The organism is Nonomuraea sp. NPDC003707 (assembly GCF_053587055.1).
The window spans coordinates 111,847-192,898 of the sequence record NZ_JBSFNK010000025.1 but is presented as its reverse complement, the minus strand read 5'-3'; the positions used below and the strand labels follow the sequence as shown (position 1 = coordinate 192,898).

65 protein-coding genes and 1 pseudogene (1 of these 66 cut by a window edge) are annotated in these 81,052 nt (G+C 71.7%); 34 read left to right on the top strand and 32 right to left on the bottom strand.

Translation table 11 applies throughout. The annotated features are described in order from the left end of the window. The 5 genes from ACWDRB_RS45185 to ACWDRB_RS45165 form a co-directional block, all read left to right on the top strand. A partial coding sequence (locus ACWDRB_RS45185) for a DUF4097 family beta strand repeat-containing protein (RefSeq protein WP_449904865.1) occupies positions 1-493 on the top strand: 493 nt, incomplete at its 5' end. A gap of 224 nt (positions 494-717) precedes the next feature. Then, complete coding sequence (locus ACWDRB_RS45180; protein ID WP_449904863.1) at positions 718-1,275, top strand: GNAT family N-acetyltransferase; 558 nt, start codon at positions 718-720, stop codon at positions 1,273-1,275. A gap of 89 nt (positions 1,276-1,364) precedes the next feature. Further along, on the top strand, positions 1,365-1,898 hold the full coding sequence (locus ACWDRB_RS45175) for a hypothetical protein (RefSeq protein WP_449904861.1): 534 nt from the start codon (positions 1,365-1,367) through the stop codon (positions 1,896-1,898). A 13-nt stretch (positions 1,899-1,911) separates the two neighbouring features. Beyond that, complete coding sequence (locus ACWDRB_RS45170) at positions 1,912-2,700, top strand: alpha/beta fold hydrolase (RefSeq protein ID WP_449904859.1); 789 nt, start codon at positions 1,912-1,914, stop codon at positions 2,698-2,700. A gap of 365 nt (positions 2,701-3,065) precedes the next feature. Next, the gene (locus ACWDRB_RS45165) at positions 3,066-4,037 is read left to right on the top strand and encodes an MASE1 domain-containing protein (RefSeq protein ID WP_449904857.1); all 972 of its coding nucleotides are present in this window, start codon (positions 3,066-3,068) and stop codon (positions 4,035-4,037) included. 60 nt (positions 4,038-4,097) lie between these two features. Here the strand turns inward: ACWDRB_RS45165 and ACWDRB_RS45160 are convergent, their stop codons facing one another. The 3 genes from ACWDRB_RS45160 to ACWDRB_RS45150 all read right to left on the bottom strand — a co-directional run bounded on the left by ACWDRB_RS45160 (position 4,098) and on the right by ACWDRB_RS45150 (position 6,146). Further along, the gene (locus ACWDRB_RS45160) at positions 4,098-4,937 is read right to left on the bottom strand and encodes a polysaccharide deacetylase family protein (protein ID WP_449904855.1); all 840 of its coding nucleotides are present in this window, start codon (positions 4,935-4,937) and stop codon (positions 4,098-4,100) included. A 100-nt stretch (positions 4,938-5,037) separates the two neighbouring features. Continuing rightward, positions 5,038-5,505 carry an OsmC family protein gene (locus ACWDRB_RS45155; protein WP_449904853.1) on the bottom strand — a complete coding sequence of 156 codons (468 nt, stop codon included), beginning with the start codon at positions 5,503-5,505 and terminating at the stop codon, positions 5,038-5,040. Next, complete coding sequence (locus ACWDRB_RS45150; protein WP_449904851.1) at positions 5,502-6,146, bottom strand: GntR family transcriptional regulator; 645 nt, start codon at positions 6,144-6,146, stop codon at positions 5,502-5,504. Before ACWDRB_RS45150 ends, ACWDRB_RS45155 begins: the two co-directional genes overlap by 4 nt. A 523-nt stretch (positions 6,147-6,669) precedes the next feature. Between ACWDRB_RS45150 and ACWDRB_RS45145 the strand changes: the two genes are divergently transcribed. Continuing rightward, positions 6,670-8,829 carry a tetratricopeptide repeat protein gene (locus ACWDRB_RS45145; RefSeq protein ID WP_449904849.1) on the top strand — a complete coding sequence of 720 codons (2,160 nt, stop codon included), beginning with the start codon at positions 6,670-6,672 and terminating at the stop codon, positions 8,827-8,829. 22 nt (positions 8,830-8,851) lie between these two features. Here the strand turns inward: ACWDRB_RS45145 and ACWDRB_RS45140 are convergent, their stop codons facing one another. From ACWDRB_RS45140 to ACWDRB_RS45115, 6 genes are all read right to left on the bottom strand, one after another. Then, on the bottom strand, positions 8,852-9,403 hold the full coding sequence (locus ACWDRB_RS45140) for a helix-turn-helix domain-containing protein (protein ID WP_449904847.1): 552 nt from the start codon (positions 9,401-9,403) through the stop codon (positions 8,852-8,854). A gap of 251 nt (positions 9,404-9,654) precedes the next feature. Then, positions 9,655-10,236, bottom strand: a complete 582-nt coding sequence (locus tag ACWDRB_RS45135) for a TetR/AcrR family transcriptional regulator (RefSeq protein ID WP_364255896.1) — start codon at positions 10,234-10,236, stop codon at positions 9,655-9,657. Then, positions 10,237-10,623 carry a hypothetical protein gene (locus ACWDRB_RS45130; RefSeq protein ID WP_449904845.1) on the bottom strand — a complete coding sequence of 129 codons (387 nt, stop codon included), beginning with the start codon at positions 10,621-10,623 and terminating at the stop codon, positions 10,237-10,239. A gap of 32 nt (positions 10,624-10,655) precedes the next feature. Continuing rightward, positions 10,656-11,852, bottom strand: a complete 1,197-nt coding sequence (locus ACWDRB_RS45125) for a M24 family metallopeptidase (RefSeq protein ID WP_449904843.1) — start codon at positions 11,850-11,852, stop codon at positions 10,656-10,658. Between the two features lie 47 nt (positions 11,853-11,899). Next, positions 11,900-13,477, bottom strand: a complete 1,578-nt coding sequence (locus tag ACWDRB_RS45120; RefSeq protein WP_449904841.1) for a penicillin-binding transpeptidase domain-containing protein — start codon at positions 13,475-13,477, stop codon at positions 11,900-11,902. 57 nt (positions 13,478-13,534) lie between these two features. Beyond that, complete coding sequence (locus tag ACWDRB_RS45115) at positions 13,535-14,146, bottom strand: lysophospholipid acyltransferase family protein (RefSeq protein WP_397373586.1); 612 nt, start codon at positions 14,144-14,146, stop codon at positions 13,535-13,537. Between the two features lie 801 nt (positions 14,147-14,947). Here ACWDRB_RS45115 and ACWDRB_RS45110 point away from each other — a divergent pair. Beyond that, positions 14,948-16,654 (top strand): TROVE domain-containing protein, encoded by a 1,707-nt coding sequence (locus ACWDRB_RS45110; RefSeq protein ID WP_449904839.1) that lies wholly within the window; start codon positions 14,948-14,950, stop codon positions 16,652-16,654. Positions 16,655-16,720: 66 nt separating this feature from the next. Here the strand turns inward: ACWDRB_RS45110 and ACWDRB_RS45105 are convergent, their stop codons facing one another. The 3 genes from ACWDRB_RS45105 to ACWDRB_RS45095 are packed head-to-tail and all read right to left on the bottom strand — an operon-like array spanning position 16,721 to position 19,188. After that, the gene (locus tag ACWDRB_RS45105) at positions 16,721-17,317 is read right to left on the bottom strand and encodes an NUDIX hydrolase (protein WP_355202618.1); all 597 of its coding nucleotides are present in this window, start codon (positions 17,315-17,317) and stop codon (positions 16,721-16,723) included. Between the two features lie 48 nt (positions 17,318-17,365). Further along, positions 17,366-18,538, bottom strand: coding sequence for a sensor histidine kinase (locus ACWDRB_RS45100; protein WP_449904837.1), 1,173 nt, complete (start codon positions 18,536-18,538; stop codon positions 17,366-17,368). Next, entirely contained in the window at positions 18,535-19,188 is a 654-nt protein-coding gene (locus ACWDRB_RS45095) for a response regulator transcription factor (RefSeq protein ID WP_449904835.1), read from the bottom strand. Before ACWDRB_RS45095 ends, ACWDRB_RS45100 begins: the two co-directional genes overlap by 4 nt. A gap of 153 nt (positions 19,189-19,341) precedes the next feature. Here ACWDRB_RS45095 and ACWDRB_RS45090 point away from each other — a divergent pair, with 153 nt between their 5' ends. Genes ACWDRB_RS45090 through ACWDRB_RS45075 form a run of 4 tightly spaced genes read left to right on the top strand, consistent with a single transcriptional unit; the run spans position 19,342 to position 22,842 of the window. Then, the gene (locus ACWDRB_RS45090) at positions 19,342-19,863 is read left to right on the top strand and encodes a hypothetical protein (RefSeq protein WP_449904833.1); all 522 of its coding nucleotides are present in this window, start codon (positions 19,342-19,344) and stop codon (positions 19,861-19,863) included. Further along, positions 19,860-20,918, top strand: a complete 1,059-nt coding sequence (locus tag ACWDRB_RS45085) for an efflux RND transporter periplasmic adaptor subunit (protein WP_449904831.1) — start codon at positions 19,860-19,862, stop codon at positions 20,916-20,918. Before ACWDRB_RS45090 ends, ACWDRB_RS45085 begins: the two co-directional genes overlap by 4 nt. After that, on the top strand, positions 20,915-21,631 hold the full coding sequence (locus tag ACWDRB_RS45080) for an ABC transporter ATP-binding protein (RefSeq protein WP_363969542.1): 717 nt from the start codon (positions 20,915-20,917) through the stop codon (positions 21,629-21,631). Before ACWDRB_RS45085 ends, ACWDRB_RS45080 begins: the two co-directional genes overlap by 4 nt. Continuing rightward, positions 21,628-22,842 carry an ABC transporter permease gene (locus ACWDRB_RS45075; RefSeq protein ID WP_449904828.1) on the top strand — a complete coding sequence of 405 codons (1,215 nt, stop codon included), beginning with the start codon at positions 21,628-21,630 and terminating at the stop codon, positions 22,840-22,842. The genes ACWDRB_RS45080 and ACWDRB_RS45075 overlap by 4 nt, the downstream gene beginning before the upstream one ends. A gap of 7 nt (positions 22,843-22,849) precedes the next feature. Here the strand turns inward: ACWDRB_RS45075 and ACWDRB_RS45070 are convergent, their stop codons facing one another. From ACWDRB_RS45070 to ACWDRB_RS45055, 4 genes are all read right to left on the bottom strand, one after another. Beyond that, positions 22,850-23,707 (bottom strand): alpha/beta fold hydrolase, encoded by an 858-nt coding sequence (locus ACWDRB_RS45070; protein ID WP_449904826.1) that lies wholly within the window; start codon positions 23,705-23,707, stop codon positions 22,850-22,852. 175 nt (positions 23,708-23,882) lie between these two features. Beyond that, entirely contained in the window at positions 23,883-24,530 is a 648-nt protein-coding gene (locus ACWDRB_RS45065) for a PadR family transcriptional regulator (RefSeq protein WP_449904824.1), read from the bottom strand. Between the two features lie 361 nt (positions 24,531-24,891). Then, positions 24,892-25,197, bottom strand: a complete 306-nt coding sequence (locus tag ACWDRB_RS45060; protein WP_350732067.1) for a hypothetical protein — start codon at positions 25,195-25,197, stop codon at positions 24,892-24,894. An 87-nt stretch (positions 25,198-25,284) separates the two neighbouring features. Beyond that, entirely contained in the window at positions 25,285-27,354 is a 2,070-nt protein-coding gene (locus ACWDRB_RS45055) for a HelD family protein (protein WP_449904822.1), read from the bottom strand. 68 nt (positions 27,355-27,422) lie between these two features. On the opposite strand from ACWDRB_RS45055, the gene ACWDRB_RS45050 reads away from it, so the two are divergent. From ACWDRB_RS45050 to ACWDRB_RS45040, 3 genes are all read left to right on the top strand, one after another. Then, on the top strand, positions 27,423-28,046 hold the full coding sequence (locus ACWDRB_RS45050; RefSeq protein WP_449904820.1) for a TetR family transcriptional regulator: 624 nt from the start codon (positions 27,423-27,425) through the stop codon (positions 28,044-28,046). 162 nt (positions 28,047-28,208) lie between these two features. Then, complete coding sequence (locus ACWDRB_RS45045; protein ID WP_449904818.1) at positions 28,209-29,903, top strand: SulP family inorganic anion transporter; 1,695 nt, start codon at positions 28,209-28,211, stop codon at positions 29,901-29,903. Positions 29,904-30,260: 357 nt separating this feature from the next. After that, the gene (locus tag ACWDRB_RS45040; protein ID WP_449904816.1) at positions 30,261-30,818 is read left to right on the top strand and encodes a hypothetical protein; all 558 of its coding nucleotides are present in this window, start codon (positions 30,261-30,263) and stop codon (positions 30,816-30,818) included. Positions 30,819-30,874: 56 nt separating this feature from the next. Here ACWDRB_RS45040 and ACWDRB_RS45035 read toward each other — a convergent pair whose 3' ends face one another. Further along, a complete protein-coding gene (locus tag ACWDRB_RS45035) occupies positions 30,875-32,530 on the bottom strand; it encodes an acetolactate synthase large subunit (RefSeq protein ID WP_449904814.1) in 1,656 nt (551 codons plus the stop codon). A 139-nt stretch (positions 32,531-32,669) separates the two neighbouring features. Here ACWDRB_RS45035 and ACWDRB_RS45030 point away from each other — a divergent pair, with 139 nt between their 5' ends. Together ACWDRB_RS45030 and ACWDRB_RS45025 are read left to right on the top strand one after the other, a co-directional pair. Beyond that, a complete protein-coding gene (locus tag ACWDRB_RS45030; RefSeq protein WP_355202582.1) occupies positions 32,670-33,386 on the top strand; it encodes an AfsR/SARP family transcriptional regulator in 717 nt (238 codons plus the stop codon). Between the two features lie 89 nt (positions 33,387-33,475). Continuing rightward, a complete protein-coding gene (locus ACWDRB_RS45025) occupies positions 33,476-33,796 on the top strand; it encodes a hypothetical protein (RefSeq protein WP_449904812.1) in 321 nt (106 codons plus the stop codon). Between the two features lie 58 nt (positions 33,797-33,854). Here the strand turns inward: ACWDRB_RS45025 and ACWDRB_RS45020 are convergent, their stop codons facing one another. Beyond that, positions 33,855-35,042, bottom strand: coding sequence for a cysteine desulfurase-like protein (locus ACWDRB_RS45020; protein ID WP_449904810.1), 1,188 nt, complete (start codon positions 35,040-35,042; stop codon positions 33,855-33,857). A gap of 9 nt (positions 35,043-35,051) precedes the next feature. Between ACWDRB_RS45020 and ACWDRB_RS45015 the strand changes: the two genes are divergently transcribed. The 5 genes and pseudogenes from ACWDRB_RS45015 to ACWDRB_RS44995 all read left to right on the top strand — a co-directional run bounded on the left by ACWDRB_RS45015 (position 35,052) and on the right by ACWDRB_RS44995 (position 39,959). Next, on the top strand, positions 35,052-36,095 hold the full coding sequence (locus tag ACWDRB_RS45015; protein WP_449904808.1) for a winged helix DNA-binding domain-containing protein: 1,044 nt from the start codon (positions 35,052-35,054) through the stop codon (positions 36,093-36,095). 44 nt (positions 36,096-36,139) lie between these two features. Then, entirely contained in the window at positions 36,140-37,570 is a 1,431-nt protein-coding gene (locus ACWDRB_RS45010) for a WS/DGAT/MGAT family O-acyltransferase (RefSeq protein ID WP_449904806.1), read from the top strand. Positions 37,571-37,635: 65 nt separating this feature from the next. Then, positions 37,636-37,956 carry an MmcQ/YjbR family DNA-binding protein gene (locus tag ACWDRB_RS45005; RefSeq protein WP_350732081.1) on the top strand — a complete coding sequence of 107 codons (321 nt, stop codon included), beginning with the start codon at positions 37,636-37,638 and terminating at the stop codon, positions 37,954-37,956. A 176-nt stretch (positions 37,957-38,132) separates the two neighbouring features. Further along, positions 38,133-39,113, top strand: a pseudogene (locus ACWDRB_RS45000) (RNA polymerase sigma factor); the annotation flags it as partial. An 87-nt stretch (positions 39,114-39,200) separates the two neighbouring features. Further along, on the top strand, positions 39,201-39,959 hold the full coding sequence (locus ACWDRB_RS44995) for a class I SAM-dependent methyltransferase (protein ID WP_449904804.1): 759 nt from the start codon (positions 39,201-39,203) through the stop codon (positions 39,957-39,959). Here ACWDRB_RS44995 and ACWDRB_RS44990 read toward each other — a convergent pair. Then, positions 39,956-40,696, bottom strand: coding sequence for an alpha/beta fold hydrolase (locus ACWDRB_RS44990; RefSeq protein ID WP_449904802.1), 741 nt, complete (start codon positions 40,694-40,696; stop codon positions 39,956-39,958). The two genes, ACWDRB_RS44995 and ACWDRB_RS44990, sit on opposite strands and share 4 nt — an antisense overlap. A gap of 65 nt (positions 40,697-40,761) precedes the next feature. Between ACWDRB_RS44990 and add the strand changes: the two genes are divergently transcribed. After that, a complete protein-coding gene (gene add / locus ACWDRB_RS44985) occupies positions 40,762-41,709 on the top strand; it encodes an adenosine deaminase (RefSeq protein WP_397373552.1) in 948 nt (315 codons plus the stop codon). Positions 41,710-41,748: 39 nt separating this feature from the next. Further along, entirely contained in the window at positions 41,749-42,210 is a 462-nt protein-coding gene (locus ACWDRB_RS44980) for a hypothetical protein (protein ID WP_449904800.1), read from the top strand. Here the strand turns inward: ACWDRB_RS44980 and ACWDRB_RS44975 are convergent. Both ACWDRB_RS44975 and ACWDRB_RS44970 read right to left on the bottom strand, forming a co-directional pair. After that, entirely contained in the window at positions 42,207-42,659 is a 453-nt protein-coding gene (locus ACWDRB_RS44975) for an NUDIX hydrolase (protein WP_449904798.1), read from the bottom strand. The two genes, ACWDRB_RS44980 and ACWDRB_RS44975, sit on opposite strands and share 4 nt — an antisense overlap. Next, complete coding sequence (locus ACWDRB_RS44970; protein WP_449904796.1) at positions 42,656-43,666, bottom strand: LacI family DNA-binding transcriptional regulator; 1,011 nt, start codon at positions 43,664-43,666, stop codon at positions 42,656-42,658. The genes ACWDRB_RS44975 and ACWDRB_RS44970 overlap by 4 nt, the downstream gene beginning before the upstream one ends. A gap of 264 nt (positions 43,667-43,930) precedes the next feature. On the opposite strand from ACWDRB_RS44970, the gene ACWDRB_RS44965 reads away from it, so the two are divergent. The 3 genes from ACWDRB_RS44965 (at position 43,931) to ACWDRB_RS44955 (ending at position 47,830) form a co-directional block, all read left to right on the top strand. Beyond that, complete coding sequence (locus ACWDRB_RS44965; protein WP_449904794.1) at positions 43,931-45,952, top strand: beta-galactosidase; 2,022 nt, start codon at positions 43,931-43,933, stop codon at positions 45,950-45,952. A gap of 322 nt (positions 45,953-46,274) precedes the next feature. Further along, a complete protein-coding gene (locus tag ACWDRB_RS44960) occupies positions 46,275-46,826 on the top strand; it encodes a hypothetical protein (protein ID WP_350732095.1) in 552 nt (183 codons plus the stop codon). Positions 46,827-46,921: 95 nt separating this feature from the next. Beyond that, entirely contained in the window at positions 46,922-47,830 is a 909-nt protein-coding gene (locus ACWDRB_RS44955) for a hypothetical protein (RefSeq protein ID WP_449904792.1), read from the top strand. Between the two features lie 7 nt (positions 47,831-47,837). Here ACWDRB_RS44955 and ACWDRB_RS44950 read toward each other — a convergent pair whose 3' ends face one another. From ACWDRB_RS44950 to ACWDRB_RS44925, 6 genes are all read right to left on the bottom strand, one after another. Beyond that, positions 47,838-48,125, bottom strand: a complete 288-nt coding sequence (locus ACWDRB_RS44950) for a hypothetical protein (RefSeq protein WP_449904790.1) — start codon at positions 48,123-48,125, stop codon at positions 47,838-47,840. Continuing rightward, positions 48,122-48,367 (bottom strand): hypothetical protein, encoded by a 246-nt coding sequence (locus tag ACWDRB_RS44945; RefSeq protein ID WP_449904788.1) that lies wholly within the window; start codon positions 48,365-48,367, stop codon positions 48,122-48,124. Before ACWDRB_RS44945 ends, ACWDRB_RS44950 begins: the two co-directional genes overlap by 4 nt. A gap of 90 nt (positions 48,368-48,457) precedes the next feature. Beyond that, positions 48,458-48,928 carry a ribonuclease E activity regulator RraA gene (gene rraA, locus ACWDRB_RS44940; RefSeq protein WP_364255989.1) on the bottom strand — a complete coding sequence of 157 codons (471 nt, stop codon included), beginning with the start codon at positions 48,926-48,928 and terminating at the stop codon, positions 48,458-48,460. 12 nt (positions 48,929-48,940) lie between these two features. Next, a complete protein-coding gene (locus ACWDRB_RS44935) occupies positions 48,941-50,098 on the bottom strand; it encodes an MFS transporter (protein ID WP_449904785.1) in 1,158 nt (385 codons plus the stop codon). Further along, the gene (locus ACWDRB_RS44930) at positions 50,091-50,795 is read right to left on the bottom strand and encodes a GntR family transcriptional regulator (protein WP_449904783.1); all 705 of its coding nucleotides are present in this window, start codon (positions 50,793-50,795) and stop codon (positions 50,091-50,093) included. The genes ACWDRB_RS44935 and ACWDRB_RS44930 overlap by 8 nt, the downstream gene beginning before the upstream one ends. A gap of 105 nt (positions 50,796-50,900) precedes the next feature. After that, positions 50,901-51,092, bottom strand: coding sequence for a hypothetical protein (locus tag ACWDRB_RS44925; protein WP_449904781.1), 192 nt, complete (start codon positions 51,090-51,092; stop codon positions 50,901-50,903). A gap of 153 nt (positions 51,093-51,245) precedes the next feature. Between ACWDRB_RS44925 and ACWDRB_RS44920 the strand changes: the two genes are divergently transcribed. After that, positions 51,246-54,053 (top strand): ATP-binding protein, encoded by a 2,808-nt coding sequence (locus ACWDRB_RS44920; protein ID WP_449904779.1) that lies wholly within the window; start codon positions 51,246-51,248, stop codon positions 54,051-54,053. 47 nt (positions 54,054-54,100) lie between these two features. On the opposite strand, the gene ACWDRB_RS44915 is transcribed toward ACWDRB_RS44920, so the two are convergent. Genes ACWDRB_RS44915 through ACWDRB_RS44900 form a run of 4 tightly spaced genes read right to left on the bottom strand, consistent with a single transcriptional unit; the run spans position 54,101 to position 60,102 of the window. Beyond that, positions 54,101-54,355 carry a hypothetical protein gene (locus tag ACWDRB_RS44915; protein WP_449904777.1) on the bottom strand — a complete coding sequence of 85 codons (255 nt, stop codon included), beginning with the start codon at positions 54,353-54,355 and terminating at the stop codon, positions 54,101-54,103. Positions 54,356-54,378: 23 nt separating this feature from the next. Further along, positions 54,379-54,597 carry a hypothetical protein gene (locus ACWDRB_RS44910; RefSeq protein ID WP_449904775.1) on the bottom strand — a complete coding sequence of 73 codons (219 nt, stop codon included), beginning with the start codon at positions 54,595-54,597 and terminating at the stop codon, positions 54,379-54,381. Between the two features lie 30 nt (positions 54,598-54,627). Next, positions 54,628-56,790 (bottom strand): peptidase domain-containing ABC transporter, encoded by a 2,163-nt coding sequence (locus ACWDRB_RS44905; RefSeq protein WP_449904773.1) that lies wholly within the window; start codon positions 56,788-56,790, stop codon positions 54,628-54,630. 36 nt (positions 56,791-56,826) lie between these two features. Continuing rightward, positions 56,827-60,102, bottom strand: coding sequence for a type 2 lanthipeptide synthetase LanM family protein (locus ACWDRB_RS44900; protein ID WP_449904771.1), 3,276 nt, complete (start codon positions 60,100-60,102; stop codon positions 56,827-56,829). Positions 60,103-60,346: 244 nt separating this feature from the next. Here ACWDRB_RS44900 and ACWDRB_RS44895 point away from each other — a divergent pair, with 244 nt between their 5' ends. The 6 genes from ACWDRB_RS44895 (at position 60,347) to ACWDRB_RS44870 (ending at position 77,619) form a co-directional block, all read left to right on the top strand. Next, a complete protein-coding gene (locus tag ACWDRB_RS44895; protein ID WP_350732115.1) occupies positions 60,347-60,526 on the top strand; it encodes a hypothetical protein in 180 nt (59 codons plus the stop codon). A gap of 125 nt (positions 60,527-60,651) precedes the next feature. Further along, positions 60,652-62,634 carry a hypothetical protein gene (locus ACWDRB_RS44890; RefSeq protein WP_449904768.1) on the top strand — a complete coding sequence of 661 codons (1,983 nt, stop codon included), beginning with the start codon at positions 60,652-60,654 and terminating at the stop codon, positions 62,632-62,634. 116 nt (positions 62,635-62,750) lie between these two features. Continuing rightward, on the top strand, positions 62,751-65,498 hold the full coding sequence (locus ACWDRB_RS44885; RefSeq protein ID WP_449904766.1) for an AAA family ATPase: 2,748 nt from the start codon (positions 62,751-62,753) through the stop codon (positions 65,496-65,498). Between the two features lie 196 nt (positions 65,499-65,694). Beyond that, the gene (locus ACWDRB_RS44880) at positions 65,695-69,819 is read left to right on the top strand and encodes a LamG-like jellyroll fold domain-containing protein (protein ID WP_449904764.1); all 4,125 of its coding nucleotides are present in this window, start codon (positions 65,695-65,697) and stop codon (positions 69,817-69,819) included. A gap of 110 nt (positions 69,820-69,929) precedes the next feature. Beyond that, positions 69,930-76,262 carry an RHS repeat-associated core domain-containing protein gene (locus ACWDRB_RS44875; RefSeq protein ID WP_449904762.1) on the top strand — a complete coding sequence of 2,111 codons (6,333 nt, stop codon included), beginning with the start codon at positions 69,930-69,932 and terminating at the stop codon, positions 76,260-76,262. Between the two features lie 226 nt (positions 76,263-76,488). Further along, a complete protein-coding gene (locus tag ACWDRB_RS44870) occupies positions 76,489-77,619 on the top strand; it encodes an amidohydrolase family protein (RefSeq protein ID WP_449904760.1) in 1,131 nt (376 codons plus the stop codon). Positions 77,620-77,966: 347 nt separating this feature from the next. Here the strand turns inward: ACWDRB_RS44870 and ACWDRB_RS44865 are convergent, their stop codons facing one another. Continuing rightward, on the bottom strand, positions 77,967-78,446 hold the full coding sequence (locus tag ACWDRB_RS44865; RefSeq protein WP_449904758.1) for a hypothetical protein: 480 nt from the start codon (positions 78,444-78,446) through the stop codon (positions 77,967-77,969). An 85-nt stretch (positions 78,447-78,531) separates the two neighbouring features. On the opposite strand from ACWDRB_RS44865, the gene ACWDRB_RS44860 reads away from it, so the two are divergent. Then, a protein-coding gene (locus ACWDRB_RS44860; RefSeq protein ID WP_449904756.1) for a CARDB domain-containing protein crosses the window boundary here: on the top strand, positions 78,532-81,052 show its 5' portion. 512 nt of this gene lie beyond the right edge of the window; only the first 2,521 of its 3,033 coding nucleotides appear in the window; its start codon is at positions 78,532-78,534; its stop codon lies beyond the right edge, outside the window.

Below are 81,052 nucleotides of genomic sequence, written 5' to 3'. Positions count from 1 at the left end.
CGACGGCGTCCTGCGGATCGAGACCTCGGTCAAGAACCAGTACCTCGGCCCGTCCGGATCCATCGACGTGACCGTCAAGCTGCCCACCGGCTCCCGCATCGAGGCGAAGGCGGCCGCCGCCGAACTCCGGACCGCCGGCCGCCTCGGCGACGTCACCTTCGACGGCGCGTACCGCCAGATCACGCTCGAGGAGACCGCGAGCCTGCACCTGACCGCGACCGACGGCGACGTCGAGGTCGCCCGCCTGGCCGGCCCCGCGGAGATCAGCACCGCACGGGGCGACATCCGCATCACCGAGGCCACCGGCGGCAAGGTCGTGCTCCGCACCCAGTCCGGCGACATCGCGATCACCGCCGCCGCCGGCGTCTCGGCCGCGCTGGACGCCGGCACCACCTACGGCCGCATCACCAACGCCCTCAAGAACGACGGCACCGCCGAACTCGACATCCACGCCACCACCTCCAACGGCGACATCACCGCCCGCAGCCTGTGACCCGCAGCCTCCCCAGGAGAGGCAGACCAAGCCCGCCGACGACGAACGGCCCCGGTCCATCCATGGCGGATTCGAGGGGTCGTCGCAACACAAGTGATCAGTTGCTTGCGGCAGCCAGCAGAGCGACGGTGCTCTCTCAGCGTCCTTCGGGCGGGCCGGACCAGCCGCCCGAAGGACGCTTAAGCACAGGTGCTTTCGGCGATCTTCATGGCATTCTTCGGGACATGCCACCTTTTCTGCCAACGTCGGCCGAGCTTTCCGCATCGAAGTTCAACCTGCGGCCGCCCAGCACGATCGACGCTCCGGAGGTCTTGCGCCTTGCCAGGGACCCGGACGTGCTGCTTTGGAATCCTCGTTGCCGTATCGAGGACGAGGCCGCAGCCGTTGCCGACTGTCTCGAGGGCGCTGATTGGTCTGACGATACGCGCGCCTCGTTCTCGATCCTCGACGCGGAGTCCGGGCGCTACGTCGGCAACATCGCGCTACATGGGCTTGACTGGGGAAACGCTCAGGCTCGCATCGGATACCGGATCGCGTCTTGGGCGCGCGGCCGAGGCGCCGCTACCGCGTCTGTCCAGGCAGTGACGGTATGGGCGGTAACCGCGCTGCGGCTTGAACGGATCGTCCTCACTCATGCTGTGGAGAATCGTGCCTCGTGCCGGGTGGCGCAGAAGTCGGGGTTCGTGCTCGAAGGCGTGATGCGATCAGCGAAGAGGTTTGGTGACGGCCGGCTGCATGATGAACACCTTCATGCTTTCCTGTCCGCAGATCTGACCCTTTGAACATCCCGTACCAAGCTATCGGGTCGAAAGGCGAGGTCGAGTCGAGGGGAGCAGGACATCGAGCGGGTCAAGGGCGCGGCCCAAGCGGTGTGAACTTTGTCTTCGATGCCTGCGGCGCGGGCGTGCTCGCCGAATCCGTCACCCTGGTCGGCGATGCGGGCAAGGTCATCACCATCGCCGATCCGTCCTTCGCCCGACAGGGCGTGCGGTTCACCGGCATGAGCCCCGAGGACCGCTTCCCCGAGGCCCTGCCGCAGCTGGCCGACCTGATCGCCACCGCCGCGTTCGATCTCCCCGTCTGGCGGGCCTACCCGCTCGGCGAAGCCCGCCCAGGCCCACGCCGACATCGAAACCCGCCGCAACCGGGGCAAGATCGTCCTCCTGCCCTGACCTCTGGCCACCGCCTCACCCGAGCTCAACGAGGCCGCGGCCCCGACGCGCTCCACCGACCGGCCACGAGCACCGGAAACCGATGGAGCCCGCACCACCCTCCCGCCGCTGAGGCGGGCGCGGACCTCGCCGCCGCATTCGAGGTCCGGGGCCAGAAGCGGAACTGCGCACCCTGGCCACGCGCCCGGCGTCAGCACGCAGCCGTCCGCCCCACCAGCACCAAGATCCTCTGAAAGATGGCTGACCATGTCACCTCGCACCCTGCCCGAACCCACGTTCGCACGCACTCGCCTCGGCTCCGGCCCCGGCCTGCTCCTCGCCCACGGCGCCGGCAGCAGCCTGGCCAACACCTACGGCCCCATCCTGGAAGGTCTCGCCGCCCGCCACACCGTCGTCGGCATCGACTACCCCGGCAGCGGCGACACCCCCCGCTCCACCACCCCGCTGTCCGTCGACGACCTTGCCGGCCAACTCGTCGCCGCCGCCGATGCGGAGGGCCTCGACCGGTTCGCTCTGTCCGGGTTCTCCCTTGGCGGCTCGGTCGCCATCCGCGCTGCCGCCCGTCACCCCGAGCGCGTCACCGCACTCGTCCTGACCGCCACCTTCCCGTACCGCGACAACCGGCTCGCTCTTGCCTCCTCGGTCTGGAGAAAGATCGCCGCGTCCGGCGACCGCGAGACGCTCGCCGAATTCCTGCTCATGATGGCCCTCGGCACCCAGGCGCTGGAGTCGATGTCGTCCGAGCAACTGCAGGAGACCCTCGGCTTCGCCGCCGTCACCGCAGCCGACGGCTCCCCCGAACAAGTCGACCTGGTCGGCCAGGTCGACGTCCGAGACGACCTGGCCGGCATCAAGGTCCCCACCTTGGTCATCTCGACCACCGACGACTGGGTCACCTCCACCGCCCTGCACCGCCGGCTCGCCGAGACCATCCCCAGTGCCCGACTCGCCGAAATCGCCGGCGGCCACCTCCCGATGCTGGAGCGAACCGACGAGTGGTTGCAGCTCATCACCGACTTCCTCGGCAAGCACTGAAAGCACACCATCTGTGGGGCCACGCAGCGAACATCGGCGCGGCCCCACGAGCTGCCTGCGCAACCCAGCGTCGCACCGAATCCGGCGCCAAGCCACACGTCCGCATAGCCGCGACGGGGCATTCTTTCCCTTTTCTATGGCTATATCGCTTTTGACGTATATGTCGATTACCTGGCATTGGGTCCTATATGGCGGATTATGACTAGTTTTGAGACAGGGCCGGTCATGCCACGCCAAAGGCCGGAACCCGAGCCTGAACAGACGAGTGTTGCCGCGGTACGCGCTAGACCGGGCGTCGATTCGGCGGGGCCGGAGGTGTTCCTATGAGGGCTGTCGCCGTCCACTATGGGCTACGGGATCATGCCATGACGGCCGTGAAGATCCTCGCCGTCGCGATCGCCTATTTCGTGGCCGCCAAGCTGGGGCTGCGACTGCAGCTGGTCCGAGGGCAGGTGACGCCGCTGTGGCCCTCGACGGGAATCGGGCTGGCCGCCCTGCTCATCTTCGGCCTCCGGACCTGGCCGGGCATCACCCTCGGCGCCTTCCTGACCAACGTGTCGATCGGGCCGACGATGGCTGCCGTCCTGGGCATCTCCGCGGGGAACACTCTCGCGCCGGTCTGCGCCTACTTCCTGCTCGAGCGCGTGGGCTTCCGCATCGAACTGGACCGGCTGCGTGACGCGCTCGCCCTGGTGTTCCTCGGTGCCTTCGCCGGGATGCTGGTCAGTGCGACCGTCGGCGCCGGCTCGCTGGTGCTCGCCGGCGGGCTGCGGCCCGGCGAGTTCTGGCCCGCGTGGTCGGTGTGGTGGACGGGCGACGCGATGGGCGTGCTCGTGGTCACGCCGCTCCTGCTCGCGAGCCGCACGACCCGGCTGCCGCGGGACGCCCACCCGCTCCGCTGGGTCGAAGGGGCGGCGCTGCTGCTGGGCATTTTCCTCGTCACGCTGGTGGCGACCGCGGGCCCCATCAACCTGCTCTTCCTCGTGTTCCCCTTCCTGATCTGGTCCGCGCTGCGTTTCCAACTCCTCGGGGCCGCGGCGTGCGCGCTGATCGCGTCGACGGTGGCGATCGTCTCCGCCGCGCGCCACTCCGGCCCGTTCGCCCAGCACGACCTCCTCCTCAACATGGTCGCCCTCCAGGCCTTCAACGGCTCCGCTGCGCTGACCGCGCTGCTGCTCGCCGCGATCATCGCCGAGCGCAACAAGGCCCACCAGAACATCAAGGACGTCTGCGCCCGGCTCAACGAGGTGGCGCACCGGCTTGCGCGCGACAAGAAGCTGGTCATCCGGCTGCCGCCCCCACGCGCCGGCGAGCGGAGCAGGGATCGGTCGCAGTAGCCGGAAGATCGCTCTCTCGTTTTCGGCGCCGCAGCGCGCCTCCGACTTCGGCCTGGGAGATCAGCGGCATTTCACCCAGATCTCCTGCAGGACCCGGTAGTCGAGCACGACGATCCCCTCGCTCCGCAGGATCTCGCGCGCCTCGGGGGAGGTGAGGAACTCGTAGTCGGTCCGCCGCACGCGCCATCCGTCGGGCTCGATCGCCTGAGCGTCCTCGTCCCCGAGCCCCGGATGGACGGCCCATTCGCTCAGCCCGACCGGCACCTCGCGCAGCAGCCTGGCGTACGTGGCCGCCTTGCCGTCGAGTTCGAGCCGGAAGCTGTCCAGGAAGTCGTGGTCGACCGCCGGCAGCCCGCGCGCCCGTACCTTCTGGCGGGCCGGGTCGAGCCAGGCCCGCACCGCCAGGCCGTGCTCCTGGGCCAGCGCCACCGTCAGGTCGAAAACGTCGGCGCGCCCGCCATCGGCCAGGCAGTGCCAGTCCAGGTGGGTGGGCGCCAGCCCGCTGTCCGTCACGGCGGCGATCTGCGCGCGGAACTCGCGCTCCACCTCGTCGAGGCGGGCCTGGGCGAGCAGCTCCGGTATGCGATCGGGCGTGAACAGCTCACCCGCCGCATCGAGCAGCGACGGCACCTCCTCCTTGGGCGTCAGCGGCCTCCACCTGCGGCGAGGCGTGTCGCACACCAACGTCAGATGGATCCCGAACGGGATCTCCGGCCGGTCGCGCAGCAGCCGCATGGCGTGCTCCGCCCCCGGGCAGGGAGTCATCAGGCTGCACGAGCCCGAGATCCCCTCCTCGATCGAGCGCACGACCGCGTCGTTGATCGCCCGGTGCATTCCGAAGTCGTCGCTGTTCACGATCAGCAGGCGCGCGTCGGGCTCGAACCCGGGGAGATCGTTCATGCCTCCAAGCCTGCCGGGCGCGAAGGGCGACATCCAACCGGTTTCCGGCCCGCTACGGCCGTGCGGAACAGGCACCTGCCCGCCCGGGACGAACCTACGGCTACACGGCGCGGATGGTCGGCTCGACGCGTACCGGGAAGTTCACGGAACTGGCGATGAAGCATGCCTTGTGCGCGTCTTCGTGGAGCTTGGCGGCGGCATCGGCCATCTCGGGCGACGTCACGGTGACGGAGGGGCGCAGCACCACCTCGGTGAAGTGGCCGCCGTCCGCGGTCTCGGCCATGGTCCCGACCGCGTTGTCGACGTACTCGGTGACGACGACGCCCGCCGTGGCGCACTTGTGCAGGTACGACAGCATGTGGCACTGGGACAGCGAGCCGACCAGGAGTTGCTCCGGGTTCCAGCGTGTCGGGTCGCCGCGGAAGGCCGGGTCGGAGCTGGCCGCGATGGCCGGCGGGCCCTCTGCGGTCAGCTCGTGCTCGCGGCCGTAGTCACGGTAGCCGCTGGTGCCGGTGCCCTTGTCGCCGGTCCAGGTCACCACGACCGGGTATGTGTGCTCGCGGGTCATGCTTCGTCCTCCTCGCTGTGGGTGATGTTACGGGTGTCGAGTACGTGTGCGCGGGCGACCCTGGCGGCCTCCTCCGGGCGGCCCAGGACGATCGCGGCGACGAGCTCCTCGTGCTGGCCCGACACGTACGCGGGCCGCGACGGCGGTGCCAGCGAGCGCAACGTGGACACCTGGATCTGATCCCAGATGCGTTCCAGCGCGTGCAGTGCCATCGAGTTGGCCGCCAGCTCGGCGATCACCCGGTGGAAGCGGCGGTTGAGCCGCACGGCCTCGGCCAACCGCCCCTCGGCGGTGGCCGTGGCGGTTTCGATCGCGATCTCGCGGAGCGCGGCGAGGTCGGCGGGGGCGATGCGGCCCTCGCGCTGGCGGGTCGCGGCCAGCTCGGCGGTGAGGGCCTCCAGCGCCGCCCGCACCTGGTACGCCTCGTTCAGGTCGCCCTGCTCCAGCGCCACGACCACCACGCCGCGCCCGGAGGGCTGCACGAGCCCGTCGGCGGTCAGCGCCCGGAGCGCCTCGCGGACGGGGGTGCGGCTCATGTCCAGGGCGGTCGCGACCTCCATCTCGGTCAACCGCGCCCCGGGCGGGTACGTGCCGTCGAGGATCAACTCCCTCAGCCGCCTCCGCGCCACATCGGTCTGCATGCGGATCAGGTTAGCGGACGGCATACATTGCATGCAATGGACACACTGTATGCAACCCCGCCTCTGTTTGACGGACAAGCGCGATCGCTCCCGGTCGAGTACAGACGGGGCAGCCGCACCAGGAGTCGTGGGGGTGAGGCGGCGGTGGGGTCGGCGGTGCCGGGGGTTGTCGGGTTGGGGGCGGAAGCGAGGCTGGCGGTGCCTCGGGTTGTGGGGTTGGTGATGGGGGGTGAGGTTGGCGCGCCGGGGGTTGCCTGGTCGGCTCTTTGTACGTTGGCCCACGAGATCAAGCTCGGCTGCGTCCTCGATGGCGACCGCGTTCGAGGTGAGGGGCGCCGCGAGTTCGGGGACGGCTTTGTCGGTCCGGGTCTCGCCCGAGGGGGACCTGGGAGCTCATGGCTTCCGGCGCCTGCGGTGAGCCCTCCCGTGATCGGCCCGCGACAAGGCGATGGCTGCGTGTGACACTCGTCGAGTACGGCCTTCCGATTCATCACAGAACCGTTCTCGCGCAGAAAGGCCTGAGATGCCGCGCTGGCTCAAGGTCGTGATCGCGGCGACGCTGCCGTCTACGGCCGGGGTTCTGGCCTGGTGGATCTGTGTGGCGAACGGGCTCGGACCGGACAGCACGAGCATCGTCGTCGGTCTGGTCGTCCTGCTCCCCGGAACGCCGCTCGCCATCTGGGCCGGGCAGGCGGAACCGGGCGCCGGCCCGCCGTCCGGTTCGAAGCGGGACCTGCGCACGGTCGGTGATGTGCCGCGCGAGCCGAAGGCCTTCCAGTCGCGTTCGGATCTGAGCGAACGCATCGACAAGCTGTTCTCCGCCCGCCGCACGGCGGCGGTGTGTGCGCTCGTCGGGGGACGCGGCGTGGGCAAGACCCACCTGGCGGCCGCCTATGCCCGGCGCTGCATCGAACGCGGCATCCCGGTGGCGTGGCTGCACGCCGAGACCGTCGACCAGCTTCACGGTTCCGTGGATCAGCTGGCCACCGAAGCCGGGTTACGCAGCGATGCGGACGACCCGGCGACCGTGGCCCGCAAGGTCAGAGCCTGGCTTCAGGAGCGGCGCGGGCCGTATCTGATCGTGTTCGACAACGCGACGGATCCCGATCTGCTCGCGCCGCTGCTCCCGTCGCACGGCCGAGCTCGCGTGCTGATCACCACCAATGATCATTCGTTCGAACGGCTCGCCACGATGGTTGCGGTGGAGCAGTTCACAGAGGCCGAGGCGGTGAAGTACCTCCGCACGCGGGTGGGCGCGGACGACGAGGGCTTCCGGTTGCTCGCCGAGGAACTGGACCGCCTGCCGCTCGCCCTGGGCATCGCCGCAGCCGCCCTGGTCGGCCCGCCGCGCCTGTCGTGCGACTCCTACCTGGGGCGGCTGCACGCCACCCCCATCGAGGTGCTCCTCGCGCGGCCTCGCGGAGAGCCGTACCCCACCGGAGTCGCGCAGGCGATCATGCTGTCGGTCGGGCAGACCGGCCCGGCGGCCGCGCGCCTGCTCGGAGAGTTGTCCGTGCTGTCGACCTCCGGCGTCGGGTTCGAGCTGCTCGGCCCGCAGGCGGAACCGGCTCTGGCCGAGCTGGGCGCACGATCGCTGGTCACCTTCAGCCGGAGCGACACGACCGCGTTCGTCCACCGCCTCGTCCGGCGTGCGGTACGCGATCAGGCCGGACGCGACCGCACCCTGGCCGAGCTGATCGAGACAGCCGGGCAACGGCTGTGCGTGGCTGTCGAGGACGTCTCCGACCGGGACACCTGGCGGAAGTTCCCCACGATCATGGCGGTGTCCGAGCATGCGGGGGCCTTGTGGGAGGCCGTCGAGCAGGTCCCCGACGACGAGTTCGCGCACCTGCGCGCGGCGGCCGAGCTCGTGCTGCGGGTCCGCCACGTCGTGGCCTCCCGTCTGGTCTATCTCAACGACGGGCTCCGGGCCGTCCCGGTCGCCGAAGCCGTCGTCAAGGGGCGCGAGAGGCTCCTGGGCGCTGAGCACCCGGACACCCTCGCGGCCCTGCACACGCTGGCGCACGCCTTCGAGTACGCCGGCCAGGCGATGAAGGCCGCCGCCCTCTACCAACGCGTCGCGGCCGACCGCTCCCGCGTCCTCGGTGACGATCATCCGGATACGTTGTGGTCACGCGCGTCGGTGGCCTTCTCGTACACGATGGGAGGCAGGGCACCGGAGGCGGTGCCGATGATCGAGCAGGTGGTGGCCGACCAGGAGCGGGCACTCGAACCCGGCCATCCCACCCTGCTCGCGGCGCGCTATTTCCAGGCGTACACCAACGTCGAGGGCGGCCGGCCCGAGCGCGGCATCGAGCTGTTCCAGCGGCTGATAGCCGATCACGAGCGGCTCTTCGATCACGACTATCCCGATACCTGGGTCGTCAAAGGACAGCTCGCGCGCGCTTACAAGGCGGCGGACAGGGCCGATGAGGCCGTCCAGCTGTACGAGCATGTCGCCGGGCACCAGGCGCGGCTGCTGGGCGCAGACCATCCCGACACGCTGATCACCCGGCACGGCCTGGCCACGGCGTACGAGGCAGTGGGACGGATCGCGGACGCGCTCGCCGAGTACGAATGGGTCGTGAACCGGTTCGAGGCCGTCATGGGCCCCGAGCAGACGCTGACCAAGACCGCCAGAGACGACCTGGAGCGCGCCCGCCGGAGTCTCCGGCTGAGGTGATCGGTGGTGGGGGGTGAGGAGGTCAGTGGGAGTGGGCTTCGTGGAGAGGGGATCCGGCGAGGCGGGCGGCGATGACGCGGGCGAAGGTGGGGCAGTGGAAGATGCCCTCCGGGTGCCCGCAGGCCAGGCCGTGGGCGATGGCGGTGCGCGCGGCCTGCGCCTGGGCGATCCGTTCGTCGAGCTCGGCGAGCTTGCGTTCATGGAGCTCGCGCCAGGCGTCGACGTCTTCGTAACGAGAGGTGATGAGCACCTTCAGCTCGCGCAGAGAGAAGCCCACATCCTGCAACGAAAGGATCAGGCCGACGATCGCCATCGCCGAGGCGGGGTAGCGCCGTTGGCCCGAGACCCGGGTCGGGGCGGGGAGCAGGCCGAGCTCTTCCCAATAGCGCAATGCCGAGGTGGCCACGCCGGTGGTCCTGGCCAGCTCGCCGATCGTCAACAGCTCGTCCGGCTCGGCTTCAAGGGCACTTGGAGCCGTTGACTGGCGCCCGTGAGATCGAAGACGCTCAAGCAACCCGTGATAGCCCGGGTCGTACGTCAGTTCGGCCGGCTGGCCGGATACGTCATGACTCACCGCGTCTCCAATCGCCAACGCAACCGCTGGGTGGTGTCCCAGCTCGACGTGCAGCCCACGGACCGGGTGTCGGCCCCGGTCTGGCATCGCCGAGCCGGCGCGCCACGCCACCCGAGGACGAATCTACGGTAGCGACCGTTCCGTGGTCATGGCCCGTCGAGTCGTGGGGTCGGGCGTGAGCACGCCTGCGCTTCGCGGTGGCCCGCGAGGTCAGGCGTGAGTGCGCCCGCGCTGCCGGGTGATCGGCGAGGTCAGGTGCGCGTGGCGCGGTCGAAGATCTCGACGAGCTCGTCCGCGCACCGATCAGGGTCGAGGCCCTTGACGAGGCGGTCGGCCACCCCGTCGATGGACGCGCGCAGCGTCGTGCCCATCAACACCCCGTCGAACTCCCGGAACACCCCCGCCCGCTGCCCCTCCGCGAACAGCGCCGCCAGCCTGGCGACCGCGGCGTCCTGCTCCTCGTCGCCCACGGGCACCTGGTTGAACGCGATCTGCTGCACCGCCCGCACGTGCTCGGGATGGGCGGCGATAAAGGCGATGTTCGCCCTGATGAACGCCTCGAGCTGGGCGCGCGCCCCGGAGGCGGCGTCGAGCGCCGGGCGCATGAAGGCGGCCGCGTCCTCGACGACCTGGCGGACGACGGCCTCGAACAGCTGGTCCTTGCTGGAGAAGTGGTAGGAGATCAGCCGCTTGCTGCTGAGCCCCGCCTGCTCGCAGATGGCCTCGAACGTGGTCTCCGCGTAGCCGCGCCGCGCCAGCACGGCGATCGTGGCGGAGGCGATCTGTGCTTTGCGGGCCTCGGTGGCCGCCCGGCGGGGGGCAGAGCTCTGCATTCAGCCCAGCTTGCCACGCTTCGGGAACGCCTGCCGTACGGCACGTCGGTTGACGAGGAGGGCCACGGCGGCGACCAGCACGCCGACCACGGCCTGCTCCGCCTTCATCCAGCCGGGATAGCCGCTGTCCGGGGCGACGAGGATGAGCACGATCCCGATGGGGGCGGCGATGGAGACGAAGCGGATGCGTACGTAGGCCGATCTCTTTCCCCGGGAGGACTGCCCCGCCAGGGCGACGAGCCAGACGGCGGCCACGGCCACGGCGGCGCCGCGGAGCCACACCACCCAGTTGCCGCCGATGAGGGCGGCCACGCCGAGGGTCGCGACGGAGATGACGAGCACGGCCACGAAGAGGGCCCGGACGGGAGCCCATACTTTGTTATCCATATGAGTAAATTTACACAGACGGATAACAAGTCTCAAGGGTCGCGGGTGATGACTTCGGGGCCGGAGTCGGTGACGATGACGTCCTCTTCATGGCTGGCGCCTCCCACGGAGTGCATCGCGATCCTGCGCTCCAGCGCCAGGCACATTCCGGCCTCGATCAGGCCGTCCGAGTCGGGCCCGCCCTCGGTGATCCACGGCGGCTCCAGCGACAGGCCGAGCCCGTGGCCCCAGAGGCCGTCCGTCTCCGACCAGGGCAGCCCGTGGTGGACGGCGAACGCCGACCGTTCGAACACCTGCCGGCACCGCCGCGCCACCTCGCCGAAGCGCCGCCCGGGCCGCAGCAGCTCGATCCCGGCCAGAACGCTCTCCCGCACCGCCTCCAGCAGCCGCCGCTGCTCGGTGGTCGGCTCGCCGCCCACGACCCACGTACGGGCCAGGTCGAACAGGTAGCCGCGCACGGAGCCGTACAGGTCGATCCTGATCAGGTCACCCTCGGCCAGCCGCCGGTCGGCGGAGTAGGGCGTCGGGCCGGAGGCGGCGAAGGTGTAGGACTCGGCGCCGGAGGAGATGCCCATGCCGGAGTAGGCGCCGCCCGCCCGGACGATCTCGGCGATCGCGGCCGCCGCCACGTCGGCCTCGGTGGCGCCCGGTACGGCGGCCTCCCGGGCGGCGGACACCGCGCGCACCCCGAGCGACCCCGAGGCGCGCAGCAGGTCAAGCTCGGCGGGGCTCTTGATCCGGCGCGCCTCCCAGGCCAGGTCGTCGGCGCACACCAGCTCGTGCCCCGGCAGCACCGAACGCAGCCGGCACCACCACGGCGCGGCCAGCGCCTCGTAGCCGATCAACGCGACCCGGCCCGGCCGGATCGACTCCCTGATCTGCTCGGCCAGGGCGTCCACGAGATCGGGCGTCACATGGACCCGCGCCGCCGGCCGGGGCTCCTGGAGGTCCCCGGAGTTGGTCAGCAGGACGGCGGTGTGCTCGCTGAGAGGAGGGTCGTCCACGGGCAGGACCACGGCCGCGTGGCCCCGCGCCCGCCAGTGGCCGGGGAAGTCGGGGATGAACGGCTGGTGCTGGTAGAAGCCCGTCAGGTAGTAGACGTCGGCGTAATGGTCCTGCGCCGAACCGCCTCTCGACCAGGCCACCACCCCGCGGAACCCCGCCCGCGCGGCCAGCCGCCCCATGGCCGCCTGCCGCGCCGCGTACTCCTTGCCACCGATCCCCAGCACAACCGAGTTCTGCCCAGGTCAGCGGCCGGTTCACCTGGTCGCGGCCGTCAGAGCCCCTTGAGGAACGACGCCGCCACCGGCGCCGCGACCTTGCCGCCCGCGCCGCCGCCCTCCACGACCACCGCGAACGCCACGTCCTCCTTGAAGCCCATGAACCAGGCATGGGTGTCCAGGTCGTCGCCGGTGCCGAACTCGGCCGTGCCGGTCTTTCCGTACGTGCCGGCGGGCAGGCCGGCCGCCTTGGCCGTGCCCTTGGACACCACGGCCGCCATCATCGAGTGCAACTGGTCCTTGACCCCGTCGGGCAGCGGGCGCTCGGCGGCCTTCTGCTTCAACGAGGGCACCAGCGTCGGCGGCCGCCACGTGCCGTCCGCGATGGCGGCGGCCACCGAGGCCATCGTCAGCGGGCTGGCCGTGATCCTGGCCTGCCCGAACGACTCCGCGGCCAGCTCCGCGTCGGACTCGGCCCGGGGGAAGCTGGCCTTGGTGGCCGGGACCCCGATGTTCAGGGGCTGGTTGAAGCCCACGTCCTCGGCCGTCTTCAGCAGCTTGTCGGCGCCCAGCTTCTGCTCGGCCAGCGGCGCGAACGTCGTGTTGCACGAGTGGGCGAACGAGTCGAGGAACGACAGCGACCCGAACGCCTCCTTGTCGGAGTTGCGGACCTTCAGCCCGCCGATGGTCGCGTACATCGGGCACGTCACCGGGTCCGACGGCGACATCCCGGCCGCCAGCAGGCCGATCGCCGTGACCGCCTTGAACGTCGAGCCGGGCGGGTAGCGGCCGTCCAGGGCCCGGTTGAAGCCGCCCTGGTTGTTGACCACGGCCAGGATCTCGCCCGTGGACGGCTTGATCGCCACCATCGACGTGGGCTTCTTCATGTCCTTGACCGCGCCCACCGCCGCGGCCTGCGCACGCGGGTCGAGCGTGGTCTGGACGGGCTCGCCGCCGCTGCCCTCGATGGTCTCCAGCGTCTTGTCGCCGAGCTGGATCTCGGTGGCGGGCGTGCCCGCCAGCCGCTTCTGGAACGTCTCCTGCAGCCCGCCGCGCCCGATCGCCTGGCCGACCTTGTAGGAGGAGCCCAGCTTGGCCACGTCCTTCTTGCCGGCCTTGTCGAGGTAGCCGACGAGTTGCTGCACCGACCCGCCGACCGCGCCCGTGTCGATCCGGTCTCCCTGGGCGTCGGTGATCTCGGCGCGGTCGGGCCAGCGCGTCTTGAGCTTGAACTCGGCCCCGGCGGTCATCGACGGGTACAGCGTGGCGGGCTTCCAGTCGACCTTCCAGGTGCGGTCGGCCACCATGAGGTCGATCTGGCCCTGATAGGACCACTTGCCGATGTTCTTGAGGTTCAGGGTCGCGGTGTAGGGGGCGCGGGCCCGGTTGTCGCCGGTCTCGGCGATCTTGCCGAGCTTGATGTCCGTCGACTCGACGGCGAGTGCGCTGCGTTGCTGGTCGTACGCGTTGAGCTGCTGTGGTTTGGCGAGCTCCGCCCCCATGGCGGCCCAGTTGCCGGCCTGCCATGCGGCGGAGAAGCGCTGCGCCGTCTCGGCGGGCGTCCCTCTGGTGTGCAGCAGGTAGTACGCGCCACCGGCCGCGGCCCCCACCGCGAGCACGGTGGCGCCGGACACGATCGCGATGGTACGACCACGCGCCACGCTAGATCCCCCTGATCCTCGACGACATTGTCATGACACGCCGTTGGCCGCCTTGAAGCTGGCGGCGTAGGTCGGCACGTATTCCTGCCCGGACAGCTTCTGGATGGCCGCCATGATCTCGTCGGTCACCCGCCGCCGGTCGCGGGCCTTGGTGTGGTCGCCATCGAACCGCATGGGCTCGCCGATGGCGATGCCGATCCGCGCGGGCCTGGGCACCTTCGAGCCGACCGGCAGCACCCTCTCGGTGCCGCTGAGCGCCACCGGCAGCACCGGGGCGCCCGTCTTGAGCGTCAGCCAGGCCACGCCGACCTTGCCGCGGTAGAGGCGGCCGTCGGGGGAGCGGGTGCCCTCCGGGTGGATGCCGAACAGCTCGCCGCGCTCCAGCAGGTCCGCGGCGGAGTCGAGCATGGTCTGGGCGGCGTGCGCGCTCTCCCTGTCGATCGGCAGGCTGCCGCCCAGTCGCATGAAGAAGCCGGAGACCGGGTTGCCGTCGAAGTACTCGTTCTTGGCGGTGAAGGTCACGTGCCGCGGCAGCAGCGCGGGCAGCAGGAACGAGTCAAGGATCGACAGGTGGTTGGCGGCCAGGATCGCGGGCCCGCTCCTGGGCACGTGCGCCGCGCCCGAGATGTGCGGCCGGCACATCGCGTTCGCAAGCGGCGCGGCGGCGAACTTGACCACTTCGTACAGCAACGAGCTCTCCTGATCATCGGGCCGGTCGGCCACCCCACCATAAAGCAGGCGCCCCGCCGGTGGGCGGGACGCCTGGAAAAGTCGTTAAGGCCGATGTGGCGGTCGCCTCCTCGGCGAGGTGCACAACACGGCTCCAGCCGAACGGTATTCCGTGAAGGCGGTAATTTGCGGCCCGGGGGACACAGACCACATCGGCAACTCGAGTTAAGCACACGGTCCGGGCATGGGGGTAATCGCGCCCCCCTCATGGGCGACACGTGACCTGAGCTTGGCGATCTTCGACCCCCGGAGGCCCGGTTCGTCCCGGTCACGCACGGTGAGCGCGGCCTCGCTGGCCCTCGACGAGATCGGGAAAATGATTTGAGCTCCCATTGGCATTCCGTGTTGAATCCAGAATGTCAGTAGGACTCGGTGAGGGCACGGGTCGAAGTTCGTCGGTTACCACTTTTAATGGGGAGTCGCAGGTTCGAGTCCTGCCCGGGGCCAACGCTCCGGTAGCTCAGTCGGCAGAGCGCCAACGCCGGTGGACGCCCCCATATCCGTGCCCTCTCCGAGCCTCGGGGGCGGGTCGAAGCAGGCCGGTTATCGCTTCAGGTGCCGGAAGCGCGGGGTTCGACTCCCCGCCGCGCGGGTGCGCCCGCGCGTCGCGTAGTGGCAGCGCGCCGTAAAAAACCGGTCGGCATTTCCACATCCGCCCCCATTTTTTCTGCATATCCGCCATTCGGGCGGGTCGAGACGTACGAGGTGAAAACTATGGCGCGAAACCGTGACCCCCTCGCCGGCGTTTCCGCGTTCGCCACGCCGCAGACCCAGCCGCTGCCCGGCCGCACCGACCAGGTGCGCAACGCGGCGGGCGGCTTCGTCTTCGAGAAGGACCTGTGGCAGCGCGTCGAGGACTTCCTGATCCTCGGCACCACGGGCGGCACCTACTACGTGTCGCAGGAGCAGCTGACCGCCGGCAACGCCGCCGCGCTGTTCGAGGCGATCGCCGAGGACGGCCCGCGCGTCGTCGAGCTGCTCACCGGCATCTCGACCGCGCGCCCGCCGCGCGCTCCCAAGCAGCGACCGGCGCTGTTCGCGCTGGCCGCCGCCTACGCCCGCGGCGACGCGGCCACCCGGCAGGCGGCCAAGCTCGCCCTGCCCGAGGTGGCCCGCACGACCGACCACCTCGCCTCCTTCTTCGGCTACTACAAGAACCTCGGCGGCAAGCCGACCGCGCGCGGCACCGCGCCGGTCACCGGCCGCTCGCTGCGTACGGCGCTCGCCTCCTGGTTCACCACCGGCAGCCCCGACGACGTCGCGTTCAAGGTGTGCAAGGCCCGCCAGCGCAGGACGCCGCAGGGTGAGACGTTCGACCTGCGCGACGTCCTGCGCATCGCCCACCCCAAGGCGGACGGCCCGCAGCGGGCGCGGCTGTTCGGCTGGATCGCCGGCAACGTCTCCGACGAGCAGGCGCGCGAGACGCTGGAGTCGGTGGACCGGTTCCTGAGCGCCAAGGCCGTCACCACGGCCCGCGAGGCGATCCAGGTGGTGACCGAGCGCAAGGTGCCGTGGGAGTTCCTGCCGGACGCCGTGCTGAGGGATCCGAAGGTGTGGGACGCGCTGGTCGACACGATCGGCATGACCGCGCTGCTGCGCAACCTGGCCCGCATGACGCGGATCGGCACGCTCACGCCGACGGGCGAGGCCACCCGGCGCGCGGTCGCCCGGCTCACCGACCGCGACGCGCTGCTGCGGGCGCGCATCCACCCGATGGACGCGTTCCTGGCGCTGCGCGTGTACGGCTCGGGCCGCGCCCAGCCCAACCCGCGCGCCGACGCGCACACGTGGGCGCCGGTCCCGGCGATCCGGGACGCGCTGGAGGAGACGTACGAGCTGGCGTTCGGCACCGTCCGGCCCACGGGCCGGCGGCTGCTGGTCGCGGTGGACTCCTCCGGGTCGATGTCGGGCGGCTGGTACGGCGGCGACGTCGTGGTCGGCGGTTCGAAGATCGGCTCGCCGTACGAGGTGGGCTGCGCGATGGCCGTCATGCTGGCCCGCATCGAGAAGGGGAACGTGCACGTCATCGACGTCGACACCGGCGTCCACGCCTCGAAGGTGACCCCGCGCACCAACCTGCGCGAGATCGGCTCCTGGCGGCCGTCCGGCGGCGGCACCGACCTGTCGCTGCCGTTCCGCTGGGCGCGCGAGCAGCGGATGGCGGTGGACGGCATCGTGGTGTTCACCGACAACGAGACGTGGGCGGGGCGCGCCCACCCCTCGCAGGAGCTCGGCGCCTACCGCCGCACCGTGGCGGCGGACGCGCGCGTGGTCGTCGCGGCGATGACCGCCGCGGGCTACTCGATCGGCGACCCCGGCGACGAGGGCGTGCTGAACGTGGCGGGCCTGGACGCGTCGCTGCCGATGATCGTCAACGCGTTCGTCCGCGCGCAGGACGCGCAGGACGCGCAGGACGCGTAGGACGCGCAGGACGCGCAGGACGCGTAGGACGCGTAGGACGCTTTGGACCTGACCGGGAGCGCCCGGTCAGGTCCTCGTCCAGCGCGGCTGCTTCACGTCGAAGACCCGCTGCTCGCGGCCGCGCAGCGCCACCTCGGCGAACTGCCACAGGATCGCCCCCGTCGGCGCGTGGACCACGATGGACGGCCCCAGCGGCATCTGCAGCAGCTTCCCGCGCCAGCGCGGCACCCCCGGCGCCAGGAACCACTCCAGCGGCACGTCGTGCACCGAGGCCACCTCGCGCGGATCGGCCACCGGCTGCTGGACGCCGCCGAACGCCACCACCGGCGTGATGACGAAGCCGGAGTCGGTGACGAAGTCGTCGAGCATCCCGGCCACCTCGACCCCGGTGACGCCCGTCTCCTCGGCGAGCTCGCGCAGCGCCGCGTCCACGGGGCGTTCCCCGTCGTCCAGGCGCCCGCCGGGCAGCGCCCACTGACCCGGGTTGCGCCCGTGGGCGGCCCGCTTGATCAGGATCGTGTACGGGACCCGCTCGGCGTCCTCCAGGACGCACACGGTGACGGCGGCCCTGCGCACCCCGCCGGTGGGCGGGACCTGCCGGCGGTCGAAGGCGGTCAAATGGGACCTGATCTGCTCCTGCAGCACGTCGATTGGCGACAGCACACTTCAAGGATGTCACGGGCGTCCGGACGGGGACGCCGGGGCCGGGTCTCACGACGGGCTGTGCGGCAGCCGTACGGTGACGCTCAGCCCGCCTTCCGGCCGGGCGGCCGCGGTGACCTGGCCGCCGTGCGCGCGCACGATGGCCCGCACGATCGACAGCCCCAGCCCCGCGCCCTTGAACGAGCGCACCCGGTCGCCGTGGAGCCGGCTGAACGGCTCGAACAGGTCGTCCACCTCGTACGGCGGCACCGCCGGCCCGGTGTTGCGCACCGTGACCACCGCGTCGCCGCCCTGCCGCCGCAGCGCGAGCCAGATCTCGCCGTCGCGCACGTTGTGCTTGATCGCGTTCTCCAGCAGGTTGAACACGCACCGCTCCAGGAACAGCGGATCCCCTTCGACCAGCACCGGCCGCAGGTCCTGGTGGAGCGTGACGGGCCGCTTGCGCGACTGCAGGTCGATCTGCTCCAGCGCGGTGCGCACGACCTGCTCCAGGTCCACCGGCTTGCGCACGGTGAGCTCCTGCTCCGACTGCGCGAGCAGCAGCAGGCCCTCGATGAGCCGCTCGTAGCGGGCGTTCGTGCCGAGCAACGCCCTGGCCAGCGCCTTGAGGTCCTCCGACGCGGCCGGCTCCTCCAGCGACACCTCCAGCACCGTACGGTTGATCGCCAGCGGCGTGCGCAGCTCGTGCGAGGCGTTGGCGATGAACCGCCGCTGCGCGTCGAACACCCGGTGCAGCCGCTCCAGCATCGCGTCGAACGTGTCCGCCAGCCGCCTGACCTCGTCGGGCGGGCCCCGCATCCCGATGCGCTCGTGCAGGGTGCTCTCCGACAGCCGCTGCGCGGCCTCCGTCACCCGGTCGAGCGGGCGCAGCGCCCGGTCGGCCACCACGTAGCCGAGCACGAGCGCGACCACGCCGACCAGGATCATCACGAGCATGGACGAGCGGACCATCTCGCTGAGCACGTTGCCGGCCCGGTTCTCGATGTCGCCCTGGAAGATGACGTCCCCGACCATCGGGCGCGTCGCGGCCACGTCCGCGGGCGGGTTCTGGATCTTCCGGAAGCCGGTGACGAACTGCTGGTTCAGCGCCTGGCCGGTGATGAGGTAGGTGAGCCAGAGCAGGATCGACCCGGCCACGAAGAACAGGCCGCCGTACAGCAGCGTGAGCCGCAGCCGCAGCCGCCTGCTGCTCCACCACGACCGCCCCTGCTCGACGATCAAAGCCGGTACCCCTTGCCGGGCACGTTCAGGATCGCCGACGGCACGCCGAGCTTCTTGCGCAACGACGTGATCGTGACCCGCAGCGCGCCCGTGCCCGCGTCCGCGTGCTCGTCCCAGACGCGCCTGCGCAGTTCGCCGGAGGTGACCAGCTCGCCGCCCGCGCCGAGCAGCACGCACAGCACGTCGAACTCCTTGCGGTTCAGCGACACGGGCCGCCCGTCCCTGGTGACCGTGCGGCGGGACGGGTTGAGCACGACGCCGCCGCGTTCGAGCAGGGGCGCCGCGGAGCGGGGCGAGCGGCGGGCCAGCGCCCGGACCCGGGCCACCAGCTCGGCGAACGCGAACGGCTTGACCAGGTAGTCGTCCGCGCCCAGCGACAGCCCGTCGATCTTGTCGCGGATCTGTCCCGCCGCGGTCAGCATGAGCACCCGGCCGCCCCCGCCGCCCTCGCGCAGCCGCCGGCACACGTCGTCGCCGTGCACCTCCGGCAGGTCCCGGTCGAGCACCACCACGTCGTAGTCCACGTACGCGGCCCGCTCCAGGGCGTCCTGCCCGTCGTAGGCCACGTCCACGGCGATCGCCTGCAGCCGGAGCCCGCGCGCGACCGCGTCGGCCAGCCGTTCCTCGTCCTCGACGACAAGCACCCGCATCGCTGGCCCCTTTCCTCTGGCACCCGAGCGTGACGGATCACGTGTTAGGGCCGGATAAGCGCGCCGGGCGGGCTTATCCGGTTCTAGCACCCCATGGGCTGGAGTGAGGCCGCACCCCGGGCGAAGGACCCCGGGCGCGGAGGAGTGAATGTCATGAATATACGGCTGTTGCTGGTCGCCGTCCCGCTCACGCTGGCGCTGGCCGCGTGCGGAGGCACGGCGCCCAAGGACGACGGCGTGGCCAGCGCCGGCACCTCGTCCGCCGGACCCACGGCCTCCCCGTCGGCGTCAATGGACCCGGAGGAGGCTCAGCTGAAGTTCGCGCAGTGCATGCGCGAGCACGGCATCGACGTCCCCGACCCGCAGAACGGCCAGTTGAAGGTAGAGGTCCCCAAGGGTGTGGGCCGCGACAAGATGGACAAGGCACACAAGGCCTGCCAGCCCATCATGGACGCCGTCGTCCGCGACCACACGCCCAGCCAGCAGGACTACGACCAGATGGTCAAGTTCGCGCAGTGCATGCGCCAGCACGGCGTGGACATGCCCGACCCCAAGCCCGGCGAGGGCCTGCGCTTCGAGATGAGGAACGGCTCGCAGCAGAAGATCGAGGCCGCGCACAAGGCCTGCGAGCAGTACGCGCCCGGCGGCGGCAAGAAGCCAGGGGAAACGTCATGAGGAAGGGGATCCTGCTGAGCGGCGGCACCGTCCTGGCCGTCGCCGCGACGTGGACCGCGGTGGCCGTCATGAACGACGGCGTCCCCGGAGCCGCCACGCCCGCCAGACCCCCGGTCCCCGCCACCGCGGACATCACCCGGCAGGACCTGGTGGAGACCAAGACCGTGGACGGCGCCCTCACCTACGCGGGGGAGCGCCGGGTCGCCTCGGGCGCCTCCGGCACCGTGACGTGGGTGGCCGCCCAGGGAGCGGTGGTCCGCCGCGGCCGCCCGCTGCTCAAGGTGGACCGCAGGCCGCTCGTGCTCATGTACGGCAGCCTGCCGCTCTACCGGACCCTGCAGCGCGGCGTATCCGACGGACCGGACGTCGAGCAGCTGGAGCGCAACCTCAAGGCGCTCGGGTACGGCGACTACCTCACCGTGGACGACCACTTCAGCTACGCCACCGAGCAGGCGGTCAAGGACTGGCAGGAGGACAGGGGACTGGAGGAGAGCGGGCGGGTGGACGCGGCCCAGGTCGTGTTCCAGCCCGCCGCCGTACGCGTGACCGACGCCAAGGCCGAGGTCGGCGCCAGGACCGCGCCTGGACAGCAGGCGCTCACGGTGAGCGGCATCCGCCGCCTGGTGCACGTGGACCTGGACACCGGCGACCAGTCGCTGGCCCGCAAGGGCGCCAATGTCACGGTGACGCTCCCCGGCGGCGAGCGGGCCGCCGGCCGGATCACGTCGGTCGGGACGGTCGCGGAGTCCTCCGGATCCGAACGGGACGCGACCACCACCATCGACGTGGACATCACCCTCGCCAAGCCGCCGCGGACGAAGCTGGACCAGGCGCCGGTCGAGGTGGAGATGGCCAGCGCGCGGCACGCGAACGTGCTGGCGGTGCCCGTCGAGGCGCTGCTGGCGCTGCGCGAGGGCGGCTTCGGGGTCGAGGTGGCGGAGGGCGCGGCGAGCCGGATCGTGGCGGTCGAGACCGGGGCCTTCGGCGGCGGCCTGGTCGAGATCAAGGGCGAAGGGCTGGCCGAGGGCATGAAGGTCGGGGTGCCGGTCCAGTGAACGGGATCGTCGAGTTGTGCGGGGTGACCAAGACGTACGCCGGAGACGTGCACGCCCTGCGCGGCGTGGACCTGACCATCGACAGGGGAGACCTGCTGGCCATCGTCGGCCCGTCGGGATCGGGCAAGTCCACCATGCTCCACATGATCGGCACCCTCGACCGCCCCACCTCCGGCACCGTGCGCGTCGCCGGCCACGACGTCGCGACCCTGTCGGACCGGGAGCTGTCCGGGCTGCGCTCGCGCACCCTGGGGTTCGTCTTCCAGCAGTTCCACCTCTCGCCCGGCGTCAGCGCGCTCGACAACGTCGCCGACGGCCTGCTCTACACCGGCACGGGCCGCCGCGCCCGCCGCGAACGCGCCGCCGCAGCGCTGGACCGGGTCGGGCTCGGCCACCGGCTCCGGCACCGGCCGTCGGAGCTGTCCGGCGGCGAACAGCAGCGGGTGGCAGTCGCCCGGGCCGTGGCGGGCGACCCGCCGCTGCTCCTGGCCGACGAGCCGACGGGCAACCTGGACTCCCACGCGGGCGCCGACGTGCTGGCCGTCCTGGCGGACCTGCACGAGGCCGGCACCACCGTCGCCGTCATCACCCACGACGCCGAGATCGCCGGCTGGTGCTCCCGTCAGGTACGCCTGCGCGACGGGCTCGTCGTCGACGGCCACGAGCACGACCACCTGAGCCCCGTCGAGCTGTTGAGAGGAGCCGGGCGTTGACCGACCACCACCACCGAGCCGGTACGCGGCCCGCGCCCGGCCGGCTCAGCCCCGGGGACGTGCTCCGCGTCGGGGCCGCCGGGCTGCGCGCCCGCCCGACGAGGGTGATCCTTTCGGCCCTCGGCATCGCCATCGGCATCGCGACGATGATCGCCGTGATCGGGATCTCGTCCTTCTCCCGCGAGCAGCTCCTGCGCCAGCTCGACAAGCTCGGCACCAACCTCCTCACGGTGGCCCCGGGGCAGACCATGTTCGGGGAGGAGGCCAAGCTGCCGACCGGCGCGCTGGCCATGGTCCAGCGCATCCGCCCGGTCCGGACGGCCGCGGCGACCGGCGGTGTGGAGGCCACCGTACGCCGCAACAACCACATCCCCGAGTCCGTCACCGGCGGCATCGCCGTCCAGGCGGCCAGCACCACTCTCCTGACCACTCTGGAGGGCTCGGTGACCAAGGGCACCTGGCTCAACGACGCCACCGCCCGCCAGCCGGCCGTCGTGCTCGGCGCGCAGGCCGCCGAACGGCTCGGGCTGGCCAGGACCGGCGTGCAGGTGTGGATGGGCGGCCGCTGGTTCACGGTCGTCGGGATCCTCGGGCCGATGCCGCTGGCTCCGGAGATCGAACGTTCGGCCCTGGTCGGCTTCCCCGCGGCGCAGGAGCTGTTGGGCTTCGACGGCTACCCCACCACCATCTACGAGCGCTCCTCGGACGAGGCGGTGGAGTCGGTGCGCCAGGTGCTGTCCCGCACCGTCAACCCCGAGAACCCGGAGGAGGTCACGGTCAGCAGGCCGTCGGACGCCCTGGCCGCCAAGGCCGCGGCCGCGGGCGCCTTCACCAACCTGCTGCTCGGGCTCGGCGCGGTGGCCCTGCTCGTGGGCGGGGTCGGGGTGGCCAACACCATGGTCATCTCCGTGCTGGAGCGGCGCAAGGAGATCGGCCTGCGCCGCTCGCTCGGAGCCACCCGCGGCCAGGTACGCATCCAGTTCCTGGCCGAGTCGCTGCTGCTGTCCACCCTGGGCGGGGTGGTGGGCGCGGTCATGGGGGCCCTGGCGACCGCGGGTTACGCCCTGTCGCGGGGCTGGCCGCCGGTGGTCCCGCCGTGGGCGCTGGGCGGGGCGGTCGGGGCGACCCTGCTGATCGGGACGCTCGCCGGGCTCTACCCCGCCATGCGCGCCGCCCGCCTGTCGCCCACGGTCGCCCTCGCCACCACCTGAGGGCCCGCTAAGAGAGGAAACCGCGGATCGCGGCCGCGACCTGTTCGGGGCGTCCGCGCTGGTCGGCGTTGCAGGTGGCGCTGTGGTCGAGGCCCTTCAGGTCCACGCGCCGGACATGGGGCAGGACGCGCTCCAGCCCCGTGAGCACGGACTTCAGGTGGGCGGGGCTCCGGGTGCCGCCGAGCAGGAGCACCTCCGCCCCGATCGGCCGGTAGACGTCCAGGCTGCCGGCCGTCTCCGCCACGACCTGCCCGTCGTAGTGCAGCGTGGGGGCCAGCTCCCGGAACGTCGGCTCCCCGTCAACCGCCGCCTTGTCCTGACTTTTCAGCATCATGCCCGTGAGCAGTTCCAGGACCGCCCGCGGCATGACGTTGAAGAACTGCGGCCCCAGCCGCGCCGCCCTCATCCCGGTGACCAGCGCCGCCGGGATCCGGCCGGCCGCGAGCTCCCGGTCGAAGCGCTCCAGCCAGCCGGCCGGGTAGAAGTCGTCGACGTCCAGCGGCGGCTCGAAGATGACGGCCTTGCGCAGGCCGGGCCGTACGAGCGCGGTGCGCAGCGTGACGATGGCGCCCGAGCTCACGCCGACGACGCGGTCCGCCCCGGTCGCGGTGAGCAGCGCGTCGAGGTCCTCGACCTCCCGATCGAGGCGGTAGTCCGGACCGTACGGGCCGCTGCGGCCCCGGCCGCGGCGGTCGGGCACGTAGCACGTGAACTCGTCGGCGAGGGCCTGGGCCAGCTCGATGTTGCTGTGGCCGCTCTGCATGACTCCGTGCAGGAGCACCAGCCCGGGGCCGCGGCCGAGCCGGCGGTAGCTGATCGTGGTGCCGTCCTTCGAGGTCACGGCGTCGAGAGTGGTCGTGGTCATGATGGCTCCCCATGGTTCGGTCCGTGAAGGGGAGCCCGGCTATTGTTGCGAGTGCCATCTCGTGTCCGGGGTCCCGCTTCGCGGGCATTTCGGTACGAAGATCTCCCGGCGGCGGTGTTCCCGCACCGCCGCCGGTCTTGCGATCGGCCACCGGGCTCTTCGCCGGTCGCCGGGGTCAATCCGCTGTGTCGCCCCTCTCCGCGATGTCCGCCACCTCGGGGGGCAGGTCGCCGGTCCGGTGGAAGGCCCGCCATCCGTCCAGGCCGGGGAACGTGCCGGAGGTCAGCTCGGCCAGCAGTGCTCGCACCCAGCCCGCCTCGGCCTCCCGCATCGCCAGCGCGTACTCGGACTCGAGGAGGAACAGCCTGGGCACCTCCTCCCGGTCCCGCTCCAGCGCCCGGTGCGCGTCCTGGAGCTGCTGCTCCAGGAGCTCCAGGCGCTGCCGCAGCAGCGGCTCCACCTCGTCCGGGCCGAGCCCGGCCAGCACCGACAGCCCCGCCTCGAACGCCGACGGCTCCCGCACGGGCGTGGACAGCAGCTCGCGCGTCCAGTCGTCGGCCTCCTCCCGGCCGGCTTCGGTGACGCGGTAGACGGTCCGCTCGGGGCGGGCGCCCTGCCTGCCGCTCTCCACGGCCTCGATCAGGCCGTGCTTCTCCAGGTTGCGGACGACGGTGTAGAGGGATCCCCACTTGATCGGCATGTCCTGGTCCTTGCCGCGCGCCCGTAGCACCGAGGCCATCTCGTACGGGTGCATCGGCCGCTGCCCGGCCACCGTCAGCACGGCCAGAGCCAGCAGGTTCGCGACCCTGCGCCGCTTCGTCATCCGGCTCAGCTCCTCGTGGACGAATACTCGTACACGAGCATACGTGCGCGAGTATCCGCCACGCAATGGGGAATCGCTGCACGTTCTACGTTTGGAGACAGCGTCGGATCCGCGTTCTGCGGTCGGACGCGTCGGGTCGCTGAGCCCGGTGCCTGGCCGGTGCGGCGCGTCGAGAGGGCGGCCCGGTGTGCGCCGCGCGTCCCGTGGTCGGAGGCGGTGAGTGGGCGCTTCGGGAAAGCGGCTCGCCGGTGGGCGGCGAGCGGGCGCGGGCCGTGCCTGAACGGGGTGGGGCGGGAAAGGCGGCGCCGCCCCGGGAGGGGGTCACGTCAGACGGAGTCGGTGACGCCCGGGGCGGCTCGGGTCAGGACATGCTGCTCACGAGGATCACGCCGAGGGCGATGCCGATGATCATCCCGACGCCGGCGGCGACGGCGGCCCACTTGCCCAGCGGCTCGCCCCGCGTGTGGCCGACGATGCCCAGCACGATGCCGGCCAGGCCGAACAGGATCGGGATGAACAGCACGGCCACCACCGCGCAGACGAACCCGATGATCGACAGGACCTGGTTGCTCGGCGGCTGCTTGTAAGGAGGCTGCGGATACGGGGGCGGCTGCGACCACTGGGTGTTGGGATCGTCGCCCTGGGGCGGGTCCTGCGAAGAGGTCACTTGCGGGCTCCTCTCGAGACGTGAACAACATCACACACCGAAGGGCCCAGTCCTGTCGAGCCGAACGAACCAGGACATATACCGATTTCACGCTGCTTCTACGGGATGAGAAAGCTGGGGCGGCAGAGGCCTGGCGTGAACGACGTCCAGCCGGGAGACGGCCCGGGTGAGGGCGACGTACAGGCGGTTCAGGCCGCGCCGCTCGGCTTCGGCGACGGCGGCGGGTTCGGCCAGGATCACGTGGTCGTACTCCAGCCCCTTGGCCAGCGAGGCGGGCAGCACGGTGAGGCGTTCGTCCACGTCCATGCCCTCGTCCCGGAGCGCGGACGTGATCGCCTCGACGTCGGCGTCCGCCGCGATCACCCCGATCGACCCCTCGAACGCCATCGCCTCGCGCGCCGCCTCCACCACGCCCTTCTCCAGCCCGCTCACGCGGGTGACCCGCAGGCGGCCGTCGGAGCGGTACGAGCGCGTCGCCGGCACCTGCGTGCCGAGCGCCGCCAGCAGCGTGTTGGCCAGCTCCACCACGGCCGCCGGGACCCTGAATCCGGTGGTCAGGGCGATGACCTGGCCGTCCGGCTTGCCCAGCAGCGCCATGCGCTCCGGCCAGGAGGAGGCCGCCCACGGCGTGGTGCCCTGGGCCAGGTCGCCGAGCACGGTGAGCGAGCCGTGTTCGCTGCGCCTGGCCACGGCCCTGCACTCCATGGGGGACAGGTCCTGGGCCTCGTCCACGATGACGTGGCCGTAGCCGCGCGGGCGCTCGATGAGGGCGGCGATCTCGTCGAGCAGCACGAGGTCGGCCGCCGTCCACTTGGCGCTCTTGACGCTGCGGGGCGGCTTGGCCCAGGTGATCGCCTCCCACTCGGCCCCCGTCAGCGCGCCGTCCCGCCTGCCCTTCGTCGGCGCGCCGTCCCGCGTGCCTCCCGCCGGGCCGCTGTCGCGCGTGCCCTCGGCCGGGCCGCTGTCGCGCGGGGTCTCGACCGGGCCACGCAGGATCTCGTACAGGACCTCTTCGGGTTTGACGGCGGGCCAGACGGCGTCCAGGAACGGGGTGACGGCGCGGGCGATCTTGCGGGTCCAGGCCGCGCCGGCCGTCTGCCCGCGCGCCTCGGCCTGGCGCTGGATCGCGGCGACCGTCCGGGCCCGCACCCGCTCGCGGCCCACTCCGTACGGCAGGGACTCGCGGCGCGTGTCGTCCACGATGCGGCGCAGCTCCTCCTCGGACACCCGCCACCGGTACGAGCCGTCCGCCACCGTCACCGGCTCGACCGGCTTCGCGATCCGCCGGTACAGCGCCCCGCGCAGCACCTCGGCCATCCGGACGTCGTGCTTGACCAGCGCGGCGGCCTCGCTGTCGATGGCGGTGACGGGGACGGGGACGGAGGCCAGCAGGCGCTCCAGGGTGGTCTGCTCGACGTCCACCTCGCCGAGCGCGGGCAGCACGGCCGAGATGTAGCCGAGGAAGGCCCGGTTCGGGCCGAGGACGAGGACGCCGGAGCGTTCGAGCCGCTGCCGGTGCGCGTACAGCAGGTACGCGGCCCGGTGCAGGCCGACCGCCGTCTTGCCGGTGCCCGGCGCGCCCTGGACGCAGATCGAGGTGTCCAGCTCGGCCCGTACGAGGTCGTCCTGCTCGGGCTGGATGGTGGCCACGATGTCGCGCATGGGGCCGACACGGGGGCGCTCGATCTCGGCGGCCAGGATGCGCGACTCGCCTTCCTCGCCCCGTTCGAGCCGTTCGTCCTCGAAGCCCGTCAGCGTCGTGCCCGACCAGCCGAAGCGGCGGCGTACCGCGACACCCTGCGGGTCGCGGGCGCTGGCCCGGTAGAAGGCCCGCGAGACCGGCGCGCGCCAGTCGATCACCACGGGCGGGCCGCCGTGCTCGCCGGTGATGTGCCGCCGGCCGATGTGGTACGCGCGCCCGTGGTGCTCGGCCGAGCTCCGGCCGAAGTCCAGCCGGCCGAAGAACGGCGGGCCCTCGGGCGCTTCGCTCAGCTCCTTGGCCAGGCTCTTGAGGTGGCGGCCCAGCCGCTCGGCGCTGTAGCGGTCGCCGGCCACGGTCTCACCGATGATCACGTTGTCGCGCGCGCCTTCGAGCATCCTGCGCAGTCCGGCCTTGCAGCGTTCGACGTACTGCCTCTCGTCGTCGAGCGTGCCCATCGCGTCCCCCAAAAGCGTTAACTCGGTTAAGAATTTAACCAGGTTAACACTTTGATAGACTGGGTGCCATGACGGGACTACGGGAGATCCAGCGGCAGCGGGTCCACGAGGCCATCTCGACGGCGGCCATCTCGCTCTTCCTGGAGCGCGGCTTCGACGAGGTGCCCGTGACGGAGATCGCGGCGGCGGCGGGGGTGTCGAAGCCGACGCTGTTCAAGTACTTCCCGACCAAGGAAGACCTCGTGCTGCACCGGATCGCCGACCACCAGGGTGAGGCCGCCCGCGTCGTACGGGGGCGGGAGCCGGGGGAGCGGCCGCTGGAGGCGCTGCGCCGCCACTTCCTCGACGGGCTCGCCCGGCGCGACCCGGTCACCGGGCTCAACGACCATCCGGAGGTGGTGGCGTACCACCGGATGGTGTTCTCGACGCCGAGCCTGGCGGCGCGGCTGTTCCAGCACATGGCGCAGGACGAGGAGGCCCTGGCCGAGGCGCTCGGGGAGATCGCCGACGAGCTGACCGCCGGGCTGGTCGCCGGGCAGGTGCTGGCCGCGCAGCGGGTGCTCGCCCGGCGCAACTGGGCGATGCTGGCCGAAGGCCGGCCGCTGGCGGAGGTCGAGCGGGAGGCGATCCGGGCCGCCGAGCGGGCGTTCTCGCTGCTGCCGGTGTTCACGCCTCGCGAACAGCCCGTTTAGGCAGGTGGCAAGGGGTGTACTTGATACGGAGAGCCTCTTGACCAATTGCAAAAATATGCAATTTGGTGCATTGCGGGGCGCTCTTTACTCGTAGGGAGTGATGGTGAGAGGACCTTTCACGCACCAAGACGGTTACGTTTCCGGACCAGAAGGTAACAGCTCGTGACCGGCGCGCTGACCCTGGCCTGGGGGCGGCTGCGCGCCGTGCTGCCGGAACGCGAGTCGCTGGCCGCCATGTGCCGCCGCCCCCGCCAGGACCTGCTCGCCGGGCTCACGGTGGCGGTCGTCGCGCTGCCGCTGGCACTCGGATTCGGGGTCTCCTCAGGGCTCGGCGCCGCGTCCGGGCTGGCCACGGCCGTCGTCGCCGGGGCGCTGGCGGCCCTGCTGGGCGGCTCCGACCTGCAGGTCTCGGGCACGAGCGGCGCCATGACGGTGATGCTCATGCCGATCTTCGACACCCACGGCCCCACCGGCGTGCTCACGGTCGGCCTGCTGGCCGGGCTGCTGCTGCTCGCGCTGGCGCTGACCGGCGCCGGCCGCTACATGGCCGTGGTCCCCGCCCCGGTCGTGGCGGGGTTCACCGTCGGCATCGCCTGCGTGATCGGCCTGCAACAGGTGCCCCAGGCACTCGGCGTCCCGCCCGAAAACAGCCACAAGGTGATGATCGTGGCCTGGCACGCCGTCCTCGACTTTCTCGCCCACCCGCACTGGTGGGCCACCTCCGTGGCCGTGGCCGTGGCCGCGGTGGTGCTGGTGGCCGCACGCGTACGGCCGAGCCTGCCGTTCGCGCTGCCCGCCGTGGCCATCGCCACCGTCGCCGCCGAGGTGGCCGCGCTGCCGCTGGCCAGGATCGGCGACCTGCCCGCCGGGCTGCCCGCGCCGTCGCTGGGGTTCCTGGATCCGGGCGCGCTGCCGTCCCTGCTCACCCCGGCCGTCGCGGTGGCCGCCCTGGCCGCGCTGGAGTCGCTGCTGTCGGCCAACGTCGCCGACAGCATGACCACCGGACGCCGCCACGACCCCGACAGGGAGCTGTTCGGGCAGGGCGTGGCCAACCTCGTCACCCCGCTGTTCGGCGGCATGCCCGGCACGGGCGCCATCGTCCGCACCGCGGTCAACGTCCGCTCCGGCGCCCAGTCCCGGCTCGCGGCGCTGGCCCACGCGGGCATCCTGGCCGCGATCATCTACTCCGCCGCCGGGCTCGTCGCCCGGATCCCGCTGGCCGCGCTGGCCGGGGTCCTGCTGGCCACGTCGATACGCATGGTCGACACCGACGCCGTCAAGGCCATGTTCAGGTCCACGCGGGCCGACGCCGTGGTCCTGGTGCTGACGGCCGTCGCCACCCTGACGCTCAACACGGTGGTGGCGGTCATCCTGGGCCTGGTGGTGGCGGGGGCGCTGGCCCTGCGCGCCGTGGCGCGCAACGCCCGCCTCGACGCCGAGCCGCTCCGCCACGACCTGCAGCCCCATCACACCGAGGACGAGCACGCGCTGCTCGCCGAGCACATCGTCACCTACCGCCTGGCCGGGCCGCTGTTCTTCGCCGCGGCCCACCGCTTCCTGATGGAGCTGTCGGAGGTGACGGACGTGTCCGTGGTGGTGCTGCGCCTGTCCCGCGTCACCACCATCGACGCCAGCGGCGCGCTGGTCCTGGGCGACGCGATCGAACGGCTCGAGGGGCGGGGCATCCTGGTGTACGTGTCGGGCATCCCGGACGGCCACCACCAGCCGCTGGAGGCGCTCGGGGTGCTCGCCCGGCTGGACGAGGCGGGGCAGGTGTTCGCCACCACCGACGAGGCCATCGCGGCCGCCCGCGACCGCCTCCATCACACGGGCGTCCTCCCCCACCTGGCCGGCTGACCCCCTCCGCCCCACCCGCCTCCCCCAACCCACCGGGGGAGGCACCTCACCGCCAGGACATCGGACCCGCCGACCGTTGACCGTGCGCCGTCGGTTGATCGTGCGGCGTCGGTTGTCGGTGCCGCGCCATTGGGTCGTGGCGCGTGTCCGTCGCCGGAGGGGCGTTCTTCCTCCCACCTCCTTCGAGGGACGTCAGCCGCGCCGGAGGGGCGTCTCGCCCGCTCCCACTCCGTGGGACCTCGGTCGAAGTGCGGTGGGAGGGGTGAGTGCCACGGATGGGGACCGGCTCACCAAGATTTCGGACCTGGAGCGCCCGAGCCCTGTACCCCCCACCACCGCACCGGCGACACTCGGCTCATGACACGGACCTCCGAACTTCCCCGCGCGCTCCCGGCCGTCGCGCACCGCTGGCCCACCCTGCTCGGGCTGGGCTTCGCCGTCCTCACCCTCCTGGACTTCGAGGACGGCCGCAGCCTGGGGTTCGTCGTCTTCCTGGCAGCGCTCATCTACCTCGGTACGGCGGTCCTCGGCAAGCCCGGCACCGTCTGGGCCCTGTTCGTCATCAGCACCGTGACGTGGGTGGTGCTGGACCAGCTCGGGATCGACGGCTGGCCCGCCCTGATCGGCGGCGCGGTCTCCCTCATCGTCCTCGGTCTGGTGGGCGGGCTGTTGCGCCAGCCGTTGCTGACGGCCGCGCAGGTCCCGGCCATGCTGGTCTGCGGCGGGGCGGCACTGCTGGCGCTGACGCTGTCGCCCCAGGCCGGCGGCTTCCTGGTCGCGGGGGCGCTGATCGCCCACGGTGTGCAGGACCTGCTCGTGTGGCGGGCCAAGCAGGTCGTGGCGCGGTCGATGGCGGAGTTCTGCATGGTTCTCGACTTCCTGCTCGGCGTGGGCATCCTCGTGCTGAGCCTGTGAAGCCGCTGTCGTGCCGAACTGGTGAAGCCCGCTCGGAAGGGGCGGGTGAAGCCCGCTCAGAAGGGGCCGGTGAGCTCGCCGAGCTTGTCGGTCAGCTCCAGGTTCGCCGAGTAGTCGACCGGCACCGCGATCACCGACACCACGTCGTCCGCCAGCGCCTTGCGCAGCGTCGGCAGCAGTTCGTCCGCGTGGGAGATCCGGTAGCCGCGCGCCCCGAAGCTCTCCGCGTACTTGACGAAGTCGGGGTTGCCGAACGTGACGTTGGAGTCGCGCCCCAGCTCCAGGTCCATCTTCCACTCGATCAGCCCGTACGCGCCGTCCTCCCACACCAGCACCACGAACGGGATCCGCTCTCGCACGGCGGTCTCCAGCTCCTGCGAGTTCATCAGGAACGCCCCGTCACCCGTCGCCGCGAGCACCCGGCGGCGGGGGAAGGCCAGCTTGGCCGCCAGCGCCCCCGGCACCGAGAAGCCCATGGACGACAGACCGTTGGAGACCAGCATCGTGTTCGGCTCGTACGTCGGATACATGCGGGCCATCCACATCTTCACCGCCCCCGTGTCCGCCAGCACGATGTCCTCGCGTCCCATCGCCGCGCGGACGTCGGCCACGATCCGGCGCGGTGACAGCGGGAACCCGTCCTCCGAACGCCCCTGCTCCAGCTCCTCCCGCACCATGCGGCGGATCTTCTCGCCGGTGCCGTTGATCTCGAAGCGCCGGTGTACGGCGTCCGCGAGCGCGTGGAGCGACCGTGAGATGTCCCCCTGGACGCCGACCGCCACCGGATAGTGGTCGTCCACCTCGGCGGGGAACTGGTGAATGTGGATGATCTTCTTGTCGCGATGCGGGTTGATCTTGACGGGGTCGAACTCCTGCAGCTCGTACCCCACGCTGATCAGCACGTCCGCCTCGTCGAACCCGAAGTTCACGTAGTCGTGCCGCATGAACCCCACCGCCCCCAGCGCGTGCCGGTGGTCGTCGGGGAAGACGCCCTTGCCGTTGAACGTGGTCGCCACCGGCAGCCCGAGCCGCTCCGAGAAGCGGATCAGCGCCTGGGAGGCCCTGGCGCGCGTGGCCCCGTGCCCGGCCAGCACGATCGGCCGGCGCGCGGTGGCCAGCACGTCGGCCGCGCGGGCGATCTGCGCGGGGGAGGGGTCCTGGGTGCGTACCACGTTGACGGGGAGCGGGCGCAGGTCGTCGGGCACCGGTGCCGACTCGACGTCCTCGGGGATGGCGAGGTAGACGGCGCCGGGACGCTCGGTCTGGGCGGTCTTGAACGCCTTGCGGATCATCTCGGGCAGCGCCTGCGGCGACGGCGCGAGCTCCGACCACTTGGTGATCGGCCTGAACAGCGACACCAGGTCCACCACCTGGTGCGACTCCTTGTAGATGCGGTCGAGCCCGACCTGGGCGCTGATCGCCACCACCGGGGTGCTGTTGGTGGTGGCGTCGGCCACGCCGAGCTGCAGGTTGATCGCGCCCGGGCCGAGCGTGGCCGAGGCCACCCCCGCCCTGCCGGTCAGCCTGCCGTAGATCTCGGCCATGAACGCCGCGCCCTGCTCGTGCCGTACGAGGACGTAGCGGATGGAGGAGTCCTGGAGCGCGTCGACGAAGTGGATGTTCTCCTCGCCGGGGATGCCGAAGACGTACTCGACGCCTTCCGCCTCCAGCGCCTGCACGATGAGCCGGGCCGCGACGGCCTGCGTGGTCATGGGACAAGCCTTCTTTCTGAACGACTGCGTCCGTGAAAGCGCACGAAGGCCGCCGTTCATTCCGGTGTCCCGGCCCCGCCAGCGGGTATCTAAGCAGCGGCTCCCCGGACTGATCTCGCACCAGGAGAGGACCGGGGGCATGGTGGAGCGACCTTTCCGTCTCGCGCTTCTGGGCGGCTTCCGACTGCTGGCCGGCGACGAGCAGCTCGCCGTCTCCAACGGCTCCGAGCGGCTGCTCGCGTACATCGCCATCAGCCGCAGGACGGTGCACAGGAACGTGATGGCGACCACCCTCTGGCCCGACGCGCCGGAGCGGCGCGCGCACGCCAACCTGCGCTCCGCGCTGAAACGCCTCGACGAGGTCGGGCGGGCGCTGCTGCACGTCGGGACGACCGAGATCGGGCTGGCCCCGGACACCGGCGTGGACTTCGACGACGCCCGGGCGCTGGCGCAGCGCCTCATCGACCCCACCGTCCAGGCCGAGGAGGCCACCGTCTGCGCGGGGTCCGTCGATGCGCTGGCCAACGGCCTGCTGCCCGGCTGGTACGAGGAATGGGTGCTGGCCGCCGCGGACGAATGGCACCAGCTGCGGCTGCACGCCCTGGAGGCCCTGTCGGCGATCTTCGTCAGGCAGCGGCGGTTCGCCGAGGCCGTGACGGCCGCGAGCGTGGCCGCGCATGCGGACCCGCTGCGGGAGAGCGCGTGCGCCGCGCTCATCGAGGCCCATCTCGCGGAGGGCAACCAGGCCGAGGCGATCCGCCATTTCCGGCTCTACGCGGAGGGCCTGCGGGCCGAGCTCGGCATCGAGCCGACCGCCAGATTGCGGGAGCTGGTCGCCAGCTTGCGCGGCCGCTGAGCGATCCCGGTCACGCTCCGGTCACGCCGACATCACGGCACGGTGACACGACCCCCTCCACGCTGGGTGGTGACAGAAGGGAGACCGGAATGCGCATCAAGAAAAGCCTGATTCTGGCTGGTCCAGCGCTTCTCACCGCTGTCACACTCGGACCCCTCACGACCCCATCGGCCCAGGCTCTCGCGCAGACCTCCGCGACGAGCGCGCAGACGAGCACCCACGTCGCGAGCAAGCCACCCGAGAAGAGGAAGGCCAAGAAGCAGCAGTACAACATGGGCCGCTCGGCCGGTTACACCGACGGCCGCAGCGCCTGCGTGAAGAAGGAGCCCTACAGCCTGAAGTACTCCGGTGGCGGCGCCTACCAGAGGGGCTTCGCCGACGGCTACAACTCGGGCTACCACAGCTGCTAGCGATCTCGGCCACTGAGCTGGACCCCACCCGCGCCCGCGGGGTGGGGTCCACCCCTTTTCAGCCCAGGCGGGCCACCCCGTCGAGCAGGCGATCCACGTCGGAGCGGTCGTTGTAGTGGACCAGGCCCGCCCGCACGGCCCCGCCCGAGTCGCGGATGCCGAGCGCGCCGGTCAGCTCCCAGGCGTAGTTGTGGCCGTTCCAGACGTTCACGCCGAGCCCGGCCAGGTGCTCGGCCACCTGGCGCGGGGTGTGCCCGGCCACGTTGAAGTAGGCGGTGGCGGTGCGCCTGGCGGGTTTGCCGTACACCGTGACGTGCGGCATCGTCTCCAGCCCCTCGATCAGCACCGCGAACAGCGCCAGCTCGTGCTCCTCCGCCGCGCTCATCGAGGCCAGCAGGCGCTCGCGGCGGGTGCCCGTGCCCGGCACCATGGCGGCCAGGTGGTCCACGGCCGCCGTCACGCCGGCCAGGTCGGCGAAGGCCGCCGTCCCCGTCTCGAACCGCTCCGGCACCGTGTCGGAGGAGGAGGCCAGCTTGTCCGGCCGCAGCGTCTCCAGCAGCGCCGGGTCGGCCACGACCGCGCCGATGTGCGGGCCCGACCACTTGTACGCGCTCGTGGCGTAGAAGTCGGCGCCCAGGGCGCGCATGTCCACGGGGCCGTGCGGGGTGGCGTGCACGCCGTCCACGTACATGAGCGCGCCCGCCCGGTGTGCCAGCTCGGCGATGGCGGCCACGTCGGGACGGGTGCCGAGGATGTTGCTGGCCGCCGTCACCGCGACCAGCCGGGTGCGTTCGCCGATCAGGTCCGCGTACTGCTCCACCGGCAGCTCCCCGGTGACCGGGTCCACCTCGGCCCAGCGTACGGTGGCGCCGATCTGGGTCCAGGGCCGGACGTTCGCGTCATGGTCGAGCCTGGAGAGCACGACCTCGTCGCCCGGCCCCGCGATGGCCCTGGCCAGGCGGTAGGTCAGCGTGGTCATGTTCGGGCCGAGCACCACGCCGTCCGGATGGCCGCCGACCAGGTCGGCCACGGCGGCGCGGCAGGCCGCCACGATGGCGCCGGAGCGGTCGCTGGCGGGGAAGGCGCCGCCGACGTTGCCGATCCCGGCCCGGTAGGCGGCGGAGATGGCGTCTATCACCGGCCGCGGGGTCTGGGTGCCGGCCGCGCCGTCGAGGTAGGCGAAGCCGTCGGCCAGCGCAGGGTAGGAGGAACGTACCGATTCGATGGGGAATGTCGGATCGAGCATGATAGGTAGATGCTCACCCTCAGAGACCTCAACCGGGCCACCTTGGCTCGCCAGCACCTTCTCGATCGGCACGAGGGTGACGTGGCCGACGTCGTGCACCGGCTGGTCGGCCTGCAGGCGCAGGAGCCGCGGCCGCCGTACCTGGGGGTGTGGTCCCGGCTGGCGGGGTTCGCGCGGGACGACCTGCACGCCGCGCTGCACGCCCGCACGCTGGTGCGGGCCACCATGTGGCGGGCCACGCTGCACCTGGTGACCGCGGCGGACTTCGCCGCGTTCCGTCCGGTGGTGCGGCCCGTGCTGGCCGCCGCCGCGCGCCGCTTCGACGACGTCGACTTCGACGCGGTCGTGGCCGCCGCCGACCGGCTGCTGGCCGCGGGGCCGATGACCTTCAACGAGCTGCGGCCCAGGCTGCAGGAGGAGTTCCCCGGCGGGTACGACCGGGCGCTCGGATACGCCGTGCGCATGCTCACCCCGTTGATCATGGTGCCGACGGAGGACCGGTGGAGCTTCCCGCGCGAGTCCGCGTTCGCGCTGCCCGGCATCGCCCTGGAGCCCGCCGGCGTGGAGGCGCTGATCGAGCGCTACCTGGCCGCGTTCGGCCCGGCGACCCCCGCCGACGTGCAGACCTGGTCGGGGCTGGGCGGCCTCAAGCGCGTCATGTCCGGCATGGAGCTGGAAAGGCTCACGGACTTCACGGGAAGGGAGCTGTACGACCTGCCCGGCGCGCCGCGGCCCGGGGGCGACGTGCCCGCCCCCGTACGGTTCCTGCCCGACTTCGACACGCTGGTCCTGGGCCACGCGGACCGCACCCGGGTGCTGGCCGACGAGTTCAAGGGCCGGGTCGCCACCAAGAACCTCCGGGTGAAGGCGGTCTACCTGGTGGACGGCTTCGCGGCCGGGACGTGGCAGATCAAGCGCACCGCGAAGAAGGCAGCGCTGCTCATCAGCCCGTTCACCTCGACCTCTCTCGACGTGCTGGAGGAGGAGGGGCTGCGGCTGCTGGCATTCGCCGAGCCCGACGCGGTCCCGTCCCTTGACGTGACCGACTCTTGAAGTGACCGGCGGAGTCTGATTGGTTCAGGGCGGAGGTGTCACCTATGGCCCAGTTGACCGCCCTGGACGCGCAGTTCCTCCATTTCGAGACCGCGACGAACATCGCCAACATCGCCGGCCTGGCCATCCTCGACGGCGACCTCAACCGCGCCGACCTCCAGGCCCTGCTCGAGCGGCGGCTGCCGTACGTGCCCGCGCTGCGGCGCAAGCTGGCCCCCGTGCCGTTCGGGCTGGACCACCCGTACTGGATGCAGGAGGACGATCTCGACCTCGACTACCACGTGCGCGAGATCGGCCTGCCGCCGCCTGGCGACGACCGGCAGCTCGCCGACCAGGTCTCGCGGCTGCACGCCCGCCGGCTGGACCGCGGCCGGCCGCTGTGGGAGATCTACCTGATCCACGGGCTGTACGGCGGGCGGATGGGCCTCTACACCAAGATCCACCACGCGGCCGTGGACGGGATCGGCGGCGCCGACGTCCTGGCCGCGCTCCTGGACATCAGCCCGACGCCCGCGCCGCCGCCCGCCGAGGAGCCCTCACGGGACGCCCCGCCTCCCGGGGCCGCGGAGATGGTGGCGCGCGGGCTGGCGAGGCTGGCCGGCAACCCCGCGATCGCCCTGCGCTTCGCCGCCCGGGCCATGCCGCACCTGGACGAGATCCCCGTCGTGTCCTCGATCCCGGGCAGCCAGGTCATCTCCTCGCTCGCCCGGCGGCTGGCCGGGGCCGGGCAGGCGCCCGAGCTGCCGGCGCTGCCCGCGCCGAGGACGCCGTTCAGCGGCCCCGTGTCGGGGCACCGGCGCTTCGCGTTCGTGTCGCTGCCGCTGGAGGAGATCAAGCGGGTGCGCAAGGCGTTCGGGGTCACCGTCAACGACGTGGTCATGGCCGTGTGCGCGGGCGCGCTGCGCACGTGGCTGGCCGCGCACGGCGGCGTCCCGCACCAGCCGCTGGTGGCGGGGGTGCCGTTCTCGTTGCGCGCGGCCGGGGTGGAGGGCCCCGGCAACCAGGTGGCGATCATGACGGCGCCGCTGGCCGTGCACGTCGAGGACCCCGTCGCCCGGCTGCACCACGTGCGGCACGCCATGCAGCGGATCAAGGACCGCTTCTCGCTGGCGCCCGCGCGCTGGCTGCGCGAGTTCAGCGAGTCGATGCCGGCCGCGCTCATGGGGCTGGCCGCCCGCTCGGCCTTCTCGCTCGTCGGGCAGACCGCGCCGCCGATCAACGTGGGCGTCTCGAACGTGCCCGGACCCCAGTTCCCCCTGTACGTGTGCGGGGCCCGGCTGCTGACCCACTACCCGGTGTCGGTGATCACGGACGTGAGCGGCGGCGTGAACATCACCGCCTTCTCCTACGACGGCTCCCTCGACATCGGGATCGTCACCGACAGAGAGATGGTGCCGGACGCCTGGGAACTGGCCGCCGACCTGCGTGCGGCCCTCGACGAGCTGCTCCACGCGGAAGCGACCCTGCCGCACTAGCCAAGTGCCGGCGGAACTGTCGGTGGCGTGTGGCAGCTTGGGAACGCTGAGGAAGGGAGCATCGCATGTCAACCGCCCGGGAGCTCTACGACGACCTGGTCACCGAGCAGCTCGTCCGTCCAGAGGTGAGCCTGGGGCGCATGTTCCACTCCGAGGGCCTCAAGGTCAACGGAAAGGTGTTTGCGTTCTTCTCCAAGGAGCAGCGGGTCGTGCTCAAGCTCCCCGCCGCGCGGGCGGCCGAGCTGGTGGACGAGGGTGCGGCCGATGAGATGATCATGGCGGCCCGGCGGATGCGGGAGTGGGTGTCCCTGCGCACGCCGGACGAGGAGGTCTGGCGCGGCCTGCTGACGGAGGCCGCCACGTACGTGGAGTCCCTGACGCGCTGACACGCCCGCCGGACGGCGGCCGGCTGGGGCCACTCGCGGGCACAGTTGGGTAGCTTGGAAGGAGGCGGCCTGCCAGGTCTCCCGACTTCGCCGTTCCCTCAGACCCCGAGGTGCCGATGGTTTCAGCCTCTACGTCATAGGTCACCACGTTTCAGCGTCGTGCGTCCAAAGCGAGCGAGGAGTGTGTTTTGTCCGAAGCAGCAGAGGTTCTCGAACTCGACGACAACGTCGCCGACGGTGGCGCGGCCGTCGGCGCCGACTCGGTCAAGGCTTATCTGAAGGAGATCGGCCGCGTGCCGCTGCTCACCGCTGAGCAGGAGATCGACCTGGCCAAGCGCATCGAGGCCGGGCTGTTCGCGCAGGAGCGGCTCGAGACCGAGCCGTGCATGCCCGCCGACCTGCGCGCCGATCTGGAGTGGATCGCCCGGGACGGCGAGATCGCCAGGCGCCGCATGCTGGAGGCCAACCTGCGGCTGGTCGTCTCCATCGCCAAGCGCTACACCGGCCGCGGCATGCTCTTCCTCGACCTGATCCAGGAGGGCAACCTGGGCCTGATCCGGACGATCGAGAAGTTCGACTACCGGCTGGGCTACAAGTTCTCCACGTACGCGACGTGGTGGATCAAGCAGGCCATCACCCGGGCCATGGCCGACCAGGCCCGGACGATCCGCATCCCCGTGCACATGGTCGAGCTGATCAACAAGGTCGCGCGGACGGAGCGCCGCCTGCAGACCGACCTGGGCCGCGAGCCCACGCCCGAGGAGCTGGCCAAGGAGTGCGAGCTCGAGGTCGACCGCGTCATCGAGGTCCAGGGATACGGCCGCGAGCCGATCTCCCTGAGCACGCCGCTGGGCGAGGAGGGCGACAGCGAGTTCGGCGACCTCATCGAGGACACCGAGGCCGTCTCCCCGGCCGACGCGGTCTCGTTCACGCTGCTCCAGCAGCAGCTGCACGCCCTGCTCGACCAGCTCTCCGAGCGCGAGGCGGGCGTGATCAGCATGCGCTACGGCCTCAACGACGGCAAGCCGATGACCCTCGACGAGATCGGCCGCATCTACGGCGTCACCCGCGAGCGCATCCGGCAGATCGAGGCCAAGACGATGTCCAAGCTCCGCCACCCCTCCCGATCCCTGGCGCTGCGCGACTACCTGAGCTGACCCGCGACTGAAAGGCTGCGCAAACGGAGACCCAAGACTGTCGCCACGGACCTGTGGGGGCAGGCGGGCTGTCCTAGATTCCCAGGCGTGAAACGCGCCCGATCGAGCCTCGTCCACCAACTCGCCTACGCCGTCAAGAACCCGGACCGGATCGCCCCCCACCTGCGGCGGCTGGCCCGCGACACCTGGTTCCGGCTGCGCACGCGTGATCACGTCGCCTACTACCGGGCCGTCATGAAGTCCGACACCGCGCGGGACCCCGAGGGCGCGGTCGGCTCGCACACGCACAGACGGTGGCTGGCGCTGGGGCGCATGCAGTTCGACTACCTGGTGGAGCACGGGCTCAAGCCGGACTACCGGATGCTGGAGATCGGGTGCGGCAACCTGCGCGCCGGGCGGCTGTTCATCGACTACCTGCACGCCGGAAACTACTACGGCATCGACATCTCGCCCGACATCCTCATGGCGGCCCAGCACACGATCGTCGGGCACGGGCTCAACCACAAGCTGCCCTACCTCACGCCTGTCCGCGACCTGCGCTTCGCCTTCCTGCCCGGCGAGCACTTCGACGTCGTCCACGCGCACAGCGTGTTCTCGCACTCGCCGCTGCACGTCATCGAGGAGTGCTTCGCCCACGTGGGGCGGGTGATGAAGCCGGCCGCCTGGTTCGACTTCACCTTCGACCGCACCGAGGGCAAGGAGCACCAGGTGCTGCGGGAGGACTTCTACTACCGCGCCGAGACGCTGGTGGCGCTGGCCGCCGAGTACGGGCTGCGGGCCACGTTCATGGACGACTGGGAGCGCGGCCCGCACAAGCAGTCGAAGATCCGCATCACCAAGGGTTAGCGGGCCGACCCCCAGAACTCCTCCAGCCTGGCCGCGCCGGTCGCCGGATCCTGGAGCAGCCACCAGTGGCCGAGCCCCGGCAGCTCGGTCACGGTGGCGCCCGCCCGCGCCGCGCTCTCCTCCGCCACGCTCCGCGCCAGGAACGCGTCGCCCTCGGGAACGATCACCAGCCCGGGCGCGGGGATGTCCGCGAACGCGGGCGACCACTCCTCACCCACCCGCACGGCCGACCGGTAGAGGGCCAGGATGCTGCCGGCCATGACCTGGTCGACGCCGGCCGCGATCTCCAGGGCGTGCTCGAACGGCACGCCGAAGCCCTCGAACCCCTTGGCCCGCTCCTCCAGGGGCGTGGCCAGCAGCTGCTCGAAGAACTCCTCGCCGGCCCCGGGCGTCTGCCAGAGCCTGGCCAGGTCGTGCCACTCGAAGGCGGGGTGGCCGAGCCCGGCGGCGTCCGTGGCCCACGTGCGGACGAGGTCGGGGCGGGTGCTGACCAGGCGCACCACCAGGCCGCCGCCCCAGTCGTGGCCGACCAGGTCGATCTCGTCGCCCGCCATCGCCTCCAGCTCGCCGGCCAGCCACGCCACGTACTCCTCCTTCGTGGCGGAGAACCCGTCCGGCCGGGGGCAGCCGAAGCCGGGCATCCGGAGCGCCCGCACGTCCTGGCGGCTCAGGGCCGCGCGGAGGGGGTCCCAGACGGCGGCGGTCTCAGGAACGCCGTGAACCAGCACAAGGGTCATTCCCCGAACGTACGCCGCGAATATCCGGCTGCATACGTTCTGAGCCCTCCTTTAGGGTGAGGGGAGTGAGAGACGTACGTGCGTTGCCCAAGGCCCACCTGCATGTTCACCTGGAGAGCACCGTCCGGCCCGCGACGGTGCGCGACCTGGGCGGGACGCCCGAGCGCAGCGAGCTGTTCGCTAGCTTCAGGGAGTTCGGCGACGAGCGGGCGCGGGTGCGCGACCTGCTGCGCACCCCCGAGCACTTCCGGCGGATCGCGGTGGAGTTCTGCGAGGACGAGGCCGCCCAGGGCACCCGCTACGTCGAGGTGACCTTCACCGCCGCCTCCCACGGGGAGCGGGTGGGGGACCCGGAGATGCCGCTGGAGGCGGTGCTCGAAGGGCTGGAGGAGGGCTCCTCCCGCTACGGGATCGCGTACAACGTGCTGCTCGACCACTCCAGGCGGCGGCCGGTGGAGCGGCTGTGGCGCACGTTCAAGCTGGCCGGCCGGCACGACCGGGTGATCGGCATGGGGCTGGCCGGCGACGAGAGCTACCCGCTGGCGCCGTTCGCGGAGGTGCTCGACGCGGCCAGGGACGCTGGGCTGCGCCTGGTGCACCACGCGGGCGAGGCCGCCGGGGCCGCGAGCATCCGCGAGGCGCTCTCCCTGGGGCACGCCGAGCGCCTCGGGCACGGCATCCGGGTGCTGGACGACGCCGAGCTGGTGGCCGAGGTGCGCGAGCGCGGGATCCCGCTGGAGGTCTGCCCCACGTCCAACGTCCTGCTCGGGTTCGTCCCCTCCCTGCCCGAGCACCCGCTGCCCCGGCTGAGGGAGGCCGGGCTGGCGGTCACGATCAACACCGACGGGGAGACGGCCCTGGCCGACGAGTACGCCCGGCTGCGGGACGTGTTCGGGTACGGCGACGCGGACCTGGCGGACCTGGCCCGGGCCTCGATCGACGCGTCGTTCGCGCCGGAGCCCGTCAAGGCGCGGCTGCGGGCGGAGGTGGAGGCCTGGCTCGCCGCTGAGTGACGCACGGGCGTCCGTACGGTCGCATGAGAGGCTGTCGGCATGGACTTATCGAAGCCGGGCATGCCGTCCGTGGCTCAGCGGCTGCCCGAGCGGGTGGTCTTCGCCGGGGTGGTCGGCGCGATCCTGCCGTTCCTCCATTTCGGATGGGCGCTGCTCGGTGCCGTGCTGGCGGACACCTCTCGATGCGGGCACTTCGGGTGCATCGCGCCGTTCGTCGAGGCGTGGGAAGTGGGGCGCTGGCTGGTGCCGGTGCTGGCCTGGCCGCTGCTCGGCCTCCTGCGCGTCCGGCCGGCGTGGCCCGTCGCGCTCGTGGCCCCGCTGTTCCTGGTGCCGCTCTGGGAGCTCAGCGCCAGCCCCGTGGGCCTGTTCGGCGTGCTGAGCACCGTGCTCGCGTACCCGTTCGCCGCCCTGGTGACCGCGCCGGGCGCCTCCTGGCGGCAGCGCGGCCTGGGCGTGGCGCTGTTCCTCTTGTTCTGCGGCGCCCTCGCCTTCGCCGGTTAGTCCACCCGGCCGTTGCCGGGCCGTACGCGGTGGAGCTCCAGGCCGATGTCCACCACCTCGGCCCGTTCGAGGCGGGCCACCTCGTCGAGCGGCACCCACGCGGCCCGGTCCGTGCTGCCGCCGACCTCGTGGCGCAGGGTGCCGCCGGTGATGCGGCCCTCGTAGACGATGCGCAGGCCGTGGAAGTCCGCCTCGCGGCCCTCGCCCCGGGGGTAGCGGCGGTGCAGGGTGCTCATGCCCAGCAGGGTCTCGATCGCCACCGTGTAGCCGGTCTCCTCCTCCACCTCGCGGATCGCGGCGTCCACCGGGTCCTCGGCGTGCTCGATGCCGCCGCCGGGGAGCGTCCAGTGCCGCTCGCCGGAGGGGCCGACCCAGCGCGCGAGGAGGATCCGGCCGTCGTCGACGCAGATCGCGTACGCGGCCACGCGCAGCTCCCTGGTGATGATCACGAGGCGGGAGCGGAGGTGCTGCTGCGGACGACGAGGCTGGTGGCGAGCTCTATGCGCGTCCCGACCGGCCCCCTCGGATGAGTCAGCTCCTCCGAGATGAGGCGGACCGCCTCGTTGGCCATGTCGTCGAGCGGCTGGCGGACCGTGGTGAGCGGCGGCGACATCATCTCGCACCACGTGGAGTCGTCGAAGCCGACCACGGAAAGCTGGCCCGGCACCCGGATCCCGCGCTCGGTGGCCGCCTGGTAGACGCCGGCCGCCTGCATGTCGGAGCCGGCGAAGATGGCGGTGGGCCGGTCGGGGCGGTCGAGGAGCTCGGCCCCGAACTCTCTGCCGCCGGAGATCAGGAAGTCGCCGTAACGGGTCAGCCCGGGGTCGGGGTCGATCCCGAACGTACGGTGCGCCGCCAGGTAGCCCTCGTACCGGTCGAGCGTGCACTGCGTGTCGAGCGGCCCGCCGATGAAGCCGATCCTGGTGTGCCCCAGCTCCAGCAGGTGGGTCGTGGCCATGACGCCGCCCGACCAGTTGGTGGCGCCGACGGTGGAGATGCGCGGATCGCGCTTGCCCACCGGGTCGAGCAGCACCAGGGGCACGTGCAGGAGCTCCTCGATGGCCGAGATCTCCTCCTGGTTGGCCCGCGACAGCACCAGCACGATGCCGTCGGTGCTGCGCTTGCGCACGATCCCGATCCAGCGCCGCAGGTCGAAGTCGGCCCGCGCGGACGAGGTCACCACGAGCGAGAACCCCCACCGCGCGGCCGCCTGCTCCGCGCCCCTGATGAGCACCTGGGCCCACGGGGAGCCGAGCCCGTCTATGAGCAGGTCGACGAGACCGGCCCGGGGAGTGCTCGGCGGGCGCGGAGCCTCGTATCCGAAGGCCCTGACCGCTTCGAGCACCTTGTCCCTGGTGGCGGTGGAGACGTGCTTCTTCCCGCTCAGGACCTTGGAGACCGTCGGCACGGACACTCCGGCAGCGGCGGCGACGTCCGCCAGCGTTGCTCGAGCCACAGGACCTCCGAGTTGCAACTTTCGGAAAAACCTCAAACCCACAGGTTGCCCGCTGACCTGGAGCAGACTGCTACCCGGTCGGCGCTGTTGACATCGCTGCGGGCCCGAGCCTACCGTAACCCTTCGGCAATGTCACGGTAATCTTTCGGAAAGTGTGCCAGAAACTTTCCGACGGCGAGGGGCGTATGAACCGGGTCGTCGAGCGCGGGCGCGCGGCCGCCGGGATCGCGTCGAGGATCCTCCCATCCCTACAGGAGCAGTGAAATGTCTCGCTTGGATGCTTTCAGGAACCGCATCGGGGGCTTCGCCTACGGCGGCGACTACAACCCGGAGCAATGGGACCCCGCCGTGTGGCGGGAGGACGTCCGGCTCATGCGTGAGGCCGGCGTCAACATCGTCTCCCTCGGCGTCTTCGCGTGGGCGTCCCTGGAGCCGGAGCCGGGCAAGTACGAGTTCGGCTGGCTGGACGAGATCATGGACCTCCTCCACGAGAACGGCATCGGCGTCAACCTGGCCACCCCGACGGCGGCCCCGCCCGTCTGGCTCACCCACCTGCACCCCGAGGTGTTCCCGGTGATGGCCGACGGCGAGCGGTTCGGGTTCGGCAACCGGCTGCACTACGACCCGTCGTCACCCATCTACCGCGAGTACGCGGCGAACATCACCACCAAGCTCGCCGAGCGCTACTCCTTCCACCCGGCGCTGGCGATGTGGCACATCTCCAACGAGTACGGGCCCACGGCGCACAACGAGGCCGCCTCGGTCAACTTCCGCCGCTGGCTGCAGCGCCGCTACGGCGACCTGGAGACCCTGAACGAGGCGTGGTACACCCGCTTCTGGAGCCAGCACTACACCGACTGGGACCAGGTCGAGGTGCCGCACATCCCGCGCACCTGGATGAACCCCGCCCGCCGACTCGACTTCAAGCGCTTCACCTCCGACGCCCTCCTCGAGTGCTACATCGCCGAACGGGACATCGTCCGCTCCTTCCGCGACGACATCCCGGTCCTGACGAACTTCATGCGCTTCTTCAAGCACGCCGACTACTGGAAGTGGGCGCCCGAGGAGGACGCGGTCGCGCTCGACATCTACCCCAACCCCGCCGACGCCGACTCGCACGTGTCGGCGGCCTTCCAGTACGACCTGTTCCGTTCGCTCAAGGGCGGTCAGCCGTGGCTGCTCATGGAGCAGGCGGCCAGCGCGGTCAGCCAGTGGCAGCTCAACATCGTCAAGGAGCCCGGCCGGATGCGGCTCGGCTCGTTGCAGGCGGTGTCGCGGGCGGCGGACTCGGTGATGTTCTTCCAGTGGCGGGCCAGTCGAGGTGGGCAGGAGCGCTTCCACTCGGCGATGCTGCCGCACTCCGGGCCGGACTCGCGCACGTTCAGGGAGATCGTGGACCTGGGACGGGAGATGAAGCTGCTCGCTCCCGTGGCGGGGACGACCTCGCGGGCCGAGATCGCGATCCTGTTCGACTGGGACGGCTGGTGGGGGCTGGAGGAGACCGCGGGGCTGCCGCGCCAGGACCTCAGCTATCCGGACACGGTCATGCGGCACTACACGCCGCTGTGGTCGAACAACCACCCGGTGGACGTCGTGTCCGCGTCGTCGTCGCTGGACGGGTACAAGGTGCTGGTGGTGCCGAACGCGTACCTGATCGGCGACGAGGGCGTGCGGCGGATCACCGAGTTCGCCGAGAACGGCGGGACGGTCGTCATGTCGTTCTTCTCCGGCGTGGTCGACGAGTGCAACCGGGTGCGGCCCGACGGCTACCCGGGCGCCTTCCGGCGGCTCATCGGGGCCAAGGTGGACGAGTACTGGCCGGCGCGGCCGCACGAGGTCTTCTCCGTGGAGTTCGCCGACGGGCGGCGGGCGACCTCGACGTGGTGGCGCGACGACCTGCACCTGGAGACCGGCACGGCCCTGGCCACCTACGGTGACGGCCTGCTGGCCGGCCGGGCCGCCGTGGTGGAGAACCGTTTCGGCGCGGGGCGCGTGGTGTACTTCGCGACCCTCCTGGAGCAGGCCGCCTTCGACGCCGAACTGCTCGCGGCCGTGTCGGCGGCGGGTGTCCGGTCGCCGTTCCCACAGGCGCCCGCTCACGTGGAGTGCGCCGTGCGGGGGGACGAGGAGCACGAGTACGTGTTCCTGCTCAACCACAGCGGCGAGCTGAGCGCGTCCGTCCCGTTCGAGGGGGAGGGGATCGACCTGCTCACGGGGCAGGCGGTGTCGGGTCCGGTCGAGCTGGCCCCGCTGGGGGCGGCGGTGATCCGGCGCGCCCGCTCGTAATCCCGACATATGCCCCGGCGGTCCCCTGCCCGCCGGGGCTTTTGACTTAAGCCTTTACCCCGAACGTAGATCTATATCCGTTTCATGGGGTTATGTTTGCCTTTGTCCGTTTCGACGGGTAGCTTGGTAGTCGTTACCGGCGAGTGACCTGGGCCTTACCAACGTGGAAGGCACCACTCGACCGGACTCCCTCTGGTTGGATTCACGCTCCACGTGCCGCTCTTTTGGCATCATGCCCGGCTACGTGAGTGAAGAGCGTATTGCCCTGTCGCCTCACAAAGGACTGCGCCTACCCATGTCTGCTCGCCTGCACTCTATCGCCATGCTCACCGCCTCCGTGCTGACCGCCATGGCCGTCGGCTCGCCCGCGGCGCACGCTGACGCCGAGGCCGGCAGCACGATCACCCAGACGGCCGTGCTCCAGGGCTCGACCACCGCGTCTTACTTCTGGGACGACTCCTCCGGCCGCGCGGGCGACACCGGTCTGCCCGCCGCCGGCAAGCCCATGCAGAAGGGTCTGGCCGCCAGCCCGAGCTGGCCGCTCATGACCGAGGGTTACGTCATCTACAAGGGCAAGAAGCTCCCGTTCTTCGTCGGTGACCGCGGTCCCGGCAACCCCTCCAACAGCGGTGTGATGCTCGACCTCGACGCCAAGACGTTCGCCGAGCTGACCGGCGGCACGTTCAACCCCGACACCCTGGCCGTGGACGGCGTCGCCGGCGCGGGCCACATCAAGATCGACTACGTCGTGACCAAGTGGGGCGGCGGCGTCGGCAAGAAGAACTTCCCGGTCGCCTACTCCACCGGTGCCTGGGCCGAGAAGGACGCCAGCCCGGTCGTCCGGCCGGTCTCGGTGAAGCTCCCCGCGAACTGAGCCGGCCTTCCCCCAAAGGGCGCCCCTGACCAGGGGTGCCCTTTTCGCGTGCCGGTATCGTTTGCGGACGATCTACCGCACGTCGAAGGGACCAGATGAGCTCCCGGCCGCTTTACCGCGACCCCATGCACGACGGCGCCACCGACCCCACCCTGATCTGGAACCGGGCCGAGCGCGCCTGGTGGCTCGTCTACACCAGCCGCCGCGCGAGCGCCCCTGACCGGGGGGACGTGAGCTGGGTGCACGGCACCGACCTCGGCGTCGCGTCCTCGGCGGACGGCGGCGCGACCTGGCTGTACCGGGGGACGATCGAGGGTCTCGACACCGAATGGGGGCGGCACACGTACTGGGCGCCGGAGATCGTCGACGACGGCGAGACGTACCACATGTACGTCAGCGTCATCCGCGGCGTCCCCGAGGCGTGGCCGGGGCACGAGCGCCACATCCGCCACTACACCAGCCCCGACCTCGTACGGTGGACGTTCCGGTCCACCCTCGGCCTGTCCTCCCCGTACGTGATCGACGCCTGCGTGGCCGCGCTGCCCGGCGGCGGCCACCGGCTCTGGTACAAGGACGAGGCCGACGGCTCGCACACCTGGGCCGCCGACAGCTCCGACCTGCACCACTGGCAGGTCCGCGGACCCGCCGTGACGATCTCCGCGCACGAGGGGGCCAACGTGTTCACGCTCGGGGGCCGCCACTGGATGATCGTCGACGAGTGGCGTGGCCAGCGCGTACTGGTCTCGGACGACCTCGACGTCTGGGAGCCGCGGGGCCTCATCCTCGACCAGCCGGGCACGCGCCCGGACGACGACGGGTTCGGCCACCACGCGGACGTCGTGGTGACGGGGGAGGAGGAGGCGGTGATCTTCTACTTCACCCACCCGGGCGGTGGCCGCCGCTCGTCGGTCCAGGCCGCCCGGCTGCGGGTGCGCAACGGCGAGCTGACCTGCGACCGCGACGAGCCCCTCACCGGCCCCCTCCTGCCCGTCGAAGGTCCCTGACCCCGCCTCACCCGCGGCGTTCCCACCGGTACGACCAGAAGAGCCCCAGTACGGCGGCCGCGCACAACGCGACGGTGAGGAGCTTCGAGAGCGCTATGGCCGCCAGGCACAGCGCTCCCATCGAGGTGCCGGCCGCTATGCCGGATCTGCGGTTCGGGGCCTCAGGGTCACGCTCGGGGCGTGGCGGCGGGGGGAGCGGCTCCCACAGCTGGCCGCAGCCGGAGCACCGCCACGGCCGGACGTCCCCACCGCGGACGCCCGGAGGAACGCACCGGTGCGTGGCCACCTTGCTCACGAACGTCTCCTGCGGCGGTACTCGGACTTGACCCAGGACAGCCGCTCGACCCGGCGCTGCTCCTCGAGGCAGCACTCGCACGGGCCGTCGTCCACCACCAGGCGGTCGAGGATGCCCGTCCCGTTGACGGTGACCAGCGACTCCACCAGGCCGCGACTCTCCCGGGCGAGCCGGTGCCCCCGCCTCCCGTAGCGGGCGAAGTAGTCGTCGATGGCGGCCGCCGTGTCCGCGTCCAAGGTCATGAGGGAAAGGCTCGGCCATGGCGGCCGGCCGGCGCAAGATCTCTCCGCCCGTTCGACCGCCGTTTCACGCGGCGGCCGCCGGCCGAGCGATCAGCGGAGCGTGACGAGGATCCCGTCGTCGTCGCTGAACAGATCGGCGCCCGGACGGAAGGTGGCGCCGCCGAAGGTGACGGGGACGTCGCGCTCGCCGCCGCCCACCTTGGCGCTCTTGCGGGGGTTGGAGCCGAGGGCCTTGACGCCCAGGTCGAGCTCGCGCAGGGCGGCGACGTCGCGTACCGCGCCGTTGATGACGACGCCGGCCCAGCCGTTGGCGACCGCCATGCCGGCGATGACGTCGCCCATGACGGCGGTGTGCAGGGAGCCCCCGCCGTCCACCACCAGGACCCGGCCCTCGCCGGGCTCGGACAGGACGGACTTGAGCAGGACGTTGTCCTCGTGGCACCGGACGGTGACGACGGGGCCGCTGAAGGCGCGCCGGCCGCCGTACTGGCGCAGCTGCAGGTCGCAGGAGTCGAGCTGGTCGCCGCGCTCGTCGTACAGGTCTGCGGTGACAACGGTCATGGTGGAACCTTCCTATGGATCGACGGGAAGCCGCCGGGCGGCCACGCCGGCCCAGCCGAGGCTGAGCGCGGTGACGAGGAGGACGCCGCCGGCCCCGAGCCCGGCGGCCACGACCCCGGCCGCGCCGGGGATGATCAGCTGGCCGGTACGGTTGCCGACCAGGCGCAGGGACATGGCCCGGCCGCGCATCCCGGCGGGGGCGGACTCGGCCAGCCACGACATGGTCAGCGGCTGTCCCACCCCCAGCCCGAACCCCGCGACCAGCAGCAGCGCGGCCAGCGCCCACAGCGGCATGGACACGGGCGTGAGCAGCATGGCGACCGCCGCCGCGAGGGTGCTGCCGACCAGCAGCCTGCGCCGGCCGACCAGGCGGGCGAGGTGGCCGAGGAAGAAGCGCGAGGCCATGGAGGCGACGCCGCGTACGGTCAGCAGCAGGCCCACGGCGCTCGCGGTCAGGCCGTGCTCGGTGCCGAGCGCGGGCAGGTACGCCAGCGTGATGTCGACCGCGGACAGCACCACGCAGCTGGTCACCAGGGCGTGCGCGAGGCCGGGCAGGCGCAGCAGCGAGCGCAGGTCCCCGCTCTCGGCCCGGGTCCGGGCGGCCGCGCCGCTCCGCGGGAGCAGCGCGGAGAGCGCGAGGAGGAGCACGCCGAGGCCGCAGGACCAGGCGAAGATGCGGCCGGTGTCGGGGATGGAGCCGTCGCCGCCGAGCAGGCTGATCAGGAGCGGGCCGGCGGCCTGGCCGAGGGACGCGGCGAAGGTGTAGTGGCCGAAGGCGGTGTCGTGGCGGCCGTGCTCGGTGGTGTTGGCGACCAGGGCCTGCTGGGCGATGACGCTGCCCAGGTGGCCGGTGCCGAGCAGGACCCCGGCCGCGACCAGGCCCGGGACCGTGTGGCCGAACGCGGTGAACGCGACGGCGGAGGCGGTGAGCAGGAGCGCGCCCGCCACGGCCATGCGGCGCTCGCCGTACCGGTCGGCGGCGTGGCCGGCGGGCAGGGCCAGCAGCAGCGGCGCGATGGCGAAGCTGGCGCCGAGCAGGCCGAGCCAGGCCGTGGGCACGTCGAGCTCGATCGCGCGGTACGACATGGTGGGTCGCAGCACGAAGGTGATCACCTGGGTGCCGGTGGAGTGGGCGAGCAGGACCGCGTGCCGATGCCAGGCGTCAGGCATCTACCTCGTCCTGGCCCACGGGGTTCTGGTGCTTGCGCAGCCGCCAGGCGGCCTGGGCGCCGAGGCTGGTGTCGATGTGCTCGCGCATCACGCCGGCGGCCGACTCCACGTCGCCCGCGATGACGTACTCCAGCAGGGCCTCGTGCTCGGCGGCCTTGCGGTCGCGGGCCGCCTGTCCGCGTTCGACCTCCAGAGCGAGGCGGCGGTAGCGGTCGGCCTTGTCCCACAGGCTGTCGAGGGTCTGGATGAGCAGGTCGTTGTGGGAGGCGGAGTAGAGGGCGGCGTGGAACCTGCGGTGCGCGACGAGCTGCTCGTAGGCGGGGTTGCCGGGCAGGGGTTCGAGGCCCTCGTGGGCGGCGCGCATGGCGGCGATGTCGGCCTTGGTACGGCGTTCGGCGGCCAGCGCGACCGCGAGGGGGTCGAGGGAGCGGCGCAGCTCCAGCAGGTCGGGGGCCTCCTCGGCGGCCAGGGGCGCGACGCGGGCGTCGCGGTGGGCGTCCAGCTCGACCAGCCCCTCGCTCTTGAGCCGGCGCAGGGCCTCGCGCAGGGGAGTGGTGCTGATGCCGATGTCGCGGGCCAGCTGGGCCTGGGCGATGACGGAGCCGGGGGCCAGCCGGCCGGACAGGATCAGCTCCTTGACCCGCAGGTAGGCGTAGTCCGCCTTCGTCGTGTAGAGCTCGGCCGCTGATTCGCCCATCACTGTCCTGTCTCGTGGCTGACGGTTATAACGTACACCGTCAGCCACTCTTGTCGATGAATGCCCCCTTGGATGCTCCGCTGGTGAGCGTTATAGGTTATGCGATCAGTAGGTGCAGCCGAAGAACACGGTGGGGTTGCAGCCGGGCAGGGTGCAGATGATGAACGTGGTCCCCAGCGTCGGCATCTCCTGGGTGCCGCCGTGCTCGGGGATCATGATCTCGCCCGCGGGATGGGGCATGCCGGCGTCGCGGTGGTAGGGGTCTTTCCAGGATCGGGTGAGGTCGTCGTCGCTCATGAGAGCACGATGCGCCGGGCGGCGACGCTTGCGGCATCCGTCATGTTCCGGAAGCGGAAACATCGGGGAAACCACGTAATCCTTGGACGGAACGGCTGAGTGGGATAGAGATGGGGGTGGGATCGACGATCTTCCTGGCGGGGAGGTTATGACGTGCTGGTGACCCGGCGCCCGTTGACGGGTCGCTCCGCCGAGCTCGATCACCTGGTGCGGCTGCTGGACAAGCCGCACGGGACGACGTTCGTGCTGATGACGGGGGACCCGGGGATCGGCAAGAGCCGGCTGCTGACGGCGGTCGCCGAGCTGGCGCGGGAGCGGGGCTTGCCGGCGATGGCGGGGCGGGCCACCGAGTTCGAGCGCAGCGCGCCGTTCGGGATCCTGTTCGACGCGCTGGCCGACGGCGATCGCCACCTCCAGCTGGCCGCCGACCTGGAGCAGATCCGCGCGCTGCTGTCCGCCGAGGCCGGCGCGGACGCCGGGGGAGTGGCCCGCGGGCTGGCGGCGCTGAACCGGCACCGGTTGTTCCGGGCGTCGCACCGCCTCGTGGAGCGCATCTCGGAGCGGGACGGCCTGGTCGTGCTGCTGGACGACGTGCAGTGGGCCGACGACGCCTCCATCGAGGCCCTCGACTACTTCATCCGGCATCCGCCGGACCGGCGCGTGATCGTCCTGCTCGCGGCGCGCACCGGCGGGCTGCCGGCCGGGCTGACGCGGTCGCTGGCCGCGGCCTCCGTGGTGGCGCTGCCCCTCGGCCCGCTGTCGGCGGGCGACGCGGACGCGCTGCTGGGTGAGGAGATGTCCGCGCCCCGCCGGCGCCGCCTGTACGAGCGCAGCGGCGGCAACCCGCTGTTCCTGGAGATCCTGGCCGCGCTGCCGGACGGCGACGATCCCGCCGAGGCCGCGAGCCCCGTCGCGGCGAACGCCCTGGACCGGCTGATCGCCGCCGAGCTGTCGGGCCTCGACCAGGTGCAGGGGCTGGTGGCGCGGGCCGCGGCGGTGGTGGGCGACGAGCTGGACGCGACGCTGGTGGCGGCGGTGTCGGAGCTGGACCTGGCCACGGTGGTGCCCGCCCTGGACGACCTCGTACACCGGAACGTCCTGTCCTCCGGCCCGCGGACCCTGGGCTTCCGGCATCCGCTGGTGCGGGCGGCGGCGTACCGGATGGCGGGGCCCGCGTGGCGGATGGCGGCGCACCGGCGGGCGGCCGAGTACCTGCGCGCGCACGGCGCGCCGGCCGTGCGGTGCGCGGTGCACATGGAGCACGCGATCGTGATCGGCGACGTGGACGGGGCCGATCTGCTGGCCGAGGGGGCGAACGCGGTGGCCGCGACCGCGCCGGCGACGGCGGCGCGCTGGTTCCGCGCCGCCCTGCGGGCCCTGCCGGACGACGTCCCCGGCGGGCGGCGCGCCGGCCTGCTGCTGTCACTCGCGGCGGCGCTGGGCGTGTCCGGGCAGCTGGCGGAGAGCCGTACGCTGCTGCGCGAGGTCATGCAGGCGGGCGGCGACCACCGCGACCAGGCGGTGGAGCTGATGTCCATGATGGAGCGCTCGCTGGGCCGCTTCGAGGAGGCCCGGGCGATCCTGACCGCCGAGCTGGGCCACCTGGACCAGGCCCCGGGCGGCGACTCCGGCGGGCGGTGCGCGCTGCTGGTGGAGCTGGCGGCCAACGACCTGCTGGACGGGCGCTGGGACGAGGGCCGGGAGAACGCCTCGCTCGCGCTCGGGCTGGCGGGACCGCGTACCCGGCGAGGGTTGCCGGCCACGGCCGTGACGCTGCTGGCGGTCGCGGCGCTCTACCGGTGCGACTTCTGGGCGGCGTACCGGTATCTCGACCGGGCGGACGCGCTGGTGAACGGGCTGACCGACCGCGAGCTGTGCGACGATCTCGGGCTCGTGGCCGCGCTGGCGTGGGGAGAGTTCCTGGCCGACCGCAACGCCGACGCGCTGCGGCACCTGGCCCGCGGGCTGCGGGTGGCCCGTGACCACGGGCGCAGCCACGTGGTGCCGCTGCTGTACGCCGCCCGCGCCACCGTCCACGCCCGGCTGGGGGACGTCGACCGGGCGCTGGGCGACGCCGAGGAGGCCGAGGAGATCGCGCGCCATCTGGGCAGCGCGGAGATGCTGGCGTTCGTCCACGTCACGAAGTCGCGCCCGCTGCTGTGGCTGAACGGCCCGGACGCGGCGATGCCGCTGATCGAGCCGGCGCGGCGGGGGCAGGTGCTGCGCTCGGCCTGGTGGCGGACCATCTCGGACCAGGCGGTGTCGGAGGTGCTGTTCTCGGTCGGCGAGACGGAGGCGTGCGGGCGGCTGCTGGCGGCGCGGGTGCCCGCCGACCCGGCCGGTCTCGGCCCGGGCGTGGTCGGCAGTTACGCGCTGCGCTCGGAGGTGGAGGTCACCCGGGGCGATCTGACGGCGGGCAGGGAGTGGTACGAGCGCGCCGCCCGCGTCGTGGAGCTCGGCGCCCCGCCCGTGCAGTCGGGTTTCCTGGCGCGGGCCCGTGCCGTCCTCGCGCTCGCCCAGGAGCGGCAGGACGAGGCGGAGGAGGCGGCGCGCGAAGCCGTGGACCGGTTCGCGGCTGCCGGGCTGCCCATCGGGGAGGCACTCGGCCGGATGCTGCTGGCGGGTGTGCTGCGCCGCGACGACGACTCGCGGGCCGCCAAGCAGCAGCTCGGGCAGGCGAAGGAGCTGTTCCTGTCGTGCGGCGCGCCGTGGCTGGCGGCCCAGGTGGGCGTCGAGCAGCGCCGGATGGCCGCCGGCCTGGCCCACCGGCCCGGCGCCGGGAGCTCGTTGTCGGAGCGGGAGCGGGAGATCGCCGAGCTGGTCGCGTTCGGCATGACGAACCGGGAGATCGGCGAGCGCCTGTTCCTCAGCCCCAGGACGGTGGAGACGCATCTGGCCAGCGTGTTCAGGAAGCTCGGGGTGAAGACCCGGGCCGCCCTGGCGCACCGGCTCGCCGAGTGACCGGCCGCGGGCCCGGATCCGGTGCCGCGCGGCCGGTCACCGGCCTGTCAGAGCAGGGTCCAAGCCACGCACATGGGGACGGGGTACAGCGCGCTGATCGCGCAGCGCACCTCGGAGGTGTAGCCGCCGCAGCAGCCGATGGTGGACAGGTGCTGGGTGCCGTTCGCCGGCTCCTGCTCCACGCCGCCCGCCAGCCGCGCCGTCTCCAGATCGAGGTCGCCGGCGGGGTGCGGCAGGCCGGCCCCGTAGGCCGCCCGGTTGATGGGGTCCTTCCAGGAACGGATCAGGTCGTCGTTCGTCATGATGTGTGCTCCTTTGCTCGTGGTCAGCAGCAGCCGAGGCTGGAGAAGCGGCAGGTCCCGACCCACATGGAGCGTTCGCAGCTCTGCCAGCAGCTGAAGAAGTCGGTGTAGTCGCTGAAGATGGGCGTGTCCTTCTCGCCGCCGCTCAGGGCGCCCAGGTTGATCTCACCCGCGGGGTGGGCCTCGTCGTGCCCGCGGAGCTCGGGGGTTTTCCAGGATCTGATCTGGTCGTCGGCCGACATTTCTGTCTCCTTCCATGAAGATGGGTGATTTCAGGCGCTCAGCGGATCGGGCACCGGCGGAGCGCCGAACAGGTCGCGGTAGGGTCCTGGGCTGCTCACCAGCCTTTCGTGGGTTCCGCGGCCGACGATGCGGCCCTGGTCGATGACGAGGACTTCGTGGGCGTCGCGGATCGCGCTCAGCCGGTGCGAGACGACGATCCGGGTGACCCGCAGCTCCGACAGGGCGGCGTCGACCCGGCGTTCGGTCTGGGGGTCGAGGTGGCTGGTGGCCTCGTCGAGGATGAGCAGGCGCGGCCGGTGCACGATGGCCCTGGCGAGCGCGACCCGCTGCCGCTGCCCGGCCGAGAGCGCGGCGCCGCCCTCGCCGACGTTGGTGTCGTAGCCCATGGGCAGGCGTTCGACGTCGTGGTGCAGCCCCGCGACGAGCGCGGCGGTCACCACGTCGTCGTCCGTGGCGTCGGGGCTGCCGAGCGTGATGTTGTCGCGGATCGAGCCGTTGAACAGCGACAGCTCCTGCAGCACCGCGCCGCATTCGCGCCGCAGCGCCGCCACGTCCAGCTCCTGGACGGGTACGCCGTCGTGCCGGATCTCGCCCGTCTCCGGCCGTAGCAGCCCGAGCACCAGCAGGGCGAGCGTGCTCTTGCCCGACCCGGTACGCCCGACGACGCCGAGCTTCGCCCCCGCGGGCACCTCGAACGACATCTCCCGCAGCACGGGCGGCGAGTCGGGCGCGTACCGGAAGGCGACGCCCTCGGCCCGGATCGCGACCGGCCGCCCGGCGGGCAGCAGCCGGGCACCGCTCGGCTCGGGGGCGGCGTCGAGCACGTCGTAGATGCGCTCGAACTGGCCGCGCAGCATGGAGTACAGCTGCACCGTCCCCACGAACGCCTGCAACGGCGCCAGCACCGACATCGCCAGGGCGTTCACCGCCAGCATGGTGCCCAGCGACATGCGCCCGCCGAGCACCAGCCACGCGCCGCACCAGAGCAGCGCGAGCGGCGCGAACACGGCCACCGCTCCCTGCACCGCCTCGAACCAGGAGCTGGCGCGCCCCCGCCGCAGCATGGCCGTCTGGTACGTCCCGAACAGCTCCCGCCAGCGCGCCTGTGCCCGCGACTCCACGCCGTTGGCCTTGAGCGGCAGCATCGCCTGCAACGTCTCGACGAGATACCCCTGCTCGCCCGCGCGGGCGCCCAGCTCGGCCTGGGACAGGGTCCGCAGCCGCCGGTACGAGGTCACCATCAGTCCCGCCTGCCCGGCCGCCAGCGCGCCGACCATGAGCGCGTACCAGGGGACGAGGAGGACGAGCGCGATCCCGTACGCGGACAGCAGGACCATGTCGAGCGCGAGCGTGACGCTCTGCTGCGTGACCGCCTCCCTGGTGGTGGCGATGCTGCCGACGCGCAGGAGCAGGTCGCCCCGGCTGCGCTGGAGGAAGAACCCGATCGGCAGCCGCAGCAGGTGGCCGACGAAACGGCCGGTCAGCCGCTCGTCGGCGCGGGCCCGGAGGGCGAGCAGGAGGCGTGCGCGCAGGAAGGTGAGCGTGCCGTGCAGCGCCGCCGTGCCGAACACCGCCCAGCCGAGCACCGGCAGCAGGTCGCCGCGCCCGGCCGGGACCAGCTCGTCCACCACGGACTTGGTGGCGAGCGGCAGCGCCAGCGCCAGCAGCTGGATGGCCGCCGCCAGAGCCAGCACCCCGGCCAGGCGACGCCGGCCGCCCGGCACCGCCGCGAAGTCGCGCAGGTAGCGGACCGGCGTCGACCGCCACGGCGACGCGCGCCTCCTGACGAACCCGGGACCGGGCGCGCACTCGATCACCACGCCGCCGTACCGCCGCGCGAACTCCTCCCGCGGCATGGTCCGGCGGCCGTTGCCCGGGTCGACGATCCGCACGCCGCCCCTGCCCAGCCCTTCGACGACGACGAAGTGGTGGGCGGAGAAGTAGGCGATGAACGGCGCCCGCGGCGGCTCGCCGAGCGGATCCGCCACGCGTTCCGCCGTGGCCGTCAGCCCGTGCTCGCGGGCCGCCGCGACCAGCCGGGCGACGGACACGCCGTCTCTGCCCGGGCCCAGCAGGTCACGGCACTCGGCGACCGAGGCGTGCCTGCCGTGGTGGCTCAGCAGCATGGCCAGGACGGCGGCCCCGCACTCGCTCGTGGTCAGTTGCAGGCGGACGGGGACGCGGCGCCGCATCACGGCAGCCCCTTTCTTTGGCGGGTACGTGGCGCTTCAGGCGGCCGGCGGGGCCAGGACCAGGACGGACGGCACCTCGGCGGGGGTGGCCAGCCGCAGGAGACCGTGCCCGATCCCCGCCAGACCGGACATCAGACCCGGCGTCGTCACGCCGCCCGGGGTACCGCAGAGCGGGCCGTCGGCGAGCTGGGCGAGCAGGACGCCGGCCCGCAGGCGCAGGGTGTCCGTCAGGTCGTGCCTGCCCGCGGCGACGGCGTGGGTGAGGAGCTCCAGGTTCCCGGCCTCGCCGTGGCACAGGCTGTGGCCGACGATGCCGGGCGGGCTGCTCAGGTACGAGCGCAGCGCCAGGTCCAGGTCGGCGGCGAGGTCACCGGCCGCTTCGGCGTTCAGGCCGGGACGGCGGAGGAGGTCGGCGCGGGCCAGGCCGATGCCGGGCGCGCCGTGGCACCACCCCTGCATGGACGGGGGCAGGCCGGAGGGGTTCGCCGAGGCGTCGGGCAGGTCCCGGAAGTCGGGCCAGTTGCCGATGCGGGTGTCGAATCGGGAACGCTCATAGGCGAAGGCGGCCAGGCCGGTCTCCGCGTACCGTGCCTCGCCGGTCCGGTCGGCGAAGCGGAGCAGCGCCCAGCCGATCCCCGCGGCCCCGTGGGAGAACCCGGTCAAGGGCGCCGAGGCGGGGATGTGACCGTGCCACGCCACCCCGCCGTCCTGCGGCCGCGCCGTCTCGACGAGCCGGTCGGCGCAGGTGCGGGCCACGTCCAGCGCGTTCGGCAGCCCGGTCGCCTCGTGGACGGCGAGCATCGCGGCCAGGCAGCCGGCCGCGCCGCCCACGACGTCGAGTTCCTCGTCCGTGGCGGCGGCGCCGGTCGTCGCGGCGATCAGGGGTTCGACGTGGTCGAGCAGACCGGGCGCGCTGAGGTCGCGGGCCAGGTGCGTCAGCGCGTACGCCAGCCCGACGGCGCTGTTGAACGGCCCGCACGGGAACGCCATGGCATTCCCGGCGATGCCGTCCACGAAGCCGGGGACCCAGGCCAGGGCCCGCATGGCGAGATCGGCGTGGCGGGTCTCGCCGGTGATCCTGGCGAGCTGGCCGAGGAAGAGGGCGACGCCGGGGGTGCCGCCGTACAGGTTGCTCTTGAGCGTGCCGACCGTCCAGCGGGTCTCGCCCACGAGCTCCATGCCGAGCCAGTTGGCGGCGGAGGCGTCGCGGTGGGCGCGTTCGGCGAGCTCGTCCCCGAGCGCCGTGGCCATGGCCACGAGCCGGTCCGCGAGCCCGTCTGCCGGCGGGGTGGGGGCGGCGGGAGCCGCAGGTGCGGCGGAGGTCCAGACGCGGTCGCGGTCGCGGCGGCTGGCCAGGGAGGCGCGGATGATCCACTGCTGCTCGGCCAGATCCCGGGGGCCCATGGCGCGGATCTTGGCGGCGGCGTCCGAGGAGGGCACGCCCGTGAGCGCGCCGGCCAGCGGCTCGTCCCGGCTGGTCCACAGGTCGGGCGTGCCGGGGCGGCCGGCGAACAGGGGGATGTCGCCGTTCCAGACGTCGGCGATCTCGGCGGGGACCAGCCGGCGGCGGACCGGGTCGTCGGTGCAGGCGGCCCACAGCGCGTCTAGCACGTGGTCGCGGTCCAGGGCGTCACGCATGACATCCGGGTGGGTCGATTCCAGCAGCAGGGTGCCGTACAGCTGCGTGGGCCGCATCACCACGCGGATCTCGTCCCCCTGGAAGGCCGCCAGGATGCCGCCGGGTGAGAGCAGTTCGTCGCGGTGGGCGGCGATGACCTCGTACGCGCCGGTGAAACCCGACAGGAAGTCCTCGACGTGGTCGGCCGGATCGGCGACGGCGTCACCGACGCCCGGTCGGTTGCTGCTGCCGGGGAAGGCCGCCCGCTCCCGGATCAGCCGCATCTCGTCGGTCCCCGCGGCGGACCAGCCGGCCGACTCGAACGGCAGCGTGCTGCCCGCGTCCCCGCCCATGCCTCCCATGTCGAGGGCGCCGCCGTCCTTGCTCCACACGACGGCCGGCAGCAGCCCCACCCGGGCGACCGAGGTGTCCAGCGCCCGTTCGGCCGGGTCGTCGTCGGTACGCCCGCGGGCGCCGCCCCTGGGGATCGCCGGGTGGAACAGCGCCTCCAGGTCGACCAGCACCGGCTGGTCACCGGCGGCGATGAGGTTCTCGAAGTGGAAGTCCACGCCGTCGAGCGCGTACAGCAGGGCCAGCAGGGCGCCCTGTCGCCGGTAGAAGGCACGTACGCCGGCCTCGTCCGCGCAGGGCCCGTGCTCGGCGTACTCCACCCAGCCGTGGCCCGGCCGTTCCAGCACGGTCAGCACGCGCAGGCCGAGGCCGGACATCCGGTCGTCGAGCCAGCCGAGCGCCCGGTTGAAGTGCGCGTGCACGGCCAGCGACCGCGGCTTGTAGACCACCCGCGCCCCGCTCTCGAACCGCAGCAGCCCGACCGACCGCCCGCCCCGGTGACCGTCGCCCACGCCCATGACCACCTCGGTCAGCGGCCCCGGCTCGGTCCCGCCGAACAGCTCCGCCACGATCGCGGACCGGTCGGCGGCCAGCCGCCGCAGCAGCTCCAGGTAGTTCTCCACGGCGTGGTCGGCGCTTTGGGCCATCAGCCGTGCCAGCACGACGTACTCGGACAGCAGCCCCGCCAGCCCCTCCCGGCCGGCCAGCCGCGTCGTGAAGGACCGGAAACGCTCCTCGGCGCTGTCCCCGTGCAGCTCGCCGCGTACCCGGGCCACGTTCAGCTCCAGGACGAGCACGCGCGAGGCGAGCGAGACGAGCTGCCTGCCGAGCTGGTCCGCGAACCCGCGCCGCAGAGCCGCCACCTTCCCGAGCCCGTCCGGCGCACCGGACACCATCCGGTCGACGGCGTCACGGACGAACGGGGCGACGATCCGCGCGAACCCCGCATCCCACGTGAACGTCGCCTCGTCGAGCTCCGGCGGCGCGGCCTGGACGCCGCCGCCCAGGGAGGCCGCCGCGAGCGCGGCTTCGACGGTGCCGGCCCAGGCGGGCCGGGGTGCGCGCGCCGCCAGCTCCTCGGGCGGCTCGGCCAGCAGCGCGAGCAGCACGTCGGCGTCGATGCCGAGGTCGGCGAGCCTGGCCTCGAACCGGCCGTCCTCGTCCATGCGGTGGGCGGCCCGCCAGCGCGCGAGCCGCCGCTCGGCCAGGTCGCTCTCGCGGGGAGCGGGCCGGGTGGTGAGCGCCAGCCGCTCGGCGAGCGTGAGCGCCCCGGCCCACCAGTGCGGTGCCGGTTCCGCGTCCGTGTCTGTACGTTGTGCCGGCGTCGCGGCGATGTGTGACAAAGGTGGCATCCTCGCTGCTCGCGGGGACCACGCGCTTCGGCGGGCCCCTGGCCGTTGGCTGTCAGCAGGATGAGACGGCACCCGGCCGCCGCGGCATCCGGTGAACGCCGTGAGCCGCCTGCCCCCGTCGCCCGCGGGATACGTGAAACCACTGAGGCGCCGGATTTACGGGTCCGCGGCCGTTCACCCAGGGGCCGATCTTGCCCACAATGGGCGCCGGAACCGACACGACCGAGGAGGACCGATGAACGACAACGGCAAGACCGGCATCCGGCGACTGCGGCGCATCGTCGTGGGCGCGGTGACGCTGGCCGCCTGCGCCATGCTCGCGATCGCGGGACCCGCCGCGGCCGACAGTGATGGCGGCTTCGGCGGTTTCGGCGGCGGCAGCGGCGGAGGAGGCGGGGCCACCGGCAGCTGGTGACCCGCCCTCCGGCACCGGATCAGCCGGGCAGAGTGACCGGCTCGGCAGAGGTCTTCGCTGTTGCGAAGTCGGTGATGACCTTGGAGCATCTCCTTACCGACGCGTACGACGTTCCGGGAGTGCCTGTGATCACCGATGATCTCTCCGAGCCGGAACTCGCCCTCTGGGAGGCGTTTCCCGTAGCGCGTCCGGTAGATCTTCCCGGCGTCCCCGTCCGGGCCGCAGTCATCGCGAAGCTGCTGCTCGGCGCCCAGGAACGCCTGCCCGGACAGACGCCCGCCCTGCGGCTGTCCGGAGCCCGGATCACCGGCTGGCTGGACCTGTCCGACGCCGAGGTGCAACACCCTCTGATCCTGACCGGGTGCGAGTTCGAGGAGGCGCCCGTCCTCACCGGAGCCCGCACCGGCCTGGTCGACCTCGCGGCTTCCCGGTTACCCGGCCTGCGGGCCGCGGATGCCGTGATCGGTGGGGGCCTGCGCCTGGAGGGGTGCCTGATGGACGGCCCGATCCAGCTCGGTGGAGCGCACGTGTCCGGGACGATGGATCTCAGCGACACGGCGATCCACGCGGATCCGGCCGTCCACGCCGACGGCCTGACCGTCAACCGGGATCTTCTGTGCGCGAACGCCGTCATCGACGGTGAGATGCGCGTCGCGGGCGCCAGGATCGGCGGGACGATGACGCTCGACGGCGCGCGGGTCGGGCGGCCGGGCGGCCGCGGCCTCACCGCCGAGGGGATCGTCGTCGACGGCGGGTTGTCGGGTCGGCACGGCTTCCTCTCGTACGGCGAGCTGAGCGTGCAGGATGCCCGGGTGGGGCGCCGATGCGAGTTCAGCGGAGCCCGGCTGTCCAACCCCGGCGGCGTCGCCCTGAACGCGGAGAGGCTCACCGTCGAGGGCAGGCTGCACTTCGATGAGGGCTTCGCCGCCGAAGGCGAAGTCCTCCTGCGCGGAGCCCAGGTGGCCGGGCAGCTCTTCTTCCGCCATGCGACTCTGGCCAATCCGGGCGGACGCGCGCTGAACGCACCGCTGATGGAGCTCGGCGGCGGACTGCGGGCCACACCCGGCTTCGTGGCGACCGGAGCGGTCTTCCTGGACTCGACGCAGGTCCGCGGATCGCTCAACGTCGACGGCGGGAGGCTCTCCAACCCGGGCGCGACGGCGCTCTCACTGCGGCGGCTGGGGGTCACCGGCAGGCTCAGCTGCAGCGAGGGCTTCAGCGCCGAGGGCGAGATCGTGCTCATCAACGCCAAGGTCGAGGGCACCGTGGAGTTTCACGGCGCCGTTCTCAGCAATCCCGGCGGGCGCGCTCTGTCCCTGTGGGAAGTGACCGCGGGCGGTGGCGTCGACTGCTGCGAGGGCTTCACGGCCACCGGAGCCCTCTCGATCAGGAACTCCCGGATCGCCTCCACGCTGTGCTTCGCCGAGACCACCCTCGACGGCGACCTTCACCTGCGTGGCGTCGAAGCGGCCTCGCTGAAGATCGGCCCGGAGACCCTGCTGCTGCGCACCGTCGACCTTCGTCACACCCGGGTCGGCCTGCTCGACGACGTTCCTGACCGGTGGCCCGCTCAACTCCTGATGAACGGCTTCACCTACGACAGCCTGGAGGCGCCCCTGCCCGTCCAGGAGCGCCTTGAGTGGCTGGCCAAGGAGGCCTACCAGCCGCAACCGTACGAGCAGCTGGCCGCCGTCTACCGCCGGCATGGTCACGACGAGGCCGCTCGGGACGTGCTGCTGGCCAAACAGCGCCGCCGCCGGACGGGGCAGCGGCTCGGGGCGCGGCTCTGGGGTTACCTGCAGGACTGGACCGTCGGGTACGGCTACCGCCCGTTCCGCGCCGCGCTCTGGCTCGCCGCCCTTCTCCTCATAGGCACGGTCGCTTTCACCGTCCACCAGCCACCGGCCTTCAAACCCGGCGAGGCACCCCCCTTCAGCCCCTTCCTCTACACCCTGGACCTGCTCCTCCCGATCATCACCTTCGGACAGGAGAGCGCGTTCGGCCCGCGTGACCTGCAACAGTGGCTCGCCGCCGCGCTGATCGCCGCGGGGTGGATCCTCACGACGACCATCCTGGCGGGCCTCACCCGCGGGCTCTCCCGCCAATAGCCATCGTCGGCTCCTGGAGCTCCGAACGATCTGGCATGACATCCGGCCTGACAGGGAGATGATCGTCCATGGCAGACTGGTGCTCCAGGCAGGTGATCGGCCGAGGTAGGGGTGCCTTGTTACATGGACGAGCCGCCGAGAAGGCGGAGATCGACCAGTTGCTCCAAGCCCTCCGGGAAGGCGGCAGCGGCGCGCTGGTCATCGCAGGCGACGTGGGCATCGGCAAGTCGGCCCTCGCGGAGTACGCGGCCGAGCAGGCGCGCGGCATGGAGCTGCTGCGCACCACCGGGGTCGAGTCCGAGGCGGAGTTGCCTTTCGCCGGCCTGCATCTCCTGCTCAAGCCGGTGCTCGACCGTGTCGACGCGCTGCCGCCCCGCCAGGCGGCCGCCCTGCGCGGCGCCTTCGGACTGGGTGACCCGCCAGGGGAGAACCGGTTCCTGGTCGGCCTCGCCACTCTGACCCTGCTGTCCGATCTCGCCGCCGAGCGGCCGCTGCTGTGCCTGATCGACGACGCGCACTGGCTCGACCGGCCCTCGGTCGAGGCGCTGACGTTCACCGCGCGCAGGCTCGGCTCGGAGGGCCTTGCCCTGATCTTCGCCGTCAGAGACGGGGAGGGGGACCTGCAGACGCTGGGGATGCCCGGGTTGCGTCTCGGTGCCCTGGCGCGGCCGGAGTCCGCCGCGCTGCTCGCCGAGCACGCGCCCGACCTGGTGCCGCACGTGCGGGACCGGCTCCTGGACGACGCCGAGGGAAACCCGCTCGCCCTCGTCGAGCTGCCGAGACGGCTGACGCCGGAGCAGCGCGCGGGAAGCCTGTTCCCGCTCGACATCGGGCACGGCGTGCTCCCGCCGGCCGATCGTGTCCGCCTGGCGTTCGAGAGCAGGATCGACCGCCTGCCCGAACCGTCCAAGGCCATCCTGCTCATCGCCTCCGCCGACACCAGCGGCGAGCTGGAGCCGATCCTTCGTGCCGCCGCCATGTTCGGGGCTTCTGTCGCCGACCTGGATCCGGTCCAGGCGGCCGGCCTGGTCACTCTGGACGGCCGGAAGGTGATGTTCCGGCATCCGCTCATCCGGACCGTCACCCTGCAGGCCGCTCCGTTCGGCCGCCGGATCGCGGCGCACCGGGCACTGGCCGCCGCGCTGATCGGCGACCGGGACGGCGACCGGCGCGCGTGGCACCTGGCGGCGGCCGCCACCGGACCGGACGATCAGGCCGCGGCCGAGCTCGAAGACGCGGCGGAACGGGCGCGCGCCGCCAACGGCTACGCGGCGGCCGGCGCCGCCTACGAACGCGCGGCCGAGCTGACGGGCGAGATCCCGGCGCGGGCGCGCCGTCTGGGCGCGGCGGCGGCACTGGCCGTCGCGTCCGGCCGGCTCGATCGCGCCGTCACCCTCGCCGAAGCCGCCGCGGATCTCATGGGAACGCCGTCGGCGCTGGCCGAGCTCGACCGTGTCCGGGCCGTGGCCGAGGCCCAGCGCGGCTCCCCGGAAGAGGCAGGCCACCTGCTCATCACCGGTGCCGAACGCATCACCGGGACGGATCCGGGCAAGGCCGCCGCGATGCTGGTGGAGGCGATTCGGGGCGCGCTGCTCGCCGGCAGCCCAGCCGTGGCCGGGCGGTCGGTCGGCCTGCTCCGCCGCTTGTCCGCTCCCCCCGAATCCTTCGCCTTCCGCTTCGGCACGGCCATGTCGGAGGTGGTGGACTTCTTCATCGGCCGGCAGCCGGAGGACTTCGCGGCCGCCCGCACGGCCATCGCGGAGGCACGCCGCACCCCCGGCGGCGAATGGAGCGACATGCTGAGCGCCGCCTGCCTCGCGCTCGCCATGGGGGACAGCCCGGCCTCCGCCGAACTGGCCGGTCGGCTCGTGGATGAGTACCGCACGCACGGCATGGTAGAGCTGCTGCCTGGGGCGCTGGAGCTACGTGCCCAGGCCCGGCTGTTCCTGGGGGAGTGTCGTGACGCGCTCATCGACGTCTCGGAAGGCTTTCAGGTGGCCGCCGACATCGGGCGCGACCAGGGGTCCGGCCGGCTGACCGCGATCGCCGCGATGCTCGCCGCGCTCAGCGGTGAGGAGGAGCGCTGCCAGGAGCTGGCGGAGCAGGCGGTGCGGTTCGGCGAGTCCCGGGGGCTGCGCATGAGCGCCGCCATGGGGACGTGGGCGCTCGGGCTGCTCGACCTCGGCCTCGGCCGCCACGAGACCGCGCTGGAGCACCTTCGCGGGCTGTCCCGCGGACCGCACCACCACGCCCTGGTGGAAGTCCTGGCCGCGGAGGACGTCATCGAGGCGACGGTGAGGACCGGCAGCGGCGCCGCCGCCGCGGAGAGCCTTGGCCGGCTTCGGGAGTGGGCGTCCCACGTACGGCAACCCTGGGCAGATGCCGTCGTGCTGCGCTGCCGTGCACTGACCGGCACCACGCGGGAGGCCGAGGAGCTCTTCCAGGCGGCCCTGCGCCTCCACGACAAGGCCGAGCACCCTTTCGCGCAGGCCCGCACAGAGCTGTCGTACGGGGAGTGGTTGCGGCGCGCCCGCAGGCGCGGCGAGGCACAGCACCTGCTCAGGGACGCGATGGACCGGTTCCAGCGGCTCGGAGCCGCCCCCTGGGCGGCCCGGGCGCTCGGCGAGCTGCGTGCCAGTGGTGACGTCACCGTTCCGCGCAGCCGTGCCGCCGACCGGCTCGGTGGTCTCACCCCGCAGGAGCTCCAGGTCGTACGGCTGGCCGCGCAGGGCCGGACGAACCGGGAGATCGCCGAACAGCTGTTTCTGAGCGTGCGAACGGTCGGCTCCCACCTCTACCGTGCGTTCCCCAAGCTCGGGGTGTCCTCGCGCGACGAGCTGGCCGGCATCGTCCGCACCGACTGAGGACCGCCGGGACGGCATACCCAATCGCGGCCGTGAGATGACTCAACCGGCCCGGAATCCACCCCCGCCGATGACTGATTCGCGAACGCGCGGCCGAGCGTACCGTGGGCTCGTTTGCTGATCTTGTGCCCACATCAGTGCTGGTGGCCCGGCGCGCCGCGCCGGTGCCGCAGTGTGCGCGCGAAAGAAGGTGCCGGTGTTCCGAAGGCTGGTCGCCGCCGCGGCGGCGGGGATTGTCTGCGCGTCGATGCTCACGGGTTTCGACGTCCAACGAGCGGGGCCGGTGGCACACGCCGCCGAGCCCGAGCCCGAGGCGGGAACCGACGGGCAGGCCCGTGCACTCGCCCGCCGCACCGGCCGCGAGGCGGAGATCCTCGCCAGGCGAGGAGAGTCACGGGAGGTCTTCGCGAACCCGGACGGTTCGTACACGGCCGTCGAGCACCTGCGTCCGGTCCGCGTGCGCCAGGGTGATCACTGGGTGGATCCCGACACCACCATGGTCCGCAGGGCAGACGGATCGATCGGGCCACGCGCGTCCACCGTCGAGCTGGCGGTGTCCGGCGGCGGCGACGCGCCGCTCGTGCGGATGTCCCGCGCCGGCCGGTCCATGGAACTGACGTGGCCGGGCGGACTTCCCGAGCCTGAGCTGCGGGGAGACTCGGCGGTCTACCGGGACGTGTCGAAGGACGTCGACCTGGTCGTGCGTGCCGACACCGACGGCTTCGCCCACACCCTGGTGGTCAAGACCCGCGAGGCGTTGTCCGGTGGCGCGCTCGCCACGCTGCGCCTGGGCATCGCGGGTGCGGGGCTCACCGTCCGGAAGGAGGCGGACGGACGGCTGCGCGCCGTCGACCAGGCCGCGGGCGGCCCGGTCTTCGAGGCGCCCGGGGCGATCATGTGGGACTCCACCGAGCCCGCGGGGGCGGCGCCGGATCGGGCGTCCCGCGCCGGGGACGACCTGGCGGACGGTCCGTCGCCCACGTCGAAGGTGGCCGACCTCGGGACGGCGGTGGACGGGCAGGGCCTCACGCTCACCCCGGACGCGCGGCTGCTGAACGCCCCCGACACGATGTTCCCCGTCTACATCGACCCCGTGTGGAAGACCGTCAAGGCATCCGCCTGGGCGTACGTGTCACGCAGTTACCCGAGCACCTCGTTCTACAAGTTCGGCGGCAAGCCGGACGCCGGACTCGGCCACTGCGCGGGCGACGCCAAGTGCGCGCCGTCCGACGTCAAGCGCCTCTTCTACCGCATGTCGACCAGCGCGTACGCGGGCAAGCACATCATCTCGGCCGACTTCGTGGCTAAGGAGACCTGGTCCTACTCCTGTGACGGCCGCACGGTGCAACTGTGGCGCACCAAGGCGTTCGTCGACGGGTCGACCTGGAACTCCACCGACGACAACTGGATCGACCATCTGGACACCCGCGACGTGGCCAAGGGGTGGTCCTCCGACTGCCCAGGCGGCGACGTGGAGTTCGACGCCACCAAGGCCGTGAAGGACGCCGCCGCCTTCAGGTGGTCCACGACGACGTTCGGGCTGCGGGCCGGCTACGAGAGCGACCCGTACGGCTGGAAGAGGTTCGCCGACGACGCCTACCTGCGCGTCAACTACAACACCCCGCCGCCCCAGCCGAAGATGAGCGACCTGGCGATGAAACCGGGCGGCAAGTGCGTCCGCAGCCCCGCTCCGGCCGTGCGCGTGCCCCCGACGCTGCTGGCGGTGCTACGCGACCCGGACTCCGGGGACGCCAAGAAAGTGTACGCGGAGTTCGCCGCCGGCTGGGACGGCGCGCGACGGTGGACCTCCGCCAAGATCGGGCCGAAGACCAGCGGGTCGACCTTCCAGGTCACGTTGCCCGCGTCCATTCCCGAGAAGAAGACGATCGACTGGGCCGTACGGACCTGGGACGGCTACCAGTACAGTCCGTGGAGCTACGCGGGCGACGCGACCTCCTGCTATTTCACCTACGACAAGGGCTGGCCGGCGTCCCCGACGGTGACCTCCACCGTTTATCCGGAGTCCGACCCGGATAACGACGACGACCCCTGGTACGACGGCGTCGGCCGCTACGCGACCTTCACCGCGGACGCCCCGGACGCCGACGTGACGAAGTACTGGTTCGGGATCAACGAGAACGCCACCCAGGCCATCGAGCGCAAGCCGGCCACGCCCGGCGGGCCGGTGACGATCCAGGTCGCCCCCGACCACGCCGGCATCAACTTCGTCACCGTTCAGGCGTTCGACGCGGCGGGCAACGCCAGCGAGCGAGCTTACTACGCGTACCGGGCCAAAGCGGGAGCTCCGGCCCGGGCGGAGTGGGCACTGGACGACCCCGTCGACTCCACGCAGGTCGCCGATGCCACGGGCAGGTTCCCGGCCACGGTCGAGGGAGGCGTGACGCTGGGGGTGCAGGGCGTCTCCAAGACGGCGATGCAGCTCAACGGCACCACCGGCAACGCGGTGACCGCCGGGCCGGTGGCCGACACCTCCACCAGCTTCGCGGTGTCGGCGTGGGCGCGGCTTCCGGAGGACAAACCCGATCACGCGGGCATGATCGCCAGTCAGAACGACTCCGTACGGACGTCGTTCGAGCTCTACTACTCGTCCTCCTACGACCGGTGGATCTTCAACCGGAACACCGGGAACGACGCGAGCGCCACGACCGTCCGGGCGCAGTCCGCCACCGCTCCGCAGGGAGGGGAATGGGCGCACCTCGTCGGCGTGTACGACTCGGTCGCCAAGCAGATCAAGCTGTACGTCAACGGCAAGCTCGCGTCCACGACGGCGTTCACCACACCGTGGAAGGCCGCCGGACCGGTGCGGATCGGCGCCGGGTCCTCCAACGGGGCGCTGGCATCCTTCTTCCCCGGCGAGATCGACGACGTGCGGATCTTCGACCGCATCCTCACCCCTGAGGAGATCGGCGACCTCTTCACCCAGCACCCCATCGTGAACGCCCGCTGGAAGCTGAACGACTCGGCCTCGGCGGTCCGCCCGAGCACCGCGTACTGGAAGCTGGACGAGGCGGCGGGCGCCGGCCGCGCCGAGGAGGTCACCGGTACCCATCCGGCGGGCAAGGTCGGCGGCGTCACCTTCGGCACCGCGGGCAAGTACGGCAACGCGGCGCGCGCCGACGGCACGACCGGCTATCTCAAGACCGCCGAGCCCGTGCTGGACACGGGCAAGAGCTTCTCGGTCACGGCCTGGGCGAAGCTGGCGGCCACCAAACCGGCGCACGCCGGGATCATCGCCACGCAGACCGACTCGGTGAAACCGGCGTTCGAGCTCTACTACTCGTCCTCCTACGACCGGTGGATCTTCAACCGGAACACCGGGAACGACGCGAGCGCCACGACCGTCCGGGCGCAGTCCACGACGGTCCCGCAGGGTGGCGTGTGGACGCACCTCGCGGGGGTCTACGACGTCGCCGCCAAGCAGATCAAGCTGTACGTCAACGGCAAGCTCGCGTCCACGACGGCGTACACGACGCCGTGGAAGGCCGCCGGACCGGTGCAGATGGGCGCCGGCTCCTACGGCGGCTCGCCCTCGTCGTTCTTCCCAGGGGACATCGACGAGGTCCGGATGTTCGACCAGGTCATCAGCGACTCGGAGATCGCCGCCATGGCCTCCGGCTCACCGCTGACGATCGCGGCGGACGACGCCGGCGCGGGACGGCACGTCACCCTGTACGGCAATGCCCGGATCGACCAGGCTGCGGGCTGGGTGGGCACCCCGCCCGGCGCCCTCGTCCTGGACGGCAACGGCGATTACGCGGCCTCCGCCGGCCCCGTCGTGCGCACCGACGACAGCTTCACCGTCGCCGGCTGGGTGACCACGGCCGGTCGGCCGAGCCGGGCTTCGGCGATCTTCAGCCAGGAGGGCTCGGTGAACAGCGCCTTCACCCTGCGCTACCGGCCCGACTCGACGGACCCGGCCAACGCGGGCGGCTACGAGATCGAGATGCCCGACAAGGACGCGACCGGTCCGAATCGTCCCACCGCCCAGCACTCCGCCTTCCAGTCAGGCCTGGAATGGGACCACGTGGCGATCGTCTACGACGCCTTCCAGGACCAGATGAGGCTCTACGTCAACGGCGAGCCGGAGCAGACCGAGGACCACGTGTCGTGGCGGTACAACGTGCTCGGGTTCAACGCGGGCAAGGGGCTGCAGCTCGGCCGGACCAAGACGGACGGCGCGTACGGCGAGTACTGGCCGGGCGTGATCGACGACGTGTGGGCCTTCCAGGGGATCTCGACCGACGAACAGATCCAGATGCTGGCAGGCGGCACGGAACTCCCCACCGACACCGGCCCCTGATCGGGCCGGGCCACGTCACGCGCCCGCGGGGCGCGACCACTTCACCAACTCTTCGCCGATCGCCGCGCGGCGAGCACGCCGCGCGGCGATCGGCAGTCCGGAGGATGCAGATGGGCAGATCCGAGGGCCCCGGCAGGCTCATGCGTCACCTCGCCGCTTTCTCGGCGGTGATGCTCGCCGCGGGCACGCTTGTGGCGGTACCCGAACAGGCGTCGGCGGCTCCCAGGAAGGAGCCGCCCGTTGTCGGGAAAACGGAACGGGTGGTCGCCGGGCGGCCACTGAAAGCCGTCGCCCGCAAGCCCGATCCCGCGGCCGGCGGAGCGACCACGCCGGCGGCGCAATGGCCTCGGCCCGGCGCCGCCGAGTCCGAGGTGCCGGCCGCGGCGCAGGAGAAGCGCGCGGGTGACCTCCCGGTGTGGGTGCGCGCGCCGCGCGGCACGGACAGGAGCGTCGCGCCCGCCGCGAGCAAGGTCCAGGTCCAGGTCATGGATCGCGCCGCCGGCGAGCGCGCCGGCGTGGACGGAGTCGTGTTCGGCGTGACGGCGGACGGCTCGGTCGGGGTGGAGCTCGACTACTCGGGCTTCGCGGGCGCGTACGGCGGCTCCTACGGCAGCCGGCTCCGGCTGGTGCGCCTGCCCTCGTGTGCACTGACCACGCCGTCGAACCCCGAGTGCCGGACCACGACCCCGGTGGCCTCGCACAACGACACGGAGCGTAAGAGACTCTCCACCGACGTCGCCTCGCCATCGCCATCGCCATCGCCATCGCCATCGCCATCGCCATCGCCATCGCCATCGCCATCGGCAGCGGCAGCGGCGAGCGCGGGCGGTCAGACGGTGCTCGCCGCAGTCGCGGGCGACTCCGGCGACAAGGGCGACTACTCGGCCACCAAGCTCTCCTCCTCGGCGACGTGGTCGGTGTCGGAGCAGTCCGGCGACTTCTCCTGGTCCTACCCGATACGGGTGCCGCCCGTGCCCGGCGAGCTGACCCCGAAGGTTGGGATCTCCTACTCCTCCGGCGCCATGGACGGCCGCACCTCCAACACCAACAACCAGCCGTCCTGGGTGGGGGAGGGCTTCGACTACTGGCCCGGCTACATCCAGCGCGGGTACAAGCCCTGCGCCGACGACGGCGCGCCCAAGGACGAATGGGGCACCCCGCCGGGCGACCAGTGCTGGGCGTACGACAACGCCGCCATCAGCTGGAACGGCAACGGCGGAGAGCTCGTCCAGGCCGGTGACGGCACCTGGCGGTTGAAGAACGACGACGGCACCCGCGTCGAGCGGCTGAAGGACACCGGCACCGCCAACGGCGACGACGACGGCGAGTACTGGAAGCTGACCACCCCGGACGGCGTGCAGTACTTCTTCGGCCTCAACCGGCTGCCCGGCTGGAGCTTCGGCAAGTCCGAGACCGGGTCGGCCTGGACCCAGCCCGTCTTCGGCGACGACGCCGGCGAGCCCTGCCACGGCGACACGTTCGCCAAGTCCTGGTGCCAGCAGGCCTACCGGTGGAACCTCGACTACGTCGTGGACCCGCGCGGCAACGCCATCACCTACTTCTACAAGCAGGAGGGCAACCGCTACGGCCGCAACCTCGAGCCGGCCGACGACACCCCGTACGTCAGGGGAGGCTGGCTCGACCGCATCGAGTACGGCCGCCGCGCGGACTCCCTCTTCACCGGCAACGCCCCGGCACTGGTCGTCTTCCGCGTGTCCGAGCGCTGCCTCGGCGACGCCCCCGCGTGCGCCCCGGACAAGATCGACAACACTCCGCTGAACTGGCCCGACGTCCCCTGGGACCTCGACTGCGCGGCCGGTACGGAATGCAAGGGCACCCACGGCGCGCTCACCCCCACGTTCTGGTCGCGCAAGCGGCTCACCGAGGTCAAGACCCAGGTGCAGAAGGCCGACGGCACCTACCGCGACGTCGAGTCGTGGACGCTCGACCACGACTGGGGCGACGCGGACGTCGACCGCGCGCTGCTGCTGAAGTCGATCAAGCACACCGGCCTCGCCTCCGGCACGGTCATCACGCTGCCGCTGGTGACGTTCAACCACGTCCAGCTGCCCAACCGCGTCGACAAGCAGGGCGACGACATCGCGCCGTTCGTCAAGTACCGGCTCGGCGCGATCTACGACGAGTCCGGCGGCCAGATAGACGTCAACTACTCCGACGAGGACTGCACGCTCGGCTCGCTGCCGAAACCGGAGACCAACACCCGCCGCTGCTTCCCCGTGAAGTGGACGCCCGCCGGTTACGAGGAGCCGATCCAGGACTGGTTCCACAAGTACGTCGTCACCCAGGTCGTCCGGTCGGACCGGACCGGCGGCGGGCCCGACATGCTGACGTCGTACGATTATCCCGACGGAGCGGCCTGGCACTTCGACGACGACGACGGCATCACCAAGGAGAAGTACAAGACCTGGTCGCAGTGGCGGGGTTACGGGCGCGTCCAGGTCACGACGGGCGGGTGGAACGACCCCCGCTCCCTCACCGAGCACCTGTACCTCCGCGGCATGGACGGCGACCGCCTGAACGCCGACGGCGGTGCCAAGAGCGTCAAGATCTCCGACGGCGAAGGCGGCGAGCACGTCGACCATGACGCCCTGGCGGGCTTCGAGCTGAAGAGGACGGAGTTCGCCGGACCGGGCGGCGCGGTGGAGGTCAAGACCGTCAACACCCCGTGGCGGCGGCAGACGGCGAGCCGTACCCGCAGCTGGGGGACGGTCACCTCCAACCTCGTCAACGTCGCCAAGACCCACACGTGGACGGCGCTCGACGGCGGCAAGTGGCGCGAGGCGGAGAGCTCGGTCACCTATGAGCCGACTGCCGGCCTCGTCACGCAGACCGACGACGAAGGCGACGTGTCCACGAACGCCGACGACCGGTGCGTCCGCGTCAGCTACGCCCAGGACGACAAGCGGTGGATGCTGAACTTCCCCTCCGGGTCGGAGACCGTCTCGGTGAGCTGCTCGGTCACTCCCGACCGTTCGAAGCAGCTGCTGGAGGCCGAGCGCTCGTCCTACGACGGCGGGGCCGTCGGCGCCGCCCCGGTCAAGGGCCTGCTCACCAAGAGCGAGGAGATCGCCGCCCACGACGGCACGAAGGCGACGTACGTGGCGGCGGAGACCTCCACGTACGACTCCTACGGGCGCGACCTCACCTCCAAGGACGCGGCGGGCAACGTCACCACCACCGTCTTCACCGACACCGCCGGGCTGACCACCGAAGTGCGGGTGACCGGGCCGCCGGCGAAACCCGGTGACGAGACCACGGCGCACGTCATCCGCGAGGAGCGCGACCCGGCCTTCGGCCTGCCGACCGCCAAGGTGGACGCCGACGACAAGCGCACCGACCTCCAGTACGACGCCCTGGGCCGCCTCGGCGCGGTGTGGCTGCCCGACCGGTCCAAGCAGGCCAAGCAGACGCCCAACCTGGAGTTCAGCTACCGCATCGCCGACGGCCAGATCATCGCGATCGGCACCCGGCGGCTGACCGCCGAGGGCGACCAGACCGCGCCGACGTACGAGCTGTACGACGGGTGGCTGCGACTGCGCCAGGTCCAGGACCAGGGCTCCGGGGGCGGGCGGCTGATCGCCGACACCCTCTACGACTCCCGCGGCAACCTCGCCCGCGAGTACGGCCAGTACTACTCGACCGGCGCTCCTTCGACGACCCTGTTCGGCCCCTACGAGGGCAACGTCGAGTCGCAGACGGCTCACGACTACGACGGCCGCAACCGGGAGACGGTCCGGCGCTTCCTGGTGGGGAACGGGGAGACCCGCGAGAAGTGGCGCACCACGACGGCCTATTCGGGCGACCGGACCTCGGTGACCCCGCCGGCGGGTGCGACGGCGTCGACCTCCGTCTTCGACGCCCGCGGCCGGCTCGTCGAGCTGCGCCAGTACCGCGGCGGCACCCCGGCGGGCGCCTATGACGCGACCTTCTACACCTACACCCCGATGGGCGATCGGGCGACCGTGAAGGACGGCGTCGGCAACACCTGGACCCACCACTACGACCTGCGGCGGCGGGAGATCCAGACCGACGACCCGGACAAGGGAACCACCAAGTACACCTACGACGACCTCGACCGGGTCACCTCGATCGAGGACGCCCGGCACCGGAAGGTCTTCACCACCTACGACGCGCTGAGCCGGAAGACCGAGGTCCGGGAGGGCGCGGCGGACGGGCCCGTAATCACGTCCTGGGTCTACGACACGGTCCACAAGGGCCAGCTGTCCAGCGCCACCCGCTACACCGACGGGCAGGCGTACACGACCGCGGTCAACGCCTACGACAGCCTCGACCGGGTGATCCGCACCACCGTGACGATCCCCGCGTCCGAGGGCAAGCTGGCCGGGAGCTACCAGTTCGACAACCGCTACAAACTGGACGGCACGACGCAGTCGACGAGCTTCCCCGACTCCGGCGGCCTCGCGGCCGAAACCGTCGTCTACGGCTACGACGAGCTGCGCAGGCCGACGACCACCTCGGGCCTCACCCCGTACGTGACCAGGTCCACGCACAGCCTGACCGGCAAACCGGAGCAGTACGAGCTGTCCACCGGCGGCAAGAAGGCGTGGCTCACCTACTCCTACGAGTTCGGCACCCAGCGCCTGCACTCCTCCAGGACCGACCGTGAGGAGGTCGCGGGGGTGGACCGCGCGGCCACGTACGGATACGACCCGGCCGGGAACATCACCATGATCTCGGACGTCTCGCGCGACGGCACCGACACCCAGTGCTTCGCCCACGACTACCTGCGCCGGATGACCGAGGCCTGGACCCAGGGCACGCCGTCGTGCGCCGGGACGCCGGCCGCCGGCGTGGTCGGGGGCGTGGCGCCGTACTGGCAGTCGTTCACCTACGACCCGACCGGCAACCGTACGAAGGAGGTCCAGCACGGTGTCGGCGGTGCCGCCGACACCGTCCGCTCCTACACCTACCCCGCGCCGGGGGCGCCCCGGCCGCACGCGCTCTCCTCGCTCACCCAGACCGGCGGCGCCGGGGCGCGGTCCGACACCTACACCTACGACGACATCGGCAACACGCTGAGCCGCCACGACCAGAGCCTGGAGTGGGACGTCGAAGGACGGCTCAGCAAGACCACCGAGGGCGGGAAGGCCACCTCCTACGTCTACGACGCCGACGGCAACCGGCTCATCCGCCGCGACCCAGCCGGGGCCACCCTGTACCTGCCGGGGATGGAACTGCGCCTGGACAACGTCACGGCCAAGGTCGAGGCCACCCGCTACTACGTCCACGACACGGTCACCGTCGCGGTCCGCACCCCGAAGGGTGTCACCTTCCTGGCGGCCGACCAGAACGGTACCGGCGAACTCGCGATCGACGCCGCCACGCAGCAGCTGTCGCAACGCCGCTTCACCCCCTTCGGCCAGCGGCGCGGGACCTCGATCGGCACCTGGCCGGGAGAGCGCGGCTTCGTCGGCGGCACCGACGACCCGACCGGCCTCACCCATCTCGGCGCCCGCGAGTACGACCCGGCGACCGGCAGATTCATCAGCGTCGACCCGATCATCGACTCGCAGGACCCGCAGCAGATGAACGGCTACGCCTACGCCGGCAACAGCCCCGTCACCTTCACCGACCCGGACGGCAAGTTCTACTTCCCGCCGGTCATTCCCGGCGGGGGGATCATCGGCGAGGTCATCGGCTCCATCCTCGACAAAAAAGGCAGCAGTAGTAGTAGCGGCCACCGTGGTGGTAACGGTCGTCGCTCCAATCCGGCCCGCGGCGTGTACTCCGTGGCAAAGGCGTCCGTGGGCGCTGTCTGCGGGCTCGGCATGCCCCTCCAGAACTTCTGCCAGGACGCCGTGGAGGGCGTCGACCCCCGCAAGTTCGACGGGCTGAGCTGGCTCCTGCTCGGCCTGGGAGCCGCCGCGGACGGCTTCGACTCCCGGGCAGGGCGGTCGGCGATCATCGGGCTCCGCAACTACGACAGGATCAGGAAGATCGGTTCGGCGTTGATACTGACCAACCGGAACCGCTGGCTCAACCGCGGTGCGCGCCTCTGGTACAACGGCGATGCCAACCGCGCCCTGGCCCGCGGGATCAAGTGGGGAAGGCGTCTCAGCAAGGCCGGCAAATTTCTGGGCGTAGTCGGCTACGGGCTCGAATTCGGCGTCACGGCTTACGAACAGTACGAGGAAGACGGGGGTTCCGACCTCACCAAGGGGGAGCGGCTGGGCCGCGCCACCCTCCGCGGCGGAACTGTGGCGACCAGCGCGGCCCTCGGAGCGAGCGCGGGGGTCGGATTGTGCCTGCCCGGCGCGGCGATCGCGGTGGCCTGCGGCGCGGTGGGTGGCTATGTCGGCGGACTGATCGGCGGGCTCGCCGCCGACACTGCGATCAAGACGTACGACAAAGTGAAGTCAGGCTGGTCGAAGGTCAAGAACACATGGAACAAGATCTTCTGAGCGGGCCGGACACCTAGCTCACGTGGAGGCCCGGAGCGCGACCGTCGCACGGTTCCGCTTCGGCCCTCCATGACACCATGCGGCGTTCGGCACGGCGCCGAGGGCGGCCGTGGGGATCGCGGTGGTGGCGCTCGCGATCCGGGGGGCGACATCAGGGCTGGGGCGCGGGCGAAGTTGAGTAGGGCATACTCAGGCGATCGCGGCGCGAGGGCGCGACGGTGGAGCCATGCTCGCCCTACGCGCCCGCCGTCTCTTCGACGGCCAGGAAATGCGCCACGACCAGGTGGTGATCGTCGAGGACGGCCGCATCACCGGCATCACCACCGAGGTGCCGGCCACGGTCGACCTGGGTGATGCCACGCTGCTGCCCGGACTCATCGACTGCCACGTCCACCTGGCCTTCGACGCGAGCCGCGACGTCGTGGCGATGCTGGAACCGCCGGGGCTCGCCGACCGGATGCGGCAGGCCGCGCGGCAGCACCTCGCGGCCGGGGTGACGACCGTACGCGACCTGGGGGACCGGGACTACCTGGCGCTCGGGCTCGACCTCGGGCTCGACGGGCCGGAGATCCTCTCCGCCGGGCCGCCGATCACCACTCCCAGGGGGCACTGCTGGTTCCTGGGCGGTGAGGCGGCGGGGGAGCACGGGGTGCGCGAGGCCGTACGGGAACGGGCGGCGCGCGGCGTCCACGTGATCAAGATGATGGTGACGGGCGGCGAGATGACGCCAGGCACGCACTCTCACCTGCTCCAGTACGGCCTCGCCGAGCTGAGGGCGGCGGCCGACGAGGCCCACGCGCACGGCCTGCCGATCACCGGGCACGTCCACTGCGCGGAGGGGATCGCGCACGTCCTGGACGCCGGGTTCGACTCGATCGAGCACTGCTCGTTCTTCACCGAGGACTCCTACGCGGTGGACCACGCGATGATCGCCCGGCTGGCCGCCGCCGACGTCGTGGTGTCCCTCACGGCGGGGGTGCTGCCCGGCCCGGCGCCGCTGCCGCCGCGTATCCAGCAGCGGATGGCGGGCATGAGGGAGGCGCTGCGGGCCGTTCAGGCCGCCGGGGTGGACTTCGTCATCGGGACGGACGCGGGCATCGGGCCGCCCAAGCCCCACGGAGTGCTGCCGTACGGGGCGGAGATGCTGGTCGAGCACGGGTACGCGCCTCTGGACGTGCTGCGGGCGATCACATCGGGCGCGGCCCGCGTCTGCCGGGTGGGGGAGCGCAAGGGCAGGATCGCGCCCGGGTTCGACGCCGATCTGCTGGCTGTGGCGGGCGACCCGCTCTCCGACATCACCGCGCTGCGGCGCCCGCTGGCCGTCTACCGGATGGGGTACCGCGCCCCGGGCCGATGACCCGTCCGAGGGCGGTATATACGGGGATGCGAGCTGTGTGAGCGCGCGGGCGGACCGGGGCGTGGCCGGCCACCGCCGACCCGGTGCCGGAGGCGAACGGGGGCGCTCGCGGGCGTCCAGCGCCCCGAGGCCCGCATCGGCTTCTTCACCGACTCCGCCCCGGTCACCCTTCACCGCCGGCCCGGACACCGCCCTCGCCCGTGTCGTCTACGACCGCACCGCCGCCCTGCTGGATATCTGATCTCAGCCCGCCGATGCGGCTCCCGCCGACCGGCGCGTGGCCTCGGTCGGCGGGAGCCGGAACTTCGCGTCCAACCCCGCCGGGATCATGCGGAAGGTTGAGCCGCTCAGTTGAAGCAGTCCTGCTTCTTCAGGGCCATGCCGAACTCCGTGACCTTGCCGTGCAGGACGGTGAAGGAGTAGTAGGCCTTCGTGTTGCCCGGCACCGTGGTCACCCAGAAGCCGTGCGTGTCCTGCTTGAGGTTCGGGTAGACCTTCTTCAGCTGCGACTTGGCCGTCCCGGCCGCCACGCCTTCGGGAGTCTTGGCGGCCTTGGGCGCGAAGAAGGCGGCCACACCCAGCTTCGGCGAGATGTACAGGCCGACGTTGTCCTTGCCGGTCGGATACTTCTTCAGGTCCCAGCCCGAGCAGCCGTCGGTGCCGCCGTCGATCTTCTTGGTGATCCCGGCCGCTTTGGCCTGCTTGAGCGACATGCCGAGCTTCAGCCCGCCGAAACCGTTCGGACCGACAACCGGCTTGGTCTGGGCGAGGGCGGGGGTGGCGGCGAGCGTCAGGGTGGCGGCCACGGTGATCATGAGCTTCATCATGGTTGGTATGACGACCGCGAAGCGCCCAAGGTTCTGAGTAGACCTTACTCATGTGCGTCCCGCGAGGTCACTTCATCCTGGCAGCATGCGCTTACTCACAGTGTTATCCCTGATCGCGCTCAGCCTGGTGGTGGTCGGCACACCCGCCGCCCAGGCCAGTACGGGCGTCACGCTCCGGCTCACGATCAACAAGATCCACCAGATCGAGAGTCCCGACAACGGCACGGGCAACTACTTCCCCGAGATCCGCATCGGGAACGGCGACCTGCAGCGCAGGAGCGCGGTGGAGGACGACGACTTCGATCCCAGCGCGTTCGACCCACCGTGGATCTTCACCCAGGACGTACAGGTCCCGGACGACACCACCAAGGTGCCGATCCTCATCCGCCTCTGGGACGAGGACGGCGGCCTCAACGGCGGCGACGACAAGCTGGACATCAGCCCGCAGAACCAGGACGACGACCTTGAGCTCCAGTACGACATCGGCACCGACACCTGGACCGACCCCGGTGACCTGCTCACGCCGGGCCAGACCTACGTGGAGGGCGACGGCGACCCCAACTTCCCCAACGCGCACGACGGCAAGCGGGCGGGGATCGGCTTCAGGATCGAGCGGACCAGCGGCCCGCTGCCCGACATCGACGGCGACGGCATCCCCGACGTCATCGAGCGCTTCGGCATCCGCAACCCCGACGACTCGATGAGGTTCGACCTGAAGCAGCTGGGCGCCAACCCCTGCCGCAAGACGGTCATCGTGTGGATCGACTGGATGACCGGCGACTCCCAGCACACCCACCGGCCCAAGGACGCCGCGCTCCAGGAGCTCAGGCGCGCCTTCGAGGACGGCTCGGCCACGGCCACCCAGCCCTGCCCCTACGGCGGCGTCCCGCTGGACGACGGGGTGGACTTCATCCCCATCGTCGGCACGGGCATTCCGGAACAGGCCGTGATGACGGAGAAGGACACCGCCTTCGCCAACGCCAGGACGGCCGACCTGCCAGGGCAGCTTGCGCCGTACGCGCACTACACGATCTTCGCCCACGACCTCACCGCCGGCAGCATGGTCTCCGGCCGGTGCTGCGACCCCAGCCGCGGCAACCGCGACTTCATCGTCACGCTCGGCGAGTGGCGCACGTGGTGCGTCGACGGGGGCCCGAACGGCAAGCTGGACTCCACCGTGGTGGGAGACGACTTCCTCAAGGGCAGCCAGATCGGCGTCGGCCCTGACCACGTCTGCAACAGCAAGGTCAAGAAGGGTTCCGACGACATCCAGTTGATGAAGCCAGGCAGCGGTCCGGACGTCGTCTTCTCCGGTACGGCCCGCGACCAGGCCGGCACGCTGATGCACGAGCTGGGACACGCGCTCGGGCTCGCCCACGGCGGCGACACCCGGACCAACTACAAGCCCAACTACCTCAGCATCATGAACTACGCCTACGAGCCGGCCGGCATCCCGACGGGCCTGGACCCGGCGCCCCGCCGCCTGGACTACAGCCGGGGCCGGATGCCCCGGCTCGACCGTGATCACCTCGACGAGAGCAAGGCCATCGGCCCCGGCGACGACTACGCGCGCTGGAAGATCCCCAGCAAGCCGGAGCAGTACGGCCCGGTCGACCCGGCCGTCGACTGGCTGGACTGGAACGTGAACGGGACGGAGGACCCGCCCACGATCGCGGCCGACATCAACTCCGAGGACGACGTGTGCGTCCTGGCGGGCACCAACAACACGATCGACTCCGCCAGGATGGGCGACGACGTCCAGTTCAGCGACGCGATCATCCAGGGGTCCGACAACACGTGCCAGTCGACGCCGCTGGCGGGCAGCGACGACAGGGGCCGCGACCCGATCCTCACCGACTACGACGACTGGGGACACCTGAAGCTCGACGTCTCCAAGCCCGGCGGCGGCGTGGAGTCCGGCCGTGAGATCGACTTCGTGACCGCGGCCAAGATCGAGGCCGGTTTCCAGGACTTCTACACGCCCGACCTGGCCACCACCAAGACCGTCGACAAGGAGTCGGCCGAGCCCGGCGACACCCTCACCTACACGGTCAAGGTGGACAACGTCGGCAAGGGCGGGGCGGAGTCCGTCAAGCTCACCGACACGCTGCCCGACGGCACCGCCGTCGCCCGCGACCTGCCCGACCTGGCCGCCGGGGCGAGCCGCAGCGAGACCTTCACCTATGCGATCCCGTGCGCGACCGGCGACGCCGCCACGGTCACCAACTCCGCCACCGTCGTGGGCAAGAACGTGGCAGGAGGCGCGGAGGAGGACACTTCCGACAACACCGGCAAGGCCTCGACCGCGGTCAAGGCGCCGAAGCTCACCCTGGCGGCGAGCGCGACGCCCACCGCCGGCGCGGCCGAGGCGGTGACGACCACGCTGACGGTGAAGAACACCGGAGGCGCGAGCGCCACCGGAGCCAAGCTCACCTACAAGCTGCCGCCCGAGGTGTACTACAGCACCGCCCTCGACAAGGGCGCGGGCCCCAAGCCTGACGCGGTCGCCGGCGGCACGCTGACCTGGAACCTGGGCACGCTGGCGGCCGGTTCGACCACGACCGTGGCCTTCAGCAGCCGTTCCAGCCTGCTCGTGGTGGGCGGGA

What these genes read in the sequence shown, in the direction of transcription:
- ACWDRB_RS45180 (WP_449904863.1), top strand. Translation starts at nt 718, where the DNA reads ATGCCACCTTTTCTGCCAACGTCGGCCGAGCTTTCCGCATCGAAGTTC.
- ACWDRB_RS45170 (WP_449904859.1), top strand. Translation starts at nt 1,912, where the DNA reads ATGTCACCTCGCACCCTGCCCGAACCCACGTTCGCACGCACTCGCCTC.
- ACWDRB_RS45165 (WP_449904857.1), top strand. Translation starts at nt 3,066, where the DNA reads ATGACGGCCGTGAAGATCCTCGCCGTCGCGATCGCCTATTTCGTGGCC.
- ACWDRB_RS45160 (WP_449904855.1), bottom strand. Translation starts at nt 4,937, where the DNA reads ATGAACGATCTCCCCGGGTTCGAGCCCGACGCGCGCCTGCTGATCGTG.
- ACWDRB_RS45155 (WP_449904853.1), bottom strand. Translation starts at nt 5,505, where the DNA reads ATGACCCGCGAGCACACATACCCGGTCGTGGTGACCTGGACCGGCGAC.
- ACWDRB_RS45150 (WP_449904851.1), bottom strand. Translation starts at nt 6,146, where the DNA reads ATGCAGACCGATGTGGCGCGGAGGCGGCTGAGGGAGTTGATCCTCGAC.
- ACWDRB_RS45145 (WP_449904849.1), top strand. Translation starts at nt 6,670, where the DNA reads ATGCCGCGCTGGCTCAAGGTCGTGATCGCGGCGACGCTGCCGTCTACG.
- ACWDRB_RS45135 (WP_364255896.1), bottom strand. Translation starts at nt 10,236, where the DNA reads ATGCAGAGCTCTGCCCCCCGCCGGGCGGCCACCGAGGCCCGCAAAGCA.
- ACWDRB_RS45130 (WP_449904845.1), bottom strand. Translation starts at nt 10,623, where the DNA reads ATGGATAACAAAGTATGGGCTCCCGTCCGGGCCCTCTTCGTGGCCGTG.
- ACWDRB_RS45115 (WP_397373586.1), bottom strand. Translation starts at nt 14,146, where the DNA reads ATGTGCCGGCCGCACATCTCGGGCGCGGCGCACGTGCCCAGGAGCGGG.
- ACWDRB_RS45110 (WP_449904839.1), top strand. Translation starts at nt 14,948, where the DNA reads ATGGCGCGAAACCGTGACCCCCTCGCCGGCGTTTCCGCGTTCGCCACG.
- ACWDRB_RS45095 (WP_449904835.1), bottom strand. Translation starts at nt 19,188, where the DNA reads ATGCGGGTGCTTGTCGTCGAGGACGAGGAACGGCTGGCCGACGCGGTC.
- ACWDRB_RS45090 (WP_449904833.1), top strand. Translation starts at nt 19,342, where the DNA reads ATGAATATACGGCTGTTGCTGGTCGCCGTCCCGCTCACGCTGGCGCTG.
- ACWDRB_RS45085 (WP_449904831.1), top strand. Translation starts at nt 19,860, where the DNA reads ATGAGGAAGGGGATCCTGCTGAGCGGCGGCACCGTCCTGGCCGTCGCC.
- ACWDRB_RS45070 (WP_449904826.1), bottom strand. Translation starts at nt 23,707, where the DNA reads ATGACCACGACCACTCTCGACGCCGTGACCTCGAAGGACGGCACCACG.
- ACWDRB_RS45065 (WP_449904824.1), bottom strand. Translation starts at nt 24,530, where the DNA reads ATGACGAAGCGGCGCAGGGTCGCGAACCTGCTGGCTCTGGCCGTGCTG.
- ACWDRB_RS45055 (WP_449904822.1), bottom strand. Translation starts at nt 27,354, where the DNA reads ATGGGCACGCTCGACGACGAGAGGCAGTACGTCGAACGCTGCAAGGCC.
- ACWDRB_RS45050 (WP_449904820.1), top strand. Translation starts at nt 27,423, where the DNA reads ATGACGGGACTACGGGAGATCCAGCGGCAGCGGGTCCACGAGGCCATC.
- ACWDRB_RS45040 (WP_449904816.1), top strand. Translation starts at nt 30,261, where the DNA reads ATGACACGGACCTCCGAACTTCCCCGCGCGCTCCCGGCCGTCGCGCAC.
- ACWDRB_RS45035 (WP_449904814.1), bottom strand. Translation starts at nt 32,530, where the DNA reads ATGACCACGCAGGCCGTCGCGGCCCGGCTCATCGTGCAGGCGCTGGAG.
- ACWDRB_RS45030 (WP_355202582.1), top strand. Translation starts at nt 32,670, where the DNA reads ATGGTGGAGCGACCTTTCCGTCTCGCGCTTCTGGGCGGCTTCCGACTG.
- ACWDRB_RS45025 (WP_449904812.1), top strand. Translation starts at nt 33,476, where the DNA reads ATGCGCATCAAGAAAAGCCTGATTCTGGCTGGTCCAGCGCTTCTCACC.
- ACWDRB_RS45020 (WP_449904810.1), bottom strand. Translation starts at nt 35,042, where the DNA reads ATGCTCGATCCGACATTCCCCATCGAATCGGTACGTTCCTCCTACCCT.
- ACWDRB_RS45015 (WP_449904808.1), top strand. Translation starts at nt 35,052, where the DNA reads ATGCTCACCCTCAGAGACCTCAACCGGGCCACCTTGGCTCGCCAGCAC.
- ACWDRB_RS45010 (WP_449904806.1), top strand. Translation starts at nt 36,140, where the DNA reads ATGGCCCAGTTGACCGCCCTGGACGCGCAGTTCCTCCATTTCGAGACC.
- ACWDRB_RS45005 (WP_350732081.1), top strand. Translation starts at nt 37,636, where the DNA reads ATGTCAACCGCCCGGGAGCTCTACGACGACCTGGTCACCGAGCAGCTC.
- ACWDRB_RS44990 (WP_449904802.1), bottom strand. Translation starts at nt 40,696, where the DNA reads ATGACCCTTGTGCTGGTTCACGGCGTTCCTGAGACCGCCGCCGTCTGG.
- ACWDRB_RS44980 (WP_449904800.1), top strand. Translation starts at nt 41,749, where the DNA reads ATGGACTTATCGAAGCCGGGCATGCCGTCCGTGGCTCAGCGGCTGCCC.
- ACWDRB_RS44965 (WP_449904794.1), top strand. Translation starts at nt 43,931, where the DNA reads ATGTCTCGCTTGGATGCTTTCAGGAACCGCATCGGGGGCTTCGCCTAC.
- ACWDRB_RS44960 (WP_350732095.1), top strand. Translation starts at nt 46,275, where the DNA reads ATGCTCACCGCCTCCGTGCTGACCGCCATGGCCGTCGGCTCGCCCGCG.
- ACWDRB_RS44955 (WP_449904792.1), top strand. Translation starts at nt 46,922, where the DNA reads ATGAGCTCCCGGCCGCTTTACCGCGACCCCATGCACGACGGCGCCACC.
- ACWDRB_RS44945 (WP_449904788.1), bottom strand. Translation starts at nt 48,367, where the DNA reads ATGACCTTGGACGCGGACACGGCGGCCGCCATCGACGACTACTTCGCC.
- rraA (WP_364255989.1), bottom strand. Translation starts at nt 48,928, where the DNA reads ATGACCGTTGTCACCGCAGACCTGTACGACGAGCGCGGCGACCAGCTC.
- ACWDRB_RS44935 (WP_449904785.1), bottom strand. Translation starts at nt 50,098, where the DNA reads ATGCCTGACGCCTGGCATCGGCACGCGGTCCTGCTCGCCCACTCCACC.
- ACWDRB_RS44930 (WP_449904783.1), bottom strand. Translation starts at nt 50,795, where the DNA reads ATGGGCGAATCAGCGGCCGAGCTCTACACGACGAAGGCGGACTACGCC.
- ACWDRB_RS44925 (WP_449904781.1), bottom strand. Translation starts at nt 51,092, where the DNA reads ATGAGCGACGACGACCTCACCCGATCCTGGAAAGACCCCTACCACCGC.
- ACWDRB_RS44915 (WP_449904777.1), bottom strand. Translation starts at nt 54,355, where the DNA reads ATGACGAACGACGACCTGATCCGTTCCTGGAAGGACCCCATCAACCGG.
- ACWDRB_RS44910 (WP_449904775.1), bottom strand. Translation starts at nt 54,597, where the DNA reads ATGTCGGCCGACGACCAGATCAGATCCTGGAAAACCCCCGAGCTCCGC.
- ACWDRB_RS44905 (WP_449904773.1), bottom strand. Translation starts at nt 56,790, where the DNA reads ATGCGGCGCCGCGTCCCCGTCCGCCTGCAACTGACCACGAGCGAGTGC.
- ACWDRB_RS44895 (WP_350732115.1), top strand. Translation starts at nt 60,347, where the DNA reads ATGAACGACAACGGCAAGACCGGCATCCGGCGACTGCGGCGCATCGTC.
- ACWDRB_RS44875 (WP_449904762.1), top strand. Translation starts at nt 69,930, where the DNA reads ATGGGCAGATCCGAGGGCCCCGGCAGGCTCATGCGTCACCTCGCCGCT.
- ACWDRB_RS44870 (WP_449904760.1), top strand. Translation starts at nt 76,489, where the DNA reads ATGCTCGCCCTACGCGCCCGCCGTCTCTTCGACGGCCAGGAAATGCGC.
- ACWDRB_RS44865 (WP_449904758.1), bottom strand. Translation starts at nt 78,446, where the DNA reads ATGATGAAGCTCATGATCACCGTGGCCGCCACCCTGACGCTCGCCGCC.